Annotated in this window: 99 protein-coding genes and 4 pseudogenes (1 of these 103 only partly in view); 54 read left to right on the top strand and 49 right to left on the bottom strand. The window is 72.9% G+C overall.

Annotated features, from left to right (window positions below; all coding sequences use genetic code 11):
• Positions 1-827, top strand: the 3' portion of a protein-coding gene (locus tag ACIQWR_RS23885; protein ID WP_404012902.1) for a HisA/HisF-related TIM barrel protein. The gene continues 7 nt to the left of window position 1, outside the view; the window shows 827 of its 834 coding nt (coding positions 8-834); the start codon falls outside the window, past its left edge; it ends in the stop codon at positions 825-827.
• Between the two features lie 57 nt (positions 828-884).
• Here the strand turns inward: ACIQWR_RS23885 and ACIQWR_RS23880 are convergent, their stop codons facing one another.
• Positions 885-1,493: a TetR/AcrR family transcriptional regulator gene (locus ACIQWR_RS23880; protein ID WP_404013299.1), complete on the bottom strand. Its 609-nt coding sequence runs from the start codon at positions 1,491-1,493 to the stop codon at positions 885-887.
• 151 nt (positions 1,494-1,644) lie between these two features.
• Here ACIQWR_RS23880 and ACIQWR_RS23875 point away from each other — a divergent pair, with 151 nt between their 5' ends.
• Positions 1,645-3,108: an amidase gene (locus ACIQWR_RS23875; RefSeq protein WP_404012899.1), complete on the top strand. Its 1,464-nt coding sequence runs from the start codon at positions 1,645-1,647 to the stop codon at positions 3,106-3,108.
• Here ACIQWR_RS23875 and rph read toward each other — a convergent pair.
• Complete coding sequence (gene rph / locus ACIQWR_RS23870; protein ID WP_404012897.1) at positions 3,105-5,717, bottom strand: rifamycin-inactivating phosphotransferase; 2,613 nt, start codon at positions 5,715-5,717, stop codon at positions 3,105-3,107. The two genes, ACIQWR_RS23875 and rph, sit on opposite strands and share 4 nt — an antisense overlap.
• Positions 5,718-6,030: 313 nt before the next feature.
• Between rph and ACIQWR_RS23865 the strand changes: the two genes are divergently transcribed.
• Genes ACIQWR_RS23865 through ACIQWR_RS23855 form a run of 3 tightly spaced genes read left to right on the top strand, consistent with a single transcriptional unit; the run spans position 6,031 to position 10,480 of the window.
• A complete protein-coding gene (locus tag ACIQWR_RS23865) occupies positions 6,031-8,595 on the top strand; it encodes a molybdopterin-dependent oxidoreductase (protein WP_404012894.1) in 2,565 nt (854 codons plus the stop codon).
• The gene (locus tag ACIQWR_RS23860; protein ID WP_404012891.1) at positions 8,592-9,575 is read left to right on the top strand and encodes an FAD binding domain-containing protein; all 984 of its coding nucleotides are present in this window, start codon (positions 8,592-8,594) and stop codon (positions 9,573-9,575) included. Before ACIQWR_RS23865 ends, ACIQWR_RS23860 begins: the two co-directional genes overlap by 4 nt.
• 23 nt (positions 9,576-9,598) lie before the next feature.
• A complete protein-coding gene (locus tag ACIQWR_RS23855) occupies positions 9,599-10,480 on the top strand; it encodes a DUF3626 domain-containing protein (protein ID WP_404012888.1) in 882 nt (293 codons plus the stop codon).
• Here the strand turns inward: ACIQWR_RS23855 and galK are convergent.
• On the bottom strand, positions 10,461-11,699 hold the full coding sequence (gene galK / locus ACIQWR_RS23850; protein ID WP_404012885.1) for a galactokinase: 1,239 nt from the start codon (positions 11,697-11,699) through the stop codon (positions 10,461-10,463). The genes ACIQWR_RS23855 and galK overlap by 20 nt on opposite strands.
• Entirely contained in the window at positions 11,696-12,745 is a 1,050-nt protein-coding gene (gene galT / locus ACIQWR_RS23845; RefSeq protein ID WP_404012882.1) for a galactose-1-phosphate uridylyltransferase, read from the bottom strand. Before galT ends, galK begins: the two co-directional genes overlap by 4 nt.
• A 129-nt stretch (positions 12,746-12,874) precedes the next feature.
• Between galT and ACIQWR_RS23840 the strand changes: the two genes are divergently transcribed.
• The 4 genes from ACIQWR_RS23840 (at position 12,875) to ACIQWR_RS23825 (ending at position 17,405) form a co-directional block, all read left to right on the top strand.
• Entirely contained in the window at positions 12,875-13,678 is an 804-nt protein-coding gene (locus ACIQWR_RS23840; RefSeq protein WP_404012879.1) for a DeoR/GlpR family DNA-binding transcription regulator, read from the top strand.
• Between the two features lie 135 nt (positions 13,679-13,813).
• The gene (locus ACIQWR_RS23835) at positions 13,814-15,340 is read left to right on the top strand and encodes an alpha/beta fold hydrolase (protein ID WP_404012876.1); all 1,527 of its coding nucleotides are present in this window, start codon (positions 13,814-13,816) and stop codon (positions 15,338-15,340) included.
• Positions 15,341-15,384: 44 nt separating this feature from the next.
• On the top strand, positions 15,385-16,089 hold the full coding sequence (locus tag ACIQWR_RS23830) for a response regulator transcription factor (RefSeq protein ID WP_404012873.1): 705 nt from the start codon (positions 15,385-15,387) through the stop codon (positions 16,087-16,089).
• On the top strand, positions 16,089-17,405 hold the full coding sequence (locus ACIQWR_RS23825; protein WP_404012870.1) for an ATP-binding protein: 1,317 nt from the start codon (positions 16,089-16,091) through the stop codon (positions 17,403-17,405). The genes ACIQWR_RS23830 and ACIQWR_RS23825 overlap by 1 nt, the downstream gene beginning before the upstream one ends.
• A gap of 244 nt (positions 17,406-17,649) precedes the next feature.
• Here the strand turns inward: ACIQWR_RS23825 and ACIQWR_RS23820 are convergent, their stop codons facing one another.
• Both ACIQWR_RS23820 and ACIQWR_RS23815 read right to left on the bottom strand, forming a co-directional pair.
• Entirely contained in the window at positions 17,650-18,852 is a 1,203-nt protein-coding gene (locus ACIQWR_RS23820) for an RCC1 domain-containing protein (RefSeq protein WP_404012867.1), read from the bottom strand.
• Between the two features lie 198 nt (positions 18,853-19,050).
• A complete protein-coding gene (locus ACIQWR_RS23815; protein WP_404012864.1) occupies positions 19,051-20,028 on the bottom strand; it encodes a LysR family transcriptional regulator in 978 nt (325 codons plus the stop codon).
• Positions 20,029-20,175: 147 nt separating this feature from the next.
• On the opposite strand from ACIQWR_RS23815, the gene ACIQWR_RS23810 reads away from it, so the two are divergent.
• A complete protein-coding gene (locus ACIQWR_RS23810; RefSeq protein ID WP_404013296.1) occupies positions 20,176-21,075 on the top strand; it encodes an NAD(P)H-binding protein in 900 nt (299 codons plus the stop codon).
• Positions 21,076-21,191: 116 nt separating this feature from the next.
• Complete coding sequence (locus ACIQWR_RS23805; RefSeq protein ID WP_404012861.1) at positions 21,192-21,557, top strand: darcynin family protein; 366 nt, start codon at positions 21,192-21,194, stop codon at positions 21,555-21,557.
• A 26-nt stretch (positions 21,558-21,583) separates the two neighbouring features.
• On the opposite strand, the gene ACIQWR_RS23800 is transcribed toward ACIQWR_RS23805, so the two are convergent.
• Both ACIQWR_RS23800 and ACIQWR_RS23795 read right to left on the bottom strand, forming a co-directional pair.
• The gene (locus ACIQWR_RS23800; RefSeq protein ID WP_404012858.1) at positions 21,584-23,218 is read right to left on the bottom strand and encodes an amidohydrolase; all 1,635 of its coding nucleotides are present in this window, start codon (positions 23,216-23,218) and stop codon (positions 21,584-21,586) included.
• A gap of 77 nt (positions 23,219-23,295) precedes the next feature.
• Entirely contained in the window at positions 23,296-24,114 is an 819-nt protein-coding gene (locus tag ACIQWR_RS23795) for a TetR/AcrR family transcriptional regulator (protein WP_404012856.1), read from the bottom strand.
• A 69-nt stretch (positions 24,115-24,183) separates the two neighbouring features.
• Here ACIQWR_RS23795 and ACIQWR_RS23790 point away from each other — a divergent pair, with 69 nt between their 5' ends.
• Positions 24,184-25,641 (top strand): purine-cytosine permease family protein, encoded by a 1,458-nt coding sequence (locus ACIQWR_RS23790; protein ID WP_404012853.1) that lies wholly within the window; start codon positions 24,184-24,186, stop codon positions 25,639-25,641.
• A gap of 35 nt (positions 25,642-25,676) precedes the next feature.
• Here ACIQWR_RS23790 and ACIQWR_RS23785 read toward each other — a convergent pair whose 3' ends face one another.
• Both ACIQWR_RS23785 and ACIQWR_RS23780 read right to left on the bottom strand, forming a co-directional pair.
• Positions 25,677-26,219 carry a GNAT family N-acetyltransferase gene (locus ACIQWR_RS23785; protein ID WP_404012850.1) on the bottom strand — a complete coding sequence of 181 codons (543 nt, stop codon included), beginning with the start codon at positions 26,217-26,219 and terminating at the stop codon, positions 25,677-25,679.
• Between the two features lie 57 nt (positions 26,220-26,276).
• Positions 26,277-26,702: a hypothetical protein gene (locus ACIQWR_RS23780; RefSeq protein WP_404012847.1), complete on the bottom strand. Its 426-nt coding sequence runs from the start codon at positions 26,700-26,702 to the stop codon at positions 26,277-26,279.
• A 396-nt stretch (positions 26,703-27,098) separates the two neighbouring features.
• Between ACIQWR_RS23780 and ACIQWR_RS23775 the strand changes: the two genes are divergently transcribed.
• Positions 27,099-28,298 carry a low temperature requirement protein A gene (locus ACIQWR_RS23775; protein WP_404012844.1) on the top strand — a complete coding sequence of 400 codons (1,200 nt, stop codon included), beginning with the start codon at positions 27,099-27,101 and terminating at the stop codon, positions 28,296-28,298.
• A gap of 56 nt (positions 28,299-28,354) precedes the next feature.
• Positions 28,355-28,960, top strand: coding sequence for a hypothetical protein (locus tag ACIQWR_RS23770; protein WP_404012842.1), 606 nt, complete (start codon positions 28,355-28,357; stop codon positions 28,958-28,960).
• Between the two features lie 75 nt (positions 28,961-29,035).
• Here the strand turns inward: ACIQWR_RS23770 and ACIQWR_RS23765 are convergent, their stop codons facing one another.
• Positions 29,036-29,539 carry a MepB family protein gene (locus ACIQWR_RS23765; protein WP_404013293.1) on the bottom strand — a complete coding sequence of 168 codons (504 nt, stop codon included), beginning with the start codon at positions 29,537-29,539 and terminating at the stop codon, positions 29,036-29,038.
• Between the two features lie 422 nt (positions 29,540-29,961).
• Between ACIQWR_RS23765 and ACIQWR_RS23760 the strand changes: the two genes are divergently transcribed.
• A complete protein-coding gene (locus tag ACIQWR_RS23760; protein ID WP_404012839.1) occupies positions 29,962-30,657 on the top strand; it encodes a DUF4232 domain-containing protein in 696 nt (231 codons plus the stop codon).
• Positions 30,658-30,674: 17 nt separating this feature from the next.
• Here the strand turns inward: ACIQWR_RS23760 and ACIQWR_RS23755 are convergent.
• Both ACIQWR_RS23755 and ACIQWR_RS23750 read right to left on the bottom strand, forming a co-directional pair.
• Positions 30,675-32,138: pseudogene (locus ACIQWR_RS23755) on the bottom strand (hypothetical protein).
• Between the two features lie 62 nt (positions 32,139-32,200).
• Entirely contained in the window at positions 32,201-33,244 is a 1,044-nt protein-coding gene (locus tag ACIQWR_RS23750) for a helix-turn-helix transcriptional regulator (protein ID WP_404012835.1), read from the bottom strand.
• 115 nt (positions 33,245-33,359) lie between these two features.
• Here ACIQWR_RS23750 and ACIQWR_RS23745 point away from each other — a divergent pair, with 115 nt between their 5' ends.
• Positions 33,360-33,830 carry a VOC family protein gene (locus tag ACIQWR_RS23745; RefSeq protein ID WP_404012832.1) on the top strand — a complete coding sequence of 157 codons (471 nt, stop codon included), beginning with the start codon at positions 33,360-33,362 and terminating at the stop codon, positions 33,828-33,830.
• Positions 33,831-33,854: 24 nt separating this feature from the next.
• Here the strand turns inward: ACIQWR_RS23745 and ACIQWR_RS23740 are convergent, their stop codons facing one another.
• A complete protein-coding gene (locus ACIQWR_RS23740) occupies positions 33,855-34,391 on the bottom strand; it encodes a hypothetical protein (RefSeq protein WP_404012829.1) in 537 nt (178 codons plus the stop codon).
• 428 nt (positions 34,392-34,819) lie between these two features.
• On the opposite strand from ACIQWR_RS23740, the gene ACIQWR_RS23735 reads away from it, so the two are divergent.
• Together ACIQWR_RS23735 and ACIQWR_RS23730 are read left to right on the top strand one after the other, a co-directional pair.
• The gene (locus ACIQWR_RS23735; protein WP_404012826.1) at positions 34,820-35,956 is read left to right on the top strand and encodes a sensor histidine kinase; all 1,137 of its coding nucleotides are present in this window, start codon (positions 34,820-34,822) and stop codon (positions 35,954-35,956) included.
• Entirely contained in the window at positions 35,953-36,657 is a 705-nt protein-coding gene (locus ACIQWR_RS23730; protein WP_404012822.1) for a LuxR C-terminal-related transcriptional regulator, read from the top strand. Before ACIQWR_RS23735 ends, ACIQWR_RS23730 begins: the two co-directional genes overlap by 4 nt.
• A 31-nt stretch (positions 36,658-36,688) precedes the next feature.
• Here ACIQWR_RS23730 and ACIQWR_RS23725 read toward each other — a convergent pair whose 3' ends face one another.
• From ACIQWR_RS23725 to ACIQWR_RS23695, 7 genes are all read right to left on the bottom strand, one after another.
• Positions 36,689-37,009, bottom strand: a complete 321-nt coding sequence (locus ACIQWR_RS23725; protein WP_404012819.1) for a hypothetical protein — start codon at positions 37,007-37,009, stop codon at positions 36,689-36,691.
• Positions 37,009-37,620 carry a hypothetical protein gene (locus ACIQWR_RS23720; RefSeq protein WP_404012817.1) on the bottom strand — a complete coding sequence of 204 codons (612 nt, stop codon included), beginning with the start codon at positions 37,618-37,620 and terminating at the stop codon, positions 37,009-37,011. Before ACIQWR_RS23720 ends, ACIQWR_RS23725 begins: the two co-directional genes overlap by 1 nt.
• A 57-nt stretch (positions 37,621-37,677) precedes the next feature.
• Entirely contained in the window at positions 37,678-38,751 is a 1,074-nt protein-coding gene (locus ACIQWR_RS23715) for a LacI family DNA-binding transcriptional regulator (RefSeq protein ID WP_404013290.1), read from the bottom strand.
• A gap of 118 nt (positions 38,752-38,869) precedes the next feature.
• Positions 38,870-39,424, bottom strand: coding sequence for a YbaK/EbsC family protein (locus tag ACIQWR_RS23710; protein WP_399263805.1), 555 nt, complete (start codon positions 39,422-39,424; stop codon positions 38,870-38,872).
• A gap of 36 nt (positions 39,425-39,460) precedes the next feature.
• A complete protein-coding gene (locus ACIQWR_RS23705; protein ID WP_399263803.1) occupies positions 39,461-39,652 on the bottom strand; it encodes a hypothetical protein in 192 nt (63 codons plus the stop codon).
• A 153-nt stretch (positions 39,653-39,805) separates the two neighbouring features.
• Complete coding sequence (locus ACIQWR_RS23700; RefSeq protein ID WP_404012812.1) at positions 39,806-40,282, bottom strand: hypothetical protein; 477 nt, start codon at positions 40,280-40,282, stop codon at positions 39,806-39,808.
• Positions 40,283-40,403: 121 nt separating this feature from the next.
• On the bottom strand, positions 40,404-41,000 hold the full coding sequence (locus ACIQWR_RS23695) for a hypothetical protein (protein WP_404012809.1): 597 nt from the start codon (positions 40,998-41,000) through the stop codon (positions 40,404-40,406).
• Between the two features lie 295 nt (positions 41,001-41,295).
• Between ACIQWR_RS23695 and ACIQWR_RS23690 the strand changes: the two genes are divergently transcribed.
• Entirely contained in the window at positions 41,296-41,721 is a 426-nt protein-coding gene (locus ACIQWR_RS23690) for a hypothetical protein (RefSeq protein WP_404012806.1), read from the top strand.
• Between the two features lie 6 nt (positions 41,722-41,727).
• Here ACIQWR_RS23690 and ACIQWR_RS23685 read toward each other — a convergent pair whose 3' ends face one another.
• From ACIQWR_RS23685 to ACIQWR_RS23635, 11 genes are all read right to left on the bottom strand, one after another.
• Positions 41,728-42,396 (bottom strand): SGNH/GDSL hydrolase family protein, encoded by a 669-nt coding sequence (locus ACIQWR_RS23685; protein ID WP_404012803.1) that lies wholly within the window; start codon positions 42,394-42,396, stop codon positions 41,728-41,730.
• Positions 42,397-42,563: 167 nt separating this feature from the next.
• Positions 42,564-43,247, bottom strand: coding sequence for an alpha/beta fold hydrolase (locus tag ACIQWR_RS23680; protein WP_404012801.1), 684 nt, complete (start codon positions 43,245-43,247; stop codon positions 42,564-42,566).
• A gap of 138 nt (positions 43,248-43,385) precedes the next feature.
• Positions 43,386-44,732: an MFS transporter gene (locus ACIQWR_RS23675; protein WP_404012798.1), complete on the bottom strand. Its 1,347-nt coding sequence runs from the start codon at positions 44,730-44,732 to the stop codon at positions 43,386-43,388.
• Positions 44,733-44,938: 206 nt separating this feature from the next.
• Entirely contained in the window at positions 44,939-45,565 is a 627-nt protein-coding gene (locus tag ACIQWR_RS23670; RefSeq protein ID WP_404012795.1) for an RlpA-like double-psi beta-barrel domain-containing protein, read from the bottom strand.
• A gap of 109 nt (positions 45,566-45,674) precedes the next feature.
• On the bottom strand, positions 45,675-46,172 hold the full coding sequence (locus tag ACIQWR_RS23665) for a hypothetical protein (RefSeq protein WP_404012792.1): 498 nt from the start codon (positions 46,170-46,172) through the stop codon (positions 45,675-45,677).
• 182 nt (positions 46,173-46,354) lie between these two features.
• Positions 46,355-46,822 (bottom strand): GNAT family N-acetyltransferase, encoded by a 468-nt coding sequence (locus ACIQWR_RS23660; RefSeq protein WP_404012789.1) that lies wholly within the window; start codon positions 46,820-46,822, stop codon positions 46,355-46,357.
• Positions 46,823-46,874: 52 nt separating this feature from the next.
• Positions 46,875-48,140 (bottom strand): MFS transporter, encoded by a 1,266-nt coding sequence (locus ACIQWR_RS23655; protein ID WP_404012786.1) that lies wholly within the window; start codon positions 48,138-48,140, stop codon positions 46,875-46,877.
• Entirely contained in the window at positions 48,137-49,285 is a 1,149-nt protein-coding gene (locus tag ACIQWR_RS23650; RefSeq protein ID WP_404012784.1) for a PLP-dependent cysteine synthase family protein, read from the bottom strand. The genes ACIQWR_RS23655 and ACIQWR_RS23650 overlap by 4 nt, the downstream gene beginning before the upstream one ends.
• Before the next feature lie 130 nt (positions 49,286-49,415).
• A complete protein-coding gene (locus ACIQWR_RS23645; protein WP_404012781.1) occupies positions 49,416-49,919 on the bottom strand; it encodes a hypothetical protein in 504 nt (167 codons plus the stop codon).
• A gap of 129 nt (positions 49,920-50,048) precedes the next feature.
• Positions 50,049-50,693, bottom strand: coding sequence for a DUF3105 domain-containing protein (locus ACIQWR_RS23640; protein ID WP_404012778.1), 645 nt, complete (start codon positions 50,691-50,693; stop codon positions 50,049-50,051).
• A gap of 85 nt (positions 50,694-50,778) precedes the next feature.
• On the bottom strand, positions 50,779-51,234 hold the full coding sequence (locus tag ACIQWR_RS23635; RefSeq protein ID WP_404012775.1) for a hypothetical protein: 456 nt from the start codon (positions 51,232-51,234) through the stop codon (positions 50,779-50,781).
• 151 nt (positions 51,235-51,385) lie between these two features.
• Between ACIQWR_RS23635 and ACIQWR_RS23630 the strand changes: the two are divergent.
• Positions 51,386-51,550: pseudogene (locus ACIQWR_RS23630) on the top strand (diadenosine tetraphosphate hydrolase); the annotation flags it as partial.
• A 16-nt stretch (positions 51,551-51,566) separates the two neighbouring features.
• On the opposite strand, the gene ACIQWR_RS23625 reads toward ACIQWR_RS23630, so the two are convergent.
• A complete protein-coding gene (locus tag ACIQWR_RS23625; RefSeq protein WP_404012772.1) occupies positions 51,567-52,322 on the bottom strand; it encodes an ABC transporter permease in 756 nt (251 codons plus the stop codon).
• Positions 52,319-53,269, bottom strand: a complete 951-nt coding sequence (locus ACIQWR_RS23620; RefSeq protein WP_404012769.1) for an ATP-binding cassette domain-containing protein — start codon at positions 53,267-53,269, stop codon at positions 52,319-52,321. The genes ACIQWR_RS23625 and ACIQWR_RS23620 overlap by 4 nt, the downstream gene beginning before the upstream one ends.
• Before the next feature lie 91 nt (positions 53,270-53,360).
• Here ACIQWR_RS23620 and ACIQWR_RS23615 point away from each other — a divergent pair, with 91 nt between their 5' ends.
• Positions 53,361-54,125 (top strand): TetR/AcrR family transcriptional regulator, encoded by a 765-nt coding sequence (locus tag ACIQWR_RS23615; RefSeq protein ID WP_404012766.1) that lies wholly within the window; start codon positions 53,361-53,363, stop codon positions 54,123-54,125.
• A 74-nt stretch (positions 54,126-54,199) separates the two neighbouring features.
• On the opposite strand, the gene ACIQWR_RS23610 is transcribed toward ACIQWR_RS23615, so the two are convergent.
• A complete protein-coding gene (locus ACIQWR_RS23610; RefSeq protein WP_404012763.1) occupies positions 54,200-54,820 on the bottom strand; it encodes a hypothetical protein in 621 nt (206 codons plus the stop codon).
• 399 nt (positions 54,821-55,219) lie between these two features.
• Between ACIQWR_RS23610 and ACIQWR_RS23605 the strand changes: the two genes are divergently transcribed.
• Complete coding sequence (locus tag ACIQWR_RS23605; RefSeq protein WP_404012760.1) at positions 55,220-56,461, top strand: serine hydrolase domain-containing protein; 1,242 nt, start codon at positions 55,220-55,222, stop codon at positions 56,459-56,461.
• Between the two features lie 299 nt (positions 56,462-56,760).
• Here the strand turns inward: ACIQWR_RS23605 and ACIQWR_RS23600 are convergent, their stop codons facing one another.
• Positions 56,761-58,170 carry a M1 family metallopeptidase gene (locus ACIQWR_RS23600; protein WP_404012757.1) on the bottom strand — a complete coding sequence of 470 codons (1,410 nt, stop codon included), beginning with the start codon at positions 58,168-58,170 and terminating at the stop codon, positions 56,761-56,763.
• A 257-nt stretch (positions 58,171-58,427) separates the two neighbouring features.
• Here ACIQWR_RS23600 and ACIQWR_RS23595 point away from each other — a divergent pair, with 257 nt between their 5' ends.
• The gene (locus tag ACIQWR_RS23595) at positions 58,428-60,791 is read left to right on the top strand and encodes a macro domain-containing protein (protein ID WP_404012754.1); all 2,364 of its coding nucleotides are present in this window, start codon (positions 58,428-58,430) and stop codon (positions 60,789-60,791) included.
• Between the two features lie 27 nt (positions 60,792-60,818).
• On the opposite strand, the gene ACIQWR_RS23590 is transcribed toward ACIQWR_RS23595, so the two are convergent.
• Complete coding sequence (locus ACIQWR_RS23590) at positions 60,819-61,676, bottom strand: class II glutamine amidotransferase (protein ID WP_404012751.1); 858 nt, start codon at positions 61,674-61,676, stop codon at positions 60,819-60,821.
• 430 nt (positions 61,677-62,106) lie between these two features.
• Here ACIQWR_RS23590 and ACIQWR_RS23585 point away from each other — a divergent pair, with 430 nt between their 5' ends.
• Complete coding sequence (locus ACIQWR_RS23585) at positions 62,107-62,844, top strand: VOC family protein (RefSeq protein WP_404013287.1); 738 nt, start codon at positions 62,107-62,109, stop codon at positions 62,842-62,844.
• Positions 62,845-62,953: 109 nt separating this feature from the next.
• Here the strand turns inward: ACIQWR_RS23585 and ACIQWR_RS23580 are convergent, their stop codons facing one another.
• Together ACIQWR_RS23580 and ACIQWR_RS23575 are read right to left on the bottom strand one after the other, a co-directional pair.
• Entirely contained in the window at positions 62,954-63,322 is a 369-nt protein-coding gene (locus ACIQWR_RS23580; RefSeq protein ID WP_404012748.1) for a PRC-barrel domain containing protein, read from the bottom strand.
• 84 nt (positions 63,323-63,406) lie between these two features.
• On the bottom strand, positions 63,407-63,562 hold the full coding sequence (locus ACIQWR_RS23575; RefSeq protein WP_385773989.1) for a DUF6131 family protein: 156 nt from the start codon (positions 63,560-63,562) through the stop codon (positions 63,407-63,409).
• Between the two features lie 279 nt (positions 63,563-63,841).
• Here ACIQWR_RS23575 and ACIQWR_RS23570 point away from each other — a divergent pair, with 279 nt between their 5' ends.
• The 22 genes from ACIQWR_RS23570 (at position 63,842) to ACIQWR_RS23465 (ending at position 93,719) form a co-directional block, all read left to right on the top strand.
• A complete protein-coding gene (locus ACIQWR_RS23570; protein WP_404012745.1) occupies positions 63,842-64,816 on the top strand; it encodes an alpha/beta fold hydrolase in 975 nt (324 codons plus the stop codon).
• Between the two features lie 1,138 nt (positions 64,817-65,954).
• Positions 65,955-67,433: a sugar transferase gene (locus tag ACIQWR_RS23565; RefSeq protein WP_404012742.1), complete on the top strand. Its 1,479-nt coding sequence runs from the start codon at positions 65,955-65,957 to the stop codon at positions 67,431-67,433.
• Between the two features lie 73 nt (positions 67,434-67,506).
• Positions 67,507-68,823 carry a nucleotide sugar dehydrogenase gene (locus tag ACIQWR_RS23560; RefSeq protein ID WP_399263748.1) on the top strand — a complete coding sequence of 439 codons (1,317 nt, stop codon included), beginning with the start codon at positions 67,507-67,509 and terminating at the stop codon, positions 68,821-68,823.
• Positions 68,813-70,084, top strand: coding sequence for a glycosyltransferase family 4 protein (locus ACIQWR_RS23555; protein ID WP_404012738.1), 1,272 nt, complete (start codon positions 68,813-68,815; stop codon positions 70,082-70,084). The genes ACIQWR_RS23560 and ACIQWR_RS23555 overlap by 11 nt, the downstream gene beginning before the upstream one ends.
• Entirely contained in the window at positions 70,077-71,444 is a 1,368-nt protein-coding gene (locus ACIQWR_RS23550) for a Wzz/FepE/Etk N-terminal domain-containing protein (RefSeq protein ID WP_404012735.1), read from the top strand. Before ACIQWR_RS23555 ends, ACIQWR_RS23550 begins: the two co-directional genes overlap by 8 nt.
• Entirely contained in the window at positions 71,441-72,955 is a 1,515-nt protein-coding gene (locus tag ACIQWR_RS23545) for a Wzz/FepE/Etk N-terminal domain-containing protein (protein WP_404012732.1), read from the top strand. The genes ACIQWR_RS23550 and ACIQWR_RS23545 overlap by 4 nt, the downstream gene beginning before the upstream one ends.
• Before the next feature lie 3 nt (positions 72,956-72,958).
• A complete protein-coding gene (gene asnB / locus ACIQWR_RS23540) occupies positions 72,959-74,884 on the top strand; it encodes an asparagine synthase (glutamine-hydrolyzing) (protein ID WP_404012729.1) in 1,926 nt (641 codons plus the stop codon).
• Between the two features lie 28 nt (positions 74,885-74,912).
• Positions 74,913-77,099, top strand: coding sequence for a bi-domain-containing oxidoreductase (locus tag ACIQWR_RS23535; RefSeq protein WP_404012726.1), 2,187 nt, complete (start codon positions 74,913-74,915; stop codon positions 77,097-77,099).
• Positions 77,096-79,066, top strand: a complete 1,971-nt coding sequence (locus ACIQWR_RS23530; RefSeq protein WP_404012724.1) for an alginate lyase family protein — start codon at positions 77,096-77,098, stop codon at positions 79,064-79,066. Before ACIQWR_RS23535 ends, ACIQWR_RS23530 begins: the two co-directional genes overlap by 4 nt.
• A gap of 36 nt (positions 79,067-79,102) precedes the next feature.
• Complete coding sequence (locus tag ACIQWR_RS23525) at positions 79,103-80,629, top strand: right-handed parallel beta-helix repeat-containing protein (protein ID WP_404013284.1); 1,527 nt, start codon at positions 79,103-79,105, stop codon at positions 80,627-80,629.
• Position 80,630: 1 nt separating this feature from the next.
• Entirely contained in the window at positions 80,631-81,941 is a 1,311-nt protein-coding gene (locus tag ACIQWR_RS23520; RefSeq protein WP_404012721.1) for an O-antigen ligase domain-containing protein, read from the top strand.
• 2 nt (positions 81,942-81,943) lie between these two features.
• The gene (locus ACIQWR_RS23515) at positions 81,944-83,215 is read left to right on the top strand and encodes a glycosyltransferase (protein WP_404013281.1); all 1,272 of its coding nucleotides are present in this window, start codon (positions 81,944-81,946) and stop codon (positions 83,213-83,215) included.
• Positions 83,215-84,450, top strand: coding sequence for a methyltransferase domain-containing protein (locus tag ACIQWR_RS23510; protein WP_404012718.1), 1,236 nt, complete (start codon positions 83,215-83,217; stop codon positions 84,448-84,450). Before ACIQWR_RS23515 ends, ACIQWR_RS23510 begins: the two co-directional genes overlap by 1 nt.
• Positions 84,447-85,274 (top strand): sugar phosphate nucleotidyltransferase, encoded by an 828-nt coding sequence (locus ACIQWR_RS23505; RefSeq protein WP_404012715.1) that lies wholly within the window; start codon positions 84,447-84,449, stop codon positions 85,272-85,274. Before ACIQWR_RS23510 ends, ACIQWR_RS23505 begins: the two co-directional genes overlap by 4 nt.
• Positions 85,271-85,918 (top strand): PIG-L deacetylase family protein, encoded by a 648-nt coding sequence (locus ACIQWR_RS23500; protein WP_404012713.1) that lies wholly within the window; start codon positions 85,271-85,273, stop codon positions 85,916-85,918. The genes ACIQWR_RS23505 and ACIQWR_RS23500 overlap by 4 nt, the downstream gene beginning before the upstream one ends.
• 3 nt (positions 85,919-85,921) lie before the next feature.
• On the top strand, positions 85,922-86,947 hold the full coding sequence (locus tag ACIQWR_RS23495) for an NAD-dependent epimerase/dehydratase family protein (protein WP_404012710.1): 1,026 nt from the start codon (positions 85,922-85,924) through the stop codon (positions 86,945-86,947).
• Positions 86,944-88,218 (top strand): DUF4910 domain-containing protein, encoded by a 1,275-nt coding sequence (locus tag ACIQWR_RS23490; protein WP_404013279.1) that lies wholly within the window; start codon positions 86,944-86,946, stop codon positions 88,216-88,218. Before ACIQWR_RS23495 ends, ACIQWR_RS23490 begins: the two co-directional genes overlap by 4 nt.
• A 4-nt stretch (positions 88,219-88,222) precedes the next feature.
• The gene (locus tag ACIQWR_RS23485; protein ID WP_404012708.1) at positions 88,223-89,548 is read left to right on the top strand and encodes a hypothetical protein; all 1,326 of its coding nucleotides are present in this window, start codon (positions 88,223-88,225) and stop codon (positions 89,546-89,548) included.
• Entirely contained in the window at positions 89,545-90,492 is a 948-nt protein-coding gene (locus ACIQWR_RS23480; RefSeq protein WP_404012705.1) for a glycosyltransferase family 2 protein, read from the top strand. The genes ACIQWR_RS23485 and ACIQWR_RS23480 overlap by 4 nt, the downstream gene beginning before the upstream one ends.
• Entirely contained in the window at positions 90,489-91,748 is a 1,260-nt protein-coding gene (locus ACIQWR_RS23475) for a polysaccharide pyruvyl transferase family protein (protein WP_404012702.1), read from the top strand. The genes ACIQWR_RS23480 and ACIQWR_RS23475 overlap by 4 nt, the downstream gene beginning before the upstream one ends.
• Before the next feature lie 86 nt (positions 91,749-91,834).
• Positions 91,835-92,386 (top strand): dTDP-4-dehydrorhamnose 3,5-epimerase, encoded by a 552-nt coding sequence (rfbC, locus tag ACIQWR_RS23470; RefSeq protein ID WP_404012699.1) that lies wholly within the window; start codon positions 91,835-91,837, stop codon positions 92,384-92,386.
• Positions 92,387-92,393: 7 nt separating this feature from the next.
• Entirely contained in the window at positions 92,394-93,719 is a 1,326-nt protein-coding gene (locus ACIQWR_RS23465) for a glutamate-1-semialdehyde 2,1-aminomutase (protein ID WP_404012696.1), read from the top strand.
• A 48-nt stretch (positions 93,720-93,767) separates the two neighbouring features.
• On the opposite strand, the gene ACIQWR_RS23460 is transcribed toward ACIQWR_RS23465, so the two are convergent.
• Both ACIQWR_RS23460 and ACIQWR_RS23455 read right to left on the bottom strand, forming a co-directional pair.
• Entirely contained in the window at positions 93,768-94,439 is a 672-nt protein-coding gene (locus ACIQWR_RS23460; RefSeq protein WP_404013276.1) for a phosphatase PAP2 family protein, read from the bottom strand.
• A gap of 277 nt (positions 94,440-94,716) precedes the next feature.
• Positions 94,717-97,335 carry a helix-turn-helix domain-containing protein gene (locus ACIQWR_RS23455; RefSeq protein ID WP_404012693.1) on the bottom strand — a complete coding sequence of 873 codons (2,619 nt, stop codon included), beginning with the start codon at positions 97,333-97,335 and terminating at the stop codon, positions 94,717-94,719.
• Between the two features lie 241 nt (positions 97,336-97,576).
• Between ACIQWR_RS23455 and ACIQWR_RS23450 the strand changes: the two genes are divergently transcribed.
• A complete protein-coding gene (locus ACIQWR_RS23450; RefSeq protein WP_404012689.1) occupies positions 97,577-98,944 on the top strand; it encodes a cytochrome P450 in 1,368 nt (455 codons plus the stop codon).
• Between the two features lie 55 nt (positions 98,945-98,999).
• On the opposite strand, the gene ACIQWR_RS23445 is transcribed toward ACIQWR_RS23450, so the two are convergent.
• Entirely contained in the window at positions 99,000-100,139 is a 1,140-nt protein-coding gene (locus ACIQWR_RS23445) for a sensor histidine kinase (RefSeq protein ID WP_404012685.1), read from the bottom strand.
• Between the two features lie 3 nt (positions 100,140-100,142).
• On the opposite strand from ACIQWR_RS23445, the pseudogene ACIQWR_RS23440 reads away from it, so the two are divergent.
• Positions 100,143-100,604 (top strand): annotated as a pseudogene (locus tag ACIQWR_RS23440) (AbfB domain-containing protein); the annotation flags it as partial.
• Positions 100,605-100,779: 175 nt separating this feature from the next.
• On the top strand, positions 100,780-102,030 hold the full coding sequence (locus tag ACIQWR_RS23435) for a S1 RNA-binding domain-containing protein (RefSeq protein WP_404012682.1): 1,251 nt from the start codon (positions 100,780-100,782) through the stop codon (positions 102,028-102,030).
• A gap of 69 nt (positions 102,031-102,099) precedes the next feature.
• Here ACIQWR_RS23435 and ACIQWR_RS23430 read toward each other — a convergent pair.
• Positions 102,100-103,286, bottom strand: a pseudogene (locus tag ACIQWR_RS23430) (CobW family GTP-binding protein).
• Positions 103,286-103,531 (bottom strand): type B 50S ribosomal protein L31, encoded by a 246-nt coding sequence (locus ACIQWR_RS23425; protein WP_404012679.1) that lies wholly within the window; start codon positions 103,529-103,531, stop codon positions 103,286-103,288. Before ACIQWR_RS23425 ends, ACIQWR_RS23430 begins: the two are co-directional and overlap by 1 nt.
• 517 nt (positions 103,532-104,048) lie before the next feature.
• Between ACIQWR_RS23425 and ACIQWR_RS23420 the strand changes: the two genes are divergently transcribed.
• Positions 104,049-105,512: a hypothetical protein gene (locus ACIQWR_RS23420; RefSeq protein ID WP_404012676.1), complete on the top strand. Its 1,464-nt coding sequence runs from the start codon at positions 104,049-104,051 to the stop codon at positions 105,510-105,512.
• An 8-nt stretch (positions 105,513-105,520) separates the two neighbouring features.
• Here the strand turns inward: ACIQWR_RS23420 and ACIQWR_RS23415 are convergent, their stop codons facing one another.
• A complete protein-coding gene (locus ACIQWR_RS23415) occupies positions 105,521-107,599 on the bottom strand; it encodes a UvrD-helicase domain-containing protein (RefSeq protein ID WP_404012673.1) in 2,079 nt (692 codons plus the stop codon).
• 143 nt (positions 107,600-107,742) lie between these two features.
• Positions 107,743-108,480 carry a MerR family DNA-binding transcriptional regulator gene (locus ACIQWR_RS23410; protein ID WP_404012670.1) on the bottom strand — a complete coding sequence of 246 codons (738 nt, stop codon included), beginning with the start codon at positions 108,478-108,480 and terminating at the stop codon, positions 107,743-107,745.
• Between the two features lie 89 nt (positions 108,481-108,569).
• On the opposite strand from ACIQWR_RS23410, the gene ACIQWR_RS23405 reads away from it, so the two are divergent.
• Both ACIQWR_RS23405 and ACIQWR_RS23400 read left to right on the top strand, forming a co-directional pair.
• Positions 108,570-109,130, top strand: coding sequence for a putative immunity protein (locus ACIQWR_RS23405; protein WP_404012668.1), 561 nt, complete (start codon positions 108,570-108,572; stop codon positions 109,128-109,130).
• Positions 109,127-109,642, top strand: a complete 516-nt coding sequence (locus ACIQWR_RS23400; RefSeq protein ID WP_404012665.1) for a putative immunity protein — start codon at positions 109,127-109,129, stop codon at positions 109,640-109,642. The genes ACIQWR_RS23405 and ACIQWR_RS23400 overlap by 4 nt, the downstream gene beginning before the upstream one ends.
• A 35-nt stretch (positions 109,643-109,677) precedes the next feature.
• Here the strand turns inward: ACIQWR_RS23400 and ACIQWR_RS23395 are convergent, their stop codons facing one another.
• The gene (locus ACIQWR_RS23395) at positions 109,678-110,271 is read right to left on the bottom strand and encodes a TetR/AcrR family transcriptional regulator (RefSeq protein ID WP_404012663.1); all 594 of its coding nucleotides are present in this window, start codon (positions 110,269-110,271) and stop codon (positions 109,678-109,680) included.
• A 157-nt stretch (positions 110,272-110,428) separates the two neighbouring features.
• Between ACIQWR_RS23395 and ACIQWR_RS23390 the strand changes: the two genes are divergently transcribed.
• Entirely contained in the window at positions 110,429-111,865 is a 1,437-nt protein-coding gene (locus ACIQWR_RS23390) for an amidase (RefSeq protein WP_404012660.1), read from the top strand.
• 11 nt (positions 111,866-111,876) lie between these two features.
• Here the strand turns inward: ACIQWR_RS23390 and ACIQWR_RS23385 are convergent, their stop codons facing one another.
• The gene (locus tag ACIQWR_RS23385; RefSeq protein ID WP_404012657.1) at positions 111,877-112,074 is read right to left on the bottom strand and encodes a hypothetical protein; all 198 of its coding nucleotides are present in this window, start codon (positions 112,072-112,074) and stop codon (positions 111,877-111,879) included.
• 181 nt (positions 112,075-112,255) lie between these two features.
• Here ACIQWR_RS23385 and ACIQWR_RS23380 point away from each other — a divergent pair, with 181 nt between their 5' ends.
• Positions 112,256-112,480, top strand: a complete 225-nt coding sequence (locus ACIQWR_RS23380) for a hypothetical protein (RefSeq protein ID WP_404012654.1) — start codon at positions 112,256-112,258, stop codon at positions 112,478-112,480.
• On the opposite strand, the gene ACIQWR_RS23375 is transcribed toward ACIQWR_RS23380, so the two are convergent.
• Positions 112,469-113,560, bottom strand: coding sequence for an IS630 family transposase (locus tag ACIQWR_RS23375; protein WP_404012651.1), 1,092 nt, complete (start codon positions 113,558-113,560; stop codon positions 112,469-112,471). The two genes, ACIQWR_RS23380 and ACIQWR_RS23375, sit on opposite strands and share 12 nt — an antisense overlap.
• Between the last annotated feature and the right edge of the window lie 101 nt (positions 113,561-113,661).

The following is a 113,661-nucleotide window of genomic DNA, read 5'->3' as shown; positions in this document are numbered from 1 at the left end:
CGAGGACGGGGATGGAAATGGCCGGGGTGCCGGGGGACGCGGCGTCGGGGCAGGAGACCTCGGGCGGGGGCGGGTTCGAGGTGTTCCCGTCCGTGCACGTGGCCGACGGCCGCGTGGTCCACCTCGTCGGCGACGGCCACGTCCCGGAGGTCGGTCGGACCGATCCGCTCCAGGTGGCGCTGGCGTTCCAGGAGCAGGGCGCGAGGTGGCTGCACCTGGTGGTCGCCGAAGACGACGGCGACAGCGATGGCGGGCTGCTGCAAGCCCGCCGGATCATCGACGCCGTGAGCATGGACGTACAGCTGATGTGCCGCAGGGGCATCGACGACGACCGCGCGCTGGAAGCGGCCCTCGATACCGGCTGTACCCGCCTCAACCTCGGCCGCAGTGCGTTGACCGACCTGACATGGTGCGCTGCTGCCGTCGCCCGACACGGCGCGCGGCTGGGCGTGAGCCTGCCCGTTCGCACCGGGGACCTCGCCCGGGGGCTGCGCCTGGCCGGGCCCGGCGGCTCGGACGCCGGCGGCCTGTGGGACGCGGTCGCGGTGCTCGACGCGGCGGGCTGTGCCCGCTACGTGGTCACCGACGTCGGCCGGGAAGGAACCCTCACGGGCCCCCACACCGGCCTGTTCACCGAGGTGTGCGCGCGGAGCACGGCCGGTGTGCTGGCCGCGGGCGGGATCGCCTCCCTGGACGACCTGCGCGCCGTCGCCGACCTGGCCCCGCACGGCGTCGAGGGGGCCCTGGTCGGCCGCGCCCTGTACGCGGGGGCGTTCACCCTGTCCGAGGCGCTGGCCTGTACGGGCGCGGCCCGCGAGCGGGACTGACGCCCGGGCTCGGGCCCGACGGCCGCCCCGCGGGGCCCGCCCGCGGCGCGCGAGCCCTCAGCGGCCGGCTCCGGGCGCCGCGTGGCGCTCCACGGTGGCCTCGACGATCCGCACGAGCAGCTCGCCCGCGTCCACGATGCTCGCGTTCTGGGCGCTCACCTGCGCCCCTTCGAGGGTGAAGGTGATCTCCGCGGCGGCCCCGTCCGGATCGCCCAGTCCGGCGCGGTCGCACAGGGCGGTGAGCCGGCGCAGTTGGCCGGCCTTGTGGGCTTCGATCAGCCGGCGCGCCGGGTGGGTGCGGTCGGGCAGTTCGGCCACGGAGTTGATGAACGGGCACCCCCGGTGGGAGATCTCCGGGAGTCCGTCGGCGATGAAACGGGCCATCCCCAGGATCTGTGCCCGGGGGTCGTCGGGGTGCGCGAGTTCCAGGCGGTCGAACACCGCGGCGTAGTCGGCCGCGACGATGCGCAGCCATTCCTCCACCAGTGCGTCCTTGGTCGCGAAGTGGCGGTAGAGAGCCATCTTCGTGGTTTCGGCCCGGACGGCGATCGCCTGGACGCCCACCGCCTTGATCCCCTCGCGCGAGAAGAGCTCCTCCGCCGCGTCGAGGATCCGCTCCCGGGGCGGCAGCTTGGCCACCCTGCTCTGCCTGCTGACCCTGTCCATGCTCGCCATGCGGCCCTTCTCCGGTCCGGTGGGGGATCGCACCGTCTGATCACGATGCTACGGTACCGATCAGTCCTGCACGATACCGCTCGGTCTCAGTCGATACCGAGCGGTCCCGTCGCGCCGTAACGACACCCCTGGACGGACGCACATGAAGCTCTCCGAGTACGTGACCCACGACGGCGTCGGCCTCGCCGACCTGGTGGCCCGCGGCGAGGTGACGGCCGCTGAACTCGCCGCGACCGCCCAGCGGGCGTCGGACCTGGTGAATCCGCTGATCAACGCCGTCGTCGAGACCTGGCCCGGCCAGGACGTACCGACACCGGGCAGCACCGCGCTGGCCGGGGTGCCCTTCCTGATCAAGGACATCGCCATCACGATGTCCGGCAAGCGGGTGGAGCTGGGCAGCCGGCTCGCCGCCGGCACCGTCGCCGACGCCGACTCCTCGCTCATGACGCGCTTCCGTCGCGCCGGGCTGGTGACGCTCGGGCGCACGGCCACCCCCGAATTCGCGTACAGCACCACCACGGAAAGCGTCCTGTACGGCGCCACCCGCAACCCCTGGGACCCGACCCGCAGCCCCGGCGGCTCCAGCGGCGGCGCGGGAGCCGCCGTCGCCGCGGGCATCGTCCCGATCGCGCACGCCACCGACGCGGCCGGCTCCATCCGGGTCCCCGCCGCCGCCAACGGCCTCTTCGGCCTGAAGCCGACCCGGGGCCGGATATCCATGGGCCCCGACGCGGACGAGGTCTTCAACGGGCTCGCCGTCCACGGCGCCCTCAGCCGCTCGGTGCGCGACAGCGCCGCGCTCCTCGACCTCGTCCACGGTCCCGAGGCCGGTGACCCCTACACGGCCCGGCGGCCGGAGCGGCCGTACGCGCAGGAGGTCGACCGCTCCCCCGGCAGCCTGCGGATCGGCCTCCTCACCCGCCCCTGGAACGGTCGTCCGGCCCACGCCACCGTCGTCGACGCCGCGCTGCGCTCCGCACGCCTCGCCGAGTCGCTGGGGCACCGGGTGGAGGAGGTCGGGGTCGACCTCGGCGTCAGCTGGGAGGAGTTCGTCCTGGCCAACGCCCGCCTGTGGAGCACCAATCTGGTGCCCTGGATCGACGGCAGCGCCGCCGCCTCCGGGCGACCGGTCGACTCCACCACCGTCGAGCCCGAGATGCTGGCCAGTTACGCCTACGGACGGCGGGTCGGTGGAACCGAGTTCGTCGACGCGCTCGCGCTGCGCAACCGCGTCGCGCGCGCGATCGGCCGGTACTTCGCCGACTACGACCTGTTGCTCACCCCGACCCTGCCCGAACTGCCCGTCCCCCTGGGCACCTACGCCCGGGGCGCCGAGGGCGCGGACGGCCTCGGCTGGGTCGAGCGGCTCTTCGACCGCTCGCCCTTCACGGCCGCGTTCAACGTCGCGGGCACCCCCGCGATGTCCGTCCCGCTGGAGAGCGACCCCGCCACCGGACTGCCCCTGGGCGTCCAGTTCGCCGCGGGGTACGGCCGCGAGGACCTGCTCTTCCGGCTCGCCGGCCAATTGGAACGGGCCGCTCCCTGGGCGCAGCGGACCCCCACCGTGTGGGCCGGGCGCGCCCAGGGGGTGTCTCCTTCGCCCTAGGACAGGATCTCGACGTAGCCGTCCGTTCCGTGCACGCGGATCCGCTGGCCGTCCCGGATCCGCCGGGTGGCGCCTTCCACGCCGACGACGGCCGGCAGTCCGTACTCCCGGGCGATCACCGCGCCGTGGGTCATCAGCCCTCCCACTTCCGTCACCAGCCCCGCGATCCCGACGAACAGCGGGGACCAGCTGGGGTCCGTGAAGGGCGTGACCAGGATGTCGCCGGCTTCGAGATCGGCGTCCGCCATGTCCAGGATGACGCGGGCCCGGCCCTCGACGGTCCCGGCGGAGACGGCGAGTCCGATCAGGGAGCCGACCGGTGCGTCGTCGCGCCGGTAGGCCCCGCTGAGGGCTTCGCCGTCCGAGGTGAGGACGCGGGGCGGGGTGAGCGCGTGGTGCGCCCGGAAGGCTTCCCTGCGCTGCTGGACGAGCCCCTCCGGCACCCGGTGCGTGCGCACGACCTCGTGGAGTTCCTGGAAGGTGAGGTAGAAGGCGTCCTCCCGCTCGGCGAGGACGCCCGCCCGCACGAGGCGGTCGGCCTCCGCCAACAGGGCCTGCTTGTACAGGAAGTAGCGGCTGACGATGCCGTACTTCGGGTACTCCCGGTAGCCGATGAAGGTCCGGAGGCGGTCGATGGCCCGCTTGACCTCGGCGGCCTTGCCCTCCCCGTCGGGCAGGGCCAGCAGCCGGGTGAGCACGTCCCGCTCCTTCTGCCGCGCCTTCCGCCGGCCTTCCTCGAAGCGCCGTTCGGCGGCGCCCGGCGCGAAGTTCCTGACGTTGTCGAGGAGCACGGGCACGAGCGTGTCGGGGCGCTCGCTCCACCGCGGCCTGGTGATGTCGATCTCGCCGACGCAGCGCATGCCGTACCGGTCGAGGTAGGCCTCCAGGGCGGCGCGCGCTTGCGTCCCGCCCGCGAGCCCGTCCAGCCCGTCCAGCAGGTCCTCGTCCTTGGCACCCTGGAGGTACGCCACCACCTCGGGGTGCGGGCGGATCACGTCCGCGAGGTCGAGCAGCTCCAGGCCCATCTCCGAGGTGACGTTGCCGGGCGCGGAAAGCGTGAGCGTGTCGGCCGCGTTCTTCTCACCGAGCCATTCCTGGAGCGTGTCCGTCAGCCACCACGTGGCCTCCATCCCGGCCATGATCGCCTGGATGCTCAGCGGGTCGCTGAGGACGCGCTTGTGCTCCTCGAACGCCTCCAGCAGGAAGTCGAACAGCTCTGGTCCGCTCTTGGTCCGGATGTCGCGGGCCAGCACGGCGACCGAGTCCCGGCTGCGCTCGATCAGCCGCGCGACCACGGCCGGATCGGTCGCGATCGGGGTGGGCGGCCCGCCGGCCGGCGGGCCGGCGGGCACCGCGTCCGGCAGGGACGGCACGAAGCCCTCGCGTCCCAGTACGGTCTCCAGGGCGTCCCGCATCAGCGGATCGCCCTTGCCCAGGGCGTCCAGGAGGCCCTCGCGGCTCGTGGGCGAGGCAAGGCGCCGGGTCACCTCGACGAACAGCCGCCCACCGGCCTGGTGCATCGCCACCATCGCCGTCAGCTGCCACATCGAGTACCCGAGCGGCCTCATGGGGTCGGTCATCATCTGGCCGTGCCCGACGGAGACGTAGACGCGGTTCTCCTCGGCGGCCTGCCCACCGGGCGCGGGTACCGGTACGGGGAACAGCGTCGTGATCGGGCGGCTCTGGACGATCCGGAAGCCGTCGCCCGCCAGGCACCACTCGATGTCCTGCGGAGCGCCGAAGTGCGCTTCGATCCGCCGTCCGAGTTCCACCAGCCGCACGACCTGGGCGTCCGTCAGCGCCGGCTGCTCCGCCCGCTCAGGCTCGATCGCCACGTCCTGCGTACCGCCGCCCGCGAGGGCCCGCACGGCCCGCTTCTTGACGGCGACCGCCTTGGCGACGACCTCGCCGCCCCGCACCTTGTAGACGTCGGGGTTCACCAGGCCGGAGACCAGGGCCTCGCCGAGGCCGTAGCCCGCGTCCACGGTGGCGACCTTCCGGTCGCCCGTGACCGGGTCGGCCGTGAAGAGGATGCCGGCCGCGTCCGGGAGGACCATCAGCTGCACGACCACGGCCATCCGGACCGTGCGGTGGTCGATGCCGGCCCGCCGGCGGTAGGCCACGGCCCGATCGGTGTACAGCGAGGCCCAGCAGCGGCTGACGTGGCGCAGGACCTCCTCGGGTCCCACGACGTTCAGGTACGTGTCCTGCTGGCCGGCGAAGGAGGCCGTCGGCAGGTCCTCCGCGGTCGCGCTGGACCGGACGGCGTAGGCGGCCCGTTCTCCGTACTGCCCGAGCGAACGGGTGATCGCCGCCGCGATGTCGGCCGGGACGGCGGTCCCTTCGACGGTCCGGCGGATCCGCGCGGCCAGCGTACGGGCCGCCTCCTGGTCGTCCGGGTCCAGGCGCGTCAGCCGGTCCAGCTGTTCCTCGACCGACGGCTGCGACGCCACGACCCGTTGGAAGGCGTGCGTGGTCACGCAGAAGCCGTCCGGCACCACGACGTCTTCGATCCGCGCCAGGGCGCCCAGGTGCGCGCCCTTCCCGCCGACGACCGCGAGCTGTGTCTCGTCCACCTCCCGAAGTCCGCACACGTACCGCTCGGTCATCGCGCTCTCCATGCCTTCGTGCCCCTCGTTCGCGCAGGTTGTGGCCCTGGTCGTGGCCCAGGTCGATGATTCTGCGCCGGGCCGGGGGCCTTGCCGCAAGCCCCCCTGTGCGCTATATCTTGATTGTGGCGAGGAGAGGTCTCCTGGCCCTTTTCTTTTGCCGTCGGCCGGAGCCGATGAGCGCCCTCACCCCGCATCTCCGCTCCCCCGACCGGGCTGCGCCGACCTGCGCCGACCCCGATGGCGGGATATCAAGGAACGGGTACACGAGCGCGGGAGCCGACCGCCGCCCCCCGGCCGAGGAGTGGGTCCCTTGGAGTTCGAGGTCAATGGCGCCCGGCACGCGGTGGACGTGGAAGACGACCCGGCGGCCGTGGAGGTGGTGCGCGACCGGCTGGGCCTGACCGGTACGAAGCTGGTCTGCGCGGGCGGGGTGTGCGGGGCCTGCACGATCCAGGTCGACGGTGAGCCCCGGGTGTCCTGTCTGACGCCGGCGGTGCTGCTGTCCGGCCGGCGGGTGACGACGGTGGAGGGCTTGTCCGGCCATCCGGTGACGCGTGCGTTCGCCGCGGCGGACGCGCTCCAGTGCGGCTACTGCACCCCGGGGTTCGTGGTCGAGGCCGCTGCCTTCTGCGACCGGTGGCGGGCCGCGCACGGCCGCGGTCGTCCGGCGCGGCAGGAGATCGCGGAGGCCCTGTCGGGCCACCTGTGCCGGTGCGGTGCCTACGAGGGGATCTTCGCGGCGGTGGCCGCGACCTGCGCGGGTGACCACGACGCGGCGCCGGCCGACGGGGAAGCGCCGGCCGTCGCGCGCACCGAGGCCCCGGAGAAGATCGACGGCTCGGCCCGGTACACCACGGACCACCGCCCCGAAGGGTTGCTGGAGGGCGTGATCATCCGCTCGCCGCACGCGCACGCGCACGTGCGCTCGCTGGAGGCCGGCGACGAGCCGCTGGTGTCCCTGCTGCCGCCCGACGGCGTGGTGCGCTACGTGGGACAGCCGGTGGCCGCGGTCGCGGGGCCGGACCGGGCCGCCGCGCGGGCGGCCGCGGCGCGGGTGCGGGTGGACTACGAGGTGCTGCCGGCCGCCCTGGACGTGCGCCAGGTGCGGGCCGGCGAGGGCCCGTTGGTCTACGCGGACAAGGCGGCGCGCAAGCGGGCGCCGGGGTCCGGCGAGGCGCCCCAACTGGTGCCCGCGCGCTGGCGCGGCAACCTGCGCGGCCCTTCCGCCATGAACAGTCGCCCCGCCACGGCCGTGCGCCGCGTCCTCGCTGCCCGGGACCGCAGCCCCGAGCGACTGGTGGAGGGCGTGTTCACCACCTCCGCGCAGACGCACACCCCGCTCGAACCGCATGCCGCCCTGGCCCAGTGGATCGACGGCGCCCTCCACCTGGAGGTGTCCACGCAGTCGGTGAAGCGCGTGGCCGAGCTCGCCGCCGAGCGTTTCGGCGTGCCCGTCGACCGGGTGGTGGCGCGGGCCGTCCACGTCGGTGGCGGCTTCGGTTGCAAGATGGGGCTGACCTCCGACGTGGTCGCCGCGGTGGAGCTGGCGCGGCTGCACGGGGCGCCGGTGCGGGTGGTCCTGGACCGGGACGAGGAGCTCGTGGACGGCGGGTACCGGCCCGGCACCCGGATCCGGCTGGCCATGGCCGCGGACGCCGACGGCCGGCTGAGCGCGCTGGTCATGGACGCGGACAACGACGGCGGGATCGCGGTGGGCGGGACCGTCGCGGCGCTGGCCCGGTTCGTGTACGGGAAGGCGCCGCGCAGGCTGCGCGACTTCGACACGGTCACCCACCGGGCGCCGGGCGCCCCGTTCCGTGGGCCGGGCGGACCCACGATGTGCTGGGCCCTGGAGCAGGCCGTCGACGAGATGGCCCACCGGCTCGGCCAGGATCCGATCGCCCTGCGCCGGCGCTGGGACGGCAACCCCAAGCGGCACGCCCTGTACGACTGGGCGGCGGCCCTTCCCGTCTGGTCGGGTCCCCGGGGCGGCAGCGGGCGGTTCCGCCGCGGCGTCGGCGTCGCGGCGGCCAACTGGTTGTACTTCCTCGATCCCGTCACCGAGGTCGAACTCACCGTCGAGGACGGCACGGTCGTCGCCCGCTGCGCCGTACAGGACATGGGTACGGGGTCGCGGAGCGTACTGCTCCGGGCCGTCGCCACGGGCCTCGGCGTGCCGGAGGCCCGGGTGCGCGCCGAGATCGGCCACAGCGACACCGTCCACGGGCCGACCTCCGGCGGCAGCCGCACCACGCCGTCCCTGGTGCCCGCCGCCGCGGACGCAGCGGCCCGGCTGCGCGACGCGCTCGGCGGCGGCGACGTCGGCGCGCGGCTCGATGCGGCGCACGGCCTGCGGGTGGTCGGCCGGCGCCCCCGCGACCGCAGGGGCTTCGTGACCCCCTTCCCCCTGGGCGGCGTGGCGATCGGCCGCGGCTTCACCGGATCGGTGCAGGTGTCCGAGGTCGAGGTGGACACGCGGCTCGGTCGGATCCGTCCGCTGCGCGTGTGGAGCGGGATCGCCGCCGGCCGCATCCACGAGGAGCGACTCGCCCGGAGCCAGTGCGAGGGCGCGGTGATCCAGGGGGTCGGTTACGCCTTCTTCGAGGAGCGGCGGACCGACCCGGTGACCGGTCGGGTGCTGACCGAGAACCTGGAGGACTACCGCGTCCCGGGGATCGGCGACACCCCCGAGATCACCGTCCACTTCCATCAGGAGGGCTTCGACCACGTGCCGGGCGGGGGCGTCGGTCTCGGCGAGATCGCCACCCTGCCCACGGCGGCGTGCCTGGCCAACGCGGTCCACGACGCGACCGGTTGGCGCCCGTACGACATGCCCATCCGCCCCGACCGGCTCCTGGAAGGACTGGGCACATGAGCAGCAGCGAGCCCGCCCTGGCCGACCTCTCCTCCGCCGTCCTGGCCCGTGGCGGCGAGCTCCGCGCCGGTGGCACCGACACCACCGCCCGGCAGCGCAGCGGGGTCGCGTCCGGGCCCTTCACCGACCTCGCCGGCGCAGAGCACCTGCGCGGGTGCTCTCCCCTGCCCGGCGGTGGACTGCGGATCGGCGCCCTGACCACCCTCGCCGCGCTGGCCGCCGATCCACAACTGCGCGACGGCTGGCCCGGCATCGCCCTGGCGGCGGGGGCGGCGGCGACCCCGCAGATCCGCGCCGCCGGCACCCTGGGCGGCAACCTGTTGCAGCGCAACCGGTGTTGGTACTACCGCAATCCGCACGTCAGCTGCCTCCAGAAGGGCGGGACCGACTGCCCGGCGCGCACGGGCGACCATCACTTCGGCGTGGTCAGCGGCGACGGTCCCTGCGTCGCCCCGCACCCGTCCACCCTCGCGATGGCCCTGCTCGCCTACGACGCCCACGCCGAGGTCCACGGCGAATCCCCGCGCGCCGTCGCCGACCTGTACGGCGACGGCGACGCCCTCCACCGCGGTGACCACCTGCTGGCGCCGGAGCGCATCCTGACCGCGGTCCGGCTGCCCGCGCCGCTGCCCGGCGAACGCGCCGCCTACCACCGGTCCACGAGTCGGGCGTACGCCGAATGGCCCCTGGTCGAGGCCTCGGTACGGCTCGCCTTCGACGGCTCCACCGTGACGCACGCGGCCGTCGCCGCGGGCGGGGTGGCGCGCGTACCGCTGCGGCTGACGGAGGTGGAGGCGTCCCTGATCGGCCGGGAGGCCACTCCCGCGGTCCTCGCCTCGGCGGCCTCGGCGGTCCTGGGTCGCTGCCGCCCGCTGCCGGGGACGGGCTACAAGGTGGGACTGTTCCGCGACACCGTGCTGGAGGCCCTGGAACGAGCCGCGGGAGGGGCCGGCGCGGGAGAAACCGTGTGCGCCGATTGATCACGGTGGGGAACACTGTGCGGATGAGCTCCGCACCCTCCTCGACCGCGCGGGAACGCGCCCTGCGACACGTCTCGGACCTGGCGTCGGGCCCCGCGACGGACCCGACGCTGCGGGTGACCCTCAACTTCCACCCGGACCGCCTGCTGCGCGGCGAGCCGATCCTGGACGCCATGGCCGAGGACGGCGGCTACCGCTCGCAGTTCGTCACGGGGACCAGCAACGGCGGACTGACCGCGCATCCGGGCGGTGACCGGTGGGCCTGGGAGAGCCGAATCTTCGACGGCGCCTACGACGACGCGGGCGCCGACGAGCGGCCCGTCTACGGCGCGTTGAACTTCCGCCGCAAACCCGTCGGTGGGGCGCCGCGGTTCGGCTCGGCCCATTTCCGGTTGGCGTCCGAAGCGCTGGAGCGGACCACCTTCTGCTACCCGGACAGCTTCCAGGAGCCTTCGGACTTCGGTGTCGCGGCCCGCATGGGGCTCATCGAGCTCGCCCTCGCCGATCGTCAGGACGCGCTCGACGACTACGTCGAGGCGCAGGTGCACGGACCCGTCCTGTTGCGCCACCACGCGGAGGCGCTGGTCCTGGATCCCTGCTACCGCGGCACGGCCGTCGAGGCCGCGGCGCTGCGCCTGGGCTGCCCCGTGGAGTGGCACCCCGGCTTCCGGCTCGCCGTCGAAGAGCTGCGCCGCCACCCCGACTACCGCGGGCAGGAGTACGTCGACCTGGCCGCGCGGCTCGCGGTCGACGGCGTCCTCGACCCGAGGAGCATCGGAGAAGCCGCCCGCGCGGGCCGGCACGACCCCCAGTCGCTCAAGAAGGTCTGGCACTACCTGGCCCGCTTCGGAGCCCCCCGCGGCGCCGGGGCGTCCGACCGGCCCCTCAGGCGGACTTCGGTGTGAGGCGGCGGGCGCCGGGGGACGGAGTGGCGGGGAAGAGGCGCGGGGGACGGTGGCCGGCCGCGGCGAAAGCGGTCGTGACGGAGCGGCCCACCGCGTCCTGCCGCGCCTCCTCCACCAGCGCGATGACGGAGCCGCCGAAGCCCCCGCCCGTCATCCGGGCGCCGAGCGCGCCGGCGCCCAGTGCCGCGGTCACGGCCAGGTCGGTCTCCGCGCACGAGACCCGGTAGTCGTCGCGGAGCGAGGCGTGGCCCGCGGTGAGGATCGGGCCGAGGGCCGCGACATCGCCCTCCCGGAGCCGGGAGACCGCCTCCTCGACCCGGGCATTCTCGGTCACCACGTGGCGCACCAGCGGTGCGAGTTCCGCCGGCAGGGCCGCCAGGGCACGCGGTAGCTCCGCGGGGTCCAGGTCGCGCAGGGCGGGCAGCCCGAGAGTCGCGGCCGCGCGTTCGCAGCCGGCGCGCAGGGCGGCGTACGCGCCGTCGCCGAGGTCGTGGGAGACCCGGGTGTCGATCACCAGCAGGCACAGCCCCCGGCCCCGGAGGTCGAGGGGCACCTGCCGGTGGTCCTGCGGGGTGCGGGCGTCGAGGTGGAGGGCCGCCTCGGCGGTGCAGCAGGTCGAGGCCATCTGGTCCATGATCCCGCAGGGCACGCCGGCGAAGGCGTTCTCCGCCCGCTGCGCGATCCGGGCCGCCTCGGGCCCGCTCAGGCCCAGTCCGTACAGCGCGTCGTAGGCGACGGCGACCGCGCACTCCAGCGCGGCCGAGGAGGACAGGCCCGCGCCGGTGGGCACCGTGCTGTCGAAGTGGAGGTCCGCTCCCCCGACCGGGTGGCCCGCCTCGGCGAGGGCCCAGACCACGCCGGCCGGGTAGGCGGCCCAGCCCGTCACCGCGCCGGGGGCCAGTGCGGCCACGGACAGTTCGGTGATCCGGCCGTCGCCCTGCGCGCTGTGCAGCCGCAGCCGCCCGTCCGTGCGGGCGCGGGCGGCGAGCTGGGTGTTCTGCGGGAGGGCCATGGGCAGGGCGAACCCGTCGTTGTAGTCGGTGTGTTCACCGATGAGGTTCACCCGCCCCGGCGCCGCCCAGATCCCGTCCGGGGGGCCGGCGAAGAGCCGCGCGAAGGCGTCCGCGACACCGTCGGCACGGCGATCGTCCCTCTGGTGGTCGTCGGTCCGGTGATCGTCGGCCGGGGGACCGTCGCCCCGCTGTGCGCTCGGCTTCACGTCAGGGCCTCCCGCAGTCGTCGTGCGGCCGTCTCGGGGGCCACGTCGTTGATGAAGGCTTCCGTCCCGGACTCCGTCCCGGCGAGGAACTTCAGCTTGTCGGGCGTGCGCCGCACGGTGAACAGCTCCAGGTGCAGGGCCAGTTCCTCCCCGCGGGTGCGGGGGGCCTGGTGCCAGGCCGAGATGTACGGGGTGGGGCCCGGCCCCTGCGGCCGCCCCGGCACGGGGAACAGCCGGTCGAAGCGGCGCAGCAGGTCCAGGTAGAGCTCCGGGAACTCGGCCCGTTCGGCCTCGCTCAGGTGGGTCAGGTCGGGGACGCGGCGGTGCGGGTAGAGGTGGACCTCGTACGGCCAGCGCGCGGCGTAGGGCACGAAGGCGGTCCAGTGCTCCCCGGCCGTCACCACCCGGTCACTGGCCGCGCGGGCGTCCGCCAGCAGGTCCTCGAAGAGGTTGCGTCCGGTGCCGGCGCGGTGCGCGGCCGCGGCGGCCGTCATCTTGGCGGTGCGCGGGGTGACGAAGGGGAAGGCGTAGATCTGGCCGTGCGGGTGGGCGAGCGTCACCCCGATCTCGACCCCGCGGTTCTCGAAGCAGTACACCTGCTCGACGCCCGGGAGGGCCGCGAGCTCGGCGGTCCGGTCGGTCCACGCGTCCAGGACCAGGCGGGCGGCGCGCGGGGTGAGGTCGGCGAAACCGGCCCCGTGCTCCGGGGTGAAGCACACGACCTCGCAGCGCCCGACCTCGCCCGCCAGGGAGGGGAAGCGGTTCTCGAAGACGGCCACCTCGTAGTCGGCGGCGGGGATCTCGGTGAACCGGCCGTCCCGGGAGGGGCACAGGGGGCATTCGCCCGCGGGCGGGTGGTAGGTGCGGTCCTGCCGGTGGGAGGCGATGGTGATCCAGTCACCGGTCGCCTCGTCCCGCCGCACCTGCGGTCGGCTGCGCACCCGGTCCAAGGGGCGCAGGTCGGGCGCATCGCGCACGGCGCCTTCGTCGGTGTCGAAGTAGATCAGTTCGCGGCCGTCCGCGAGTTTCGCGAGGGTCTTCTTCACCCGCCAAGACTAAACAGATCTCAAAGTAAATCAACAGCCTGGCGAGGTATTTCCCACAGGATCGAACAACAATCCCATGCTATGTTGTTGCTTTCCGACCGGATTCCCCTGATAGCCGGGAGTGACCCCGTGGCCGAGCAGGCTGCGCAACTGGCCCACCAGCGACGCGCGTCGATCCTCGAAGCGGTCCGGCGCGACGGAACGGTACGGGTGGCGGAGCTGGTCGAGCGGCTCGGCGTCTCGGACATGACGGTGCGCCGGGACCTGGAAGCCCTGGCCCGCGACGGGGCCGTGGAGAAGGTGCACGGCGGGGCCGTCGCCACCACGGGGGCCAGCGGGCACGAGCCCGGCTTCGACGCCAAGTCCGATCTGGAGGGGGCGGCGAAGGCCGCCATCGCGGACGCGGCCGCGGCGCTGGTGGAGCCCGGCAGCGTGGTGGCGGTCTCCGGCGGCACCACCGCCCACGCCGTGGCCAGCCGACTGCTCGGCGTCCCGCGGCTCACCGTCGTCACCAACTCCCTCCCGGTGGCCGACCTGCTGCGGTCCGCCGGCCGGGGCGGTGGGGCCCCGGGCCCCACCCTGCTGCTCACCGGCGGCTCCCCCACCCCCTCGGCCGCACTGGTCGGCCCGCTGGCCGACCTGGTGATCTCCTCGCTCCACGTCGACCTGCTCGTCCTCGGCGCGCACGGGGTGACCGAGGAGGCCGGGCTGACCACCCCCAACCTCATGGAGGCCCAGACCAACCGGGCACTGGTCGCCTCCGCACGGCGGGTCGCCGTGGTGGCCGATCACAGCAAGTGGGGGGTGGTCGGGCTCAGCGGTTTCGCGGCGCTCGACCGGGCCGACTGGTTCGTGACCGACGCGGGCATGCCCGCACCCGCCCGGGCCGCACTCACCGAGCACGTGGGCGAGCTGCTGGTCGCCGGCGGCTGAGCGCCACCGCACCCTCCGGCCTCCTTCGCACCCCTCTCCGCGGTTCTTACACGCCTTTGCCGTCGCTCTTGCCCGGCCCTGTCACGGGCCGGGCAAGGTCGTGTCCACACCACAGGACGCGACGAAGGAGCGGACATGAGCACGTACACGAGCGGGGCGCGGCGGACGGTACTGGCCGTGGGCACGATGGCACTGTTGCTCTCGGCCGTGCCGGCGGCGAGCGCCGCCGATCCGGCCGGGAGCGGCCCGAAGTGGTGCCCCACCATGGCGGGACACCAGGTGGACTGCGGCTCGCTGCGGCGCCCGCTGGTGGCGGGCAAACCGGAACTCGGCACGATCGGCGTGAGTTACGCGGTCGTGCGCCACCGGGGCCAGGGCGCCGCGAAGGGGACCGTCGCGGTCAACCCCGGCGGCCCCGGCGAGGTGGCCATCGGCAAGGCCGCCGAGTTCGCTGCGGGGTTGGAGGGGGTCCTCGACGACCACGACCTGCTGCTCGTGGACCCGCGGGGCACCGGCGCGTCCGAGCGGATCCCCTGCGGGGTGACCGACGCCGAGTACCGCTTCGGCACCCGACAGCAACAGCGCGACGCCGTCGCGCACTGCGCCCGCACCCTCGGCCCGCGCGCCCAGGGCTACACCACCGCGGCCACCGCCGACGACATCGACGCCGTCCGGGCCCGGCTGGGGGTGCGCCAACTCACCCTCTACGGGCTCTCGTACGGCACCTACTTGATGCCGGTGTACGCGAGCAGGCACCCCGAGAGCGTGCGCAACATCGTGCTGTCCGGGGCCTACCCGCACGACTTCGACCCCCTCGTGCGGCCGAGCGCACAGGCCGTCTCCCTGGCCCTGCGCCGGGTGTGCGAACGCTCCGTACCCAAGGCGTGCGACGGCGACAAGGCCGTCCGGGACCTCGCCACCACGGCCGCGCGGCTGCGGGAGCGCCCCCTCACCGTGCCGATCGTCGCCGAGGGCAAGACGTACCGCGAGCGGTTCACCGAGGGCAAGCTCGCCCACCTCATGTTCGAGGCCGCGAGCCGGGGCGCGGGGATGGCACCGGCCGAGCCCTCCCTCCTCGGCAGCGCGCCGTGGGCCCTCGACCGCTTCGTCAAGGGCGACACGAAGCCGCTGCGCCGGCTGGTGCAGGAGGAGGGATCCTCGGGCAGCACGGAGGACCAGGCCCCGTACATCGCCGTGGTCTGCAACGACTACCGCAAGGCGTGGGCCACGGACGCCCCGCTGCCCGTGCGGTGGCAGCAGTACCGCAAGGCCCTCGCGGGCGCCGGGCAGGGCGGCTTCGGCGCCTTCAGCGGCCAGGGGTTCACCGAGGGGCCCACCGACGGCGGGGACGTGTGCATCTCCTGGCCGCGCGAGAACACCGGGCGCCCGCAGCCCACCGAGCTGCGCCTGCCCGACGTCCCCGTGCTGGTGCTCTCCGGGGACCTGGACGCCAACACCCCCGACGCCAACGGCCGCCTGGCCGCGGCGAAGTTCCGGGGCAGCACCTTCTTCTCCGTGCCCAACGTCGGGCACGTGCCCGAGTTGGAGTCCAGCGGTTGCGTCACGGGCGTCACCACCCGCTTCATCCGCACCGGCGCCCCCGGCGACACCTCCTGCTTCGGGGCCGTCCCGCCCATCGCCGTCACTCCCGTACGCCGCTGAGGGCCGACGTCGTGACCACGCCCGTCAACGGCGAAGATGATCACATGACTGAGGTGAACGAGAACCGTCGTACGGTGCTGGTCGTCGAGGACGACCCCGGCGTGCGCAGCACGTTGGACCAGCTCCTGCGCTTCGAGGGGTACCGCGTCCTGCTCGCGTGCGACGGGCTCGAAGCCCTCGCCGTGCTCGAACGGGAGTCCCCCGACCTCGCGGTGGTGGACGTGGTCATGCCCGGCCTCGACGGTCTGGCGCTGTGCCGGATGCTCCGACGCCGCGGCGACCGGCTGCCCGTACTCGTCCTGACGGCGCGTCATCAGATCGGCGACCGGGTCGCCGGTCTGGACGCGGGCGCCGACGACTACCTGTCCAAGCCCTTCGCCACGGAGGAGCTCTTCGCCCGCATCCGCGCGCTGCTGCGCCGCGTGGACCCGCAGGACCCGGCGGAGAGCGAGGTGTTGGCGGTCTCCGACCTCACCCTCGATCCCGGTGCGCGGCAGGCGCACCGGGGTGCCCGGCCCCTGGACCTGACGAAGACCGAGTTCGACGTGCTGGAACTGCTGCTGCACCACCAGGGGTCGGTCCTCACCCGCACCCAGATCTACGAGCGCATCTGGGGCTACGACTTCGACACCACCTCGCGCTCCCTCGACGTCTACGTCGGCTACCTGCGCCGCAAGACCGAACAGGACGGCGCGCCACGGCTGATCCACACCGTGCGCAACGTCGGCTACACCGTCCGGGCAGCCTGATGTTGCGCACCAAGATCACCCTGGTCGTGATCGCGGCGGCCGCGCTCGCCATGACGCTCGCCGCCACCCTGTCCTACCGGGGCGTCAGCGACGTCGTGGCCGAGCAGTTCGACCGCGCGCTCGACGAGCGTGCCGTGACGGCCGTCGCCCTGCTCGGCGTCGACCGTACGCCTCCGGTCCGGCCGGACACCACCGAGCAGGTCCTGAGCGCCGCGGGCGCCGTCCGCCCGCTGGACCCCGGACGCGCGGCGCTGCCCGTCCCGGAGTCGGCCCTGGCCGTGGCCCGGGGCGCGCGGGCCTCCGCCCGCGAGGACATCACCGTCGACGGTGCGGAGTTCGGCGTCCTGACCGTGCCGCTGCCCGGTGGCGGCGCCGTCATGGTCGCCCAGCACTACGCGGGCGCCGAGCGCATCGACCACGCCTTCCTGTGGCGCGTCCCCTGGACGACCGTCGCCGCCACCGCCCTGTCGGCGTTGCTGAGCTGGCTCGCCCTGGACCGCATCCTGCGCCCGGTGCGCCGCCTGGCCCGGGTGACCCGGGACATCACCACCACCCAGGACCTCACCACCCCGCTCCCGCCGGCCGGGCGGGACGAGATCGGCCAGCTGACCCGCAGCTTCACCAGCATGCTCGCCGCCCTGCGCCGGTCCCGCGACCAGCAGCAGCGGCTGGTCCAGGACGCCAGCCACGAGCTGCGCACCCCGCTCACCTCGGTGCGCGGCAGCGCGGAACTGCTCCAACGGGGGCGCGGCCGGCTCGCCCCCGAGGACGAGGAGCAGATCCTCACCACGCTGGTCACCGAGGCGGCCGCGCTCGACACGCTGGTCCGCGAGCTCGTCGACCTGGCCACGGACCGCTCCACCGAGGAGGAGCCGGCCGAGGTCGACCTGCCCGTCGCGGCCGAGGACGCCGCGCACCGCCACCGGCAGCGCTCGGGCCGGAGCATCACGGTCACGACCCGCGGCCCCGTCCCGGTGCGCGCCCGCCCGCGGGCGGTGCGCCGCTGCGTCGACAACCTCCTGAGCAACGCGCTGAAGTTCAGCCCCGAGGACACGGCCGTCACCGTCCACGTCGAGGGCGCCCGGCTCTTCGTGCGCGACCGCGGTCCCGGCATCGCGCCGGGCGAGCGGGCCGCCGTCTTCGACCGCTTCTACCGCGGCCCGCGCACCCAGGCGGTACCGGGCTCGGGCCTCGGGCTCGCGATCGTCCACGACCTCGTGACCGCCGACGAGGGCACCGTCTTCGCCACCGCCGCCCCGGACGGCGGCGCCGAGGTCGGCTTCGACCTCCCGCCCCACTCCCCGACGGGCCGGTGACGCACCGCGGGGCCGGATTCCGTAGGTCGGGCTCCCGTACGCGGCACCCCCGCGCGGTGCGGGTGACGGACGAAGGGCAGGACACGCACGGCACGGACGCGGTGGCGGCGCTCGCCGCACTGATACCGGTGGCCCGCGGGGTGGACCAGCGGATCCGCTGGGGGCTGCGGCGACCACGCCCGGGGGCGCGCGCCGGGGCGCGGCACGGTGTGGGGACCGTGCCGCGCGCCGGGTCGCTCGGGTGTTACTTGAACAGGTGGCCCCAGTCGTAGAGCTTGCCGTCCTTGAGCACCAGGTTGTGCTCGTCGCCCACGGACATCCCGCTGACGCCGGACTTGGCCGCCGGGTTGTTGCACAGCCCGCCGGACGTCGGGCCCCAGCCGATGACTTCGCCGTTCTTGACGGCGTAGTTGCACCGCTTGGAAGAGAAGACGGCTGTGACGCCCGACTGCGCGGCGGCGGGCACCGCCAGGTAGTCGCCCCCGTAGCCCCAGGCGATGGTCTTCCCGTCCTTGAGGGCCAGCAGGTGGCCAGGGCCCGCCGCGATGGCGGTGACGCCGGACGTGGCCTCGGCCGGCACCGAGCGCAGCAGTTCGTCGTCGCCCCAGACGATGACCTTGCCGCCCTTGAGGGCCATGCTGGTTCCGTTGGCCACCGCGACGGCGCTCACCTCGGACGTGGCCTCGGCCGGCACGGTGACCGCGCCGTCGTTGTTCTCGCCCCAGGCGATGACCTTGCCGTTCTTCAGCGCCAGCGAATGCGCCCATCCGGTGGCGATCGCGGTGACGCCCGACTTCGCGGCGGCCGGCACGGCGAGCTGCCCCCGCGCGTTGTCACCCCACGCGAGGACCTCGCCGTTCTTGAGCGCCAGCGCGTGCCGCGGCCCCGCGCTGATCGCGGTGACGCCCGACTTCGCTGCGGCCGGCACGGTGGTCTGGCCGTTGTCGCTCCGGCCCCACGCAATGGTCTTGCCGTTCTTCAGCGCCAGGCTGTACTCGGGGCCGGCGCTGAAGGCGCTGACCCCGGTCTTGACCTCGCTCGGCAGCGTGATCCGGGTGAACGCCGCATAGTCGCCGTTGTCGGTGTCCCGAAGGATGCGCGTATGCGTCCACATGACCGACTGCACGACCGAGGTGACCTCGACGGTCCCGGGGCCGCACTGCCGTACCGAGGAAGTCCCCCAGAAGTAGGGCCGCTTGCCGCTCATGTCCGTGCCGACCTGGACGTAGTAGCAGGCTTCCGGGTCGGGGTCGGTGACGGTCAGGGTGCCCCTCAGGCGGTACCGCCCGTCCATCGGGCCGTCTCCCACCTTCTCGCTGGTGAGGAGGCCCTTGCCCGAAGCGCCCTCGATGGTCTGGCTCCACGGCTCGCTCCACGGCTCCTCGGCGGGGGCCGCCGATGCGCTCGTGGTCCCGGCCATCAGCAGGGCGCCCGTCGCAGCAGCCACGGCCAATAGTTTTCGCACGGATCAAAGCCTTCCGTCGTCACGTTTCACTGGTGGTGCCCCGGCGGCCCCGGAACCGGCGAGGGCGCCGCGCTCCGGACCGACAAGGCGCCCCAAACGCTATGCAGTTGCCTTATTGCACCGGTATCGATCATCGATGCGTCCGATACCCGTCCTACCGGTCGGGCGTCCGCGCCTCGCTCACGCGGGTGCGCACAGGGCTCGGCGGACGGTGGTGCGCAGCCAGTGGTGGGCTCCGTCGGCGGTGTGCCGGGGGTGCCAGGCCATGCCGATGGTCAGCTTCGGCAGCTCCAGGGGGATGTCCAGGAGGCGCAGCCCGAGGGCGCCGGCGTCGTGGGTGAGCGGCGAGGCGGCGGCGCCGGGAAGCGCCGCGGGGACGAGGCAGACGACGTCGCTGCGGGCGGCGAGGGTCATGGCGGCCAGGTGACCGGGGAGGACGACGGTGACCCGCCGGTGGAGGCCCCGCTCGGCCAGTGCCGCATCGAGGGGGCCGGTGAACCGGCCGCGGCGACTGACCGCGACGTGCGGGGCGGCGGCCAGTCGGGCCGGGGTCAGCTGCCCTTCGGTGAGCGGATGGCCCGGTCGGACGGCCGCCACCATGCGGAGGCCGACCAGTTCCTCGGTCCGTGTCTCGGGGTCCACGTGGTCGATGGACCCGACCTCCAGATCGATCCGACCGTCGCGCAACGCGGGTCCGTTCTCCCACTCCTCGGCCATGATCCGGAAGGAGACCCCCGGCGCCTCGTGCTCGGCCAGTCGCAGCAGCCCCGGCGCCAGCGCCGCGCCGACCAGGTCGGCTGCCTGGAGGGTGAAGGTGCGGCGCAGGCCCGCCGGGTCGACGCTCGCGCCGGGACTGAGCAGCGCGCCCAGGCTGCGCACCACCGCGGCGGCCTCCTCGCGCAGGGCCAGGGCGCGGGGGGTGGGGACCATGGCCTGTCCGGCCCGGACCAACAAGGGGTCCTGGAGGACGCGGCGCAGCCGGGCGAGGGTGCGGCTCATCGCCGCGGGCGACGTGTGCAGACGTGCGGCGGCCCGGGTGACGCTGTGCTCGGCCAGCAGCGCGTCGAGCGCGAGGGCGAGGTTGGCGTCGATGACCGGATCAGGGCTACCGGGATGGCGAGGATTGCCGGCACCACCGGGGCTATCAGTGCTGCTCACCAGCATTATTCCATTTCAGTCAATGATTGCGTGCCGAAGTTCCCATTGTGGCATCACGGGCACCTGAGCAGCATGAGGGGCGTACCGAACGACCGGCGCACCAGTGCACCGGCGCAGCCGCGCACCATCGAGATCCACGAGGTTTTCATGATCGTCATCACGGCTCCCACCGGGAACATCGGCCGTCACCTGCTCTCCGGGCTCTTGGAGTCCGCCCCCGCCGCGGGCGAGGAACTGCGCGTGATCGTGCGCGATCCGGCCAGGCTCCCGGACGCGGCGCGCGGCCGCGTCGAGGTCGTCACCGGCTCACACGCGGACGCCGGGGTCCTCGACCGGGCCTTCGAGGGTGCGGACGCCGTCTTCTGGCTCGTCCCGCCGGACTCCTCCCTGACCCCGCAGGACGCCTACAGCGGCTTCACCCGCCCCGCCGCCGAGGCGCTCGTCGCCCACCGCGTCGGCCGTGTCGTCGGCGTCTCCGCGCTCGGCCGCGGCACCCCGCTCGCAGGGCGGGCCGGGCTCGTCACCGCCTCCCTCGCCATGGACGACCTCATCGCCGACACCGGGGTCGCCTACCGGGCCCTGGCCAACCCTTCCTTCTTCGAGAACCTCCTGGAGGAAATCGACTCGATCCGCGAGAAGGGCGTCTTCACCGACTCCGCCGACGCCGACCGCAAGGCCCCCTTCGTCGCGGTCGCCGACATCGCGGCGACCGCCGCCCGGCTGCTCCTCGACCGCACGTGGACCGGAACCGGCACCGCCAGCGTCCCGGTCCTCGGGCCGCGGGACCTGTCCCCCGACGACGTCGCCCGCATCCTGACCGAGCAGCTCGGCCGGCCCGTCCGCTACGAACGCCAGTCGCTCGACGAGATGTACGGCGCCCTCATCGGCTACGGCCTCAACGAGGCGTTCGTCCAGGGCGTGGTCGACATGAAGCGGGCCAAGGACGAGGGCCTCGACGCCGGCGTGGCCCGCACCCCGGACACCGCCTCCCCCACGACGTTCGAGCAGTGGTGCACGCGGACCCTGGTGCCCGCCGTCCTCTCCTGACGCCGGACGCCGGACGCCGGACGCTCGACGCTCGACGCTCGGCGCCCGGCATCAGGCCTCCATCCCCTTCTCGTTCTCGTTCTCGTTCTCGTTCTCGTTCAAATCGGAGGAACCCGATGCCCGACCAGAAGACCGAACCGCCCGTCACGGCGTTCATCCTCGTCAAGACCAAGCCCGAGTGGCTCGCCCTGACCGTCCAGGAACGCGTGGACGCCTTCACCACCGAGGTCCGCCCGGCCATCGAGGCCAAGACCACCGGCGTCCGGTCGCGCTTCTACGACACCGAGTTCTACTCCGCGCGCGTCACCGACGTCTGGGTGTGGGAGGCCGAGGACCACCACGCCTATCAGCTCCTCATCGACGCGCTGCGCGAAACCCCTTTCTGGGACCGTTACTTCGAGGTCGTCGACCTCCTCGTCGGCACCGAGAACGGCTACGCGCGGACGTACGGCCTCGAACCCGTGGCCTCCATCGCCACCTGACGCGCCCCGCGCGGCAGTGGTCCCCGCTACAGGCCGGGGTGGCGGTGGGTCGGTCGGCCGTCGAGGACGGTGAGCAGTACGGGGAGATCGGGCAGGTCCGTCGCGGAGGTGGTGAGCGGGTCCCCGCCGAGGACGGTGAGGTCGGCGCGGTGGCCGACGGCGAGCCGGCCCGCCTCGCGCTCCTCCCCCGCCGCGTAGGCGGCGTTGACCGTCATGCCGCGGAGGGCCTCCAGCCCCGTCAGAGCCTGTTCGGGGGCGTGCGGGGGCTGGCTGAGGTCACGAGCCGGGCGGCGGTGACGGGCGCCCGCCATGACACCCAGGGGCGGGAAGGGGGCGATGGGCCAGTCGGAACCGAGCACGACGGTGGCGCCCGAGGCCCACAGGTCGCGGCAGCGCCAGGCGCGTGCGGCACGCTCCTCCCCGAGGCGGCGCGACCAGTTGTCGGTGTGATCGGCGCGGGTGAAGTCACAGCAGTGGGTGGGCTGCATGGACGCGAGGACGCCGAGCTCGGCGAATCGGTTCAGGGTGTCGTCGGGAACGGTCTCGATGTGCTCAATCCGGTGCCGGATCCCGCTGTCCCCGCCACCCCCCGTGGCGTGCGCCTTCTCGACGGCGTCGAGTGCGTGCCGTACGGCCGCGTCGCCGATGGCGTGCGTGGCCGTGGGCACGCCGGCCCGGTGGAACGCTCCGATCACTTCGGTGTAGACCGCGGGATCGGGCCAGAAGGCGTGCGTGGACTCGCCGTGGCAGTCCGGGCGCTCCAGCCACGCGGTGCCGTTGTCGATGGTGCCGTCCATGAACAGCTTGATCCCGGCGACGCGCCACAGCCGACCGCCCGTGCCCTGCTGGTCGATCAGCGCGCGCACCCCGTCCGCGTCGGTGCCCGGCTGGCACCAGGGCGCCACCCGCAGGCGCAGCGGGAGTTCGTCCGCCGCATCGAGCTCGGCGAGGAGGTCCAGGCTGTTCCCGTTGGCGTCCATGACGTGTCCGCCGGTCAGACCGGCCGCAGCCATGGACCGCAGCGCTGCGGCGAGCCGGTCCCGCTGTTCCTGCTGGGTGGGCCGGGGGGTGACGCGCTCGACGAGCTCGCAGGCGGCTTCTTCCAGCAGCAACCCGGTCGGCCGGCCGCCCTCGTCGCAGACGACCTCGGCGGACCCCTGGTCGAAGGTGCGCGGACCGTCCACGCCGGCCAGTTCCAGGGCGCGGCGGCTCGCGAGCGCCGAGTGCGCGTCGAAGAGGCGGAGGAAGGCGGGTACGCCGTCGAGCACCGCGTCGAAGGGAGCGGACCCGACGGGGACGTCACCGAAGACGTTCGGGTCGAGCCCCCACCCGGACAGCCACTGCCCGCGCTCCAGCCCCCGTACCTCGCGCGCCAGCGCCTCGCGCACGTCCGCCAGGTCGCGACAGCCCGACAGGTCCAGCCCGTCGGTGAGTTCGGCCCCGGAGACGGGGTGGACGTGACCGTCCACGAGCCCCGGAATGACCACGGCCCCCTTGAGGTCGACCACCGTGGTCGCGGAGTCCGCCAGCGCACGGATCTCACGGTCGTCGCCGAGGGCGGCGATCCGTCCGCCGGAGACCGCCAGGGCCGTCTCCGGCAGGAACGCACCGGTGCCCGGGTCGAGCAGGCGGGCGGAGAGCAGAACGAGGGTCGTGCGCACAGCGGCTCCAGGGCGATCGGGCGATGAAGGGATCTGGATGGAGGGGAGCGAGATGGAGGGGATCTGGATGGAGGGGCTCAGTCGGATGCGCCGGATGTATCGGTTGCCCCGGTTGCCCCGGGGGCCTCGGCGTCGTTCGATCCCTTTCCGCCGGTACGGGCCCCCGCGGCCGGCTCGGTGCGCAACGTGCCTCGGGCCAGGCCGAGTTCGCGTTCCGCGGTCGTCACCGCCATCCAGGCCACGGCGTCGGGGCGGTCGTTGCGCGCGCCGGTGTTGGCGTGGGCACCGAGGCCGTCGAGGACGACCAGGATCTGGATCGTGGTCGCGTACGGGTCGTCCGTACGGAACTCGCCCCGCTCGATCCCCCGGCGGAGCAGCGCCTCCAACCTCCCACGCCAGGCCGCCTCCTGCTCGGAGACGCGCGCGCACAGCACGGGCCGATAGCGGCTGAGGTGGCGCGCATTGATCCAGAGCCGACTGATGTCGTCGTACGCGTCCCCCGACGTGCGCGCGAGGAACCGGGCCAGCTCCCGAGTGGGCCCCTCCCCCTCGACCGGGTCGGCCGACCCGGCCGACCCGGCGGTCCCGGCGGTCCCGGGGGACCCGGGGGACCCGGGGGACCCGGCCCGCTCCACCGGCTCCGCCGACTCGAACGGCAGCAGGGCGTCCAGCTCGGCACCGGCCGCATTCCCGAACGCCTCCGCGACCAGGTCCTCCACCGAAGGAAAGTAGTGACTGATCAGGCCCGGCCTGACCGCCAGTTCGTCGGCGATCCGCCGCAGGGTGACGCACTCCAACCCCTCGGTCAGCGCCACGGCCGTGGCGGCATCGACGATCTCCGCCCGCCGGGCCTCGGGGGACTTCCGGATCCGTTTGCGCTGAACGCTTGACGACATACCGGGGATGCTATTGAGTGTGCGACCAATAAGCAAGCAGGTGGCTACGCCCAGCGCTCGGAGGTCCACATGGCGTCCACGGTTCCCGACCCCCTCCCCGGTACGCACGGCAGTTCCGGCGCGGTGCGGGCCGCGCCGGAACGCACGGGCGGGATCGAGGCCCACGGCATCGATCACATCCCCGACGCGGCGCGCCACGGCCGCCCGCGCGACCTCTTCACCGTCTGGGCCGCGGCGAACGTGAACTACCTCAGCCTGGTCGTCGGCGGCGCCCTCGTCCTCATGGGGCTCAGCCTGTGGCAGGCCGTCACCGCGATCGTGGTGGGCAACCTGTTCTGGCTGCTGACCGGGCTGCTCGCGGTCTCGGGCCCGGCCTCGGGCACCCCCAGCGAGGTGATCACGCGGGCGCTGTACGGCGTCCTCGGCAACCGGGTCAACAACGCGATCGGCGGCTGGCTCGTCTCCGTCTGCTACTTCGCCCTCAATCTGGCCGCCGCCGCGACCGCCGCGTTCTCCCTCGCCGATCGGGCCGGGATCACCGCGAGCACGGGCGTCCAGATCGCGATCGTCCTGGGCATCGCCGCCCTCACCTTGGTCATCAGCGTCTACGGGCACGCGCTGATCGTGAAGCTCTACCTGCCGATCACCCTGGTGCTCGGCGCCGTCTTCGCCTTCGTGACCGTCGGCGTCGTCCGACACGCCGACTTCGCCTACCGGCCCGCCACGCCGCTCACCGGCGCCGCCCTGTGGGCCGCGCTCATCGCCGGCACCACCCTGGTCGCCTCGGCCCCGCTCTCGTACACGACCAGTGCGGACTTCTCCCGTTACCTCCCGCGCACCGCGTCACGCGGGGCGATCGTGGGCTGGACCGCCTTCGGGGGCTTCCTGCCGGGCATCGTCGTCTGTTCGTTGGGCGCCCTCGCCGCCACCACGGTCGACATGACCGACCCGCAGAACGCGCTCCAGGGGCTCCTGCCCGGCTGGTTCGCCCCCTTCTTCCTGCTGTCCCTGGTCCTGGGCACGATCGCCCTCAACGCCCTCACCGCCTACAGCGCGGGCCTGGCCCTGCAAGCGGTCGGCCTGCGCATCCGCCGCTCCGTCAGCGTCCTCTTCGACGGCACGGCCGCCGTCGCGCTGACCCTGTACGGACTGCTGGTGTCGAACCTGCTCGACACGGTCAGCAACGCCCTCCAGCTCATCGTCGTGCTGATCGGCCCCCTCACGGCCGTGTACGCCACCGACATCGTGCTGCGCCGGGCCCGCTACGACGGCGCCGCCCTCTGCGACGAGACCACCCGGAGCGACTACTGGTACACCGGCGGCGTCAACTGGCCGGGCGCGCTCGCCCTCTTGGCGGGTGTGGCGAGCGCGGCCCTCTGCGTCGACACCCTCTACACCGGCCCGGTGGCGGAGCTCCTGGGCGGCGTGGACCTCTCGCTGCCCGTCGGCATGACCGTGGCGTCCGCCCTCTACGTCGCCACCATGCGCAACTCCCCCACCGTCCGGGCGGCCCGCTCGGGCGGGTGAGGGCCGGGGCACGACCCGGTGACCGGGGTCCGGCATCAGGGGCGGTCGAGACCCCAGGTCTGGAGGACGTACGGCCGGCCCTTCTCCTCTCCCTTGATCAAGGGCACGTCGAGGACCCGGAAGCCGGTGCTGGTGGCCACGCCGACGCTGGCGGCGTTCTCGGCCTCCAGCTCCAGGATGACCTGCTCCGCGCCCAGTTCCTCGAAGGCGTACCCGGCCATCACCCGCACCGCGCGGGCGGCCAGGCCCTGGCCCCGGTGGGCGGGGCCGACCGCGTAGCCGAGCTCCGTGCCCTCGGGAGCGCGCTTGAGCATCACCTCGCCGAGCGGTGCACCCCCGTCGACGGTGATGGCCAGCAGGATGCCCGTGCCGTCCGTACGGAGCTTGCGGGCCCGGTCCAGTCGGGTCCGGGCGGCCTCGTCGTCGAAGGGGGAGACGATCGGCGTCCAGTACGCGATGTCCGTGTGGTCGAACAGTGCGGGCATCGCGGCCAGGTCGGACTCCGTCCAGTCGCGCAGGACCAGGCCCTCCCCCGTCAGCTCGATCCGGTCGGGAAAGGACGGCGTGGCGCTGCTCATGCTGGGGAACCTCCGCGGCTGGTAAGGGACGAGGCAGGATATCCGCTGCCGGGCCGATCAGGTGGTGCGGAGTCGACGTCGGGCATAGGCGAGCGTGACCAGGGCGACCAACGGGCCCCACAACACCAGCGGCGCGTAGCAGGCGTTCATGATCCAGGCGGCCGCCCCGTGCGGGCCGTCCGGGCCGCCCGCGCCGGCGGGCGTGCCACCCAGGAACATCGGTATCACGACCCCGGTCGCCGCGAGGGCGCCGAGCGCCGCCGGTGTGACCGCGGCCCACACCGGGATCACCCGGCCGCCCAGGACGGGGATCCACGCGGGCAGCCGCTCACCCCACGGTCCGACCAGCCCCAGCGTCAACAGGGCCAGACCTTCCGTGACCAGGGTGAGCAGGGTGATGTAGGCGAAGGTCTCCGGTCTGGGTGCCCAATCCCGCGCCAATTGGCCGCTCCAACCGACGGGGACCCCCACGGCCATCGCCATGCGCCACACCCCTGACGGCAACACCGCCAGGGGCACGGCCCGCGCCGCCAACACCGCCCAACGAGGGGCGCGAGCAGCGGTTCCCTTGGGCCGGCGGGCGATCGGGGCGGCGCCCGCACGAGGGGGCGCGGTCCTTGCTGAATTCACGGCAGTCTCCTGTGGGTCGGGCCGACACCCCCACGCTCACAGAACGCCCGGCGGCCCACATCCCCCGCGGAACCGCTGCCGGGTCCCCCATCCGGGTCAGCCACCATCCGTCCGAAGGAGGAGGCGACGACCGAAGTCCGCGGAGGCCGGGGTCTCTTTTCGGGCAAGCGCGATCTTCTTCCGAAAGCGGCCGCGCCGCGGGGAACTTCCGCTGGACAGCGGTGTCTTGGCCTTGATGGAGTGGCCGGCATGTCCAAGCTCCACCCTGAGGCCGAGCGGCGAGTCAGCACGCTCGAGTTGTTCTTCGACCTGGTCTTCGTCTTCACGATCACGCAGTTGACCGTGATGCTCGCGCACGACCTCACCTTCGCCACCGCGGGTCGCGTCGCGCTGATCTTCATCGTGCTCTTCTGGATGTACGGCGCGTACGCCCACCTCACCAACCAGGTGCCGCCCGACCGCACCTCGCGGCGACTGCTGCTCCTGCTCGGCATGGGCGGGTTCCTGGTGTGCGCCCTGTCCGTTCCGCGGGCCTTCGACGACACGGGGGCCGGTGTCGCCTTCGGGCTGGGCTACCTCCTGGTGGTCGTGGTGCACGGAGCCCTGTACTCCCGCAGCCACGGCCGCAACGTGCTCTGGTACGCGATACCCAACTGCCTGGCCGCCCTGTCCGTCACCGCCGCCGGCCCGGCCGTCGGTCTCGTCGCGGACGGCCTGTGGGTGGTGGCCCTGGCACTGCAGTTCATCACGCCGTACATCGCCCAGCTCGCCCCCGGGCGCACGGAGGGACACACCGCCGTCGAGCTGCGCAGCCAGCTCGGCGGGCTCGACCCGGCGCACTTCGTCGAGCGCCACGGGCTGCTGCTGATCATCGCTTTCGGCGAGTCGGTCGTGGCGATCGGCATCGGGATCGGTGACATGGCGTTGTCGGTCGGGGTCGCCGGCGGCACGTTCCTCACCCTGGCCCTGGTCGCCGCGCTGTGGTGGACGTACTTCGTACGGGACGAGAGCGCCGCGGAGGCCGCCTTCCGCGGTACGGCGGTGCCGGATCGCTTCGCGCTGGCCATGAGGGCCTTCTACTATTCGTTCCTGCCGATGCTCCTGGGCATCGCCGCGCTGGCCGCCGGGGTCAAGAAGGTGCTCCCGCACCTCGGCGAGCCCTTGCACACCGCCCCCGCCGTCTCGCTGGCGGCCGGTGTGGCCCTGTTCCTCGCCGGCGAGGTCGCCTTCCGGGCCACGCTGCGGCTGCGGCCCCTCGCGTACCGTGCGGCCGCCGTGCCGGTCGCGCTCCTCACCGTGCCGGTCGGCCACCTCCTCTCCGGGCTGGCCCAGCTCGTCGCCCTGGTGGGGGTGGTGGTGGCGATGCTGATGGCCGAGGACCACTGGACCGCGGCGTCCGGTGTGCCCGCCGAGCCCGAGGAACCGGCCGTGCCGGCCGCCCAGCAGTGACGATGTCCACACCGCGCACGGGGACCGTGGGGCGCGGCCCGGCATAGGCTGCGCGGGTGGCAGTGGAACAACGTCAAACCGATCGGGCGGCCCGGTCCACCCCGTACCCGGTCATCGCCACGGCGTGCCTGGTCCTCGCCGCGGCCACGGGCTGGAGCACCATGCTGCTCGTCGTCCTCGGACGGGTGGTCCCGGGGTGGGCGGTGAGCGCGGTCCTGCTCTCCCTGTCGCTCGTCCTCGCGCGCGCCCTCGCCGGACGCCACCGGTCGGCGGTCGACCGTACGGCGCCGTGGTGGGCACCCCTGCCCCGGTTCGTACGCGGCCTGCTCACGGCCGCCGCCGCACTGGGGAGCACCCTCGGCGTGTTGGACGACCTCGGTGCGGACTACCACGTCCTGCGCCCCACCGGCCCGCACGGCTGTACCGCCGTCGTACGGGAGACGTCCTTCCTGTTCGCCGGCAGCGGCGAGGTGTACGCGGTGGGCCCGACCGGCTTCGCGTGGCGGTCATCGGCCTCCTGGACCACCGATGACGGCTACCGTCCCATCGCCGCGGGCACGTACGAGCTGAGCTGGGGCCGCGACGACGGCAACCTGACGGTGCACGGCAGCACGACCGACCCGGTCTTCACCGGCGGCCCCCACACCATCGGCTGCCGCTGATCCGGCCGTTGGCTCCGTAGCGTCCGGGCCGGTCGCGGCAGGAAATCCCGGTCCGAGTCCGGCGCCGGCTCGTCGTCACAGGTCGTGGTGTCGCCCCTGCGGGTGGTAGAGCTTTCGGGCGCGGGCCAGGTCGACGGGCCCGCCCTGGTCCAGGTGCAGGAAGAAGTCCAGCTGCCATGCCTGCGCACCGCCGGCCTGGCGGTTCGTGGTGGTCACCCAGGGCGGGTAGACGCGGAAGGCTCGTTTCCCACCGGACCCGCTTGCCGATACGACATCGTGCTGGCGGAGCGCGTCCAGGGGAAAGACGAACTGGCCGAAGTGGCCGTGGTCGCGGGCGCCGATGACGAAGAGGTCGACGGGGTCCGTCACGTCGAAGGGCTGGATGGGCCCGGCCGGAGACCTCTTCCAGACGGTCACGAACTGGCCGACCTTGGTGGGTGTCGTCTTAGCTGCGCGGAACCGGATGGAGAGGCCGTCCAGGGTGAAGACGTGGGCGGCGTAAGCAGCGCCCTCGGCTTCGGGCACCGGCTGCGAGCAGGTGAACCCGCAGGAGTCGTAGACGAGCGCCTTCGCCGCCATGAGATCTCCGTGGGTCGGGACGGTGTCCGACCACGGTTCCAGCTGGAGATCGGATGAGTACCCGCGGTTCGTCGTCATTCGTACACCCTGACACGGGCGCTTGGACGTAGGCGGCTCGCCTTCGGGACGTACACCCCCGGACCGGAGCCGGAGCGGTTGCAGCCGGTGTCGCAACGATCAGGACCGTACGCCCGGCCTGGACGGCCCGGACGGCCCGGACAGCCCGGACGGCGGCTCGGCGGTGGGGGCGTTGCTCAGCCACCGGTCGCTGGTCGCTGGTCGCTGGTCGCTGGTCGTGGGGGCGTATCGGGCGCGTTACGGAACCGCCACAGCGCGGCGTCTGCGAGAACCGCCGGGGAGGTGGTGCTGTGTTCACCGGTGCGTGCCGGTGCAGGGCCGGTCGTGAACCTCGGGGAGAGCTCATGCGGTACTCATCAGGTGTCCGGCGGACCGCGGCAGCGCTGGTGGCAGCGGCGGCGGTCACCGCCTTCGCCGGAGGCTGTACGCCGTCCGGGAGCGACGGCGCGGCCGCCAAGCCCTCGGGCTCGACCACTGCCTCGGCGTCCTCCAAGCCGTCCGCGCCGACCACCGGCCCCTCCCCCGCCGGGAGCACGTCCGGCGGTGCCGGCGCCCCCACCGCCAGCCATGCGGCGCCGACCCCGGCGGGTGGCGCCAAGCCCTGCACGGCCGACCAGGTCAAGGCCTCCGACGCCCACCAGGCCGACGTCCGGCCGACGGGTACGGGAACGGGGGCCGCCCTGGTCTCGGTCACCAACTCCTCGACGCACGCCTGCACGCTGCGCGGATTCCCGACCGTCGCCGGAGCCGGCAACGGCTCCCCGGAGCACAACTCCCCGCTCGCCACCACCCCCACCGGCTCCCCCGCCACCGTCTCGCTGGCCCCCGGGGCCCGCGCCTGGACGAAACTGACCTTCGTCAACGTCCAGGGCGAAGCCGACGGCTACTGCGTGTCCGGCGCCAAGCCCGTCACCTTCCCGACACTCGTCATCGGTGTGCCCGGAGCGGGCGCGCACCAGATCGCCATGGACGACGGCGTCTTCGCCGAATGCGACAACAAGGTGACCGTCACCGCCTTCTCGTCGGCCAAGCCCTCCTGAGAGCCCGCCGTCGCAGGTCAGTCGTCCTCTCGGACGCATTCGATCGGGTAGTCGCCGTTGTCCGGGTCGACGGTCGCCCCGGTGGCCGTGACCCCGGGGCACGTGAGGGTGACCTTCACCGGGTCCAGGAGGCAGTAGCCCTCGCTCAGCCCGGTGAAGCCGTGCCGGTCGGCGTCCGGTTCCAGGTGCCAGCAGGAGGGCTCGCGGCTCAGCGGGGAGGGTGGCGCGTCGACGAAGGCGATGCGCGCCCCCGTCGCCGGATCGGTGACCGAATCGGGCTGCCACACCCCGAAGAACCAGTCCGTCCGTCCGGTCCGCGGCGGCCGCGATGCGGCGCCCCGTGCGGACCACGGCCTGACGGAACCGGATCGCCTCGATCACCGCCTCGTCGATCAACCATTGTCCCTGCGGTCCGCCATCATCGCGGCCGCCACGTCCAGGGAGGCGATCGCCGGATACAGCGGCGAGGTGGTGCCGTGCATCATGAACGCCTCGTCGAAGTACAGCCTCGGGGTGCTCGGCGCGAAGGCCCGGGCCGCCGCGACGGTGTCGTAACACAGCCCGTCGTAGGTGGAGTTGGTCAGGACCGCGTACTGGGCCGCCGGTGAGATCGCCCCGGCCGTGAGCGGGTTCGCGGCGATGCTCGCGGCCACCGCCGCCGGCGCGGTCACGGCGGGCGGCAGGGGGCCGGCGAGCCCGTAGCCGTTGCGGGTCGGCACCAGGTAGACGGGCCGGGCCCCGGAGATCACGAGCCCGTGCAGGACCGACTTGTGGCAGTTGCGGTCCACGAGCGCGATCTCGTCGCTCGTCACGCTGTAGTGCCCGACCATGCGGTCGGCGGTGGAGTCACCGTGCAGGACGAAGTAGGTGCGCTCGGCGCCGAAGACCCGTGCGGCATTGCGCTCGGCGTCGCCGATCGGACCGTTGTGGTCGAAGAGCGACCAGAGCTCGCCGACGGAGATCGACAGGTCGGTCCGGAACAGCCGCTCCCCGTAGTAATCGAAGAACGCCGCCCGGCCGGGGACTTGAGGAACGCGACGCCACCCGAGTGGGCGGGCGTGTGCCAGGAGTACTCGTGGGAGTCCTCGAAGCGGCGCAGGGCCTTGAAGAAGGGGGGCAGGAGGTCCCGTTGGTAGCCGCGGGCCGCTGTCGCGACGCGGCCCGCGATGAAGGACGGGGTGTCCTCCAACGCCCAGACGTAGCCGACCACCGTCTCCGAGACCCACAGCGGCAGCCGCTCCAGGTCCTGGTCCTGGTCCAGGTCCTGGTCCTGGTCCAGGTCCTGGTCGGAATCGTCCGCCGTCACCAGGAACACGGGGAGGTCCTTGAACCGTCGCCCGATGTGCCGCAACACCTCCCCGCCGCCACCCTCTTCGACCGCGCTCCCCGACGCCTTCGGCAGGTCCCGGGCGACCACGGCCGCCACGATCCCGGCCTCGGTCTGCAGGGCGGCCCGGGCGTCGCGCGCGCTCGGCGCCCAGCGGAGCACCGACCCCTGGTTCTCCAACTCATTGCCGATGCGCCCCAGTTGTTCGGCGCTGACTCACGGCTGGCATCGGCGGGCGCTGCGCACGAGGCGTTCGGCGAAGGTCTCGACCAGGCCGCGGAGTTCGTCCGGGCGCTCGATGACGAAGGGCCGGTCCAGCGAGGCCAGTACGGCGGGCAACCAATCCAGCCGCTCCACCCGCAGTTCGACACGGCACCAGGGCGCCGCGTCCTGGGATTCCGGGGGTTCGGGGGGCGTGGGAAGTGCGGTCACGATCGCGACTCCTGCGGGCAGGCCCGCACGGACCGCTTCGGCCGGCCCTTCGATCCGCAGGACCACCTCGTGCCGGTACGGAGCCGTCGCCAGGCCCGTGAGAACCCGCTGCGCCGGGTCGATCCCGACGGGCGGTTCGAACGATCCGGGCAGGAGCCGGACGCTGGTGATGCGGTCCAGTCGGAAGGTCCGGGCCTCCCCCGCCGAAGGGTCCCGCGCGGTGACGTACCACCGGCCCGCGTGGGCGACGACCCCGTAGGGGTGCAGGGTGCGCTCGCTCCGTCGGCCGTCACCGGCGGTGTAACGGATCGAGACCGGCCGGTGGTGGTGCACCGCATCGGCCATCGGGAGGAGCACCGCGGGGTCCGGGGCGGCCGGGGCCGCCGGCCTGCCCGGCGGATCCGTGAAGGCGAGGGCGCTCAGCACCGCGTCGAGCCTGCGGCCGAGCCGCTCGGGCAGGACACGACGGATCTTGGCCGCCGCCGTGTCGGTCGCCGTCGTACCGCTTGCGGTCGTGGCCGATGCCGCCGGGCCCGGTGCAGCGGTCAGGCCCGCTCGCCGGCCGGCGACCAGGCCGAGGAGCACCGCGAGCGCTTCGTCGTCGCTCAGCATGAGCGGGGGCATCCGGTATCCGGGGGCGAGTCGGTAGCCGCCGTAGCGGCCGCGCACCGACTCGACGGGCACGTCGAGGTCGATGAGGTGGCTGACATAGCGCCGCACGGTGCGTTCGTCGACGTCGAGGCGATCGGCGAGCTCGGACACGGGGCGGATGCCGCCCGACTGGAGGAGCTCCAGCAGGGCGAGGACGCGAGCGGTGGGACGGGCCATACCCGGAATCTTCCCAAAGGATCCGGGCGAATACCGGGCGGATTCCGCCCGGTATTCACCGTAGCGTCGAGTCCGTCACGAACACCGACCGGCCACGGGCCAGAGGAGAACACCCATGGACCTCGTCTCCATCCGCATCATCACGGGCGACGTCGCCCGCCTCGTCGACTTCTACGAGCGCGCCACCAAGGTGGCCGCCACCTGGGCGGGCGAGGACTTCGCCGAGCTCAGGACCGCCTCGGGCACCCTGGCGATCGGCAGCACCCGCACGGTTCCCCTGTTCGCGCCCGGCTCCGCCCGCCCGGCCGACAACCGGAGCGTCATCCTCGAATTCCTCGTGGACGACGTGGACGGCGTCCACCGCGACCTGAGCGGCCGCGCGGCAGACGTCGCAGGGGACGTCGCGGCAGACGTCGCGGCAGACGTCGCAGCGGACGTCGCAGCGGACGTCGTGGTGGACTTCGTCAACGAGCCCACCACGATGCCCTGGGGGAACCGTTCCCTCCTGGTCCGCGACCCCGACGGCAACCTCGTGAACTTCTTCACCCCCGTCACACCGGCCGCCATCGCGAAGTTCGCGCGCTGAGACCGTGCGCGGGGCGCCGCGGGCTCAGCCGGTGAGGGTGTAGCCGAGCGGGCCGCCGACGGTCTGGCCCTCGCAGTTCGGGTCGTTGGACTCGAACAGCTGCCGCCCGGCGTCGAGGCACCGGTAGAGCGGGGCACTGGCCACGCCGGGCTGCGGGTAGCTCAGGACCCAACCGAGGCGGGTCACGTACTGCTGGCCCTCGCAGTTGACCTCGGTGCTGACGAAGTGGTCCCCGCGCACGACACAGAGGTACAGCGGGTGGGTCCCGGGCGTCGCCGCGGTGTAGAGGCGGCCCATGCCGCCCTCGCGGTTGTACCCGTCGGGGACGTGCCACACGCTGCTGAGGTGGTCCTTGCCGGGCTTGAGGTAGCGGTACAGGCTCAGCTGCGCGGCGCCCACCGCCGGCTCGCCGACACAGGTGAGCTGCCGGATCGAGGTCCAGTACCCGCCGACCTGCTGGAAATCCGTCCCGTTGGTGACGCGGCACTGCGAAGCGTTGAACCCGGTGGCCGTCGCCTGGGCCAGGGCCGCCTCCACCGCGGCGCGCTGCGCGATGTTCAAGGGGCCGCCCCCTGTGCCCGTGTAGCGCAGTTGGACCGGCCCGACGTCCGCCGCGGTGGCAGTGGGGCCGGAAGCAGGCGCCGCATGGGCCTGGACGGAGCCGGCAAAGGCAGTGCCGCAGGCAACGGCCACGGCCAGGAGTACCGCGCGCAAACCTCGTTGACGTCGCATGGAACCTCTCCAGGAGTCTTTCGAGCGGAATGTACGGAGCCACAGCTGTCCGGATGTCCGGGTGTACGGATGTCCGGTGACGGTCTTGACGCGGAGAAACGTAACGAGATGCACTAAGCGCACGGAACCCGCCCATTCGGGGGGGTGCCGGTCGGGGCACCGGTGCGGGCACTAGTGGGGGCTGGTCGCCGCGTTGGTGGGGGATCTCGTCACACGGGGGTGTGTCAGTGGGGCTTCAGCGTGCACGGCGGTTCGCCGTGAGGGCCGCAGCACTGTTCCGGATCGCGCACCTCGTGTACGCGGCCGATGTCGTGGGCGACGTCGCGGTCGACTGGCGGAGCATCGGTCTTCTGGCCGCCGTGGGCGCCGTCACCGTGTTCGTCTACGGCTCGGCCCTCCTGCGCGGCTGGTTCCGACCCTCGCGGGTCTGGGCCGACGTGCTGCTGACCGGCTGCGCGCTCCCGTGGGTGGCCGTGGCCACCATCGGCGACGGCCCGGCGGTGGAACCGCACGGCTGGCTGATGGTGCCCGCCCTCTCCGCGGCGGCGGCCGCCGTGGTCACGCTCGGTCGGCGCAGCGCCGCCCTCGCCGTCCTCCTCCTGCTGTTCACCTCACTCGCCGTCCACCAGGCGGTCGCGACCTCCTCCACGCCCGCCCTCCTCGAACACGTCACGGCGGTCGTCGAAGCCGTGGCCGTTGCCGGACCGGGCTGGTGGTACCTGCGGCGTCAGGGGATGCTGCTGGACATCGCCCAGGAACGGGCCGTCGTCGTCGAGAGCGCACGGGCCCGGCAGGCGGAACGGGCCGCGCACCACGCCGCACTGCACGACACCGTGCTCGCCACTCTGACCACCATCGCCGCCGGCCGGGTGGACGTGAACGCGCCGGGTTTCCGGGACCGCTGTGCCCGCGAAGCGGCCTACCTCCGACGGCTCGTCCAATCCGGCACCCTCGAAGAACCGCACCGGTACGACGGCTCTCCCGCCCCCGACAGGGTCGGTACCGCGGCCGCCCTGGAGGAGGCCACCCGCGGCGCGGAGAGCCTCGGCCTCAAGGTGACCTCGCAGTACGACGCGGTGCCGGACCTGCCGCACGAAGTCGCCCGGGCCCTGGCCGCGGCGGTGACCGAGGCGTTGAACAACGTGCGCACCCACGCGCGGACCCCGCTGGCCTACCTCACCGTCTTCGGCCGGGCCGGCGGCGTCGAGGTGACCGTGGCCGACCGCGGCGTCGGCTTCGACGCGTCCGCGTCCGCGTCCGGCGGGGGCGGTCGCCGCGCCGGCACCGGACTTCGCCGCTCCGTACACGGCAGGATGGTCGCCGTCGGAGGCAGTGCGGAAGTGGACAGTCGCCCCGGCGAGGGCACCCTGGTCGCATTGCGCTGGCCGGCGTGATCGACATCGCGGTGGTCGACGACGACCGCATGCTCCTCGACGGGTTGCGCGCCTGGCTGTCCGGCCAGCACCGCCTGCGCCTCATCGCGACCGCGTCGACGGTCGACGAGCTGTTGGCCCCTCCGGCTCCAGCGCCCACTCCAGGTCCAGCACCCGCTCCGGTGCCCGCTCTCGCTCCCGCCGCCACCCCCACACCCGCTCCGGCGCGGACCGCCGCCGTGGTGCTCCTCGACCTCGTACTCGGGGACGGGTCCCGGCCGGAAGCCAACGTCCGCCGGGTGCGGGCCGCGGGGAGCAGGGTGCTGGTCATCAGCACGATCGCCGACCCCGCCATGGTCGTCGCGGCCGTCGCGGCCGGGGCGGACGGCTACCTCACCAAGGACCACGCCCTGGACACCCTGGTGGAGGCCGTCGAAACCGTGGCCGCGGGCGGTACGGCGCACTCCCCCGAACTCGCCTTCGCCTGGGTTCGGGACACCACCGCGACCCGACCGCATCTGGCGCCCCGGGAACGCCAGGTGCTGCGCGACTACGCCTCGGGACTGACGCTCAAGGCCACGGCCCGGCGCGCCGGGATCAGCGTCTACACCGCGAAGTACTACCTGGACCGGGTGAAGCAGAAGTACCGGGATGTGGGCCGCCCGGCCTTCACCAAGATCGACCTGGCCCGACGGCTCGACGAGGACGACCGGTCCCGGTGAAGGAGTGAAGTGGTCGGGTGCAGCGCACGGTTCAACCCTCCGAGTGCGCCCGCTTCCAGGCCGTGAACACCAGATGCGGAATCCGGCCGCGCGGCGGGAGCTCATAGCCGTTGGCCCGGGCCCAGACGCGCAGGGCGTCCGTGCTGTGGATGCGGCAATGCCGTGCGGTCCAGGTGACGGTGACGATGCGTGGCGCGTCACCGGGGCGGAGCTCTGGTGACGGCGTGAAGCAGACGCCCTCCTTCGCCACCCAGTCCGAGGGCGGGGTCGGGGCGGCGGGCGGCGGACAGAGTCGGACGAGGGCGTCGAAGGCCTCGACGCCTTCGAAGCCTTCGAGGGCCGATGACGGCATCAGGGCCGGGCCGCTCCGAGGGTGTCGGCGGCCGTCTCGAAGCGGTGCTCCGTCGGCTTCAGGACCTCGTGGAGGTGGCCGAAGTAGCTGGTGCGCGCGGTTGCGTCGAGCACCGCCAGGACGAAGGCGGCGCACCCGGTGTCGTGGTGCTCCCACATCGGGCCGCGCCCCTCGTTGTAGAGGACCGTCCACGCGTCGGGGTGCCGGCCGGGCCGCACGAGCCAGTAGAGGAACGCCCCCGTACCCTCCTCGAACGCCCACGGCAGTACGCGGGCCCCCTCCTCCAGCAGCTCGGCGGGCTTCGCCTCGCCCGCCTCCCACAGGTAGGCGAGGTCCTCGTCCCGCTCCGCCGTCCGCAGGCGCATGTCGCACTCCTGGTAAGCGGAACCGGGGACGAGCAGCCAGATCGTCCCGTCGAAGACGCCGTCGCCGTACGTGTCCACGAGCCGCTTGTAGTCGGCGGGCAGCGCGACGCCGAGGGCGCGCTCGGTCCGTTCCCAATCCACGGCGGGCGGCGGATCGGCGGGCGGCGGGCAGATCCGGACGAGGGCGTCGACGGCATCGACGCCCTCGGCGGGAACAGAGGACTCGGACGAGGTCGGAGTGGTCACCGGACGGACGCTACTGGAGGCCCGAGGGGCGCCCGCCGCCGGGTCCGCGTCGCGGGCTCAACTGGACTGCCGCACCACCAGCTCCGTCGGGAGGACCCTGCGCGGCTCCTCGCCCTTCCCCGGGGGTGCGGCGGCAGCGGGTCCGTACTCCCCCGCGATCTTCTGGAGCAGCAGGCGGGTCATCGTGCGGCCCATCTCCTCGATCGGCTGGCGCACGCTCGTCAGCGGCGGGTCCATCAGCCGGGCCACCGTCGAGTCGTCCACCCCCACCAGGGCGACGTCCTCGGGAACCTTGCGCCCCGCCTCGCGCAGCACGCCGCGCGCGCCCGCCGCCATCACGTCGGAGGCGGCGAAGACCGCGTCCAGGTCGGGGGCGCGTTCCAGCAGCTCGCGCATCGCCGCCCGCCCGCCGGCCTCGGTGAAGTCGGCCGTCGCCACCAGCGCCTCGTCGGGCCCGATGCCCGCCTCGGCGAGTCCCGCGCGGTATCCGCCCAGGCGCGCGCGGGCCACGTACATGTCCAGCGGACCGGTGATGGTCGCGATCCTGCTCCTGTTCCGCCCGACGAGATGGGCGACGGCCGCCCGACCCGCGCCGATGTTGTCGGAGTCGACGTAGTCGACGGGCTCGCCCTCGGAGCGCCGGCCGTTCATGACGACCGGCAGCCCGAGCCGGGCTATCCGGTCCGGCAGCGGATCGTCAGCGTGGACGGATGCCAGCAGGACTCCGTCGACGCGCCGGGCGGCCAGATAGTGCTCGAAGCGCTGCCGCTCGGCCTCGGTCCGTACCAGCGTGAGCAGCAGTTGCTTGTCCGCTTCGGCGAGTTCGGCGCTGACCCCGCGGATCAGGTCGAGGAAGTACGGCTCGGAGAAGAGCCTGGCCTCGGTCTCCGGAATGACGAGGGCGACCGCGTCGGTCCTCTTGCCGGCCAGCGCCCTGGCCGCCTGGTTGGGGACGTAGCCCAACTCGGCGACGGCCCGGGCCACGGCCTCCTTGGCCTGCTCGCTCACCCGTGGCGAGCCGTTGATCACCCGGGAGACCGTTCCCCGACCGACGCCGGCCAGGGCCGCCACCTCTTCCAGGGTGGGTCTGCCGTTCTGCCGCTCGCTCACGGAACTCCCCTCGTACGCCATCGCGCTCCGCGCCGGGCCGGGCGCCGGCCCGGTCGGCTGATCAGGCAAGACGGTGGAACCCGCCCCCGTCGCCGCTGCAGCACACGTTACGCCGATCGAGGGCTACGGGAGCGCTCCCCTAGCCCGCCAGGCCGTCGATCACCTCTGCGCCGGGGAGTTCGGCGAAGAGCGCGCCGGGGGCGATGAGCTTGCCGCGGCGGCGGCCGCTGCCGATCAGTACGTACGGCGTGTCGACGACCGCCCGGTCCACCAGCAGCGGCCAGTCCGCCGGGAGGCCGATCGGGGTGATGCCGCCGTACTCCATGCCCGTGCGCTCGACCGCCGTTTCCATCGGGGCGAAGGACACCTTGCGCGCGTCGAGTCGGCGCCGCACGGCGCCGTTGACGTCGGCGCGGGCACCGGAGGGGATCACGCAGGCGGCGAACGTGGTCTCGCCGCCCCGACGGGCGGCGACGATCACGCAGTTCGCCGACTGGTCGAGGAGCTCCTGCCCGTAGTGCCCCACGAAGGCCGCGGTGTCGGCGATGGCGGGATCGGTGTCGACGTAGACGATCTGCCCGGCGGGGACGGTCCCCTGCCAGGAGCGGATCGCGTCGGCCACCGGGCCGACCAGTTCGTCGAGATGGTCGGGGGCGGGACGGGCCTCGTCGAAGGGGCCGATGGGAGCGCGCATGCCCCCATTGTGCACGGCCGTCGCGGGGCGGCCGCGTCAGTTCGCGGGGTGCTGGGTGCCCTGTTGGCGCGGGACCCGGTTCAGCCGGGAGGCGTCGGGCCGGCGGTGGGCGGCGCTGCGCCTGCGGCCGGGGAACGGGTTGCGTCGCGCGGGGGCGCTGGGTGCGAGAGCCAGCAGGGCGATCGTCATGAGGACCGCGACGAGGATGAGCACGATGGCGAAGGTCATCTTCCTGCCTTCCGTCGAGTACTGGCTGTTGCCTGTAGCTACTTGGTGTAACCAGAATGCGATCTTCTAAACGCCTCCGGGGACGTTTACCTCGCGAACATGCGCAAGGGCCCCCTCAAGGGCCCTTGCGGAACAGGACAGTTCGCGCTCGCGTCAGGTGGCGAGGTTCGTCACCAGGGCGAACCAGTCACCGGCCAGGTAGTTCTTCTTCCAGGTGTCGATCCGCTCGGTCGAGATCTTGTACTTCTTGGCGATCTTCTCCTTCGTCGCGTCGGAGTCGTCGGCCAGCAGGATCAGCACGATCCGCACCCGGTCCACCACCGTCAGCTCCGCCGCCGGCTTGTCGGGCAGGTCACCGAACCGGAAGCAGCTCAATCCGCCGGCCTTGCCGGGCTTTCCGGGTTCACCGGGCTTCCCCGGCCGACCGCCCTTGCCGCCTTCGCCGCCTTCGCCGCCCTCACCGCCGCTGCCGCCCGTGGCGCAGTTGGCGGGCTGCCCCGGCAGGGCCGAGGAGACGGTGCCCGAGGGAGCGTGGGACTGCGCTGCTTGCGCGGCGCACGCCGTGCCGGTGACGAAGGCCAGGGAGGCCGCCGCCAGGACGAGCGGACGCTGCCAGGAGCTTGTGAACATGACGTGGTTCTCCGAATCGGTGAGCGCCTGAGTGGCCTTGCCACCAGCGGGAGTTGCGGGGGAGGGGGAGGTCGGTCGGGGGAGGCGCGAAGGCCTCCCCCGGTCCGGTCGGGTGGGCCGGTCAGAAGATGCTGGAGCCTCCGGTCCCACCACCGCCGCCGACGCCACCGAAGAGCCCGCCGAAGCCGCCCTTGCCGCCCTTGCCACCGCCGCCGCCCTGGAAGACGCCGTCGCCGCCGTGGCCGCCCTTGCCGCCGTTGCCGCCCTGGAGGACGCCGTCGCCGCCACCGCCGCCGTTACCGGCGGTGCCACCGAACAGACCGCCACCGCCGTCGCCGCCCTTGCCGCCGTCGCCGCCGATGACGCCCTCGCCACCGCCACCGCCGCCACCACCGCCACCTCCGGAAAGGACACCCTCTCCACCCTTGCCACCGTTGCCGCCGGCGCCGCCGACACCGGTGACGCTGCCGCCACCCGACCCGCCGGAGCCGCCGCCCCCGCCGATCAGGCCCCCGCCGCCCTCACCGCCGTCCCCGCCGGCACCACCGGCGGACGGGAAGGCCATGGCCACATGAGCGGGCATCGGAGCCGCCGACGCCATGGACGCGGGGATCAGGACCCCTCCCGAGATCATGGCCGCCGAAGCGAACAGCGTGGCCAGTCGGAATCCACGGCGGTTGGTACGGACGACGTTGTTGGTGCGCGCCTTACGGTTCATGACCTTCTCCTACGGATGATGAGCGAACGAATGGACTCCCCGACATTCAGGGATCTCTTTATCCAGGGATATTCGGAATTCCTCCGAGGAGGTTTCCCTTCTCTCCCTCGCTGCCTCGTTTCCCTTTCGGCGAGGCCCGCATCACCAGTAAGCCCCACGGCCGCGCGGCGGTCACGCTCCGGGAACTCGGGGCTTGACACGCCCCGGAACACCGGCTAAAAGCCTGCTCAGCGGCCGTGGGGCGCCCCGGGAAAGTCGTTTGGCGCGCCCTCCGGGCACGCCTAATCTCTGGCCCATGATCCAGACGAGGAACGACGAGCTGCGCAGCTACCAGGTGGGGCCCGTACGCGCCGAGCTCCGCGAGCTCACGACGAGCGACAATCGCGAGGGGTTGCTCGAAGGCACGCCCCACCTGCATCGCCGCATGAATCTGATCCGCATCGACAAGGCGGTGCCGGGCACGGCGCAGGTGTACGTGCACGATCTCGACGGGATCCGGGCCGACGCGGAAAAGCAGGTCGACGCGTGGCTCCCGCGCGAGACGGTCCGGGCGCGGCTGACGTCGGGGTGGACGCCCGAGGGCATCGCGGAATACGGGCACACCGAGCTCTCGGTGATGTGGTTCCAATCGCCCGCACAGGACCCGTACGCCCACCTCGCGACGATCCTGGGCCCGCTCGATTGGACCTCGCTCGCCAGGTTCGTACCTTTCGAGGACTGAGGGCCCTCACGCCACCAGGCGCAGCCAGGCCGCCGCGAGGGCGGCGTGGCCGGCCGGTGTCGGATGGACACCGTCCGCGCTCCAGTGCTCCGGCTCGGTCGTCGCCGCGAGCTCGGCGAACATGCCGTCGGCGGCGATCAGCCGCGCGCCGTACCGGCGGGCGAGCCTGCGGACGGCCTGGATCTTCGGGTCCAGGTCCACGCGCCATTCGGTTCGCTCCGCCTCCCCGATGAGCACGGAGCCGCCACCGGCCTCGACGACGCCGTGGATCGGCAGCAGGAAGGGCTCGATGAGGATCAGCTGCGTGCCCGCCCGGGCGAGGGGGGCCAGCAGCCGACCGTAGGCCGCTTCGAACTCGTCCGCGGAGATCACGTACCCCTTCGGGTCCAGCGTGTGCCACCCCATGTCGTTGACACCGACGAGGATCGACACCACGTCCGGGCGCGCGTCGAGCACGTCGGTCTGCCAGCGGGCGGCGAGGTCCATCACCTTGTTGCCTCCGACCCCGGTGTTCAGCCAGGTCACCGGCCGGTCCGGATGCCGTAGTCCCCACTCGCCCGCGATGCGCAGCGGGTAGCCGAACCCGAGGCCGTCCTCGCTCTCCAGCCGTTGGCAGTCGGTGATCGAGTCACCGGTGAACATCACGGTGCTTCCCGCTCGTACAGTGGTCGACATGTGCGCTCCTTGAACTGAACTCGCCTGTGGACAGGGCCAGTCACAAGGTCTCCGACACCGCCGACAGCGGACCGACGGCTCCCGACACGCCGCCGACACCGCACGCTCCCCGGGCCGGTCTCGGCCCGGGGAGCGTGCGGTGGGTACGGAGGGGGTTACGGAGGGGGTCAGACGCCGCGGGCCGCCGCGCGGATGGCGTCCAGTACGACGTCCGGGTGGGACAGCATCGGGACGTGCGAGGAGTCGACCTCGACCACCGTGGCGCCCATGCGCTCCGCTTCGAAGCGCTGGAGTTCGGGGTCTACGGCGCGGTCCTGCCGGGAGATGACGAACCAGCTCGGCTTGGTCCGCCAGGCCGGATCGTCCGTCGAGGCCCCCAGCACGGCCTCCCCCGCGGACACCTGGGTCGCCCAGACCAGCTGCTGCTCGGCCTCCGGCAGGTCGCCGCAGAAGTCGGAGATGCCGTCGCGGCTGATCCACAGGCGCCCGTCCTCGGCGTCCAGGTGCGAGAACAACGGGGGCGGGGCGAACTTGCCGATCAGGTCCTGCGGCGTCTCGCCCGCGTCCGGGGCCAGTGCGGACACGTAGACGAGCCCCGCCACCCGGGCGTCCGTGCCCGCGGCGGTGATGACGAAGCCGCCCCAGGAGTGGCCGACGAGGATCGCCGGGGAGCCGACCCGGGCGAGGGCCCGGCGTACCGCGTCGACGTCCCCGTCGAGCGTGTCCAGGGTGTTCTGCGCGGACACCACCTCGTGGCCCTCCTGCTGGAGGGTCGGGATCAGCTTGCTGTAGCAGGATCCGTCGGCCCACAGGCCGTGGGCGAAGACGATGCTGGGCTTGCTCGGTGCCATGGCTGCGTTCCTCTGCTTCCTCGTCGTGCCCCGCCCCGCGGTGAACTTCTCGTCCTACCGAGTCCACACCAGATCGGGCCCTTCCACATCCCGGGCGGCCCGTTGCGCGGGGCGGCACACGGGGCGCACCCCGGGTGATCAGCGTCTTTCCGTCCGCTGCGCCGCCGGCAGCATGAGCGCCGCGCACAGCAGCGCGGCGCACAGGAAGCCGCTCGCGGCGACGAAGGCCACCGGGGTGGCCGTGGCATCGACGATGCCGGCGGCATCGGCGGCGTCGTCGTTCGCGGTCAGGACCATCGCGCCGGCGAGCGCCAGCCCGACGGCCCCGCCCAGCTGGCGGAGCGTCTGCCGCAGGACGGACGCGTCGACCCGCTCGCCCTCGGGGACCCAGCGCATCAGTTCGGCGCTCAGCGCGGGCACCGGCAGGCCCATCCCGACCCCCGCCAGGACCATCCCGGGAACCTGCCACGCGTACGTGCGCGACGGCAGGGCCACCGTCCACAGCACCGCGCCGAGCGTGGCCGCCGCCAGCCCGAGCAGCACGGGGATCCGGATGGAGCGGTAGCGGTCCAGCAGGTGCCCGGACAGGAGCGTGCCCACCGTCAGCGCGGCGACCAGGGGCACCAGGGAGAGGCCCGTGGTCAGGAGCGGCCGGTGCATGGCCTGCCGGAGGAACAGCGTGCCGTGCACCACGACGATGAGCTGGGCGGCCTGCACCATGGCCGTGAGCGTCACCACCACGGCGTACGGGCGGATGCCCAGCAACCGCAGGTCGAGGAAGGGCTCCGGGGAGCGCAGCACGAGCCGCACCGCCACGGCCAGCGCCAGCGCACCGGACGCCATGACGGCGAAGCTCCGCAGGTCCGTGAAGCCCCGGAACCCGCACCAGTAGAGCCCGAGGACGAGCAGGGCCACGGACAGGAGCATGAGGAGCGGCGCCACCACGGTGAGCGGTCGCCCCTCCGGTTCCTCCTCGACCCGGGCCCCGGCGGCCAGGCACAGGACCGCGGCGGCGACGGGCACGTTGACGGGGAAGACCGCACGCCACCCGAGGTACTGCGTCAGCACCGCCCCCACCACGGGTCCGAGGACGAAGAAGACCTGGGCCAGCCCGGCGTACGTCGCCAGCGCCCGGCCGCGTTCGCGCTCCTCGTACAGGCCCGTGATCAGGGTCGTGGCCACCGGGATCATCAGCCCGGCGCCGGCGCCCTGGAGGGCCCTCATCAGGAGCAGGAAGGGCTCGGCGGCCGGACCAGACGGGGTGAGTCCGCAGCAACCCGACGCGGCGGCGAAGAGCAGGATGCCGAAGCGGAAGGTGGGCAACAGGCCGAAGCGGCGGGCGACCATGCCTCCGACCGGCGCGAACGCGGCCAGCGCGAGGACGTAGACGAGTGCCACGCCGTGCAGTGCGTACGTCGTCAGCCCCAGGCCCCGGGCCATCGGGGAGAGGGCGACCGCGACGACGGTCTGGTCGAGCATGATCATGCCGCCGGCGCACCCCATGGCGGCGAGCACGAGACGCCTGCGGGGTGGCCCCGTCCGTCCGCTTGACCAGATGTGTCGCACCGGTCCCCATGCTGACACGGGCGCCGGCGGCGACACGTCATTGAACCGGCGTGCGCGGGGCCCGCCCGGAGCGGGGGGAGCGCCGAGCGGGTTCCGCGGGCCCGGGAGGGCCGGGGCTCAGCCCCCTACTTCTGCTTCGCGAAGTGCCACGTCACGTCGATCTGTCCCTCGTCGCGGGAGGACAGTGCCCGGAAGGCGCCGGGCGTCAGGTCGAGACCGCCCCGCCCGGCGCCCGGCGCCTCGTCGAGGACGGTCAAGGTGACGGACTTGCCCTTGTAGGTGACCACGATCTTCTTGCCGCAGTTCGGGCCCGGATATCCGGCCCCGAACAGTGAGGGATCGATCGCGGCCACGAGGTCGCCGGGGGCGATGTACTGACCGCACGCCCCCATCCCGGGCTGGTAGGTCGACGCCTTGCCGCTGAACTTCTGTGTGGGCGGCTTCGTCGACTTGGTCGGTGCGGGCGACGCCCCCTTCGTCGTGCTCGGGGCCGGCGTGGGACCCGGTCCCGTCGTCCTGGTCGGCACCGGCGCCGCGGGCGGTGTCGTCGAGACGTCCGGCTCCGGTTCGCTGGTGGAGCGGGACAGCTCGGTCTCGGTCGGGCTGGGATCCACGGGCTGCCCGGTACCGGTCGACGCCGTGACGGCGATGCCGGTGTCCTCCGAGGCATTGGCGGTGGCGACGGTGACGACGGCTGCGGCGCCGACGGCCAGCACGGCTGTGACCGCTACTACGGCGATTCCTGGTCTCATGGGTCTCTCTCTGGACTGCGCGTTTCCGGACGGCGAGCGTCCGGTGGGCGCGCCCATGATCACGTGCCCCGCTAATGCTTCACTAACGCGCGCCGGCCGGACGCGCGGCTCAGCGGATGCGGCCGACGATCCGTACGGAGACCTGGGCGCTGCCGGTCAGGCCGGAGGCCGGGGCGGTGGCGGTGGCGGCGAAGACGAGCGGGTACGTTCCGTCGGGCAACAGCGGGACGGTGAACCGGCCGGACGCGCCGGCGCCGAGGGCCACCGCGCCGTTCGGTCCCTGGATCTGCCGACCGGTGCGTTGCGGATCGGTGATGAGCTGCTCGCCCGGGTGCGCCCGCGCCGTCCCGGCGAAGGCCTCCTGGCAGCCGCGCCGCAGCCCGGCCCCGCTGCCGGGCGCGTCGATGGTCACCGTCGTCCGTGTGGGCGGAGGCGGGGGCGCGCTGGTGCGCGGGGTGTTGCCCGGGCGGCTCGGGGTCGCGGGGGCGGCGGCGGGCGAGGGCGTGGCGGCGGGGATGTCCGAGGTGCGCAGCGGCTGGTCGTCACCGCCGTCGCGGTCGTGCTGCGCTGGACCACGGCCACCGGTGAGCCCCGGTCGACCCACCACCCGCCCGCTCCGGCGGCCACCGCGGCCGGCGTCTTCGTCGTCAGCGCGCCGGCCCACCTGGCCACCACATCTCCCGAGCCCATGGCCGTCGTCCCTCCCGACCGACCGCCATGGCCTGCTCCAACTGGCTTGATTTCAGCGGAGCGTGGGCACTCTAGTGCTGTGACCGGCGCGGTCGATGCTCAGGCCAAGGTCAGGAGCACCTCGTCGATCTCGCCGCCACGGGCCCGGGCGAAGCCGCGGTCCCGGCCCGTGAGGACGAACCCGCACTTCTCCAGCACCCTGATCGAAGCGGCGTTGTCCGCCGCGGCACGGGCGTGCACCGGCCGCGCGGCGTCGAGTTCGAGCAGCTCGGCGAGCGCCGCCGTGGCGATCCCGCGCCCCCAGTGGGCGCGGGCGATCCAGTACGTGACCTCGCGCTCGTCCGGTGGCCCGTACGCCGCGACGTGGCCCACCACCTGTCCCTCGACCAGCACGGTCCGCATCACGATGGCCGGGTCGGCGCGGATCCGCGCCCAGTGGGCGTCGAACGCGACGGGATCGCCGTCGTGGTCGCCGACGAAGGCCGCCATGTGTTGCGCGACCGGGTCGCGCGCATGCTCCCGGAAGGCGGGCAGGTCACTGTCGCGCACCTCGCGCAGGAAGATCATCTACGGGCTCCTCACCCGACCGGGCCGGTCGTGCGTCGACGGACCGGACAACCTACCGGAGGGCGGCCGGGGTCGCCGTGCCCCTCGGGGCCACGAGTCGTCCGCTTCGCGCGAGGGCCGCGACGGCGGCCGCGCAGCCCAGGCCCGTGACCGTGAGGACGAGCCAGGGCGTCCACGGCGCCCGCCCGTGGACCGCGAGTTCCCACACCGCCCCGGTGCCCAGGTTCCCCAGGGTGATCCCGAGGCCGGAGACCGTGTTGTAGAACCCGTAGTGGGTGGCGACCAGCCGGTCGCCGGAGAGGGCGACCACGGTGTCCATCTCGAACGGGTACACCACCGCGCTCCCCACGGCCAGGAACACCACCGCCGCGGTCAAGGACACCAACGAGAGGTACGGGGCCCCGGACGGGGCGAACACCAGCGGGAGGAAGGCCAGTCCCATCACGGCCAGCCCCCGGACCAGGGCCTGCGCCGGGGTCCAGCGGCGCTTCGCCCAGCCCGTCAGCCGTAGTTGTCCGAGCACGGTGACGGCGGCCGACACGACGAACAGCCCGCTCGTGGCCCGGGTGCCCGCGACGTCCCCGAGGGCGTTCCCCGCGGCCAGGGGCAGAGCGAGGTACACCTGGAAGGTCAGGACGTAGGACCCGGTCATCGCGAGGGAGAAGAGCAGGAACGGACGGTTGGCGAGCACGGTCCGCCACTGCGCCCGTACGCCCTCCGGGGAGCCTGGGTCGACGCCGTCGCCGCTCCGGTCGGGCAGCGCGCGCCACTGCAACAGCGTCAGCAGGGCGAAGACGAGGGCCGCGGCCGCGCAGACGGCCCGGAAGTCCGCGGCCAGCAGGGCCAGTCCGACGAGCGGGCCGAGGAGCATCCCGGCCTGGTAGTAGACGTTGAAGGTGGCGAAGGCGTCGACGCGCCGCTCCCCCGCCTCCGCGGCCAGGTACGCCCGCACGGCCGGGTTGAAGAGCGCTCCGGCGAAGCCGGTGGCGGCGGAGGCGACGACGAGCACGGGCAAGGAGTCGGCCCAGCCGAGCAGCACGAATCCGAAGGTGCGGAGCAGGCAGCCGGCCATGATCGGGGCCTTGTAGCCGTAGCGGTCGGCGAGGGTGCCGCCGATCAGGTACATCCCCTGCTGGGAGAGGTTGCGCACGCCCAGCACCAGGCCCACGGCCCAGGCGGCCAGGCCGAGGCCGCCCGCGAGGTGGGCGGCCAGGTAGGGCATGAGCATGTAGAAGGCGAGGTTGATGGCGAACTGGTTGACCAGCAACAGCCGGACGGCCGGCGGGAAGGAGGCGGTCCGGCGCCACAGCGCCCTCACCGGGACGCTCCGGCCGGGCCGCCCCGGCGGGTGGCGCCGAGCGGGTCGAGGACGGTGGTGCAGCGGGTCCAGCGGGTGATCGTCTTCTCCCCCGGGTAGGTGATCTCGTCGGGCTCGTCGGCGGGCTGGTGGCCCATCAGGTCGTGCGCCGCGCAGTACGCGTCGTCGAAGACCGTGCCGACGTAGCGCTCGGGGCCGTCGGGAAAGACGGCGACGATCCGCGCCTGCGCGGGCATGGCCGCGGCCAGCCAGCGGGCGGCGAGGCCGACCGCGCCGACGCTCCAGCCGCCGCTCGCGCACCGGCCGCGGGCCAGGGCGCGGGCCGCCCACACGGCTTCGGCGGCGCAGACCCAGTGGACCTCGTCGAAGACGTCGTAGGCGACGTTGTCGGGGAAGATGCTGCTGCCCAGGCCACGCATCAACCGGGGTGCGGCGGGCTGGCCGAAGATGGTGGAGCCGGCCGCGTCGACGCCCACGACCCGTAGGTCGGGAAAGTATCCGCGCAGGACGGAGGCGATCCCCGCGGAGTGCCCGCCGGTGCCGACGCTGACGACGAGGGCGTCGATGCGGCCGAGCTGGGCGACGAGTTCGTGTGCCAGGGGCCGGTAGGCCGCGACGTTGTCGGGGTTGCCGTACTGGTCGGGGCACCAGGAGCCCGGGTGGGCCGCGAGGAGGTCCTCGACCCGCTGGCGCCTGGTCTGCTGCCATCCGCCGGTGGGGTGGGGCGCCTCGACGTGTTCGACGTCGGCGCCGTAGGCAGCCAGCAGTCCGGCCATCAGCGGCTCCATTCCGGGGTCGGTGACGACCGTGACCGGGTGCCCGAAGGTCACCCCGGCCAGCGCGAGTCCGAGGCCGAGCGTTCCCGAACTCGATTCGATGATCCGGGCGCCGGGCCGGAGCGCACCGCGCTCCCGGGCGGCCTGGACCATGTACAGGGCGGTGCGGTCCTTGATCCCGCCGGGGTTGCAGCCCTCCAGCTTGGCCCAGAACCCGCGGCCCGCGGTGGTGAAGGGATCCCCCACCCACATCAGCGGCGTGTTGCCGACCAGGCCGGCCGGGGTGAGCGTGGGGCGCTTGGTCTCGGCCTGGAGCTGGGCGGGGGACGCGGACAGGGTGAAGGAGGGGGAGGAAGGGAAGGCGTTCATGGCGCAGTGCTCCCTCGGCCGGCGCGTACGACGACGCGCGAACGACCGTCATGGGGGTACGGGGGTCCGATCGGCGCAGTCGCGGCCGGCGGGCGAGCGTGCTCACCCGCCGGCCGCGGCTCGATCGCCGTCAGGTCCGCCACACCCCCAGCACCGCCCGGCCTTCCGCGGGATGCCCGACGACGCCCCGCGTGCCCGGTGGCCCGCACCGGCCGCAGCCGTACGCACTCCCGGCGGCCGGCCCGGCGGCCGGCCCGGCGGCCGGCCCGGCGGCCGGCCCGGCGGCCGGGAGGGCCGGGGTCACCGGCGCCGGAGCCCCGGCGGCGCGGGGCGACGGGACCGTCGGCTCGTCGGCGTCGGCGCATCCGGCGGCGCCGTCCCCGACCGGCGTCGTGTGCGGCGTGTGCGGCGTGTGCATCCGGTCGGCGGCCGGGAGGTCGCGCAGCGCCGGCCCGTGGGCGGACGCGGTGGCGGTCAGGACGTCGGTACGGCCGGCTCCCGGCGCGACGGGACCGTGGGCGCAGACGAGGAGGTGCAGGAGCGCGGCGAGGGCGAGGACGAGGCCCGGTACGACGGCCGCGCCGACCCGCGACGCGGCCGGTCGAGCGCTCCGGTGTACCGTCACTGCCTCCATGACCGCACAGAGTAGCCAGGTGAACACATAAAGTTCCCGTCAGGGCGTGTGTCGTTGCCCTGTTCGGCCCCGAGGGGGGCGACCGCCGGGACGAGGGCAGTGCCTGCCGCACCCCGCCCCGGCGGGTGCTCAGGCCGACAGCCCGTTCGTGCAGGCGGCCCCGGGCTCGGGGGTCTGCGCCCCCTGGACGTACTTGGTGAGGAAGGCGTTCACCCGCGGGTCGGACGCGTCGTCCACGCCGAGCTGCTTGCCCCACGCCGACAGGGTGATCGGCGCGTCCTGCTTCGCGTGCGGGCTCATCAGCGTGTACGGCGTCTTCCTCACCCGCTCCGCCAGGGCCTTGACGTCGCCGGGGGCGGCCCGGTCGGTGTAGGTGATCCACACGGCGCCGTGTTCGAGGGCGTGCACGGCGTTCTCCTGCCGGACCTCCTTCTCGTACACGTCGCCGTTGCAGTTCATCCACGCCTGGGCGTGGTCACCGCCCACGGCCGGAGCCATGGGGTAGGCGACGGCCTGGGCGACGTGGTTCTGCGTGAGCTTGTCCCACGACTTCTCGCCGGCGATGGGAGCGGCCTTGGTCGCCGCCGTCCGCTTCCCCTCGCCCTTGATGGTGAAGAGGAGGTAGCCGGTGCCGCCGGCGAGCGCGACGAAGACGATCGCGCAGACGGCGACGGTGAGGATCCGGTTGCGGCGCTCGCGCGCCGCCTGGGCGCGACGGACCTCGTCGAGTTTGGCGCGGCGCGCGGCCGCGGCGGAGTTCTTGGGCAGGCCCATGGTCGATTCCTTCACTTCACGAAGCGGGTTGCGGGCAGGGAGGACGGTGGCGGCACGCGCGGGGTGCGCGGCGCCGCCGGTCCTCCTAGGTCCGCAGGACCTGCAGGGCGTGGAGGTCGGGTGCGCGACGGGCCGGGGTGTCGGCCACGGGGCCGGCCCGGGGGGAGACCGGTGTCGCCCGGTGGCCCGCCGCCGGAAGGACCAGGGGGTCCGGCAGCGGGAGGACGCTCTGCGGCAGGTGGTGCAGGACGGTCAGGCACGCGTCGCCGGGCCGGTGGTGCACGCACCCCTCGGCCCCGGTGTTCGACGCACGGTCCGCTCCGCCCACGACGCTGCTCACGAGGCCGCTCACGACACCGACCGCCATGCCGCTCGGCGCCGGCGCGGCGGACGCCTCGTACGGCGTTCCGCGAGGCGGCTGGTGGCACACCGTCACGGCGAGCAGGACCGCCGCGACGCAGCACACCCAGCTCAGCAGCACACGCCACCGCGACGCCCCGGCGGGCGGTGCGGACGGGAGCGGCGACGGTGCGGTCGTCATGATGGACAGATCCTAGTGCCGCGTCGGGCACCGGTCCGCTCGATGGTGACGACGCGTCCGGTGCCGGCGTCGTCCACCACCGCGTCCAGCCGCCCGTGTTCGGCCACCACCTCCGCCTCGGCGCTGGGGGCCCGGACCCTGCTCAGGGCCCGTGTGGCCGCGGTTCGAGTGGGAGCCGGTCGACCTGGTGCGCATGCCGGTGTGGTTGTACCCGCGCGGGCGGTGGAGCGACGGGCGGTTCGCGCTCGGGCCCCGGCACGACGCGGTGCGGGAGGCCATCGGCGCGGAGCTGGACCGCTCGACGGACGCGCGCTGACGGTTCGGCCCGCCCGCTACCGCGTCCGGCGCCGGAAGAGCGCGGAGGTCAGACCCACCGCGGCCGCCAGGATGCCCGCGCACCAGGCCAGGGCCGTCCAGGGGGCGCCGTCCGCGGGCCGGTCCAGCAGCAGGGCCCGCAGGGATTCGATGACCGGGGTGAGCGGCTGGTGCTCCGCGAAGCCGTGCAGCCAGCCGGGCATGGTGTCGATGGGCACGAAGGCGCTGGAGGGATAGGGCAGGAACATCATCAGGAAGGTGAACCCACCCGCGGCTTCGGGCGAGTCGGCGGCCAGGCCGAGGGCAGCGGCCAACCAGGAGATGGCCGTCACGTAGGCCACGAGGAGTGCGGCGGCGGCGAGGAAGCCCGCCGGGCCCGCCTGGGGGCGGAAGCCGATGGCGAGGGCGACGGCCAGCACCAGCGTGGTGGAGAGCAGGTTGCGGAGCACCGATGCGGTGACGTGGCCGGCCAGGATGGGGACGCCGCCGATGTCGAGCGAGCGGAACCGGTCGACGACCCCGCTCTTCATGTCCTCCGCGACGCTGACGGCGGTGGAGGCCGCTCCGAAGCCCGCGCAGAGCAGCATGGCTCCGGGCACCACGTAGGTCACGTACCGGGTCCCGGTGTCGATGGCCCCGCCGAAGAAGTAGACGAAGATCAGCATCAGCATGACCGGCAGCATCAGGGCGGTGATCAGCGCGTCGGGGCGGCGGCTGCTGATGCGCAGGCTCCGTCCGGCCAGAGCCAGGGCGCTCACGGGCAGGGCGGTCATCGGTCGGCTCCCGTCAGGGCGAGGAAGACGTCGTCGAGGGTGGCGCCGCGCAGGGCGAAGCGGTCGACGTCGGTGCGGTCGGGGTCGATTTCGTCGAGCAGCGCCCGGACGTGGGCGGCGGTGCCGTCGGTGGGCAGGCCGAGCACGAGCGCGTCGGGGTCGTGGTGGACGGCGCGCGGGGCGAGGGCCTCGTAGGCGGCGGCGGTGGCGAGGGTGAGGTCCAGCCGATGTCCGGCGACGCGGGACTTCAACTCGGTCGGGGTGCCCTCCGCGGCGATGCGGCCGCCGGAGAGGACGGCGACGCGGTCGGCCAACTGGTCCGCCTCCTCCAGGTATTGGGTGGTGAGCAGGACGGTGGCGCCGTCGTCGCGCAGCTCCCGTACGAGCTCCCACATTCCTTGGCGACTGCGCGGATCGAGGCCGGTGGTCGGCTCGTCCAGGAAGACCACCTCGGGACGGGAGACGAGGCTCGCGGCGAGGTCGAGGCGGCGGCGCATGCCGCCCGAGTACGTCTTCGCGGTGCGGCCGCCCGCATCGGCGAGGTCGAAGCGGTCCAGGAGTTCCTCGGCCCGGACGCGCGCGGCGCGTGGGGCGAGCCCGGCGAGGCGCCCCATCATGCGCAGGGTCTCGGCGCCCGTCAGCAGCTCGTCCACCGCGGCGAACTGCCCGGTGAGGGCGATGCGTTCGCGCACTCGGGAGCGTGCGGTGGCGGTGTCGTGCCCGGCGACCCGGGCGGTGCCGGAGTCGGCGGCGGTGAGGGTGGCGAGGATCCGGACGGTCGTGGTCTTGCCCGCGCCGTTGGGGCCGAGGAGCGCGAGGACGGTGCCTCGCGGGACGGCGAGGTCGATGCCGTCGAGCACGCGGAGCGCGCCGTAGGACTTGGTGAGGCCGGTGGCGTGGATCCCGAGGGCGGCCGTGGTGGACGTGGACACGTCGTGGGTGGTCACAGGAATGACGCCCCCTTCTGCGTATTGCATACGCTGTTCTGCGTAAGTAATACACAGAACTAGGATGGGTGGCAATCGACTAGGGACGGTCATGGCGGACGAGGACAGCGGGACCGGGCTCCCGGCCAGCCTGGAAATGGCCTGGGGGCTGCGCGAGCGCCCCGGCAAGGGGCCGCGCCCCACGCTCACGCTGCCCCGCATCGTGGGGGCGGCCGTCTCGCTCGCCGCCGCCGAGGGCATGGACGCGGTGTCGATGGGCCGGGTGGCCAAGGAACTGGGCGTCTCCACCATGTCCCTCTACCGGTACGTGGCCGCCAAGGAGGAGCTGTACGTCCTCATGTCCGACGCGGGCGCCGGCACGCCGCCGCCCCTACCGCCCGGGGCGGCCGGATGGGGCTGGCGCGAGCTGCTGACGCACTGGGCGTACGGGCAGCGCGCCGCCCTCCTCGCCAACTCCTGGCTCCTGCGCATCCCGATCACGGCCCCGCCGGCGACCCCGAACCAACTGGCCTGGATGGACCGGGGGTTGGACGCGATGGCCGGCACGGGATTGAACGAGGCCGAGAAGCTCTCCACGGTCGTCCTGATCGGCGGCCTGGTGCGCAACGAGGCCACGATGGCGGCCGACATGAGTGACGCCATCGCCGCGTCGGGCGTGACCCCGCAGCAGGCCCTGGCCCAGTACGTCCGCACGTTGCGGCTGCTCGCCGGCCCCGAGAGCCACCCCGCCGTGACGCGACTGCTGGATTCCGACGCCTTCACGGGATCGGGAGAGCCGGACTTCCAGTTCCGCTTCGGCCTCGACCGGATCCTGGACGGGCTCGCACCGCTGGTCGCGGAGCGGGAGCGACCCTGATGCCGTGACCGGGCGGGAGCGCGACGCTCCCGCCCGGCGTCACCGGACCCGCTACGGCCGCTCGTTCACCGCACTCAGTACAGCTTGATCACCGCCTTCCGCAGGGTGTTCTTCCATGCGGCCACGGGCGGTTCGCCCCAGTAGCTCGACCACAGGACCAGGGTGACCGTGTCCCCGTCGCGACCCACGCCCCACAGGTAGTTGAAGTCGGGCCGCTCCTGGGCGTTGGCGTCGAAGGTGCGCATCCCCTGGAGGGTGGCACCCTCCTCCACGTCCACCACCCCGTGGTCCAAGCCGGTCGCGGTCACCCCCGGTCGCTGCGGGCGGTTCGCGCAGTCCGCGTAGTCCCGACGGGTCGCGTCCGCGAAGGCGATGGCCTCGGCCTCGGTGGCGAAGGCGATCACCTTCTGCTGCGCGAACGCCGTCTCCGCCGTGGTGAAGTCCCGGTTCCAGACGTTGACTTCGGGCTTGCCCTCCGGCCAACCCGCCAGGCACTCGCCGTACCCCTGACCCCAGCCCCGCACGACCGGATTCGCGCGCCACGACTCGGTCGTGGGCAGGTCCGAGATGTACAGCGTGCCCGGCCTCGGCCGCCACTGGTCGGCGGCCACCGCCGGACCGGCAGCCGCACCGACCGCCAGCGCCACGACCCCCAACAGGACGCAGCCCCCGCGCACCCGTGAACGTACCCCCATGAATGTCCCCTTCCCCCTGCGCACCGTCTCGATCACGACGGCCCCGCCCCGGCAGGAGCGGGACCCAGCCCCAGCATCGGGTGTCCGCCTCCCGGCCGGCCGCACCTGCGGCCACGATGACTTGAACTGCGCCCCTGCTGACTTAAAACGACAAAGGACACCAAACCGGATTCGGTCCCGGATGCGCGGATTCCACCCCCCGGCCGAAAACACTGAGTGACGGGACCCGCGCAGCGATTTCACCCGGAGTGGGTACCCAACGACCGATGATCTTACGTAACATCATGAAAGTTCGCCGTGTCCTGGGTTGTCCCCCACGGCGGCCGTGCTTCCGCATGTCCTGCCCCCACCCATTGAGTCGAGGAATACGTGCGCCTCTCCCTTGAACGACGCCTGGCCGTGAGCGCTGCCCTGCTCGCCGTAGTAGCCGGTGTCGTCCCGGCCACCGCGGCCCACGCCGCACCGGCCGACCTGCCCGCCAGCGCGGCGGAATCCCCGCAGGTGACGCCCGACATGGAGGGTCTGACCAGGGCCCTTCAGAACACCCTTGACGCCGGCGCGCCGGGCGCCCTGGCCCGCTACACCGGTCCGGACGGGGTCAAGAGCAAGACCCTGGGCATCCAGGACACCACCAAGAACACGCCGATGGACGTGCAGTCGCGGTTCCGGATCGGCAGCGTCTCCAAGACGTTCTCCTCCGTCGTGCTGCTCCAGCTGGTCAACGAGGGCCGCGTCGAGCTGGACACCCCGGTCAACCACTACCTGCCGGGCCTGCTGCCGGACGACCGCATCACGGTGCGTCACCTGTTGACCCACCGCAGCGGCTTGTCGGACTACACGAACGTGATGTTCGCGGACACCGTCCCCGGCTTCGAGGCCGTGCGCAACAAGGTGTTCAGCTACCAGGAGCTGGTCGACCTCTCGCTCGCCGAGCCGCGCACCACCGAGCCCGGCGTCTCGTACAAGTACTCCAACACCAACTTCGTGGTCGTCGGCATGATCATCGAGAAGGTGACCGGGAAGCCGGTGGCGAAGGAGTACGACCGCCGCATCTTCAAGCCGCTGAAGCTGCGCAACACCTCCTACGTGCACCCCGACACGGCCATCCGGGGCCAGCACGCGCACGGCTACCTCCACCCGGACGAGGCCGGCAACCCGCTGGTCGACTCCACCGAACAGACCGTGTCCTGGGCGCAGTCCGCCGGCGCGGTGATCTCCAACGCGGCCGACCTGAACACCTTCACGACCGGACTCGTCAGCGGGAAGCTGCTGCCCAAGAAGATGCTCGACCTGATGACCACCGTGACCCCGACGGACGCGACGAACACCCGGTTCTACGGCCTGGGTCTGCGGCGCTACGACCTGTCGTGCGGTACGCAGGTGTTCGGTCACACCGGCACCGTGCAGGGCTTCTACACCTACGCCTTCGCCACCCGCGACGGCAAGCGAAGCCTGTCCGCGATGGCGAACACCTCGAACGACGGGGCGGCCAACACCGCCCTCGGCGGCACGCTGGAGGCCGCGTTCTGCGGCAAGCCCGCGGCGCCCAAGTCCAACGCCGCCCCGCGCGGCCTGGCGGCGTCCCCGGAGCAGGACCGCACCCCGGCCCGTGCCGAGATGGACCTGCCGGAACGGCGCTGACCCCCATCGCCCGGGGCCCGCAGGGGGCCCCGGGCGACGTCGGGACGGAACGCCGCGGCCGCGCCGGTCACCGCGCGGGTGCGCCCCGCCGGATCAGGCCGTGGCGAGGAAGTCGTGGTAATCGGCTCCCGCGACGAGCACCGAGGTGAAGGAGACGGGGCGGCCGTCGCCTCGTCGAGGGTCATGCCGAAGCGCAGCGGATCCACGCCGTTCGGCGGGTCCAGGACCAGGTCCGTCACGTTCTCCGATTGATCCGTTCGAGGGCGCCGCAGTCCATCGCTGCCGGGCCCGCGTCCATGTCAGGCGGTCGTTCCCGTGCGGATGCGGTGTTCGCGCCAGAACGAGGTGAGGTCGGTGCGGGTCACCGCCTGCGCGGCGCGCTGGAACTCCGCCGTGGTGGAGACCCCGTACCAGTGGTCGCGTACGTAGCCCCTCAGCATCGCGGCCATCGCCGGGCCGCCCAACACCTTCTCCAGGTCGTGCAGCACGCACGCCCCGTTGTAGTAGACGTACCGGGTCCAACCGGGGCCGTGGGCGGCCCAGTAGCCCATCGAGTTGGTGACCGCCTGGGTGTCGTCCTGCCAACCGACGCCCTCCGCGCAGTCCTCGCCGTGGTCACCGGTCAGCAGGGCGTTCGAGTAGGTCGCGAACGCCTCGTCCAGCCAGGGGGACGCGTACTCGTCGTTTCCGACGATCCCGTACCACCATTGGTGGGCCAGCTCGTGGACCATGCCGCTGCCTGCCTCGTCCAGGGCCACCAGGACCAGCCCGGGGAACTCCATGCTGCCGATCGGCGCGAACCGGTCGCTGATGACCGCGTCGACCTCGCCGTAGGGGTAGCGGCCGAACCGCCGCCCGAGCTCGTCAACGGCGCGGACCGCTTCGGCGCGGGCGGTCGCCACCCAGGCGTCCGGGGTGCCCGCCGTCCAGTACGAGCGGACCGTGACACCACCCGGCGAGGTCGCCACGCCGCTGCGGAACGGGCCGGCCGCCCACGCGAAGTCCCGCACCTGGCGCGCGACGCTGGTGGTGAGGGTGCGACCGGGACCGGCCGGGCGGTCCGTGGTGGTTCCCGTCGCCGGGACACCCAGCGCGGTCGGGTGGTCGAGGGTGACCTCAAAGTCCGAGGCCACGGTGTAGTAGCTCTCGCCCCGGTCGACGGGCGGGTCCAGGTGCCAACCCGCCGCGTCCCGTACGGCCAGCACCGGCAGGGCGTTGCCGAGGTAGCGGTGGTCGCCGTCTCGCCCGAAGCGGTGGAGCCGGTCGGGGACGGTGATCGAGACGTCGAAGCCGACGGTCGCCCGCCCTCCGGGCGCCAGCGGCGCGGCCAGCGCGATCCGTACCGCGCTGCACGCCACCGACGGATCGCCCGGGGCCCCGCCGGTCACCCGGCCGATCCGGACCGGGGAGGGTGCCTGCGGCGTGCCGCAGCCGTCGACGCCGTTGCCCCAGAGGCGGACGTAGATCTCGCGCAGCGGCTCGGTGGACCGGTTGCCGAAGGTCACCGTTTCCCGACCGGTCCACCGGGTGCCGGTGACGTCGGCGCGCAGGTCGACGCGGTAGGCGGGCCGGGAGGGGGCGGCGCGCTCGGCGCCGTGCGCGGTGGCGGCGTAGGCCGGGGCTCCGCTCCAGGCACCCCCCAGGAGCGAGCCGAGCGACCCGAGCACGGCGAACGCCGTGACCACCCATGCGTACCCGGTCCGTCTCATGGTCCGCCCCCGCGGTCGTGTGTATCGGGCCCGGCCCGCCAGGTCCGCCGGCCCGCGCGACCTGGGCGGCCGACGCGCAGCCGAGGGTACGCGGCCCCCGCGGCCTTGCACAGGGCGTCGCGCACTCACAACACGGCTGCGGTGAGGGCGAGTTCGGGCCAGCGCGCCCGTTCGAGACGCTGGCCGGAAGGGCGTTGTCAGTGGTCAGGGATACGTTCAGGGGGTTGGCAGGGCCGATTTCCCGTCAGGAGTGGACGATGACCGAGAGCAGTGCGCAGCCCACGCTCGGAGTGGTGCTGACCGACGTCAACGAGCGGGTGGTGGAGGCGTGGCGGGCGGCGTTCGCGGACACCCCGGGCGTCGAGATCCGCCGCGGCTCGATCCTCGACGAGGACGTCGACGCCTGGGTCACCCCGACGAACTCCCGGGGCCGGATGGACGGTGGGGTCGACGCCGTCATCAAGCGGTACCTGGGATCCGGCATCCAGGTGCGCGTGCAGCGGGCGATCCGCGACCGCTTCGCCGGGACGCTGCCGGTGGGCAGTGCGGTCTGCGTCCCGTCTGGGGCGGCCGTGCCCCGCTACGTGATATCGACACCGACCATGGTGGGGTCCTCGCAGAACGTGAGTGCCACGCTCAACGTGGCCATGGCCTGCGCGGCCGCCTTCCAGGCCGTCCACCGGCAGAACCGGAAGGCGCCGGGCAGTATCCGTTCCGTGGCGCTGGTCGGGATGGGCGCGCAGACCGGGCGGGTGCCGGCCCGGGTGTGCGCCAACCTGATGTGGACCGGGTACACGCTCTTCCACGACCACTGCTTCGAGGACGACGACGAGCTGCGCGCCACGCTCGTCGCGCAGTTGAACGGAATCGAGAAGGCCCCCGTCGAGGAGCGGGTGCGCATCGTGGTGCCCGAGCCCGCCCCCTACGACTCCCCCACCACGACCGCGACCGCGACCGCGACCACGATCTCGACCGCGAGCACGACCGCTCCCACTCCCGCGACCGAAGGCCCCTCCCCCGTGACCGACGCGAACGACCCGAACGACGCCCTGGCCCTCACCGAGCTGTTCGCCGGCGGTGGTGAGCCCTGGCTCCCGCTCCTCAAGCCCGTCATCGAAGCGCAGCCCGATGCGGCGCGGTTCATCGGGAAGGGGCGCAGCCCCGAGGTCGTCCCGGTCCGCGAGCTGACCTTCCAGGCGCTCAAGCCGAACCCGCCGCACAAGTGGAAGGTCGTCGCCTTCGGGCAGAACCCGTACCCGCGTGCGGAGAGCGCGACCGGCATCGCCATGTTCGACAACACCTTCAACGACTGGAAGGACAGCCAGTTCGGACGGGTCGTCAGCATCCGCTGCATCATCAAGGCCGCGGCGATGTGGAAGTACGGCATCGTCAAGAAGACGCCCATCGCGGACGTGCGCGCGCTGTTGAAGGAGCGGGACGCGGTCCAGCCGCCGGAGTGGTTCCAGGCGATGCTCACGCAGGGCGTGTTGCTGTTGAACGCCGCGCTCACCGCCAGCGGGGACGGGGCGATGGGCGCCGAGCGGCACGCGGCCTTCTGGCGGCCCGTCGCCGAGCGGATCATCGAGGAGATCCTCAAGGCCAAGCAGGACGCCGCCGAGGAGGACCGCGGGGTCGTCTTCGCCTGGTGGGGGGCGCACGCCCGGAACCTGAAGAAGGTCGTGCTGCGGCTCCAGGCGAAGTACCCGGACGTCGAGGTCCGGCACATCGACCACGCGAACCCGGCGGCGCAGGGCGACCTCTTCTGCGAGGGCGACCACTTCGCCATGGTCAACGAGGCCCTCGCGTCCCTGGGCTCCGAACCGATCGACTGGCTGCCCAGCAAGGGGTGGGACGCGGGAGCCGGCGGCGCGAGCGGGCCGGGCGGTGGCGTGGCGCAGCAGATGGGCGCCTTCATCGAGTCGACCATGAACCTCCACCAGCTCTACCTGGAGCGACTGACCAGCGTCAAGGACGAGGGTCTGGTCCTCCCGGCGATCACCGGCGTGTTCGACACTCCGCTGATGGACTTCCAGGGCGCCGTCGCCCCGGTCTCCGACGTACTGTCCGGACTCACCGGGCACATCGACCGCTCGCGCGACTTCGGCAAGCGGCGGGCCGACGAGACGTCCGGCAGCCTGTCGGCCGACGCGATCGCCGCGCTCTACCTCTACACCTGCCAGTCCGCCTTCTACCGTGAGATCAATGCCGTACTGCGCTCGCCGGACCGCACCCGGGTCACCCCCTACCTGCCGTACCTGCGCCTGTTGTTCTCGGCGGTGTCGGGGCTGCCGGGCCACACGCGGCCGCTGTGGCGCGGCGTGTCGTTGGACCTGCGGGCGCAGTACCCGGTGGGCAGGACGGTGACCTGGTGGGGCGTCTCCTCCTGTACCTCCGAGCTGAAGGTGGCCCGGTCCTTCCTGGGCAGCCGCGGCAAGCGGACGCTCTTCGAGGTGACGTCCACCCGGGCGGTCGGCATCAGGAACTTCTCCGCCTTCACCGGGGAGGAGGAGTACATCCTCGCGCCGGGCACGCAGCTCAAGGTGATGGACGTGAAGAGCGAGCGTGGCGGGCTGTGCACGGTCCACCTGGCCGAAACGGACGCGCCGCCCGTCCTGTCCTGACCCGGTACGCCCTCGGCCTCCGGACCGTCAGGGGAGTCGGGTGGCGTCCGGGAGCTCGGGGAGGAAGGGGAGGTACTCCGCTCCCGGAGCGGCGGGGATCACGGTGTAGCTGGCCTCGGGCAGTTCGTTCCACACCCCGGGCAGGTCGCCCAGCGGCTCCGAGACCACGATGCGCGTCTCGTCGGAGATCTCGCGGAGGTAGTCCAGCTCCGGGTGGAGGTGGCGGACGGTCTCGGCGCGGCTGCTGTAGAAGAGCGAGCGGGACTTCCCCCTGCTGGAGTAGCGGAACGCCCAGACGCGTGCTCCGTCGCTGACCGCCACGGTCATCTGGAGCGGTTCCGGTACCCCGTGCTCCTTGCCGAGCCGCTCCACCAGTCCCGCCATCCTGGCCACCGCGCCGGGGACGTCCTGATCGAGCCCGAAGGTGACCGCCAGGTAGAACATCACCTCGGAGTCGGTGGACCCCTCGATGCACGGGAAGAGCGCCGGGTCGACGGCCATGCACAGGTCCCGCTGGAGCCGGTGGAACTCCGCGATGGCTCCGTTGTGCATCCACAGCCAGCGTCCGTGGCGGAAGGGATGGCAGTTGGTCTGTTGTACGGCCGAGCCGGTCGAGGCGCGTACGTGCGCGAAGAACAGCGGGGAGCGGACGTGGGCGGCCAGCTCGCGCAGGTTGCGGTTGTTCCAGGCCGGTGCGATGTCCCGGAAGATCGCCGGGGTGCCGTCGCCGTCCGCGCTGTACCAGCCGATGCCGAAGCCGTCGCCGTTGGTCGATTCGGCGCCCATCCGGGCATGGAGGCTCTGGTTGATCAGCGAGTGCTCGGGGCGGTAGAGCACGGCGTCGAGGAGCATGGGCGAACCCGAGTAGGCGAGCCAGCGGCACATGGGCCCTTCCCTTCCTCCCGCCCCGTCCCGAGCCTAGGGGGTGTCTGACGGATGTGCGTGGTGAGGGAGCGGTGTCCGGTGCGTGCTCTCGGCGCGGCGACCGGAAGGCCGCGTACTGGACGTACTCCGTCTTTCGGTCGGTGCGGCGAGAGCGCGTGCCGGGCGCCGCGACGCCGCGGACATCCGTCAGACACCCCCTCACCCCGTGCCGGGTCCCGCGCGGGGCCCGGCGCACCGCCGTGATACCCCAGTGGGCCATCCCCCGCGGGGCCACTCGTACGTACGGGTGGGCGCGGCCCGTGCCTCGCCGACCGGCGCGGCCGGCGGGTCTACGGTGGGAGGGTCCCGTAGCCGTGTCCGGCAGATGAGGTGGGCAGCTGTGTCGACATCGAGCCATGAGATGTCCGGTGCGCCGTGCTGGGTGAGCCTGATGGCCCGGGACCTCGCTTCCGCCCAGGGTTTCTACGGCGCCGTGCTCGGGTGGGACTTCCGCCCCACCCGTCTCGGCGACGGCTTCTCCGTCGCCTTCCACGACGGGGCCCCGGTGGCCGGCATCGGCGCGCTGGCCGGCAGTCTGGGGGTGCCGGTGGCCTGGACGCCGTACTTCGCCGTCGAGGACGTCGACGTCACGGCGGACCGGATCCGCGAGCGCGGGGCCACGATGGCGGTGGGCCCCCTCCCCTTCGGCACGGGCCGGGCCGGGCTGGCCTCGGACCCGGCGGGGGCCGCCTTCGGCTTCTGGCAGGGCAAGGTCATCCCCGACTGGACCGTGGGCCACGACAGCGCCCCCGCGTGGTTGGAACTGCGTACGCGCGACGCTTTCGCCGCGGCCATCTTCTACGGCGAGATCCTGGACTGGGCCGGCGAGCCGGCGGGCTGCTGCACCGTCTCCTACGAGCACGACCACGTCGTCCTGCGCCACGGCCGGGACGCCGTCGCCCGCATCAGCGGCGGAGCGCTCGACGAGGATCCGGACCCGCAGGTCCGTCCGCGCTGGCACGTGCACTTCCGGGTGCCGGACCTGGAGGGCGCGATCGAGGCCGCCACCCGCCTGGGCGGCAGGACCGCCTCCCCCGTGCGGTCCACGCCCACCGGCCGGTCGGTCGTACTGGCCGATGCCGAGGGGGCGCTGTTCACGGTGGTGGCTCCGCAGGACCGCCCGGCCTGAGGGTCGGGCCGGGACACGGAATCAGGGCCCGGACTCAGGGAGTCCGGGCCCGCTGCCCGTGCTCGTGCGCACCGCGCTCGCATACCCGCGCCCACGCTGCCCGCGCCGGTCAGATCGGCGGCAGGCCGAAGGGGAATCCGGTCCCGTAGTAGGTGCTCAGCGCGTCCCGGTAGCGCGGGTCGCCGAGGTGCTCGTCCCGGTGGAACTCGGGAGCGTCCTTGATCTGTCCCTTCGTCCGGTCCACGAACACGGTGCGTGCCTCCGGGTCGATGCTGACGACCCTGCTCGCCGGGAGCAGCACCTCCTTGCCGAAGATCCAGACTCCGGTGTCCACGACCAGGTAGGCGTCGTCGACCTCGTCGGAGTGTTTGTCGACCTTGCCGATGGTCCCGTCGGTCGCCTCGACCTTGTAGCCGGTCAGATCCGTGCCGGCCAGGTGGCCCGAGGTCGACGTGTAGCTCCATACGTGCTCAGTCACGCGAAGAACAACTCCTCCCGGTAGGACGGGTAGTAGTGGCAGGGGTGGGGTCTGTGGGGGTGCGGCAGCACGGGTGCGCGCCGACTACCAGTAGTGGCGTCGGCCGCCGACGGCGTGTCCGACCGAGCCCATGATCCACAGGACTGCTCCCACCACCAGCAGGATGACGCCGATGGTCCAGAGGATGGAGATTCCGGTCAGGAACCCGATGATCAGGAGGATAAGCCCGACGGCAAGCATGGTGTCCTCGCTCTCAGGTGGAGAACACGGCGGGGCGTTCGCTCCGCCGTGGCGCTTCGGCTGGCGCCTACCCCCGAACCCCGCCTTTATCGCCGTACGGGCCCTTGATCCTTCGTGACCCCGCCCGCGGCCCCGCCCGCGACCCTGCCCGCGGCCCCGCCGCCAGTCCCGCCGCCGGCCGCCCGCGAAGTGTCCGTGCGACTCGCGTTCGCCCCGCCGCTCCCCCCATGATCAGCTAAACGATCTCCACACCGGGGAGGTCGAGCACCTGGAGGATCCATGTCACCGCTGGCCCTGGACGTCACCCACCGCCTGGTCCCCTCGCCCGCGGGCCGGATCCACCTGGTGGAGCAGGGCGCCGGGCCGCTCGTCCTCCTCGTGCACGGCTTCCCCGAGTCCTGGTACTCCTGGCGCCACCAGCTCCCGGCGCTGGCCGCCGCCGGGTACCGCGCGGTCGCGATCGACGTGCGCGGCTACGGCCGCTCCTCCGCCCCGCACGAGACGGACGCCTACCGGATGGCGGAGCTGGTGGCGGACAACGCCGCGGTGGTGGAGGCCCTGGGCGAGCGGTCGGCCGTCGTCATCGGGCACGACTGGGGTGCGTCCATCGCCGCCGCCTCGGCCCTGGTCCGGCCCGACCTCTTCCGTGCGGTGGGGTTGCTCAGCATTCCCTACGCGCCGCGCGGCGGGCCGAAGCCGAGCGAGCTCTTCGCGCGGATGGGCGGGGAGGAGGAGTTCTACGTCTCCTACTTCCAGGAGCCCGGCCGGGCGGAGGCCGAGATCGAGCCCGACGTGCGCGGCTGGCTCGCGGGGTTCTACGCCGCCCTGTCCGGCGACACCATGCCCGCGGCGGGCGCACCCGCCCCGCACTTCGTCCGCCGGGACGGGACCCTGCGCGAGCGGTTCCCCACCGACCGGTCGCCGGCCTGGCTCGGGGAGGGCGAGCTCGACTTCTATGCCGGGGAGTTCGAACGGACCGGCCTGCGCGCGGCGCTGAGCCGCTACCGGAACATGGACCGCGACTGGGAAGACCTGGCCGGCTTCGACGGAGCCCCCATCGCCCAGCCCTCGCTGTACATCGGCGGCGCCCTCGACGCCTCCACCACCTGGCTGGCCGCGGCGATCGAGGCCCACTCCACGACGCTGCCCGGGCTCACCTCCTCCCGCGTCCTGGAGGGCTGCGGTCACTGGATCCAGCAGGAGCGGCCGGCCGAGACCAACCAGCTCCTGACCGACTGGCTCGCCACCCTGTAGGACCGGCTGCCGAGCGGCTGCCGATTGGCAGTTGGAAATCAAAGCGGAATGCCGCGCTATCGGCCGACCGGGCCTAAGTCCGTACGTCGCGCGCACGTCGCTCCACAACACCGCTTCGCGTGCGCCACGGAGCGGATTCGAGGTCGGCTCCATGCCGCAGCGATGTCCGTCGACCGCCTGGAGTCCACGATTCCGTGCCACTTTTTCCAGAAAATTGTGAGAGGAGGCCGTGGCTCGATTCCGAGCAACCTCCTTTTCTCAACCATGCAATTGCACCGCCGGCCGCGCACGGGAATTCTCACTGAGATCGCGTGATTGCAACCGGCGCATTGCTTGCACGTGAACACGTCGGGTCCGGAAGGAAAAGGGCCGCGCCGCGTGCTCCTCGCGATCCGGTCCCGCGCCCGTCGCGGGTACGCGCCCGGGAGCCGGGTCGCGACCGCGGCGAGCCGGGCCCGACCCCGCTGCGGCCGGCTCCCGACGTCCGCCCGCTCCACAGGAGTTCGGCGCCCCTCCCCGCGTCCCGGACGACCCGATCCACTGCCGGCCGGACCGTGATCCACGACCCGGAGCACGTACCAGTCCAGGCAACAGGCGCCACGCCGCTGGCTCGTGATCATCCGTCAGTCGGATGTGGCATGGATTCGGCCACCCCATCCGCCACCTGCCGATCAACGTCCTCACAGGTCACACGGCATGCGCCTGTCACCAGGAGACCCTCGGAGGAGGACCCGTGGATGGCGCCGTCTTCGCAGCTTGACCGCAACTTGTACACATCACCTCTCCGGACGGCCTGCGATGGTCTAGATTGACCCGCGTGCTCCAGATACTTGGACACCGGGCGACAAATGACGATCTATTGTTTTGGTGCGACACACAGCCGGCTGCCGTATCCTCTGCGCCGGACGTGGCAGTGATCGATTCCTTGAGCTCGAGGGGGGCGCAGGGAACATCCGGGACTTCTACGACTTCCCGCACACCTTGCGACTCTGGTAGAACATGCGGGTCCGCCACCCGTAGGTAAGTGTTCAAGCAAAGCTGCAATACCTGGTATGCCACATTCGGGGGGCGGGTCCTCCCGTGGGATTAAACAGTGCGAGGCAAAGACGCCGGAGCACTGGCGACCTGGGGGGGTCCTGTGCAGCAGAGGGAATTAGCCAGCCCGTTTCCGGCGGCGCGCGGGCGGTCGGCGAACGGGTCTATCAGTCGCCCCGCCATGGACTGGGAACAGCGGTACCGACGGACCGTCATCACCACCGATACGGTGACGACCGCGGCCGTCGTGACCGCGATCGGGGTCTTCTTCGGGGCCAGGGACGCGGCCAACTGGCATGAGAAATGGGGAATCCTCGCATTCGGCACCGAGCTGTTGGTGCTGGGCTCGATGACGGTCGGCCGGTCGTGGGCGCCGGCCGTACTCGGCCAGGGCGCCGAGGAGTTCCGCCGACTCGGGCGCTCACTGTTCGCGACGGCCGTCGTGCTGGCGCTCGGCGGGATCGCCCTCACCTCCACCAACATCAAGCTCTGGATCTTCGTGGCGACCCCGGCGATCGCGGTCGTCACCATGATCGCCCGCTACGTGCTGCGCCTGTGGTTGCACAAACAGCGCAAGGAGGGCCGCTGCCTGCGGCCGGTGCTCGCCGCCGGCAGCCCGGCCACCGTGCTCGACCTGATCACCAGAGTCCGCAAGTTCCCGCACCTCGGTTGGCGGGTGGACGCGGTGTGCACGCCGGACGGTCTCGGCTTCGACGGTGACCAGCTCGCCGGAGTGCCGGTCGTGGGCCGCCTGTCGGACGTACCGACCCACGTGCAGCGCGACGGCTACCGCGTCGTCGCGGTCACACCGGACCCGCACTGGTCGCCGAACCGGCTCCAGCGACTGGCGTGGAACCTTGAGGGCAGCGACGCCGACATGGTCGTGGCACCCGTGCTGATGGAGGTGGCCGGCCCGCGCCTGCACGTCGACGGGGTGCTCGGGATCCCGCTGTTGCGGGTCACGATGCCGATCTTCACCGGGGGTCGTCGGGCGATCAAGGAGGTCGTCGACCGCATGGGTGCGGCGATCCTGTTGATGCTGTTCGCGCCGCTCATGCTGCTCGTCGGGGTGCTCGTGCTGCTGGACAGCCGGGGCGGAGTGCTCTACTACCAGCGCCGGGTGGGCAAGGACGGCCGCGAGTTCACCATCGTCAAGTTCCGCACCATGGTCGCCGGGGCCGACAGGACGCGGGCGGAACTGGCCGATCGCAACGAAGGCGCGGGCCTGCTGTTCAAGCTCCGCCGGGACCCGCGGGTGACCCGGGTGGGCACGGTGCTGCGCCGGTACTCGATCGACGAGCTCCCGCAGCTCTTCAACGTGCTCACCGGTTCGATGTCGCTCGTCGGTCCGCGACCCCCGCTCCCGGAGGAGTCCGCTGCCTACGGCCCGGACATCCGGCGGCGGCTGTTGGTCAAGCCCGGGCTCACCGGCCTCTGGCAGGTGAGCGGGCGCAGTGACCTGCCGTGGGAGGAGGCGGTGCGGTTGGACCTCCGGTACGTGGAGGACTGGTCGCTCGCCCTCGACACGGTGATTTTGTGGAAGACCCTCCGCGCGGTGCTCCAGGGGCAGGGGGCGTACTGATGCGCGGCGGATTCAGTCAGGTCAGTGGGCGGTTGGCAGGCCAAGAGGGCCTGTTGAGGGGGAGGAACGGGTCATGAAGGTCAGTGTCTTAGGTCTCGGCTACGTGGGCTGCGTGTCAGCCGCGTGCCTGGCCAGTCTGGGCCACGAGGTCATCGGCGTCGACGTCAGCCAGGTGAAGGTCGACCTGGTCAATGCCGGCAAGGCCCCGGTGGTCGAGGAGAAGATCGGCGAGCTCATCGCCGAGGTCGTACGGAGCGGGGCGCTGCGCGCCACCGGCGACGTCCGCGAGGCGATCATGAACAGCGACGTGTCGCTGGTCTGCGTCGGCACGCCCTCGGAGCCCAACGGCAGTCTGTGCACCACCTACTTGGAGCGGGTCACCGAGGAGATCGGCGCCGCGGTGGCCGAGCGCGGCGGGCGACAGACCGTCGTGTTCCGCAGCACCATGCTGCCGGGCACCTGCTTGAACCTGCTGGTGCCGATCCTGGAGAAGTACGCCGGCGGTACGGCCGGCGTGGACTTCGGCGTCGCGGTCAACCCGGAGTTCTTGCGGGAGGGCACCAGCGTGCGGGACTTCTTCGACCCGCCCAAGACGGTCATCGGGCAGATCGACGAGGCCAGTGGTGACGTGGTCGCGGCGCTGTACGACGGGCTGCCGGGCGAGGTGTTCCGGGTGCCGATCCCGACGGCGGAGGCGATCAAGTACGCGGACAACGCCTTCCACGGCCTCAAGATCGGCTTCGCGAACGAGCTGGGCTCCATCTGCCAGGCGCTCGGGGTGGACTCGTACCAGGTGATGGACGTGTTCCTGGCCGACCGCAAGTTGAACATCAGCTCCGCCTACCTGCGGCCCGGCTTCGCCTTCGGCGGCTCCTGCCTCCCCAAGGACCTGCGCAGTCTGGTCCACGCGGCACAGCAGGCCGACGTCGCCGTGCCGATCCTCTCCCATGTCCTGCCGTCCAACGCCGAACACCTCCAGCGGGCGGTGGAGTTGGTGGAGGCCACCGGCAAGCGCCGGGTGGGCATCTTCGGGCTGTCCTTCAAGCCCGGCACCGACGACCTGCGCGAGAGCCCGCTCGTCGAGCTCGCGGAGCGGCTCTTCGGCAAGGGGTACGACCTGCGGATCTACGACCCCAACGTGAACCTCTCCCGGCTGCTCGGTGCGAACCGGGAGTACGTCGAGACGCGGCTGCCGCACCTCGCGAAGCTCCTCGCGGAGTCCGTCGACGAGGTGCTCGACCACGCCGAGGTGTGCCTGGTGGGTACCGGCGACCCGGCCGTGCTCGCGGCCCTGCCCCACGGCGAAGGCCCCGTGATCATCGACCTCGTCCACCTCCCCGACGCCGACGTGCGCCGGGCCGAACCGGGGTACGTGGGCCTTGCTTGGTAACGCAACCGGCGGCGTCGGCCGGGGCCGACGCGCGCTGATCCTGGTGGAGAACCTCTCGGTGCCCTTCGACCGGCGGGTGTGGCAGGAGTGCACGACCCTGCGCGACGCGGGTTGGACCGTGCACGTCATCTGCCCGCAGGGCGAGAAGCGGGACACCGAGGCCGAGGTCGAGATCGACGGCGTGCGGATCCACCGTTACCCGCTGCGTGCCGCCACCGGGGGGCCGGCCGGCTACCTCCGCGAGTACGGCACGGCGCTGTGGCACACGCTGCGCCTGGCCCGCAAGGTCGGTCCGGTCCACGTGGTGCACGCCTGCAACCCGCCGGACCTGCTGTTCCTGCCCGCCCTGTGGTTGAAGCGGCGCGGTTCGCGGTTCGTCTTCGACCAGCACGACCTGGTGCCCGAGCTGTACCTCTCCCGGTTCAACCGGGGCAAGGACCTGCTCTACCGGGCGGTGTGCGCGCTGGAACGGCGTACCTACCGGGCCGCGGACGTCGTGCTCGCCACGAACGAGAGCTACCGGGACGTCGCGCTGGCGCGTGGCGGTCGCAAGCCGTCGGACGTCTTCGTGGTCCGCAGCGCGCCCGACACCAAGCGGTTCCAACCGGTGCCGCCCGAGGAGGAGTTGAAGCGGGGCAAGCCCCATCTGCTGTGCTACCTCGGCGTCATGGGTCCGCAGGACGGCGTCGACTACGCCCTGCGCTCCCTGGCGAAGCTGCGCGACCAGTTCGGACGGACGGACTGGCACGCGGTGTTCATCGGCGGCGGCGACACCTTCGACGCGATGGTGGAGCTGTCCCGCACACTCGGGCTCTCCGAGCACGTGCAGTTCACCGGGCGCATACCCGACGCCGACCTGGCGCGTTACCTCTCCACCGCGGACGTGTGCCTCTCCCCCGATCCGCACAATCCGCTCAACGACGTGTCGACCATGAACAAGGTCCTCGAATACATGGTGATGGGCCGTCCGATCGTCTCCTTCGATCTGCGCGAGGCCCGGGTCTCCGCCGGGGAAGCCGCCGTCTACGCACCGGCGAACGACGAGGCCGAGTTCGCCCGGCTCATCGCGCTGCTGCTGGACGATCCGGAGAAGCGGACCCGGATGGGGAAGATCGGCCAGGAGCGGATCGGTGGTCCGCTCGCCTGGCGGAACTCGCAGGCGTCGCTGCTCGCCGCCTACGCCCGCGCCTGCCGGGACCGCGGTCCGGTGCCGGCTGCGGGCGCACGGCACGGGCACGAGGGAGACCGCACCGTTGAGTGATGACACGATACGGCTGGTCACGATCGGCCGGATTACCCGTAGGCGCTGGCGGCTGCTCACCATCCTCGCGGTGGTGGGTGCGCTGCTCGGCTACGGCACCTCCATGCTGTTCCCGCCCCGGTACACGACGTCCGCGTCGGTGCTGCTGCCGGGGGCTTGGCAGGAGCGCGAGTTGATGACCCAGGCGCAGATCGCCACCAGTTCGGTGGTGGTCGACCGCGCCGCGGCCACCCTGCGCTGGCCCGGGGTGAGCGGCCGTCAGCTGCGGGAGCAGGTGATCGCCACGGCCTCCGACGGGAACATCATCAACATTGCGGGCACGGCCGACACCCCGGAGCGCGCGCAGAAGCTCTCCGACCAGGTGGCGCAGCAGTTCGTCTCGTTCGCGGCGCGGATCACGGGAGCGGGCGCCGACCCCGAGGCGGCGTCGCAGCCCGAGGCGCTGCGCCAGATGGTGGTGCAGACCAGCCGCCGCATCAACGAGCTGGCCGACGCGACCGGTCCGGGGCAGTCGGTGGAGAGCGTGCAGACCCGCACGGAGCTCGCGAAGCTGCGCACCGCGCTGCAGGAGGCCGTGACAAAGCTGGACCAGGTCAACCCGGCCGCCGGCAAGGCCAACATGGTCGTCATGGGGCCGGCGGTCCGGCCGACGGGCGAGGCGCCGCCGACGCGGATGCAGCTCATCATCGGCGGGGCGCTGCTCTTCTTCCTCGTCGGGGTCATCGGTCATCTGGCCGCCGCCCGGATGAGCCGCCGGCTGCGCGGCGAGGCGGAGATCGCCGCGGCGCTGGGCTCGTCGGTGCTGGGCAGCGTCGACGTGCCGGGCGAGGGCGTCGTGCGCGGGGCGAAGGACGGTGGCCCGCGGGCCCGGATCCGCCGGCTGCTGGGTCTCGACGTCCGCTGGGACGCACCGCCTCCGCAGACTTCCGGCGACGAGGCCAGTCGGCAGCTGCGCTACCGGCGGGTGTGCGCCCGCTTGCGTGAGCAACTACCGCTTGCGGACGGGCTGTTATTGGTGGTGCCGGAGGGCGACGGAGTCGCGCGGTGGGCCGCCGAACAGCTCGTCGCCGAGGCCGGGGGCGCTCCGCCGCTGCGGGTGGTGGAGGTCCCGGTGTCCCGGCCGATGCTGCCGGACGGCGACCAGGCGGGCGGGGCGCTGGTCGTCCTGAGCGCGGGCAGCTGGACCGCGGGGGAACTCACCGGTATCGCGGGGGCGTGCGCGGACGCCGAGCAGGAGGTCGTCGGCGCGGTGCTCGCCGACGTGGTCCGGGCCCGTCCGGCGCGGTCCGCCGGGGACCCTTCGGACGACATCACATCGGCGAGCGCGGTTGACTACGACACGGCAGGACGTTCAGGGTGACGACGAGTACGGGTTCCGAGCCGTCGGCCGCGGCTCCGCTGCTGGACCTCCAAGCGCTGGTGGTCGCGGTGCGCAGGCGCCGCCGCCTCTGGTCCTCCATGGCGCTGTTGGGGATGCTCCTCGGCGCGGCCGTCGCGGTGCTGATGCCGCCTCCGCCGACCGCGGTGACGAAGGTGCTGGTCGCGCACCAGGCGGACCAGCCGAACGACCCGGGGACGCTGATCCGCACCGACGCCGCGCTGCTGCAGACGACGCAGATCGCCGGCAGGGCCCTGCAGTCCCTCAAGTCGACGCAGAAGCCCGAAGACTTCATGAAGGACTACGCGGGCATCGGGCTGACCAACAACCTGCTGCAGATCACCGTCACGGGTGCCAGTGACGCGCAGGCGGTGGCCCGGGCCAAGGCGTTGGCCGACGCCTTCGTCGCGGACCACGTGCAGCGCATCCAGGCGACCGCGGACGCGGAGGCCAAGACGCTGCTCGATCAGCGCGACCGCATGCAGACCGAGCTCGCCCAGGTCAACAAGTCGATCGGGGACGCGCCGCAGCAGAGCGGGCCGAAGGCCTCGGCGAACACGGAGTCGCTGTACGCCCGCCGGGCCGAACTGACCGCGCGCATCACCGACTTCGGCCAGCGCGCCGCGGAGGCGCGCGTCGGTACCCCGCAGCTCATCGCGGGCACGCAGGTCGTGGACGCGCCGCGCACCGTGCGGGTGTCCCTGCCCAAGACCGCCGCGACCAACGCCGGGGTGGGGCTCGTCCTCGGACTCGTCCTCGGGCTGGTGGTGGCCGCGATCGGGACCGTGGTGGCGGACCGGCCCGTGCTGCGGCGCGACATCGCGGGGAGCCTCGGTGCCTCGATCATCTCGGAGCTCCCCCGCCGGCCGCCGTTGCTGTGGCGGCGCAAGCGGATCCGGGCGGCGCGCGAACGGCTCACGGCGTCCCTGGCACGTACCGTACGCGGCTCCGCGGAGCCCCTGTCCTTGCTGGAGCTGGGCTGCGCGCGCGGTACGAGCCTGATCGCCCTGGAACTCGCCGGGGCGCTGGGGGCGCAGGAGCCGGTGGTCGTCGTCGACGGTCTGCCGGGATCGCAGCTCTCGGGCCGCCGGCCGAAGCCGGGGGACCCCACCGTGGTCAGCGGCGACGGCGGCGCGACCGAGGCGCACCAGGGGCGCCGGATCGGGGTCGGCTCGGTGGCGCCCGGCACGGCGTGGACCGACCTCCAGTACCTCGGCACCCAGACCGTCCTGGTCGTGCGCGCCGGGCACGGCAGCGTCGCGTGGCTGCACACCGTGGCGCGGCAGCTCGCGGACCAGCGGATACCGGTGGTCGGCGTGGTGCTGATCGATCCCGACCCGCGGGACCGGACCGACGGCACGCTGTGGGACGGGCCCCGGTCCGCGCCGCGCGGCCCGAGCGAGCGGGGGGCCCTGCTGAACGGGACGGGGCGGGCGCCTACGGAGCTGCCGTCATGGGCACGAGTACCGGACATCGACCAGGAAGCGCGGTAGTACATGTGTGGCATCGCAGGCACGTATCGCTGGCCGGACGGGAAGGTCGTGACCGACCGGCTCACCGATACCCTCGCCCATCGCGGGCCGGACGGGGCGGGCCGGTACGGTCACCCCGTCGGTGACGGCGAGGTGCACCTCGGGCACCGTCGCCTCGCCATCATCGACCTGTCCGAGACGGGCGCCCAGCCGATGGTCTCGGACGGTCTCGTCCTGACGTACAACGGCGAGCTCTACAACGCGCCGGAGCTGCGCGCCGAGCTGGTGGCCGCCGGGGTCCGCTTCCGCGGCACCTCCGACAGCGAGGTGCTGTTGGAGGCGTGGCGGCGCTGGGGCACGGACTGCCTGCCGCGGCTGCGCGGCATGTTCGCCTTCGGCATCTTCGACGAGCGGACCGGCGAGCTGGTGCTCGCCCGGGACCAGCTGGGCATCAAGCCGCTCTTCCTGCTGCGGCGCGGTGAGGGGCTGATGTTCGCGTCCGAGCTCAAGGCGCTCGCCGCCGCCACCGGCGGGCCGATGGAGGTGGACCACGCGGCGTTGGTGGCCTCCCTGCTGTACTACTGGGTGCCGGATTCGCGCTGCGCGCTGCGCGGGGCGGAGAAGCTGGCGCCGGGGAGCTGGCTGCGCTGCCGGCCCGACGGTCGGGTGGAGCGCGGCCGGTTCTGGAACCTGCGGGACGTCGCCGCGGAGGGCCGGGACCGGGCCCGCAGCGGCGAGCTGCCGGACCTGGCCGCCATCATCGAGGACTCGACGCGCCGGCACCTGCTGTCCGACGTGCCGGTGGCGACCTTCCTCTCCGGCGGGCTGGACTCCAGCTACCTGACCGCGCTGGCCGCCCGTGACCACCCCGGGATCTCCGCCTACACGATCGGGTTCCGCGCCGAGGACGCCAAGTTCGAGGCGATGCCGGACGATCTGCGCTACGCCCGGCAGGTGGCCGCGCAGTTCGGCGTCGACCTGCACGAGATCGAGATCGCTCCGAACGTGCTCGAAATGCTGCCGCGGATGACCTACCACCTGGACGAGCCGATCGGCGACCCCGCGGCGATCAACACCTACCTGATCTGCTCGGCCGCCCGGGAGGCCGGGGTCAAGGTGATGCTCTCGGGGATGGGCGCCGACGAGCTGTTCGCCGGGTACCGCAAGCACCTGGCCAACGTGCTCGCGCTGCGCTACCAGCGCGTCCCGCGCCCGCTGCGGCGCGGGGTGTACGCGGCCGTGGACCGGCTGCCGGTGGCCTCGGCCCGCCGGGGGTACCGGTCGGTGCGGTTCGCGAAGCGCTTCCTCTCCTTCGCCGACCTGCCGGAGGAGACGGCGTTCCGGCGCAGCTACACGATGTACGACCAGGACGAGCTGCTCGCCCTGATCGATCCGGACCTGGCCGGGACGGTCGACGACGTGTTGACCGAGCACGCGGACGTCTACGAGGACAACGACCTCGACGACTTCGTCAACCGGATGTGCCTGGGCGACGCCAGGATGTTCCTGCCGGGCCTGAACCTGGCCTACACGGACCGCTCCAGCATGGCCGCGTCGACCGAGGTAAGGGTGCCGTACGTGGACGTCGAGGTGGTCAAGGCGGCGTTCGCCGTGCCGGGCGACCGCAAGATCGTCGGGCGGCAGGGCAAGGCCGTGCTCAAGGAGGCGGCCACCTCGATCCTGCCCAGGGAGATCGTGTACCGCCCCAAGGGCCTCTTCAGTGCTCCGCTGCGCGCCTGGATGAGCCGCGACCTGGCGCCGCTGGTGCGCGAGGTGGTGAACGACGGCGTGCTCGTCAACTCCGGCTTCCTGCGCCGCGACGCGCTGAAGCGGATGGTGGCCGAGGACGCCGCCGGGCAGCGGGACTTCTCCAAACACCTGTGGCACGTGTTGACCCTGGAGTACTGGTATCGCAACGCGACCTCTGGGTCCGGTCAGAGCAGTCGGTGAACGGCACGGCAATTTCCAAGGAGTTCGCGTGAAGCAAGTGGTGCAGAACTACAAGAGCGGCGAGTTGGCGGTACTCGACGTGCCGGTGCCCGGCTGCAAGCCGGGTGGTGTGCTGGTGCGCACGGCCTACTCGCTGATCTCGACCGGGACCGAGATGATGAAGGTCTCCGAGGCCAGCATGTCGATGCTGGGCAAGGCCCGTTCCCGGCCGGACCAGGTGGCCAAGGTGGTGCAGAGCGTGGCCACCAACGGGGTGGCCGCCACCTACCGCAAGGTGAACAACCAGCTGGATTCCTACACGCCGCTGGGCTATTCGCTGTGCGGGGTGGTCGAGCAGGTGGGCGCCGGTGTCGACGACGTGGCCGTCGGCGATCTGGTGGCCTGCGCGGGCAACGAGCACGCGCTGCACGCCGAGTTGAACTGGGTACCCAAGAACCTCTACGCCCGGCTCCCGGACGGACTCGCGCCGCGGCACGCGGCCTTCGGTACCGTCGGGTCGATCGCGATGCAGGGCGTCCGCCAAGGTGAGTCCGCGCTCGGCGAGGTGGCCCTCGTCATCGGTCTCGGGCTGATCGGGCAGCTGGTGGTGCAGCTGCTCACCGCTTCCGGGGTCCGGGTCATCGGGGCCGACCCCGACCCGGTGCGCTGCGAGCTCGCCGCGAGCCTCGGCGCCGCGGCCTGCGGCGATCCCGGTTCCGCGGTGGTGGAGTCCGCCGTCGCCGACCTCACCGGCGGTCACGGGGTGGACCAGGTGTACCTGGCGGCCGGCGGCGGCAGCAACCAGCCCGTGGAGCTGGCCGCCCGGCTGTGCCGGGACCGGGGCCGGGTCGTCGACATCGGCAAGTGCCGCCTCGACCTGCCGTGGAACGCGTACTACGAGAAGGAACTGGACGTCCGCTTCTCCCGCAGCTACGGACCCGGGCGCTACGACCCCGCGTACGAGCTGGAGGGGCGGGACTATCCGATCGGGTACGTGCGCTGGACCGAGCGCCGCAACCTGGCGTGCTTCCTCGACCTCATGGCCCGCGGCAGCGTCGACGTGGAGCCCTTGATCTCGCACATCGCCGACTTCGAGGACGCCGTCAAGACCTACCAGCGCCTCAAGGACGGCGAACTCAAGGCCGTGGCCGTGCTGTTCGAGTACCCCGAGCAGGCCTCGGAGGGCCGCACCCCGGCCCCGTCGGTGGCCGTGCCCGCGGTACCGAGCAGCCGCCGGTCGAGCGCGCCGACCCGGTCCGCCGCGGCTCCGGTGCGCCTCGCCTTCGTCGGCGCGGGGAACTACGCGACGTCCATGCTGCTGCCGCACCTGGCGGAGCGCGCCGGGGTCTCGCTGTCGACGGTCGTCACCACGACCGCGCTGTCCGGGGCCAACGCGCAGCGCAAGTTCGGCTTCGCCGCGGCGACCACCGACCTCGACTCCGTGCTCGGCGACCCGGCGATCGACGCCGTGTTCGTGGTCACGCGGCACAGCTCCCACGCCGACCTGACACGCAAGGCGCTGCTCGCCGGCAAGACGGTGTTCGTGGAGAAGCCCCTGGCCCTCGGCGAGGACGAGCTGGCCAGTGTGCTCGCGGCGGTGGCGGAGTCGGGCAACGACCGGCTGCAGGTGGGCTTCAACCGGCGTTTCGCGCCGATCCTGCGGGAGGCGAAGCAGCAGTTCGGCACCCGCAGCGGTCCGGCGAGCCTGCGCTACCTGGTCAACGCGGGCCAGCTCGGGCACGGCAGCTGGTACCTGCAACAGGGCACCGAGGGCACGCGGTTCGCGGGTGAGGGCGGCCACTTCATCGACACGGCCAGCTGGTTGCTCGGCGCCGACCCGGTCTCGGTGTACGCGGCGGCGACCTCCGGCAACGAGGACCTCCAGATCGTCCTGCGCTACCCGGACGGGTCCACCGCCACCCTGAGCTACGTGACGACCGGCGCCCCCGGCTTCCCCAAGGAGACGCTGGACCTGGTCGCCGACGGCAAGGTCCTGAAGCTCGACGACTTCGTCCGGGCCTCCGTGTACGCCCGCAAGCGGTGGGTCAGCTCGCGGCTGCCCAAGGCCCGGGACAAGGGCCAGTCCGCCGAGCTCGCCGCCTTCATCAAGGCCGTGCGGACCGGCGGACCGATGCCGGTGCCGCTGGGGTCCCTGGTCGCCACCACGGCGGCCACCCTCGCCGTCCAGGCCAGCCTCGCGGGCGGCGCGCCGGTGACCTTGGCGGGGCCCCGATGACCATGAGCCCGGGTTGGTACCTGCGGCGGCTGTCCCGGATGGACCCGCAGGAGGTCGGCGGCCGGGTCGCCGACACCGTGCGCCGGCGCCGTTGGCGCACCGCGCCGCCGACCGGTGGCCGTCCGGTGACCGGCGGCCGTTTCACCGCGGTGCTGCCCGCCGGGGCGCTGGCCGCGGTGGCGCCGGACGCCGCGAAGCGGCTCGTCGTACAGGCGGACCGGCTGATGGCCGGGCACGCCGAGTACTTCGGGGTGGAGCGCGACGACCTGGTCGACCCGGACTGGTGGTACGACCCGAAGACCGGGCGCCGGGCGCCGTCGGGGTACGCCTTCGACGTGCCCTACCGCAGCGAGGACGCGGTCGGTGACATCAAGCAGATCTGGGAGCCCTCGCGGCACCAGCACCTCACCGTGCTCGCCGCCGCCTACGCGGTCACCGGGGACGAGCGGTACGCCGAGCGGGTGGCCGAACACCTGCGGACGTGGTGGGCGGGCAACCCACCGCTGCACGGGGTGCATTGGATCAGCGGCATCGAGCTGGGCATCCGGCTGCTGTCCTGGGTGTGGGTGCGCCGGTTGCTCGACGGCTGGTCCGGCGCGGCCGCCCTGTTCGAGGACAACCCGGTGGCGCTGGAGCAGATCTGGCACCACCAGCGGTGGCTGGCCGCCTTCCCCAGCCGGGGTTCCTCGGCGAACAACCACGTCATCGCCGAGACCGCCGGGCAGTTCGCCGCGGCCTGCGCCTTCGACTGGTTCCCGGAATCGGCGCGCTGGCGGTCGGGCGCGCTGCGGTCCCTGGAGCGGCACCTGCGGAGCAATACCTTCCACTCGGGGCTCAACCGCGAGTTGGCCACCGAGTACCACGGGCTGGTCCTGGAGCTCGGACTGGCCGCGGTGGCCGAGGCGGACGCGGCCGGCGTGCCGGTCCCCGCGACGGTGCGGGTGGTGCTGCTGCGGATGACGGACGCGCTCGCGGCGATCGTGGACGGCCGACTGCGGCCCCCGCGCCAGGGCGACGCGGACGACGGACACGGCCTGATCGTGGACGGCGCGGGCACCGACCGCTGGGGCTCGCTGCTGGCCACCGGGGAGGCCGTCTACGGCCGACTCCCCTGGTGGCCCGCGGTGGGCGGCACGGACGTGCGCACCCCGCTGTTGGCCGCCCTCATCCGGTCGTACCCGGAGCGGGGGGGCGCGCCGGCGGTGCGCCGCCCCGAGCGGCGGCCGGTCCACTTCTCCGACGCGGGGATGTCGATCCTGCGCGGTCCGGGGGAGATCTGGTGCCGCTGCGACGGGGGCCCGCACGGGTTCCTGTCCATCGCCGCGCACGGTCACGCGGACGCGCTGTCCGTGGAGGTCCGGCACGACGGGGTCGACGTACTGGCCGACCCGGGGACGTACTGCTACCACGGGCAGCCGCGGTGGCGGGAGTACTTCCGCTCGACCCTCGGCCACAACACCTTGCAGTTGGACGGCGCCGACCAGTCGGTCTCCGGCGGCCCCTTCCTGTGGACCCGGCAGGCCCGCAGCAAGGTCCTGGTCGCGGACACCTCCGACGCCGCCGTCGGGGGGACCTCCCGCTGGTGCGCCGAGCACGACGGTTACGGGCCGTCCGTGCACCGGCGCCGGGTCGAGCTGATCGGCGCGCGCCAGCAGGTGCGGGTGGTCGACGAGGTGCACGGCCCGAGCCGGACGGCACAGCTGGCCTTCCACCTGGGCCCGGCGATCGTCGCGGAGCTGACGGGCAACCGGGCCGTGCTCACCTGGACCCGGGACGGCGAGGACCGTTCCGCCGTGCTCGAACTGCCCGGGCAGCTGTCCTGGCGGGCGCACCGGGGCGAGAGCGATCCGCCGCTGGGCTGGTACTCCGCCGGCTTCGGCCGCAAGGAACCCGCCACCACGCTGATCGGCACCGGCAGCGCCGACGGCACGCAGGGGTTCATCACCGTACTCACGTTCCGGGACTAGGGAGGAGGGGTCTTGATCAAGAGGGGGCACTGGGCGATGCCGACGGCGCAGCTGTTGCTGGTCCTGCTCGCGGTGACCGGCTGTACGAGCACGGCGGACGACCGGTCGGAGCCGTCCGGGAAGTCGCCCGCGTCCGGCGCGCCCTCTTCCGGGGCCACCGCCACGCCCGTGGCCCGGGTGTGCGACAAGCCCGCGGCCGCTCCGGCGCAGGCGCCGGCGGGGGCGGTGGCGGTCGACCCCGCGGTCGTCGGCGACCTGGCGGAGAAGACCAAGAGCAGCCCTCCGAAGACCACGTTCTGGATCGGGCCGGGGACGCACAAGCTCGATCCGGACCGCTACGCCCAGGTCATCCCCAAGGACGGGGACACCTATCTCGGCGCGCCGGGCGCGGTGCTCGACGGCCAGAAGAGCAACCAGTACGCGTTCGGCGGTGGCGGTGTCGACGTGACCATCCGCTTCCTGACGGTGCAGGGCTTCATCGCGCCGCAGAACGAGGGCGTGGTCAACCACGACTCGGCCGACGGGTGGGTGATCGAGCACGCGACGATCCAGAACAACGCCGGCGCCGCGCTGATGGCCGGCGCCCGCCAGCAGGTCCGGGCCAACTGCCTTCGCGGCAACGGGCAGTACGGTCTGAACGCCTACAAGTCCGGCAGCCCGATCACCCACCTGGTGGTGGAGGGCAACGAGATCGTGGGCAACGACACGGACGACTGGGAGCGGCGCCAGCCCGGGTGCGGATGCACCGGAGGCATCAAGTTCTGGGCGGTCAACGGCGCCGATGTACGGGGCAACTGGGTGCACGACAACCGCGGACCCGGGATCTGGGCGGACACCAACAACAACGACTTCCGCATCGAGGAGAACGTGCTGGAAGCCAATGACGGCGCCGCGCTGATCTACGAGACCAGCTACAACGCGGTCATCCGCAAGAACACGATCCGGCGGAACAACTGGGTCGAGGGCCGCAAGAAGGCCAATGACGGCGACAACTTCCCTTTCGCGACGGTCTACTTGTCGGAATCCGGAGGTGAACCACGGGTCCCGGCCCGGACGGACAAGATCGAGGTGTACGAGAACCTGTTCGAGAACAACTGGTCCGGGATCACCCTGTGGGAGAACGCCGACCGGTTCTGCAACAGCCCGGCCAACACCTCTTCCGGTGACTGCACGTTGTTGGTGAAGTCCATCGCCAGCTGCGCGCAGCCCGCGATCGCCGGCGCACCGCTCTACGCCGACTGCCGGTGGAAGACCCAGCGGGTGGACATCCACCACAACCGCTTCGTCCTGGACACCTCCGTCGTCGGGTGCGCGGTGAAGTGCGGCCGCATGGCGGTGCTGGCCAACTACGGGACGTACCCGGACTGGTCCCCGTACAAGGGCGAGCCGGTGGCGGAGGCGATCACCCGCGAGCAGCAGAACCGCTGGCACGACAACGTCTACTCCGGGCCGTGGAGCTTCATCGCCCACGACCCGAGCCGGGAGCTCGACTTCGCGCAGTGGCAGGGCGCGCCGTACCAGCAGGACGCGGGCAGCACCTTCTCGCCGCAGGACGGTGGTTGAGATGACCGCGGAGGTCACGCTCGACGGGCCGGTGGACGGACCGGACGCCGCGGCGGCGCGGTCCGACGCCGGGGCGCCCCCCGCGGGCGCGCCGAAGGGCGTCGCGATCGCCTGGGGGCTGCTGATACTCAACACGCTGGGCTCCGCCGGAGCGGTGACCATCGTGCCGCTGCCCCGCTCCCTCATCCAGATGGCCACGATGGGCTCGCTGGTGGTCGCGTTCGCGCTGGCGCTGCTGCTCAATCTCCGGCTGCGGGTGCGCGCCAGTGCCTTCCTGCTGCTGCTCACCCTCCTGCTGGTGCCGAGCGTGATCTCCAGCGTGAACCTGGAGTCCGGCTTCGGCGCGCTGTTCCGCTGCACGCGCCTCGGGCTCTTCATCGGCACGTTGTGGCTGCTCAGTCGCTGGTGGGACGGCGACGACCGGTTCGTGCGCCACCACATCCGGCTGTACTTCGCGGTGCTCGCGTCGGTCGCCGCCGGCCTGCTCATCTCTCCGGGCGCGGCCCTGCCGGACCTCTACGGCGGGCGGCTGGTGGGCGCGTTGTGGCCGCTGACCCCGCCGCAGATCGGCCAGTACGCCGCGGTGATCATCGGGCTGACCGTGCTGCTCCTGCTGGGTCGGCGCACCAGCGGCGCCAGTGCGGCGGCGGTCATCGTGCCCTCCATCGTGCTGCTCGCCCTGACCCATACCCGTACGGCGACGCTCGGCCTGCTGGTCGGGCTGGTGCTGGCGATCGGTTCGCTCGTGCTGACCAGCGCCGCGGCCCGCCGGTTCTTCGCCTGGGCGGTGGTGATCTCCACCTTCGTCGCCGTGGTGCTCAATTCGGCCCTCCAGGCGTGGTTCCTGCGCGGACAGAGCCAGGAGAACTTCTCCAACCTCACGGGCCGTGCCAAGGTCTGGGACGCGCTGTTGGCCGCCCCCCGGACGACCCTGCAGGAGCTCTTCGGCGCGGGCCTGGGAGACAAGTCCTACGGCGGGCTGCCGATCGACAACAGCTGGCTGGCCGTCTACAACGAACAGGGCATGGTCGGCACCGCGCTGGTGGCGGCCGCCATCATCGTGCTGGGCGGCGTCGCGCTGCTGCGCCCGCCCTCGCTCCAGCGGGCCTGCGCGATCTTCCTGGTCAGCTACTGCTCGATCGCCTCCTACACCGAGGCCGGGCTGGGCGACGCCTCGCCGTACCTGCTGCACCTGACCGTCGCCGCCTCCTTGCTGGCGGCGCCCGCCACGGCCGCCGCCCCGTCGACGCCCGCGGCCGCGGCCGCGCGCCGACGCCTGCCCCACTGGACCCGGACTTCGGAGGTGAAATGAGCATGCACGTTCTCGTGGTGCACAACCGCTACGCGTCGGCGCAGCCGAGCGGGGAGAACAAGGTCGTCGACCAGGAGGTCGCGCTGCTGCGCGGCGCCGGTCACCGGGTCGAGGTGTTCGAGCGGCGCAGTGACGACATCGGCGGCCGGTCCCTGGTGTCCAAGGCCGCGATCCCGCTGCTGGTCCCCTGGAACCCGGCGGTCCGCACGGAGCTCACCGCGAGGCTGCGCGCCGATCGGCCGGACGTGGTGCACGTCCACAACGTCTTCCCGCTGCTCTCCCCCGCGGTGCTGGCCGCCTGCGCCGACGCCGGCGTGCCCGCCGTCGCCACCCTGCACAACTACACGCAGGTATGCCCGCCGGGCACGCTCCAGCGGGACGGTCGACCGTGCACCGACTGCATCGGCGGGGCTCCGCTGCCCGCCGTCCGGCACGGCTGCTACCGCGGCTCCCGGCTGGCGACGGTGCCGCTCGCGGTCAGCCTGTCGGTCAACCGGCGGCGGTGGTGGTCGGGCGTGGAGCGGTTCTTCTGCATCTCCGCGGCCCAGCGGGAGGTCCTGGTGCGGGCCGGCATGCCGGCCGAGCGGCTGGGGGTGAAGCACAACTTCGTGCCCGAACCGGCCGTGCGCCGCTCGGGCGCCGGCGAGCACCTGCTCTACCTGGGCCGCCTCGCGGAGGTCAAGGGCGTGCGGCTGCTGATGGCCGCGTGGGACGAGCTCGCCGCGGACGGTGGGGTGGGCGTACCGCTCGTGATCGCCGGTACGGGGCCGCTGGAAGGGGAGGTGGCCGCCTGGGCGGCGGGCCGGGAGGACGTGCGCTACGTCGGCCTCTACGACCCGGCCCAGTGCGGGGAGGCCATCGCGCGCTCGGTCGCGGTGGTGGCTCCCTCGACCTGGCTGGAGGCGTTCGGCCTGGTGGTCGTGGAGGCGATGGCGGCCGGGGTCCCGGCCGTCGCCGCCGGCCACGGCGCCTTCGTCGAGCTGGTCGAGGACGGGGTGAGCGGGCTGCTGCACCGACCGGGCGAGGTCTCCTCGCTGGCGGCCCGCATGCGCCGGATCGCGACCGATCCGGCCGGCAACCGGGAGATGGGGCTGGCGGCCCGGCGCCGGTACGAGCAGGGGTTCAGCCCGACCGTCGGGCTGGAGCGCCTGCTGGAGGGGTACCGCACCGCGATCGCGGTGCGGTCCGGCGGCGGGGACGGTGCGCCGCCGGTAGGAAATGCACACGTTGGCTCGCGACGGGGCACCCGCGCGGGCAGGGATGGGGGCAATTGATGACACGATGCCGACTCTGCGGATCGGAGACGCTGGCGAGCGTCGTCGACCTGGGGGCGACCCCGCCGTGCGAGAGCTTTCTCGCCGCGGAGGAACTGGACCGGCCGGAGCCGGCGTACCCGCTGCACCTGCGGGTATGCACCGATTGCTGGCTCGCGCAGATCCCTCCGCTGATCACGCCGGAGGAGACGTTCACGCAGTACGCCTACTTCTCGTCCTACTCGACGTCCTGGGTGGAGCACGCGCGCACCTTCGTCGCCGATGCCGCGCAGCGGGTGGGCCTGGGACCCGACTCCTTCGTGGTCGAGGTCGCGAGCAACGACGGCTACCTGCTCAAGCACGTGGTGGACCGGGGGATCCGCTGCCTGGGCGTCGAGCCGTCGGTGAACGTGGGCGCCGCGGCGCGCGAGGCGGGCGTGCCCACGCTGACGGCGTTCCTGGACCCGGACACCGGGGCGGCCGTACGGGCCGAGCACGGGCCGGCGGACCTGGTCGCGGCGAACAACGTGTACGCGCACATCCCCGACGTGGTCGGGTTCACCCGGGGGTTGCGCGCCCTGGTCGCGGACGACGGCTGGGTCTCCATCGAAGTCCAGCACCTGCTGACCTTGATCGAGGAGAACCAGTACGACACGATCTACCACGAGCACTTCCAGTACTACACCGTCGCTTCCGCCATCCGGGCGTTGGCGAGCGGTGGACTGGCTCTGGTGGACGTCGAGTTGCTGCCCACGCACGGCGGCTCCATCCGACTGTGGGCGCGGCCGGCCGAGGTGGCCGGCGAGCCGACGCGGCGGGTGGCGGACGTGCTGGCCCGGGAGGAGGCCGCCGGGCTCCAGGAGCTGTCCGGGTACACCGAGTTCTCCGCCCGGGTGGCGAAGGTGCGCCGGGACCTGCTGCGGTTCCTCATCGACGCGGCCGAGAACGGCGAGACGGTCGTCGGCTACGGCGCTCCGGGCAAGGGCAACACCCTGCTCAACCACTGCGGGATCCGGCCCGACCTGCTCGCCTACACGGTCGACCGCAACCCGTACAAGCACGGCAGGTTCACCCCGGGCGCGCGCATCCCGATCCTGGCCCCCGAGCAGATCGCGGTGGACAAGCCCGACTACGTGCTCATCCTCCCGTGGAACCTGCGGGACGAGCTGATCGAGCAGCTGTCCTTCGTACACGACTGGGGCGGTCGCCTGGTCTTCCCCATTCCGGAACTGAGCATTGTCGAGGTCAAGGCATGAAGGTCGTACTGTTCTGCGGCGGTTACGGGATGCGCATGCGCAGCGGATCCTCCGACGACGTGCCCAAGCCGATGGCCATGGTCGGCCCGCGGCCGCTGATCTGGCACGTCATGCGCTACTACGCGCACTACGGGCACACGGAGTTCATCCTGTGCCTCGGTTACGGCGCGGACCACATCAAGAAGTTCTTCCTCAACTACGAAGAGACCACCTCGAACGACTTCGTGCTGCGGGGCGGGCGGGCCGAGCTGCTGTCCACCGACATATCCTCCTGGACGATCACCTTCGTGCAGACCGGCATCGAGTCGCCGATCGGTGAGCGGCTGCGCCGGGTGCGCGAACACCTGGACGGCGACGAGATGTTCCTCGCCAACTACGCCGACGTGCTCACCGACGCCCCGCTGCCGGAGATGATCGAACGGTTCTCCCAGCGCGACGCCGGGGCGTCGATGATGGTGGTGCCGCCGCAGTCCTCGTTCCACTGCGTGGAGCTGGGCGAGGACGGCCTGGTGGAGGGCATCACCGCGGTGAGCGAGCTGCCGCTGTGGGAGAACGGGGGCTACTTCGTGCTCCGCCAGGAGATCTTCGACCACATACCCGAGAACGGTGACCTGGTCGCCGACGGTTGCACCGAACTGGCCAAGCAGGGACGGCTGGTGGCGCACCAGCACCGCGGTTTCTGGAAGCCGACCGACACCGTGAAGGAGCGCGCCTTACTCGACGCCGCCTACGCCCACGGTGACCGCCCCTGGGCCGTGTGGGAGCGCGACGCGGGTGCGGGCACCACCGGTGGCGTCCCCGGCGCCAGGGCGGGGACCGCGTGATCCGGCTCGGGGCAGAGCCCCTGGAGCGGATCGTCGCGGTGGGGGCGCACTGCGACGACATCGCCATCGGCGCCGGTGGCACCCTGCTGGCGCTCTGCCAGGCGCGGCCGGGCATCCGGGTCGACGCGCTGGTGCTGTCCGGCGGTGGCAGCGAGCGCGAGGAGGAGGAGCGGGCCGCGCTCGCCGCCTTCTGCCCGGGAGCCGACCTGCGCCTGACCGTACTGAAGTTGCCGGACGGCCTGCTGCCCGCACGCTGGGAGGAGGCGAAGGCCGCGGTCGAGGAACTGCGCGCGCAGAGCGACCCGGACCTGATCCTGGCGCCGCGCACCGACGACGCGCACCAGGACCACCGCGGCCTGGCGCAGCTGATGACCACCGCCTTCCGCGACCACCTCGTGCTCGGCTACGAGATCGTCAAGTGGGACGGCGACCTCGGGCGTCCGGTGGCCTACCAGCCGCTGTCGCCGGAGCTCGCCGAACGGAAGGTGCAGCTGCTCCAGGAGCACTACCCCTCGCAGCGCCACCGGCCCTGGTACGACCGGGAGGCCTTCCTCGGTCTCGCCCGGATCCGCGGCATCGAATGCCACGCGCGGTACGCCGAGGCGTTCGCCGTCACCAAACTCACGCTCCATCTGGGGGGATGAACCATGCGCGTACTACTGACCGGACACCAGGGTTACTTGGGCACCGTGATGGCCCCGGTCCTCGCGGCCGCCGGGCACGAGGTCGTCGGTCTCGACGCCGGCCTGTTCGCCGATTGCGTGCTGGGTCCGCAGCCCGCGGACCCGCCGGGGCGTCGGGTGGACCTGCGCGACGTCACGGCCGAGGACGTGGCCGGGGTCGACGCGGTGATCCACCTGGCCGCTCTGTCCAACGACCCGTTGGGGGCGCTGGCCCCGGACCTCACCTACGACATCAACCACCACGCGTCCGTGCGCCTGGCGCAGCTGGCCCGCGACGCCGGTGTGCGGCGCTTCCTGTACGCGTCGACCTGCTCCGTCTACGGCGCCGCCGGCGGCGGCGGCCTGGTGGCCGAGGACGCCCCGCTGCGCCCCGTGACGCCGTACGCGGAGTCCAAGGTGCGGGTGGAGGACGACCTGCACGCGCTGGCCGACGGCGACTTCACCCCGGTGTACATGCGCAACGCCACCGCCTTCGGCTACTCGCCCCGGCTGCGCGCCGACATCGTGCTGAACAACCTGGTGGGGCACGCGCTGCTGTCCGGCGAGGTGCTGGTGCTCTCCGACGGCACCCCCTGGCGCCCGCTGGTGCACGCCGTCGACATCGCGCGGGCCTTCGCGGCGGCGCTGGTCGCGCCGCGGGAGGCGGTCCACGACCGTGCGTTCAACATCGGCAGCGAGGTCAACAACGTGACCGTCGCCCAGATCGCCGAGCAGGTCGCCGAGGCGGTGCCGGGCTCCAAGGTGCGGATCACCGGGGAGAACGGCGCCGACCCGCGCTCGTACCGGGTGGACTTCGCCCGGTTCCGGGCCGCGATCCCCGGCTTCGACTGCGAGTGGACGGTCAAGCAGGGCGCGCTCGAACTCGCCGAGGCCTACCGCACGCACGGGCTGACCCAGGAGGCCTTCGACCAGCGCTTCACCCGGCTGGCCGTGCTGCGCTCGGCGTCCGACTCCGGCGCGGTCGACGAGACCCTGCGGTGGCGCCGATGACCGTGGTCGGCGAGGAGATGCACGCCCTGGTGGAGCGGCTGTACCCGCTCTGCCGGAGCATCACGGGCGACGGCGTGCGCGCCACCTTGGACATCATCGGCGAGTACCTGCCGCTCCAGGTGCACGAGGTGGCGACCGGGACGCAGGTGCTCGACTGGACCGTGCCCCAGGAGTGGAACATCCGGGACGCGTACGTCGCCGACGCCGCGGGCAACCGGGTCGTCGACTTCGCGGCGTCCAGCCTGCACGTGCTCGGCTACAGCACGCCGGTGTCGGCGACCATGCCGCTGGCCGAGCTGCGCCCGCACCTGCACACCCTGCCGGAGCAGCCGAGCTGGGTGCCGTACCGCACCAGCTACTACACGCCGCAGTGGGGCTTCTGCCTGGCCCAGGAGACCCTGGACGCGCTGCCGGACGGCGACTACGAGGTGCGCATCGACTCCACGCTCGCCGACGGCCACCTCACCTACGCCGAGCACGTGGTCCCCGGGCAGGTCTCGGAGGAGGTGATCGTCTCCTGCCACGTCTGCCACCCGTCGTTGGCCAACGACAACCTGGCGGGCGTCGCGGTGGCGACGTACCTGGCGCGGGAGCTGGCCGAGCGGACGCCGTACTACACCTACCGGTTCATCTTCGCTCCCGGCACCATCGGGGCGATCACCTGGCTGGCCCGCAACGCGGAGCGGGTGGAGAAGGTCAAGCACGGGTTGGTGCTGGCCTGCGCCGGGGACTCGGGCCAGCTCACCTACAAGCAGAGCAGGCGCGGCGACGCGGAGATCGACCGGGTGCTCCAGCACGTGCTGCGCACCTCCGAACGCCCGCACCGGATCACCGAGTTCACCCCGTACGGCTACGACGAGCGGCAGTACTGCTCGCCGGGCTTCGACCTCGGGGTGGGTTCGCTCAGCCGGACCCCGTACGCCGGCTACCCCGAGTACCACACCTCGGCCGACAATCCGGACTTCGTCTCCCCCGAGGCGATGACGGACACGCTCGCCGTCTGCCGCGAGGCGTTCGGCGTGCTGGACCGCAACCGGAGCTACCTCAACCTCAGTCCGTACGGCGAACCGCAGTTGGGTCGGCGCGGTCTGTACGACTCGCTCGGTGGGCGCAGCGACGCGAAGCAGGCCCAGATGGCCATGCTCTGGGTGCTCAGCCTCTCCGACGGCGAGCACAGCCTGTTGGACGTCGCCGAGCGCGCGGGGCTGGCGTTCGACACCGTCGCCGTGGCGGCCGACGCCCTGCGCGGTGCCGGTCTGATCAAGGCGTGAGTCCATGACCACAGAAGGGGACAATACGACGACTGCGGATGCGGCGGATGCGGCGGGCCCGGCGGTGCCGGCTCCGCGCACCGCGAAGCGGGCCATGGTGGGCCGGCTGTCCTGGGGGCTGGCCGACCAGGCGGCCTCCAGCATCAGCAACTTCGCCGTGGGCATCTACGTGGCCCGCTCGCTGGGGCCGACCGCCTTCGGCGTGTTCAGCCTGGCCTGGGTGACCTACGGCGTGGTGCTGAACGTCTCCCGCGGGCTGGCCACCGACCCGCTCGTGGTCCGTTTCAGCGGCGTGCCGGAGGCCTCCTGGCGCTCGGCGGTGGCCCGGTCCTCGGGTACCGCGCTCGGCGTCGGGACGGCCCTCGGCGTGGCGTGTCTGGCGATCGGGCTGAGCCTCGGTGGCAGCGTGGGGGCGGCTCTGGCCTGCCTCGGCGTCGTGCTGCCGGGATTGCTGATCCAGGACGCCTGGCGGTACTCGTTCTTCGCCGCGGGGATCGGGAAGAAGGCCTTCACCAACGACCTCGTGTGGGGCGTCGCGCTCGTCCCGGCCCTGTTGGTCGCGGCCCGCGTGGGCACCGTGGCCGCCTTCGTGCTCGCCTGGGGCGGGTCCGCCGCGGTGGCCGCGGTGTACGGCTGCTTCCAGTCGGGCATCCGGCCCCAGGTGAGCGGCGCCCGCGGGTGGCTGCGCGAGCAGCGCGACCTCGGCTACCGGTACCTGGCCGAGAACGTCGGCCTCAGCGGCGCCTACCAGATCCGGGCGTACGGGCTCGGCGCGATCGTCGGGGTCACCTCGGTGGGCGCCGTCCGGGGCGCCGAGCTGCTGCTCGGCCCGTTCCTCGCGGTGCTGATGGGGCTGTCGCTGGTCACCGTCGCGGAGGCGGCCCGGGTGCTGCGGCAGGCCGCGCACCGCCTGGGCAGGTTCTGCCTCCTGCTCGGCGGCGGGCAGGCCGGCGCCGCCCTGCTGTGGGGCGCCGCCCTGCTGCTGGTCCCCGACCGGCTCGGCGAGCTCGTGCTCGGCGAGGTCTGGCCCGCCGCCTCACAGCTCATCGTCCCGGCCACGCTCGGCGTCGCGGGTGCCAGCATCGGCACCGGAGCGGCCGCCGGGTTGCGCGCGCTCGGCGCGGCCCGGCGCAGCCTGCGCTGCCAGATGTTCGCCTCCGCCTGCTATGCCGGCGGCGGCGTCGGCGGGGCGGTCGTAGCGGGCACGGTCGGCTCGTCCTGGGGCGTCGCCGCCGCGACGCTCAGCAGCTCGGCCGTGTGGTGGCTACAACTGCGCTCCGCCCTGCGCGAGCACCACCAAGATTCCATCCGTGAAGTGAGGACACCATGACCGCCCATCCGCGGTTGAGCATCGGCCTGCCCGTGTACAACGGCGAGGAGTACCTGGCCGAGTCGCTCGACGCCCTGCTCGGCCAGACGTACGAGGACTTCGAGCTCGTCATCTCCGACAACGCCTCGACCGACGGGACCCGGGACATCTGCCACCGGTACGCCGCGAAGGACTCGCGCATCCGCTACCTCCGGCTGCCCCGGAACATCGGCGCCTCGCCGAACCACAACCACGTGTTCAACGAGTGCCGCGGCGAGCTCTTCAAGTGGGCCTCGCACGACGACCTGTACGCCCGGGACCTGCTCAAGCGCTGCGTGGAGGCGCTGGACGAGCGGCCCGACGTGATCTGCGCCCACGCCGACCAGGCGGTCATCGACGGGGACGGCCAGGTGACCATCCCCTACGACTACACCCTGGCCACCGGGTCGCCGTCCGCGCCGGTGCGCTTTCGCAGCCTGCTGTTCGAGCCCGGCGGCGACGACTTCTACGGGGTGCTGCGGGCCGACGTCCTGCGCCGGGTGAAGCCGCTCGACAGCTACCACCACGCGGACCGCACCTACGTCGCCGAGATCGCCCTGCACGGCCGCTTCCACCAGGTGCCGGAACTGCTGTACTTCCGCCGCGACCACCCCAACCGGGCCGAGCGGGCGAACCCGAGCAAGCGCTCCCGCTGCGCCAACCTGGATCCGCTGCGGGCCGGTCCGCTGCACCCGACGGCCCGGCTGCTCGCCGAGTACGTGTGGGGCTTCGTCTCGGCGGTCCGGCGGGCGCCGCTCTCCGCCTCGGACCGGCGTGCCTGCTACCGCCACCTGGCCGCCTGGATGACCAGCCGGGCCCGGCCGGGCGCCGGCGAGCGGGTGGAGGACCGCGCCCCGGTGGACCCGGCGCTGCTCACGGTCTCCGTCGACGCCCTCGTCGCCGGCCGCGAAGGGAGGCCGGCATGAGGTCCCCGAAGGGAGCTCCGGTGCGCGTGGGCCTCTTCGGCCTGCTCGGCTCCGGCAACCTCGGCAACGACGCCTCCCTCGAAGCCGTGCTCGGGTACCTGCGCGAGGACCACCCGGACGCGGTCGTGGACGCGCTGTGCGGCGGAGCCGAGGTCGTGGCGACCCGGTACGGGATCCCCGCCACGCGGCTGCACTGGTTCCGCGGGGAGTACCGGACCGCGTCGCGGGCGGGGTCGGTCGCGGCGAAGGGCGTGGGCAAGCTCGTCGACGTCGTCCGGACCGCCGCCTGGGTCCGCCGGCACGACGTGGTGATCGTGCCGGGCATGGGGGTGCTGGAGGCCACGCTGCCGCTGCGGCCGTGGGGCTTCCCGTACTCCCTGTTCCTGCTGTGCGCTTCCGGCCGGCTGCTGGGCACCCGGGTCGCGCTGGTCAGCGTCGGTGCGGCCGCGATCGGCAACCGGCCGACCCGGACGCTGGTGCGCTGGTCGGCGCGGCTGGCGGCGTACCGGTCGTACCGCGACGCGCCCTCCCGCGACGCGATGCGGGCGATGGGCGTGGACACCGCGCGCGACGAGGTCTACCCGGACCTCGCCTTCTCCCTGCCGAGGCCGGCGACCGACGTGCCCTCGGGTCCGCCGGCCGGTCCGGTCTGCGTCGGGGTCATGGCCTTCCACGGCGGCGACGACGATCGCGCCCGGGCCGAGGAGATCCACCGGCGCTACCTCGACGGCACGATCCGGTTCGTCCGCACGCTGGTCGAGGACGGCAGGCCGGTCCGGCTGCTGACCGGGGACCGGGTCGACGCGGAGGTGGTCGTCGCGATCCTCGACGCGGTGGACTCGCCGCTGGTGACCGCTGCCGAGACGTCCTCGCTGGACGACCTGATGAAGGAGATGGCCTCGGTCGACACGGCGGTGGCCATCCGCTACCACAACCTCATCAGCGCGTTGAAGGTCGGCACGCCGACCCTCGCGCTCAGCTACGCGACGAAGAGCGAGGCGCTGATGGAGCGGATGGGGCTGGGCGCGTACAGCCACCCGGCCCGCGAGGTCGACGCGGACCGACTGCTCGCGCAATTCCGGGAGTTGGAGGAGAACGCGGCGGACCTGAGGAAGACCCTCGCCGAGCGGAACCTGATCGCGGCGCAGCAAGTCAAGCACCAGTTCGCGGCCTTGACCGCAGCCCTCTTCCCGGACAACGTTCACACCAACACCCGATCACACGACCGCGACCGCTCCTTGCGGGAGGCTCCGTGAATGTGCCCGAGACGAAAGCAGCCGGATTGAAAACGACCGGAACGACAGCAACCGCTGCGACAGCACCCGCTGCGACAGCGACCGGAATGACGGCGACCGAAGTGCCGGCGATCGCCGGCGCGTACCTCTTCGCCTCGACGCCGTACTCCGACGAACGCGGCTTCTTCTGCCGCACCTTCGACGTCGACGTGGTCCGCTCGGTGGGCCTGGACCCGCACTCCTTCGTCCAGGACAGCCTGTCCCGCTCGGTCCGTGGCGTGCTGCGCGGGCTGCACCTGCGCTCGGGCGCCGGCGAGGCCAAGCTGGTGCGGTGCTCGTACGGAAAGGTCTTCGACGTCGTCGTGGACCTGCGTGCGGACTCGCCGACCTACCGCAACGTGGCCACCTTCGAGCTGTCCGGCGACACGCAGGTGACCCTGTACGTACCGGCGGGGTGCGCGCACGGCTTCCAGGCGCTGACCGAGACCGCCGACGTCTCGTACCGGATCGACCGCCCGCACGATCCGACCGAGGACGTGACGATCGCCTTCGACGACCCGGAGCTCGCTGTTCCGTGGCCGCTGCCGGTCACCTCGATGTCCGAGCGGGACCGGAAGGCACCGGGCCTCGCCGAGGCCCTGAAGCAGGGGAAGGGGTGACGTCGGCATGAGCGAAACGGAGTTCTCCCTGCCGCGGTCGCGGGCGGCGAGCGAGCGGCTGCACGCCGTGGTGCCCGGCGGCGCGCACACCTACGCCAAGGGCGACGACCAGTACCCCGAGAACCTGGCGCCGGTCATCAGCCACGGCCGCGGCGCCCACGTGTGGGACGTCGACGGCAACCGTTACGTCGAGTACGGCTCCGGCCTGCGGTCGGTCAGTCTCGGTCACGCCCACCCGCGGGTGCTGGAAGCGGTGCGGCGGGAGCTCGACCGCGGCAGCAACTTCGCCCGGCCCTCCATCGTGGAGGTGGAGGCCGCGGAGCGGTTCCTGGAGACGGTGCCGACCGCCGAGATGGTGAAGTTCGCCAAGAACGGCTCCGACGTCACCACGGCCGCGGTACGGCTGGCCCGCGCCGTGACCGGGCGTCCGCGGGTGGCGATCTGCGGGGACCAGCCGTTCCTCTCCGTGGACGACTGGTTCATCGGCACGACGCCGATGTCCGCCGGCATTCCGGCGGCGATCCGCGAGCTGACCGTGGCGTTCCCCTACGGGGACCTGGCCGCCACCGAGGAGGTGCTCACCCGCTACCAGGGCGAGGTCGCCTGCCTGATCCTCGAACCCGCGGGCCACACCGAGCCGCCGCCCGGCTACCTCGCCGGGCTGCGGGAGCTGGCGGACCGGCACGGCTGCCTCCTCGTCTTCGACGAGATGATCACCGGCTTCCGCTGGTCCGAGGCGGGTGCCCAGAGCATGTACGGCGTCGTTCCCGACCTCTCGACCTTCGGCAAGGCGCTGGGCAACGGCTTCGCCGTCTCCGCACTGGCCGGGCGCCGGGACGTGATGGAACGGGGCGGTCTGCGCCACGAGGGCGACCGGGTGTTCCTGCTGTCCACCACGCACGGCGCGGAAACGCACTCGCTGGCCGCCGCGATGGCCGTGCAGAGCACCTACGTCGAGGAGGGGATCACCGCGCGGCTGCACGCCCTCGGCGAGCGGCTGGCCGCCGGTGTCCGCGACGCCGCGGCGGGCATGGGCGTCGGCGACCACGTCCTGGTCCACGGCCGGGCCAGCAACCTGGTCTTCGCCACCCTCGGCGAGGACATGCGGCCGTCGCAGCCGTACCGCACCCTGTTCCTGCGCCGGCTCCTCGCGGGCGGGGTGCTGGCCCCGTCGTTCGTGGTGAGCAGTGCGCTCGACGAGGCCGACATCGACCACACCGTGGACGTGGTGGCCCAGGCGTGTGCGCTGTACCGGAAGGCACTGGACGCCGGCGATCCCACCCCTTGGCTGGGCGGCCGACCGGTGAAGCCCGTGTTCCGCCGCTTGTCATGAAGTGACGTCATGTGAACGGCTTCTGAAGGTCCGTCATGGCGCGCCACGTCAGTGGCGCTCCCGTCCACCGACGTGGACCAACCGGTCGGCCGCACGGTCGACCAGCCACGCGACGGCCGGGATCGCCGCGAGGGCGGTGCACCATCCGCCGAGCGCGTCGGTCGGGTAGTGCGCACCCAGGGCCACCTGCGCCCACCCCATGGCCGCTCCGCCCACCAGCGCCGCGGCGAGTACGAGCAGTGTGCCGGCCGCCTTGCCGAGACCGAGGCGGCCGGTCACGAGCAGTGCCAGCACGAGGACGAGCGCGGTGAGGAAGGCGGTGTGTCCGCTCGGGTAGGACAGGTAGCCGCCGTTGATGGTGCGCCCCACCACGTACTTGAGCAGGGTCGTGGTCCCCACGGTCAGGGCGACACCGGCGACGAGGAGGACGGCCGCGCGGCGGCGTCGTAGCAGCAGGCACCCCGTCACCACGGCGGCGACCAGCACCACCGACCCCGCGGGCTCCCCCAGGAAGTCCAGGGCCAGGGCGACATGGCTCCACGGCGACGGCCGCAGGCCGTCCACCACTCCCCCGATCCGGGAGTCCACCGTGGCGGGCCGGCTGTCGTCGGCGTACCGGACCCCCAGCACCACGACGACCAGTGCGGCAAGAGCGGCGATCGACCCGAGCCACAGGCTCAGCACCGGGGGGAGCACGGCACGCGTCGGCCGGCCGGTCACACGCCCGTCCAACGCGGCCCTCCCGTCACGTCCGATGTCCTCCGGCGGCCACGACTGCCTGCCGGACGCCAACTTCCCGCACCCACGCCTGCGCGGGTGCGTCGAGCTCGCGCGATCCCGACCCGCCGGCCCGGCAACCACTTCGACCGGGGACACGGGGACCAGCTTCCGGCCGTCAGACTAGCCAACAACCCGGTCGCGGTAAACCAAGGCCCGGTCAGGCTCGGCAAAGCCAAGTCAAGTACTGGCAAACGGAGTTGGTGATCCATTGGACACCTCATTCCTCGTCCTCCCTCTCGTCTTCCCTGTCGTCCTCCGCATACGCGGCGGACCATGGCGGGGTGGGCGCGCCGTCGGGGTCCAACCCGTAGGGCCACCGGGAGTGGAGGTCGAAGGCCAACGCGTAGCGACCGGTGTCCGCGACACCGCGGTAGAGGGCGTCGAGCTGCTGCGCCGGGGCTCCACCGCGCTCGTAGCGCCGCACCAGCAGGTACAGGGCCTGGACGTCTTCGGTGGCCGCCGCCTCGCGGTAGAGGCCCTCCACGTCCGCGTGCCGCCCGTCCCGTTCCCGCGACACGGCGAGGTCCAACAGGGCGTCGTCGTCCCCGAGCGCCGCGGCTTCGCGGTAGAACGGTTCGGTGTCGGCGCGCACACTGCCCCGGTCCCGCCAGCGCGCCAGTTGGTGCAGCGGGTGGAAGCCGTCGAACGCCCGGTGCACGGCCTGCCGGGCGAGGTCCTCGGCACCGGGTGCGTCGCCGCTCTCGTCCCGCCACCGGATCAGATCCCGCAGGGCGTACGGGTGGCCGGCGTCGGCGGCCGCGCGGAAGAGGGGCTCCGCGCGCGCCAGGTCGCCGGCATTGGCGCGCAGCACCGCCAGGTCGCGCAGCGCCTCGGGCCGACGGTCGCCGGCCGCCACCCGGGCGAGGGCCTCCGCTTCGTCGGTGCGACCCGAACGCTCCCACAGGACCACCAGGGCCCGCAGCGCTCGGGCATGTCCCCGCTCCCGCGCCTCTTGGAACAGGGATTCGGCGGCGGCGACGTCGCCGGTGGCCGCTCGTCGCACGGCCAGCGCGAACAGTGCCTCCGCCCCGTCACCCCCGCCCTCCGCCCGTCGCCCCAGCTCTTCCGCCTCCTGCGGATCCCCGGCCTCCTCGCGGAGCGACGCCAGGTCGCACAGGGCTTCGAGCCGGCCGGCTCCCACGGCCTCGCGTAAGAGCCGCTCGGCCCGCACCGGCTCTCCCGCCTCCACCTGCCGGACCCCCCTCTCGTACAGGGTCACGGGCCCCCGGGCAGCCATGTCCCGGGCGAAGGCGGCCCCGGCTTGGGACGGCCGCCCGTTCGGGCGGTCCCACACCAGGTCCACCAGTTCGTCGAGGCGCTCCTCGGCCGTCGCCCCCCGCTGGGGCAACGCGGCTCGCTCGCCGGCCTCCGCCCGCAGGCGCAGGTGGTGGGCCCAGCGGAGCCGGTGGCGGCGCTCGGCCTGCTCGGCCAGGGCGCGGAGGTCGCCGGGGTGCGCGAGGTGCGCGAGGGCGGCGCTCCAGAACGAAGCGGGCGGGCACAGTCGGCGCCGGGCATCGCGACCGTACTGTTCGAGGTAGTCGGCGAGCCGCAACATCCGCCCGGCGCCCGCTCCTTCGGCGGGAGCGGACCCGTCGGGGGAACGCCGGGCGGGCCGGGGCCCCGCGGGGCGCAGCGGGGCCTGCTTGCCGTGGACCGGCTGTGCCAACTCGGCCAACGCCGCCCGCTCCCCATCGACCGTGTCCTGAAGGGCGTCGTAGTCCTCCTGGCCGATGTAGTCCAGGGCGGCCTCCCTCAGGAACCGCTCGGGCAGGTGGAGCCCGACCCCCAGGCGCCGCGCGTCCACGGCCGCGTCGAGCAGCGCCCTGGCCGCTGGGCTCGCCGTCAGGTAGCGGTGGAGGAGCAGCGGGGCGCCCGCCAGGTCCTGGGCCACCCGCCCGCTCGTCCGGGTCCGGCCGAGCGCGTCGGCCAGCAGATGATCTCCCGCCGCCGCGCGGACGCTCGCCTCGCGCAGCGCCTGCTCGTCGAAGGTGTCCGCCACCGCGAGGACCCGGCCCGACAGGAGTTCCCGCACCCTGCTGTGGGGATCGGGCGCGCCGGGTGCCGGCGGGGCCGTGTACCGGCGCTCGTACTCCGGCCACAGGGTGCCCAGTACGAGCACCGGGCCGCGGTCCGTGGTGGTGAGGAGCCCGTGGAGGGCGGCCGCGACGCGCTCGCCGTGGAGGGGGTCACCGAGGTAGTGCTGGGCCTCGTTCAACCACACCACGGTGCGGGGACCGACGCGGGCGAGGTCTTCGACCGCGGCCTCCACCCGTGACGGGTCGAAGGGGTGCCACAGCCACCACCCCCGCGCCGCCAACGGCTGTACGGCCTCCCAGCACGCCCGCGTCTTGCCCGTCGAGGACGATCCGACGAGCACCATCATCTGGCGGTGGCCCGCTCCCGCCGCGCCGACGACTTCGGCGAGCTCCCGGTCGTGGTCCCTGGACACGTATCCCGACAGCGCCGGAACGGGCTGGTGGCCGGCCCCGGGTCCGGCGGGATGGACCTCCAGGTGGTGCGGGTCCCAGTCGCCGATCGGCTTGCCGAGGCGACCGGGCCCGGCCGCCTCCTCCTGGGCATCCGGGGCCCCGGCCGCGCGCCGGCGCAGTTCCAGCAGTTCGGCGCCCGGAAGACCGAGCGCCGCGGCGAGGGCCGCGACGGTGGCCGCCGAGGGCACCGGGGCCCGGGCGCTCAGGGCGTCGTGCACGGTCGTGCGCCCCAGTCGGGCCCGGGCGGCGAGTCGGGTCTTGGTCAGGCCGGCCAGGGCGAGGCCGTCACCCAGCCGCCGGCGCAGCTCGGCGAGCGCCGCGCCCGGCGCCCCGCTCCCACCGTCCACGTGCCCGCCCCTCACACCCCGCGCGTTCCGTCCGTACCGGTCCGCGCGCTCGTAGGGGGTCATCATCTCCCGTCCGCACCACGGCGATCGCGGCTTCTTCGAACCCCGGCCCACTCGGCGGGGACGGCCGCGCCGGGACGACCATCGGTGGCGCACCGTGTCGCATAGGATCCGTTGCGTCACGTCCTCGCCCTGCCGCGCCGCGTCGACGGCGCGCACCGGGCCTACCTGGGGAGACCCGATGACCACGGCCTCCGACCGTCCGATCCCCCGGGTCCGGCCGGGCCCACCGCCCGGAGCGCCCCTGCCCGAACTGCCGCCGGAGGAGGTGGCGGCCTGGCAGGCCCGTGGCGGCGAACTGGTCGAACTCCTCGCCCGAGCGGCCGAACTGGGCCCGTTGGCCGCCTTCACCCTCGGCCCGCGCCGCACGGTGCTGGTCACCGGCCCCGAGCAGGTCCAACACGTGCTCGCGCAGCACCCGGAGGGGTACGTCAAGCAGTCGCACCGCGCCGGGCTACTGCTCGGCGAGGGTGTGATCGCGGCCGGCGGCGAGCGGTGGAAACAGCAACGACGGCTGCTCCAGAGTCAGTTCACCTCGGTCGGACTGCGCCGCTGGGAAGAGCGGATCACCGAGGCGGCCGCGCGCACCGAGCGGCGCTGGGCCGAGTGTGCCCGTACCGGCGAGCCCACCGATGTCGGCGCCGACGTGCAGTTCTTCGCCCTGGACGCCATCTGGCGCACCCTCACCGGGGATCCGCTGGACGACGCGACCCATCGTGAACTCGACGCCATGAACGAGGTGGCGGTCCACCTCTCCGCACTCACGGCGACCGCCCCGGCCGACCAGGAAGCGGTGACGGCCGCGTTGACACGGATCGACTCCGCTTGCGCCCGCGCGATCGCCGACGCCAGGGAGCGGCTCGGGGGCAAGGCCGAGGGCGAGGCCGGGGACGGACTGCTCCGGGTCTTCCTGGAAGCGGCGCGGACCAGGCCGGAGTACACCGATCGGCTGATCCGCGACGAACTGGTCAACCTGCTGGTGGCCGGGCACGAGACCACCGCCAAGACGCTGTCCTGGCTCTTCCTCCGGCTCGAACAGCACCCCGACGTCAGGGAGCGGGTGCTCGACGTCTGCCGCACCGGCTCGCCCGAGCAGCGCCGCGAGGTGCTCACCGCACTGGTCAACGAGACCATGCGGCTGCACCCCGCCGTCTGGCTGATCCCCCGCCACGCGGCGGTGGACGACACGATCGGCGGTTACCGGATCGAGGCGGGCAGCCACGTGCTCAGCTCTCCCTACCTGACCCACCGCGACCCCGACATCTGGCCGGAGCCGGAGGTGTTCGACCCCTGGCGCTTCATCGACCCGGGCCGGCGCCCCGGTCAGCTCGGCGCCTTCTACCCCTTCGGCCTCGGCGCCCGGGCCTGTCTGGGCCAGCAGTTCACCTACCGCGAGATGCTCTGCCTGCTCGAACTCCTGCTGCCCGCCTACGACCTGGACTTCCAGGAGCTCCCGCACTCCACCTTCTTCGGCGTGGTCCTGCACCCCGTGGGCCCCCTGCGCGCCACCGTCCGACGCGCCCGAGGGGGCGCCCAACCGTCCGACTAGCCGTCCTTCTTGGCGTCCTTCTAGCCGTCCTTCTGGTGCTCCGTCCGGCCGAAGTTCACGTGCGGGGCGGTTCTTGGGCCAGGGGCAGCCGCACGACGAAGCGGGAGCCCCGGGGCGAGTCCTGCGCGGTCAGGGTCCCGCTGTGGTGTGCGGTCACGTCGCGCGCGATGGCGAGTCCGAGGCCCGCCCCGCCGTGATCGCGGCTGCGCGCGTCGTCGAGGCGCGTGAAGCGCTCGAAGACCCGCTCCCGGTCGTCCGGAGGGATTCCCGGACCGTCGTCGATGACCTCCAGCACGGCGGTCGGCCCCGGTGGCCCGGCGTCCGTCCGCAGGACCACGTCCACCTGCCGGTCGGCGAACCGCTGCGCGTTGTCGAGCAGGTTGGTGACGACCCGGGTGAGCCACAGCTCGCTGCCGGCCACCTCGATCCCCTCGGCCAGGTGCGTGCGCACGGGCACGCGATCGCCCCGACGCGCCTTCGTCGCCTCGCTCACCAGGGCGGTCAGGTCCAGCCGTACGGCCGGCACCGGCTGCGCCGCGTCGATGCGGGCGAGCAGGAGGAGGTCGACGGTGAGCCGCTGCAACCGCTCGATGTCCTCGAGGGCCCCGCCGATCAGCTCGGGCCACAGCTCCGGGTCCCGAACCGCCAGGGCCACCTCCAGTTGGGTGCGCAACACCGTGATCGGGCTGCGCAGTTCGTGCGAGGCGTCGGCGATGAACTGGCGCTGGCGGGCCCCGGAGGACTCCAGCCGGTCCAGCGTGGCGTTCATGGTCTGCGCCAGGCGGGCGACCTCGTCGCGGGTGGGGGGCACCGGGACCCGGCGGTGCAGGTCCCGGTCGGTGATCTCGGCGACCTCGGCGCGGATCGCCTCGACCGGCCCGAGCGCCCGGCCGGTCACCCGCCAGGTGACCAGGCCCACGGTGGCGAGCAGGAGGGGGCAGCCGATGACGAGGGCGGCCGTGGTCGTGTCGTCGGCCGCGTCGACGTCGCGCAGGGAACTGCCCGCGTAGACGGTGACCAGGCCCTGTGGGGTGTCCGTGGTGATCTGGACGACCCGCTGGCGGTGCTCGCCGCCGAGCGGGCGCACCTTCCAGGTGTGGAAGAGCGTCCCCGGGCGCTGCGGCCCGGCGGCGCGGATCGCCGGCGTCCTGGCCAGGTTCGGGCTGGCGAGCAGGACCTGGCCGTCCGCACCCACCAATTGAACCTGACGCCCACCGAGGAGAGCCGTGTGCTCGCCCGCTGGCCCGACACCGCGGCCAGCCGGCTCCAGTCGTTCAACTTCCAGGACCGGTACGTACGGCACGCCGACATGGACGTGCGCATCGACCCGAACATCAGCCCCGCCGAAGACTCCCGGTTCCGGCTGCGGCCGGGCCTCGCGGGCACCGGCACCGTCTCCTTCGAGTCGGTGAACTTCCCCGGGCACTTCTTGCGGCACTCCGGCTACGACTTCCAGCTCGTGCACAACGACGGCAGCACCCAGTTCGCCGCGGACGCCACCTTCCGCCAGGTCGCCGGACTCGCCGACGCGAGCTGGTCGTCCTTCCAGTCGTACGACCACCCCGACCGCTACATCCGGCACTACGCCTACGAGCTGCGGCTCGACCCGATCACCACCGCGACAGGACGCGGTGACGCCACCTTCCGCGTGACCGGTTGACCCGACCGGGATGCCGATGCCTCCGAGGAGCGTCGGCATCCCCCTTTCCGCCGTTCGGCTCCTCCTGGGCAACCGCGCCCACCATGTGCTGGTCGGTCTAAGCTCCCGTCGATGCGATCGACCGCCGCGGCCGCATCAGCCGCACTGGCCATATCGGCCACGATCAGGGAGCAGAGTGCCGTCCTTCGTCCACCGCATCACCAAGTACGACCCCGCCGACCGTGACGAGGACGGCAGCTACATCGGCGCCGAGGAGCCCGTGAGCGACCACGGTCCGGTGGAGGCGGCCTACTTGCGGGCGGTCGCCGCCTTCGCCGAGGACACCGGCGTCGACCGGCTGACCGTACGCGGTCCGGGGATCTCCGGCTCCGTCCACTTCGGCCCGGCCCCGACCGTCGACGGGCACGGCCTCGCCGGGCTCTTCCCGCCCGACCTCAGCGGGTTCCACGACGGCGCGGAGGTGCCCCTCGCCGTCGCCCTGGAGCTGGTCCGGGTCATGCTCCGCGGCAGCGGTGCCTGGTGCCGCCTGGAGGTGGAGGGGCGCTTCGCCGTGCACGTCGACTGGGACCAGTACGTCTACGTGAGCAGCGACCGGCCCTGCGCCGGGGCGGTCGCCCGCACCCGGGCGCTCGGGCTCTTCCCGGAACGGACGGACAGTTTTTCCCCCGACGAGGACGAGGACGACGAACCGGGCGTACAGCGGCCCGCCGACGAGGACTTCTGGGACCGCGTGCGCTGGCTCGTCGCCACCTGGCATGCCGTGGTGCTGGAGGAGGGTTTCGTCCACAACACCGCCCGCTGGCACCGCCTCACCCGGGACACCCTCGATCCGGTGCGCGCCCGACTCGCCCCGCGCTCCCGGCTGACCGTGTGGCCGGACCTGTCCACGGACGTGGCGGCGGTCCTCGCCGCGCTGCCCCCCGACTCGGTGGAATTCGTGTGGGAGGACGAGGACGGGGCGATCACGAGCACGGAGGCCGACGCGTGCGACTACCCGGCGTTGGCCTCCCGCATGGCAGGTGCCCGGGCGGCCGCGGCCCTGGCCCCGTACGGCGATGAGCGCCGGGCGCTGCTCGCCGGCGTGTTGCCCGACGGCGACGGCGTCCTGCGCGCCCGGTGGCGGACGCCGGCGACACCGAGCGACCTGAACTGGGCCTTCCTCAAGACGCTCCGGCGCGGGCAGATCTGCACGGGCACCGTCGTCGCGATGCCCGACTTCGGCGTGACCTTCGTGGACATCGGGGGCTTCACGGCGATGATCAACCTTCCGGAGCTCTCCTGGCACCGCGTCGAGCACCCCCGCGACCTCCTCGACATCGGACAGGAGGTCTCGGCCGAGATCCTCGACGTCGACCTGTCGAGGGAGCGCGTATCACTGTCGCTGAAGCGACTGCGGCCGGATCCCTCGCGGCAGTTCCTCGAGTAGATCGCCCCCTCCCCCGCGCGGGCCCGCTCCACCGGAGGCCGTTGACCGCGGCTCGGCCGCTGCGGGGGATCAACCCGTGTCGAGGAGCCGGTCGAAAGCGGCGGGCAGTTCCTTCCAACCGCCTGGCCCCGCCGCGTACTCGGCGTCCGTCAGCAGGCAGGAGTCCAGGATCCGCTCCAGCCGGTCCCGGTCGAGGCCGGGCGAGGTGAAGACCAGGTGCTGGCAGCAGTCACCGTGCTCCGGGTGCCAATCGAGCACGGCCGCCGCTCTCCGCACGGGTGGGACCAGCTCCCACGCCGCCTCCGGCAGCGACGCCAACCAGGGGCCGACGCTCTCCACGCAGAGCGCGCCGCCGGCCGCCTCCCACGCGAGCATGGTGTCGGGGCGGTCGGCGAGCCAGAACCGGCCGCGGCTGCGGGCGGCGACGCAGGAGAGGTCCTCCAGCGCCCCGTAGAGGCGTTCGGGGTGGAAGGGCCGCGCGCGGTGCCACACGAGGGTGGCGACACCCGCCTCGTCGGCGTCCTGGGGCAGCAGTGCGCACGCCGGGTGCTGGGCGGCGGCCGCGGCCTCGACGTCGAAACCGGCGAGCGCCGCCCTGGCGAGCTCGACGGAGTCGCCCGTACGCGCCGGGCGGTGGGGTGCAGTTGCGCGAGGAGCGCACGGTCCGCTTCATCGGCCCCTTCGGAATCCCGGTGGGCGTCCGCGTACCCATCCCCGTCGCCCTCGACGAGGGCGAGGACCGGCGCGTACTCCAGCTGTCGGGCCCAGGTGTCGCCGATCGTGCGCCGGTCGGTGGGGGCGACCGCGAGGCCCGCGGCCACCAGGTCGTCCCCGTTGGCGAGGACGGGCAGGACGAGTGCGGGGTCCACGGCGGTGATCACGTTGGTCAGGACGAGCCGGTCCCCGCCGCGCCGGGCGATGACCTCGGCCACGGCCCTCGGTTCGACCGAGTCCCACAGCTCGACCACGGCGAGCCGGGTCGAACCGCCGTCCGCCATCCGCTCCAGCTGCGGCACCAGGTCCTCGCGCAGGGTGCAGCAAGCGCAGTCGTCGACCGGCGGGGGCTTCGCGCGGGAGAGGTCGCCGCAGGCGTCGCGGAGCACGCGGACCACGGTGCCGTCGGACGCCCCGGTCAGGTCGTGGTGCAGTGCCACGCTCCCCGATACGGACCGCAGGAGCCGTTCGACGACCTCCTTCCGCGCCTCTGCGTGCATCCCGGCGACGATGACGACGGGGAGCTGGCGCTCTCGGTCCATCACCGGGATCCGTAGCGGCGCTGGAACTTCTCGACGCGGCCGGCGGTGTCGACGACGCGGGCGGTGCCCGTGTAGAAGGGGTGGCTCGCGGAGGAGATCTCCACGTCGACCACCGGGTAGGTGTTGCCGTCCTCCCAGTCGACCGTCTTGCCGCTGGTCATGGTGGAGCGGGTGAGGAAGGCGGTGCCGGAGGCGGTGTCGCGGAAGACGACGGGCCCGTAGGCGGGGTGGATGCCGGGCTTCACTGCGGGAACCTTTCGACGGTGGGACGGGGTCGGCCGGAGCCGTGGTCGTGGGCGGTCAGCGCTCTTCGCGGAAGTCGAAGTCCGGCGGGGAGCCCGACCCGACCATGACGCCACTATATGGCAATGGTTTCCATTTTCAATACGGCCGCGAATGCCCGCCCCTCCCCCCTCCGTGTGGCCGCTGTGCTGCGGCAACGTGAACTGCGTGAACAAGCCGTGACCGGCGGCCGCGGAGAGATCCGGATCGCGCGGGCAGCGGATAGCGTCGTCAGAGCCGTTCCGAGGAGCAACCGCCACCCGGAACCACGGTCCGGGCCGCCCCATCGGCAGCCACCGCGCCGGCCGGCCCCACCGCCTCGGCCGACCCCGCGGCGCCACGGCGACCGCACGTCACGCGGCGCCCACCGGCCCCGCCGCACGTCGCGTCCCGCGTCGCACCCCGCATCGCGCTCGGCGAGCACTCCGCCGCCATTCCGCCGCCACTCCCGCCACTCCCCTCCAGTCACAAGGACCCCTGATGCCGTTCTCCTTGCCCGCGGGCGGGCGCCTCACCGCTCTCGCCGTCTCCCTCGCCGTGGTCCTGAGCGCCGCGGCGCTGGGCGGAGCACCCGCCTCCGCAGCCGCCCCGACGTCCCCCTACGGGCCGCAGGCGCCGCAGAACCCGTTCACCGCCGCCAACGGCGCGGCCACCATGCACGGCGACACCGCCTCCAGCGGCACCACGTCCTACCCGGGTCCCGGGACCGCCGGCATCAACTACACCCGTACGGCGCTGGCTTCGGCCTGCCCCACCGTGGTCGTGGGCGGCGACGGCTATGTGGTCGCCCTCTGCACCACCATCTTCGGCCAGACGCCGACGGCGCACCTGCTCGACCCCGCCACCGGGGCGGACCTCGCCTCCCTCGCACTCCCCAAGGGCAGCCTGTTCGGCGGCGTGTACGCCTACCTGGACAACGAGGACCGCCTGGTCGTCGTCGACGGGAACAACAACCTCCTACGCATCGGCCACCACCGGTCCGCCGACGGCTGGGCGCTCACGATCGACCGGTCCACCCCCCTCGGCAACGCCGTCCCCGCCGGGGACAACATCGTCGGCCTGACCCCCGCTTGGGACGGCAGGGTCTGGTTCGCCACCAGTGGCGGCGTGATCGGGACCGTCGACGACAACAGCGGGGCGGTGCGCAGCATCAGCACCGGCGAGGGCGTCCAGAACAGCATCTCCACCGTCCCCGGCCGCACCGCGGTGGCCACCGACCACGCCCTCTACCTCCTGTCGGCCGCCCCCGACGGCACCCCCGTCGTGGACCGGCGCACCCCCTACGACCGCGGGCCGGCCCGCAAGCCCGGACAGCTCAGCTGGGGCACCGGCACCACCCCGAGCTTCTTCGGACCGGGCGACGGCACCGAGTACGTCGCCATCGTCGACAACGCCGCCCCGCACGGGAACCTCCTCGTGTACCGGGTCGCCGGCGGCCCGGACCCGATCTGCCGGATCCCCGTGCTCACCCAGTACGCCCGCAGCGGCACCGAGGACGCCGTCATCGCAACCGGCCGCAGCGTCTTCGTCACCAACACCTACGGTTACCCGTACCCGGCCCTGCCCGCGGGCGCTCCGGCGAGCCAGCCCGCCTCCGCCGGCTTCGAGGGCGGCCTCAGCCGGATCGACGTCGACGCCGCGGGAACGGGCTGCTCGGTGGTGTGGAACAGCAAGGTGAAGTCAGCGGCGTTGCCCCGCCTCTCCCTGGCCGACGGCAAGATCTACACCGTCTCGGTGACCGGGCCGACCGGCAGCGCCGGCCTCAACACCTTCGCCCAGTACCACCACTCCGTGCTCGACCCGGCGACCGGCGCCCAGCTCAGCAGCTCCTTCCTGGGCATCGGGCTGGTCTACAACCCGCTCCAGATGCGCGGGACGGCCGCTCCGGACGGCACCCTCTACCAGGGCACCGAAACCGGAGTGGTCCGCATCTCCAAGCGCTGACGGGACGCTCACCGAGCCACGCTGCCGAGCCACAGGAGGTCACGGGCCCGGGTCATGGCCACGAAGAGCCCGCTGCGCAGGAGTTCCGCGCGCTCCCGGGCCGTCTCGGGCGTCTGCGATCCGGGCGCGGTCGGCGTCCCGGGCCCGCCCCGCGCGTCGCACCGGGGCAGGAAGACGCTCTTGAACTCCAGTCCCTTGGCCCTGCGGTAGGTGCCCACCTTCACCGCGTCGACGGTCCGGCCGTCGTAGCTCTCCAGCGGGCACACCGCGATGCCGGCCCGCGCGAGCAGCCGCTGGTAGTGGCCGACGGCGCGCACCGTGGGACACAGCAGCGCGGTATCGGCGAGCGCGCCGACCGGCAAGGACCGCAGGGCGGCGAGGAGTTGCCCGTCGTGGGCGTCCGCCGACGGCGCGACCACACGTACGACGTCCCCGTCGTGGTAGGTGAGGTCCACGTCGCGGCGGCCCGATGTGGGCAGGCCGTCGAGGTCCTCGAAGGTGTCGTCGGCCACGACGGCGAGGGCCGCGTCCAGGATCTGTTTGCTGTTGCGGTAGTTGGTGCGCAGCACCTGGCCACGGTCGCCGCGGATGTCGATGCCCGCGTCGGTGAGGCGGAAGCCGCCCGGGTACACGGTCTGTTGGCCGTCGCCGACGAGCAGCAGACCGTTGGGCGCGTCCCCGACGAGCGCGTGCAGGAGGAGCACGCCGACCAGGGTGAGGTCCTGGACCTCGTCCACGATGACGGCCGCGTACGGGGGCCGCTCGCGCCGGAGCGAGGCTTCGGCCAGGGCGAGGGAGAGGACGTCGTTGAAGTCGTGGACACCGCGCTCGGCGCGCCGCGCTTCGTAGGCCTCGTAGAGCTCCCACACCGACTGGCGCTGCGTCCGGTTGAGGCTCGCGCGCCGGCGCCGCCTGGGGACGGTCGCGTACTCCTCGAAGCGGGTCAGACCCCGCCCCTTGATGACGTAGTCGATCTCTTCGCGCCAGTACGTGGGGCCCGGGTCGAGCGCGGCGAGGCGGCTTCCACGACCCACGTCCTTCCAGGCGAGGCTGAAGGCGGTCTCCGCCTTGTCCCCGTGCAGCCGCACCGGCACGCCCCGCTGGTGCAGGAACTCCTGGGCCCAGGCGTGGAGGCTGCGGAAGTCCACCCGGTCGGACACCGACGGGGCCATGGTGCCCAGGAAGGTGTGCTGTACGCGGGGCAGGTTGTTGGCGAAGGTGACGTACAGGATGCGGCCGGTCGTGCGCCGGGCCAGGTGGGCCGCGCGGTGCAGGGCCACGACCGTCTTGCCGGTGCCCGCCGGGCCGCTGATGCGGGCCGGGCCGGACCAGTTGCGGCGTACGAGCGCCACCTGATCGGGGTGGAGGAAGGTCATCCACTGCTCGATCGGCGCACGCATCGCCCCCTTCAGGGCCGCCTCGCGCAGGCCGCCGAGGTCGAACAAGCCGTCCGCTGAGCCTGGTTGCTCGCTCGCGGGCGTCCCGGCCGGGGGCACCAACCGGTCGACCGCCACTCCCGCGTGATCGGGGAACAGCCGCTCCAGATGATCGGCGATCGCCCGGACCGAGGCCGCCCGCAACCGGTGCGGCTGCGACAACAGCACGCGTCCGACCTCGTGTTCGCCCAGGAGCCGGATCCGACCGTGGTCCGCGTCGACGTGCCGCCCGGCGCACACCATGAGCGGCTGGATCGCCACGGGCGACATCCCGAGGGACGCCACCGCGCTCTCGGTGGCCTTCGTGGCGGCGAGCAGCTCGGCCGCCGGCCCCTCCCCCGGCTCCCCGCCGGCCCTGACGTCGATGACGAAGACGCCGCCGGGCCCCACCAGCAGCACGTCCGCACCGACCGTCCGCGCCCCGGCCCCGGCCCTGGTCCGGCTCCCCGCCCCGGTCCATCGGCGGTTGACGAGCAGGCGCCACCCGCGCGCGGTCAGCACCAACAACTGGGCCACGAGCCGCTGTTCGCCCTCGCCGACCGCGGTCCACCGCAGGGCCTGCCGGCGGGCGGCCTGCCAGTGCTCGCGGAGCAACCGCTCCTGTCGCCGTGCCTCCTGCGCCCGCTGTGGTACCGCCCCGTCCGTCCCCATACCAGCCCCCTCGTACGCGGAGTGCGGAGTAGCGAGCATAGGACGCGACCCCGCCCGAGCGGCAGGGCGCGTGGCGTGTGCCCCCGAGAGGCGCTGGGCGCGGGTGATCGGCCCTCCATGGGCGGGATGCGGGCCGGGGACGCTCAGCCCTCGGCGAGCGGTGGTGCCGCGCGGGCTCCGCCTTCCTGGTCCAGGGCGTCGATGTACGCGGCGAGTCGACCGGCGGCGTACAGCTGGGCCACGCCGCGCGAGGTGAGTTCGCGCTGCCACGGTCCGAGGCTCGCGCTCAGTGCATCGAGGCCGCCGGCGTCGCGGAGCTCCCCGAGGATCGTGGCGATGGCGCCCAGGGGCTGGCCTCCCCGGCGCAGCAGGTGCGCCAACTCGGCGTCGCGCACGTCCGGTGCGAGGTACTGGCGGTGTCCGCTGCGCGCGTCACGCGGTGGGGCGAGGATGCCGGCCCGCTGCCAGCCGCGCAGGGTGGCCGGGTCGAGCGCGAGGTGGCGGGCGAGTTCTCCGATGCTGTACGGCGCACGCGTGCGGGCCGCCGCATCCGGGGTGGCGGCCGCGAGGTGCGAGAGACCCGCTTCGACGGCCCGCAGCGTGGCGCGGTCGCGCGCCAGGAGCGCGTGCCCGGCGTCGACGTGCTCCAGTGCCTCGTCGAGCCGGCCGGCGGTGACGGCCTGCATGATGCGTCGACCGGTCGAGTGGCCGAAGGCGGGGACGAGCGCCAGGTGGGCCGCGAGACCGGCGGCGTGAACGGCGGTGTAGTCCCGGTACCCCGCCGGGCTCCGGCGCGCCGCAGCGATGATGCCGGCGTCCTCGTAGTTGCGGACCGCCTGCGTGGAGAGGCCATGGCGACGGGCCAGGTCCACGGGTCGCATGTGACCTCCACTTGAAGGTTGGGGCGCTGTTCGTGCGGTTCGAGCGGTGAAAAGTCTCCACCGGGCGTTCAAGGATACGATCCAGAGGCATGACACAGAGCGGGCACACGGTGTCGGGTGACTTCGACCTGACGATGGACGAGCTGCGCGTCGTGGCGCACTACGCGGTGCGGCACGCGGAGGACGTCCTGTCGACCTTCGAGCGGGCGGTTCCCGATGATCCGCGCCCCCGCGCGGCCATCGACGCCGCCCGGGTCTTCATCAACGGCGCCAAGAGGACGGCGTTGCAACGCACCGCAGCCGTCGACGCCCATCGCGCGGCACGGTCCGCCCCTACCGAAGCCTCGCGGCTGGCCGCACGGGCCGCCGGTGACGCCGCGGCGGCCGCGTACTTGCACCCCATCGCCCGGGCCGGGCAGGTCGGCCACATCCTGCGGGCCTGTGCGAACGCCGCACGCGTCGGGGAGCTGGAGGCCGGCGGCGACCCCGCAATCGGGGACGCCCTGCTGGAGCGGTCGCGCCGGCGGGCGACGCCGCTGCTGATCGACGTGTTGCGCCGTTACCCGGCCGCGCCGGCCACCGGCGGCCGGGTCGCCCTGCTGATGAGCGCCCTGGACCTGTCCCTGCGCGAGCGGGGGTCGGCGTCGTGATCCTGCCGGCGGTGCGCGACCCCCGATTCGTGACGCTCCGCCGCGGCGGGACCCTCACCGACGCCGACCACCGGCTCCTCGCCCTGTGGGCCGCCGCGTGTGCGGAGCACGTCCTCGACCTCTTCGAGTCGGTCAGGCCCGAGGATCCGCGCCCCCGCGATGCGATCGAGCACGCCCGGGCCTGGGTGCGCGGCGAGGTCAAGATGATGCGGGCGCGCGCGGCGGGCGGCCATGCGATGGGTGCGGCCAGGGACCTGCGCGGGCCGGCCCGGCACGCAGCGTACGCCGCCGGTCAGGCCGGAGCCGTCGCCCACGTGGCCGCGCACGAGCTGGGCGCGGCCGCCTACGCGATCAAGGCCGTACGCGCCTCGGTACCGGAAGCGGAGGGCGCGGACGCCGCGCGACGCGAATGCCGGTGGCAGCGCGAGCAGCTCCCGGCGGCGATCCGCGACCTCGTGCTCGACGACCAGCGCCTGCGCAACGACATCTGCTGGTCGGTCTTCGACTGCTGAAGCGGTCGTGACCCCGGCCGGGGGCGGCTCGCGGCTCAGCCCCAGAGGGCGGCCAGGTGGGCGTGCAGGACCTCCTCGGCCTCGCGGGGGGTGAGGTTGCCGATGAGGACGTGCGTGGTGAGGCCGTCCGCGAGGGCGATGAGGGTGCGGGCCTCGCGCTGCGGGTCGAGGGGCGCGGCGCCGTCGGTGTCCCGGCCGGCTTCCGCGATGAGGCGGGTGAACGCCTCGTACAGGGCCGCGTAGTTCGCCTTCAGCGTCCTCGCGAGCACCTCGCTGACGGTGGCCTGCGCGACGAAGGCGAGCCAGACCCTGGCTTCGGTCCGGTGCTCCTCCCTGAGCAGCGCGATCTCCGTGGCCGCGTGCCCGAGGGCGGTTGCGGCCGACTGGGCCGGACTCCTGAGGAGACGGGCCCGTACGCGCTCCATGATCTGCTCGCTGATGTGTCCGAGCGCGAACACGAGCATCTCTTCCTTGGTGCGGAAACAGCGCTGGACGGCGCCCATCGACACCTGCGCACGGGCCGCGACGTCGCGAAGGGTCACGCCCTCCAGCCCGCGCTCGTCGGCGAGCCGACAGACGGCCTCGGCGATGAGGCGCCGCCGCCCTTCGTGGTCCACCTGCCTGGGCATGCCCGCCCCACCTTTCCCCGCGGTTCCCCGCAGGTCCCACCGTGCTCCGTTGAGACAGCGTTGCGACAGCACTTTATCCGATGCGCTCGCATCGGTTCTAGAGGTACGGTGCTGTTCCGATGCAAGCGCATCGGAACAGGGCGGGGAGAGAAGAGCCATGCAGGAAGCCCTGTGGAAGATGTCGGCCGCCGCTCAGGCGGAGGCCGTGCGCGGCGCGGACGTCTCGGCCGTCGAACTGGTCGACAGCCATCTGGACCGGATCGGCGAGGTCAACCCGCAGATGAACGCGGTCACGCAGCTGCTGGCCGAGCGCGCGCGTGCGGACGCGGCGCGGCTGGACCGTCGGCGTGCGGCCGGTGAGGTACTGGGACCGCTGGCGGGCGTGCCGTTCACGGTGAAGGAGAGCACCCCGATCGAGGGCGTGCCGACCACCTTCGGCGTGGAGCGCTTCCGCGATCTGGTGGCGCCGGCCGACGCGCTCCCGGTCGCACGGCTGCGCGCGGCGGGGGCCGTCCCCATCGGGCACAGCAACATCCCCACCCTGATCCTGGCTGGGATGCACACGCGCAGCGAGCTGTTCGGCGACACGGTCAACCCGTGGGACCGCGGCCGCACCCCGGGCGGCTCCAGCGGGGGCGACGCGGTGGCCGTGGCCACCGGCATGGCCGCGCTCGGGCTCGGCAACGACTCCGGCGGGTCGGTGCGCATCCCGGCCCAGTTCTGCGGCGTGGCCGGGCTGAAGCCCTCGACGGGCCGGTTCCCCGCCGATCACCGCGTGCTCGGCCCGGACGACCCCGGACCGGCATCCCAACTGCTCGTCACCGACGGCCCCTTGGCCCGCACCGTGGGCGATCTCCGGCTCGCCTACGAAGTCCTGGCGGGAACCGATCCGCGCGACCCGCGCGCCGTGCCGGTGCCCGCGTACGGCCCGCCGCTCGCCGGACGCGTGAAGGTCGCGGTCGTCGCCGATCCCGGCGGGCACGGCGTCCACGCCACGGTGCGCGCAGCGGTCACGACCGCGGCCGACGCGCTCCGGGACGCCGGCTACGACGTCCGCGAGGTGGCGGACGTACCGCGGCTGGACGAGGCCCTGGAGGCGTACGGCCGTACCACGGTGACCGAGTTCGCCCCGTCCTGGCCGGTGGTGCGCACCCTGCTCGGCAGGGGCGGCGACCGCTACATCGCGATGATGATGGAGCGGACCCCGCCCGCGAGCGCGGCGGAACTCGTGCGGCTGATGGGCACGTGGCTGAGCATCCGGCGCTCGTGGGCCGAATTCCTCGATGCGTATCCGCTGTTGCTCGGCCCGGTCTTCACCGAGCCACCGGTCGAGCCGGGACTGGAGTCGCGCGACCGGGCGGGGCGGGACCGGGTCGGGTCGGCCATGCGCCTGTGCACCGTGACCAGCTTCGTGGGCGTTCCCGCCGTGGCCGTGCCGACGGGACTGGTCGACGGTCTCCCCTGCGGGGTGCAGGTCGTCGGCCGCGCGTTCCGCGAAGACCTGTGCCTGGACGCGGCCCGGGCGATCGAGGACCGGCTCGGTGTCCTCACCCCCGTCGACCCGCGCCCGGCGCTGATGCCGACGCTCGCATAATCCGGAGCGTCTCAGTGGCCGCGCAGCCACCAGTCGAGGACGACGACGGCGGCCGCGCCCGTGGAGCCGGCGAGGCTGAGCGCGATGCGGTGACGGCCCTCGCGCCAAGTCCGGCGCCAGGACGGGATGACGACCGGCGGGAGGGGAGGTACGGGTGCGGGCCGCGGGCGGCGCTTGCGGGGCCTGCGGGGCTGGGAGGCACTGGGCATGGTCTTCTCCTGACGTGACGTCGTCGGCTCGGCAGCGACTCTCGCCCCCGGTCCCGCCCGGTGTCCGGAAACCCGGGCGCCCCGGGCAACCGGGCAGATAGCCTGCCTGTTCAGCGCCCCCCAGAGTGCGGCTCCCCGGGTCGCCCGCCCCGGGCGCTCAGGGACCAGGGGGTGTCGGTTCGTGGGTTTCGCTCGCGAGGAACTGCGCAGGGCGCTGCTGGACTTGCAGGAGGCCGCGGCCTGCGGCGAGCCGGAGCGGAGCCAGGCCGATCTGCAACGGCAGGTGCGGCGCACGGGACTTCCGGGCACGGAGCGCTTCCACGGGCAGCGCGCCAGCGAGTGGGCGACGGAGGCCGCCGCGGAGTTCCGGCTGCCGAAGAATCCGGACGTCTTTCTAGTGACCTGAGTCAGAGATTCGGTGGCAGTAGGCGGCGACTTTGTCGAGGATTTCGTCGGCGGTCTTCGTCCAGACGAAGGGCCTGGGCTGGTCGTTCCAGTCGGCCACCCAGGCCCGGATGTCGCGTTCGAGGGCCTGGACGGAGCGGTGGACTCCGCGCTTGAGCTTCTTCTGTGTGAGCTCGGCGAACCATCGCTCCACCAGGTTCAGCCAGGACGCGCTCGTCGGCGTGAAGTGCAGGTGGAACCGCGGGTGGGCCAGCAGCCACTTCTTGATGTCAGGCGTCTTGTGCGTCGCGTAGTTGTCGAGGATCAGATGGACCTGGAGACCCTCGGGAACCTCTTTGTCGAGTTTGGTGAGGAACTTCTTGAACTCGGCGGCCCGGTGGCGGCGGTGGAGCGAGCCGATGACCTTGCCGGTCGCGACTTCGAGGGCGGCGAAGAGGGTGGTGGTGCCGGCGCGGATGTAGTCGTGGCTGCGGCGTTCGGGGACGCCGGGCATCATCGGCAGGACCGGCTGGGACCGGTCCAGGGCCTGGATCTGCGACTTCTCGTCCACGCAGAGGACCAGGGCCTTCTCCGGCGGATCAAGGTAGAGGCCGACGACGTCGCGGACTTTGTCGATGAACAGCGGGTCCGTCGACAGCTTGAACGTCTGCGACCGGTGCGGGGCCAGAGCGAACGCCCGCCAGATCCTGGAGACCGTCGACTGCGACATCCCGGTCGCCGCGGCCATCGACCTCGTCGACCAGTGCGTCGCGTTCTTCGGCGTCTCCTCGAGCGTCTTGACGATCACCCGCTCGACGTCCGCGTCGGTGATCTTCCGCGGCACGCCGGGACGTGGTTCGTCGCCCAGCCCGTCCAGGCCGTGCTCGAGGAAGCGCCGCCGCCACGTGCGGACCGTGTCCGGCGCGACCTGCAGCCGCCGCGACACCTCCATCACCGAATGTCCCTCCGCGCACTCCAGCACGATCCGCGACCGCTGAGCCAGAGCCTGCGCCGTCGAACGACGACGTAACCAGCCCTCCAGCACACCCCGCTGGGCATCGGTCACAGACAACGGCGGAATCTTCGGACCCGGACGACTCATACCGAACTACTGAGGTTTTCAGGGTGGTGTCGGTGGTGTGAGGGGTAGGCGGGTGGCGGTGAGGCAGCCGTCGATGAGGTGAGGCCGGAGCTGGATTCTGC

The organism is Streptomyces sp. NPDC098789 (genome assembly GCF_044759975.1).
GTDB lineage: Bacteria > Actinomycetota > Actinomycetes > Streptomycetales > Streptomycetaceae > Streptomyces.
Note: the sequence above shows the minus strand (reverse complement) of the source record. Positions and strands in the feature narration are given on the sequence as shown.

Bases quoted from the DNA above. Each gene is read 5' to 3' on its own strand.
- ACIQWR_RS23880 (WP_404013299.1), bottom strand. From the start codon at position 1,493: ATGGACAGGGTCAGCAGGCAGAGCAGGGTGGCCAAGCTGCCGCCCCGG.
- ACIQWR_RS23875 (WP_404012899.1), top strand. From the start codon at position 1,645: ATGAAGCTCTCCGAGTACGTGACCCACGACGGCGTCGGCCTCGCCGAC.
- rph (WP_404012897.1), bottom strand. From the start codon at position 5,717: ATGACCGAGCGGTACGTGTGCGGACTTCGGGAGGTGGACGAGACACAG.
- ACIQWR_RS23860 (WP_404012891.1), top strand. From the start codon at position 8,592: ATGAGCAGCAGCGAGCCCGCCCTGGCCGACCTCTCCTCCGCCGTCCTG.
- ACIQWR_RS23855 (WP_404012888.1), top strand. From the start codon at position 9,599: ATGAGCTCCGCACCCTCCTCGACCGCGCGGGAACGCGCCCTGCGACAC.
- ACIQWR_RS23835 (WP_404012876.1), top strand. From the start codon at position 13,814: ATGAGCACGTACACGAGCGGGGCGCGGCGGACGGTACTGGCCGTGGGC.
- ACIQWR_RS23830 (WP_404012873.1), top strand. From the start codon at position 15,385: ATGACTGAGGTGAACGAGAACCGTCGTACGGTGCTGGTCGTCGAGGAC.
- ACIQWR_RS23825 (WP_404012870.1), top strand. From the start codon at position 16,089: ATGTTGCGCACCAAGATCACCCTGGTCGTGATCGCGGCGGCCGCGCTC.
- ACIQWR_RS23810 (WP_404013296.1), top strand. From the start codon at position 20,176: ATGATCGTCATCACGGCTCCCACCGGGAACATCGGCCGTCACCTGCTC.
- ACIQWR_RS23805 (WP_404012861.1), top strand. From the start codon at position 21,192: ATGCCCGACCAGAAGACCGAACCGCCCGTCACGGCGTTCATCCTCGTC.
- ACIQWR_RS23795 (WP_404012856.1), bottom strand. From the start codon at position 24,114: ATGTCGTCAAGCGTTCAGCGCAAACGGATCCGGAAGTCCCCCGAGGCC.
- ACIQWR_RS23790 (WP_404012853.1), top strand. From the start codon at position 24,184: ATGGCGTCCACGGTTCCCGACCCCCTCCCCGGTACGCACGGCAGTTCC.
- ACIQWR_RS23785 (WP_404012850.1), bottom strand. From the start codon at position 26,219: ATGAGCAGCGCCACGCCGTCCTTTCCCGACCGGATCGAGCTGACGGGG.
- ACIQWR_RS23780 (WP_404012847.1), bottom strand. From the start codon at position 26,702: ATGGCGATGGCCGTGGGGGTCCCCGTCGGTTGGAGCGGCCAATTGGCG.
- ACIQWR_RS23775 (WP_404012844.1), top strand. From the start codon at position 27,099: ATGTCCAAGCTCCACCCTGAGGCCGAGCGGCGAGTCAGCACGCTCGAG.
- ACIQWR_RS23765 (WP_404013293.1), bottom strand. From the start codon at position 29,539: ATGGCGGCGAAGGCGCTCGTCTACGACTCCTGCGGGTTCACCTGCTCG.
- ACIQWR_RS23760 (WP_404012839.1), top strand. From the start codon at position 29,962: ATGCGGTACTCATCAGGTGTCCGGCGGACCGCGGCAGCGCTGGTGGCA.
- ACIQWR_RS23750 (WP_404012835.1), bottom strand. From the start codon at position 33,244: ATGGCCCGTCCCACCGCTCGCGTCCTCGCCCTGCTGGAGCTCCTCCAG.
- ACIQWR_RS23745 (WP_404012832.1), top strand. From the start codon at position 33,360: ATGGACCTCGTCTCCATCCGCATCATCACGGGCGACGTCGCCCGCCTC.
- ACIQWR_RS23725 (WP_404012819.1), bottom strand. From the start codon at position 37,009: ATGCCGTCATCGGCCCTCGAAGGCTTCGAAGGCGTCGAGGCCTTCGAC.
- ACIQWR_RS23715 (WP_404013290.1), bottom strand. From the start codon at position 38,751: ATGGCGTACGAGGGGAGTTCCGTGAGCGAGCGGCAGAACGGCAGACCC.
- ACIQWR_RS23710 (WP_399263805.1), bottom strand. From the start codon at position 39,424: ATGCGCGCTCCCATCGGCCCCTTCGACGAGGCCCGTCCCGCCCCCGAC.
- ACIQWR_RS23705 (WP_399263803.1), bottom strand. From the start codon at position 39,652: ATGACCTTCGCCATCGTGCTCATCCTCGTCGCGGTCCTCATGACGATC.
- ACIQWR_RS23700 (WP_404012812.1), bottom strand. From the start codon at position 40,282: ATGTTCACAAGCTCCTGGCAGCGTCCGCTCGTCCTGGCGGCGGCCTCC.
- ACIQWR_RS23695 (WP_404012809.1), bottom strand. From the start codon at position 41,000: ATGAACCGTAAGGCGCGCACCAACAACGTCGTCCGTACCAACCGCCGT.
- ACIQWR_RS23690 (WP_404012806.1), top strand. From the start codon at position 41,296: ATGATCCAGACGAGGAACGACGAGCTGCGCAGCTACCAGGTGGGGCCC.
- ACIQWR_RS23685 (WP_404012803.1), bottom strand. From the start codon at position 42,396: ATGTCGACCACTGTACGAGCGGGAAGCACCGTGATGTTCACCGGTGAC.
- ACIQWR_RS23680 (WP_404012801.1), bottom strand. From the start codon at position 43,247: ATGGCACCGAGCAAGCCCAGCATCGTCTTCGCCCACGGCCTGTGGGCC.
- ACIQWR_RS23675 (WP_404012798.1), bottom strand. From the start codon at position 44,732: ATGATCATGCTCGACCAGACCGTCGTCGCGGTCGCCCTCTCCCCGATG.
- ACIQWR_RS23670 (WP_404012795.1), bottom strand. From the start codon at position 45,565: ATGAGACCAGGAATCGCCGTAGTAGCGGTCACAGCCGTGCTGGCCGTC.
- ACIQWR_RS23660 (WP_404012789.1), bottom strand. From the start codon at position 46,822: ATGATCTTCCTGCGCGAGGTGCGCGACAGTGACCTGCCCGCCTTCCGG.
- ACIQWR_RS23650 (WP_404012784.1), bottom strand. From the start codon at position 49,285: ATGAACGCCTTCCCTTCCTCCCCCTCCTTCACCCTGTCCGCGTCCCCC.
- ACIQWR_RS23645 (WP_404012781.1), bottom strand. From the start codon at position 49,919: ATGGAGGCAGTGACGGTACACCGGAGCGCTCGACCGGCCGCGTCGCGG.
- ACIQWR_RS23640 (WP_404012778.1), bottom strand. From the start codon at position 50,693: ATGGGCCTGCCCAAGAACTCCGCCGCGGCCGCGCGCCGCGCCAAACTC.
- ACIQWR_RS23635 (WP_404012775.1), bottom strand. From the start codon at position 51,234: ATGACGACCGCACCGTCGCCGCTCCCGTCCGCACCGCCCGCCGGGGCG.
- ACIQWR_RS23625 (WP_404012772.1), bottom strand. From the start codon at position 52,322: ATGACCGCCCTGCCCGTGAGCGCCCTGGCTCTGGCCGGACGGAGCCTG.
- ACIQWR_RS23615 (WP_404012766.1), top strand. From the start codon at position 53,361: ATGGCGGACGAGGACAGCGGGACCGGGCTCCCGGCCAGCCTGGAAATG.
- ACIQWR_RS23610 (WP_404012763.1), bottom strand. From the start codon at position 54,820: ATGGGGGTACGTTCACGGGTGCGCGGGGGCTGCGTCCTGTTGGGGGTC.
- ACIQWR_RS23600 (WP_404012757.1), bottom strand. From the start codon at position 58,170: ATGAGACGGACCGGGTACGCATGGGTGGTCACGGCGTTCGCCGTGCTC.
- ACIQWR_RS23595 (WP_404012754.1), top strand. From the start codon at position 58,428: ATGACCGAGAGCAGTGCGCAGCCCACGCTCGGAGTGGTGCTGACCGAC.
- ACIQWR_RS23590 (WP_404012751.1), bottom strand. From the start codon at position 61,676: ATGTGCCGCTGGCTCGCCTACTCGGGTTCGCCCATGCTCCTCGACGCC.
- ACIQWR_RS23585 (WP_404013287.1), top strand. From the start codon at position 62,107: ATGGCCCGGGACCTCGCTTCCGCCCAGGGTTTCTACGGCGCCGTGCTC.
- ACIQWR_RS23575 (WP_385773989.1), bottom strand. From the start codon at position 63,562: ATGCTTGCCGTCGGGCTTATCCTCCTGATCATCGGGTTCCTGACCGGA.
- ACIQWR_RS23570 (WP_404012745.1), top strand. From the start codon at position 63,842: ATGTCACCGCTGGCCCTGGACGTCACCCACCGCCTGGTCCCCTCGCCC.
- ACIQWR_RS23560 (WP_399263748.1), top strand. From the start codon at position 67,507: ATGAAGGTCAGTGTCTTAGGTCTCGGCTACGTGGGCTGCGTGTCAGCC.
- asnB (WP_404012729.1), top strand. From the start codon at position 72,959: ATGTGTGGCATCGCAGGCACGTATCGCTGGCCGGACGGGAAGGTCGTG.
- ACIQWR_RS23530 (WP_404012724.1), top strand. From the start codon at position 77,096: ATGACCATGAGCCCGGGTTGGTACCTGCGGCGGCTGTCCCGGATGGAC.
- ACIQWR_RS23525 (WP_404013284.1), top strand. From the start codon at position 79,103: ATGCCGACGGCGCAGCTGTTGCTGGTCCTGCTCGCGGTGACCGGCTGT.
- ACIQWR_RS23520 (WP_404012721.1), top strand. From the start codon at position 80,631: ATGACCGCGGAGGTCACGCTCGACGGGCCGGTGGACGGACCGGACGCC.
- ACIQWR_RS23515 (WP_404013281.1), top strand. From the start codon at position 81,944: ATGCACGTTCTCGTGGTGCACAACCGCTACGCGTCGGCGCAGCCGAGC.
- ACIQWR_RS23510 (WP_404012718.1), top strand. From the start codon at position 83,215: ATGACACGATGCCGACTCTGCGGATCGGAGACGCTGGCGAGCGTCGTC.
- ACIQWR_RS23505 (WP_404012715.1), top strand. From the start codon at position 84,447: ATGAAGGTCGTACTGTTCTGCGGCGGTTACGGGATGCGCATGCGCAGC.
- ACIQWR_RS23495 (WP_404012710.1), top strand. From the start codon at position 85,922: ATGCGCGTACTACTGACCGGACACCAGGGTTACTTGGGCACCGTGATG.
- ACIQWR_RS23490 (WP_404013279.1), top strand. From the start codon at position 86,944: ATGACCGTGGTCGGCGAGGAGATGCACGCCCTGGTGGAGCGGCTGTAC.
- ACIQWR_RS23485 (WP_404012708.1), top strand. From the start codon at position 88,223: ATGACCACAGAAGGGGACAATACGACGACTGCGGATGCGGCGGATGCG.
- ACIQWR_RS23480 (WP_404012705.1), top strand. From the start codon at position 89,545: ATGACCGCCCATCCGCGGTTGAGCATCGGCCTGCCCGTGTACAACGGC.
- ACIQWR_RS23475 (WP_404012702.1), top strand. From the start codon at position 90,489: ATGAGGTCCCCGAAGGGAGCTCCGGTGCGCGTGGGCCTCTTCGGCCTG.
- rfbC (WP_404012699.1), top strand. From the start codon at position 91,835: ATGACGGCGACCGAAGTGCCGGCGATCGCCGGCGCGTACCTCTTCGCC.
- ACIQWR_RS23465 (WP_404012696.1), top strand. From the start codon at position 92,394: ATGAGCGAAACGGAGTTCTCCCTGCCGCGGTCGCGGGCGGCGAGCGAG.
- ACIQWR_RS23450 (WP_404012689.1), top strand. From the start codon at position 97,577: ATGACCACGGCCTCCGACCGTCCGATCCCCCGGGTCCGGCCGGGCCCA.
- ACIQWR_RS23420 (WP_404012676.1), top strand. From the start codon at position 104,049: ATGCCGTTCTCCTTGCCCGCGGGCGGGCGCCTCACCGCTCTCGCCGTC.
- ACIQWR_RS23415 (WP_404012673.1), bottom strand. From the start codon at position 107,599: ATGGGGACGGACGGGGCGGTACCACAGCGGGCGCAGGAGGCACGGCGA.
- ACIQWR_RS23410 (WP_404012670.1), bottom strand. From the start codon at position 108,480: ATGCGACCCGTGGACCTGGCCCGTCGCCATGGCCTCTCCACGCAGGCG.
- ACIQWR_RS23405 (WP_404012668.1), top strand. From the start codon at position 108,570: ATGACACAGAGCGGGCACACGGTGTCGGGTGACTTCGACCTGACGATG.
- ACIQWR_RS23395 (WP_404012663.1), bottom strand. From the start codon at position 110,271: ATGCCCAGGCAGGTGGACCACGAAGGGCGGCGGCGCCTCATCGCCGAG.
- ACIQWR_RS23390 (WP_404012660.1), top strand. From the start codon at position 110,429: ATGCAGGAAGCCCTGTGGAAGATGTCGGCCGCCGCTCAGGCGGAGGCC.
- ACIQWR_RS23385 (WP_404012657.1), bottom strand. From the start codon at position 112,074: ATGCCCAGTGCCTCCCAGCCCCGCAGGCCCCGCAAGCGCCGCCCGCGG.
- ACIQWR_RS23375 (WP_404012651.1), bottom strand. From the start codon at position 113,560: ATGAGTCGTCCGGGTCCGAAGATTCCGCCGTTGTCTGTGACCGATGCC.